Source organism: Variovorax sp. NFACC27, from assembly GCF_048301545.1.
In the GTDB taxonomy this organism is placed as follows: Bacteria; Pseudomonadota; Gammaproteobacteria; order Burkholderiales; family Burkholderiaceae_C; genus Variovorax; species Variovorax gossypii.
Genome location: NZ_CP157613.1, coordinates 4,831,793 through 4,942,375, shown reverse-complemented (window position 1 = coordinate 4,942,375; position 110,583 = coordinate 4,831,793). Strand labels below are relative to the sequence as shown.

General features: G+C 68.1%; 104 protein-coding genes, 3 tRNA genes and 1 riboswitch (2 of these 108 only partly in view). Of the genes, 74 read left to right on the top strand and 33 right to left on the bottom strand.

Going from position 1 to position 110,583, the window contains the following annotated elements; genetic code table 11:
- Both proW and proV read right to left on the bottom strand, forming a co-directional pair.
- Positions 1–843: the 5' portion of a glycine betaine/L-proline ABC transporter permease ProW gene (proW, locus tag ABL840_RS23160; protein ID WP_176947592.1), read on the bottom strand. It extends 339 nt beyond the left edge of the window; only the first 843 of its 1,182 coding nucleotides appear in the window; the start codon lies at positions 841–843; its stop codon lies beyond the left edge, outside the window.
- Positions 844–865: 22 nt separating this feature from the next.
- Positions 866–2,125 (bottom strand): glycine betaine/L-proline ABC transporter ATP-binding protein ProV, encoded by a 1,260-nt coding sequence (gene proV / locus ABL840_RS23155; protein WP_093306285.1) that lies wholly within the window; start codon positions 2,123–2,125, stop codon positions 866–868.
- A gap of 516 nt (positions 2,126–2,641) precedes the next feature.
- Here proV and fumC point away from each other — a divergent pair.
- Positions 2,642–4,039 (top strand): class II fumarate hydratase, encoded by a 1,398-nt coding sequence (fumC, locus tag ABL840_RS23150; RefSeq protein ID WP_093306287.1) that lies wholly within the window; start codon positions 2,642–2,644, stop codon positions 4,037–4,039.
- Positions 4,040–4,100: 61 nt separating this feature from the next.
- Here fumC and ABL840_RS23145 read toward each other — a convergent pair whose 3' ends face one another.
- Complete coding sequence (locus ABL840_RS23145; protein ID WP_093306289.1) at positions 4,101–4,718, bottom strand: NAD(P)-dependent oxidoreductase; 618 nt, start codon at positions 4,716–4,718, stop codon at positions 4,101–4,103.
- Between the two features lie 104 nt (positions 4,719–4,822).
- On the opposite strand from ABL840_RS23145, the gene ABL840_RS23140 reads away from it, so the two are divergent.
- Positions 4,823–5,755, top strand: coding sequence for a LysR family transcriptional regulator (locus ABL840_RS23140; protein ID WP_093202548.1), 933 nt, complete (start codon positions 4,823–4,825; stop codon positions 5,753–5,755).
- 4 nt (positions 5,756–5,759) lie between these two features.
- Here ABL840_RS23140 and ABL840_RS23135 read toward each other — a convergent pair whose 3' ends face one another.
- Positions 5,760–6,395: a YqhA family protein gene (locus ABL840_RS23135; RefSeq protein WP_093306290.1), complete on the bottom strand. Its 636-nt coding sequence runs from the start codon at positions 6,393–6,395 to the stop codon at positions 5,760–5,762.
- Between the two features lie 163 nt (positions 6,396–6,558).
- On the opposite strand from ABL840_RS23135, the gene acs reads away from it, so the two are divergent.
- Together acs and ABL840_RS23125 are read left to right on the top strand one after the other, a co-directional pair.
- Complete coding sequence (acs, locus tag ABL840_RS23130; protein WP_093306291.1) at positions 6,559–8,559, top strand: acetate--CoA ligase; 2,001 nt, start codon at positions 6,559–6,561, stop codon at positions 8,557–8,559.
- A 271-nt stretch (positions 8,560–8,830) separates the two neighbouring features.
- Positions 8,831–9,331 (top strand): Signal transduction histidine kinase, encoded by a 501-nt coding sequence (locus ABL840_RS23125; protein ID WP_093202541.1) that lies wholly within the window; start codon positions 8,831–8,833, stop codon positions 9,329–9,331.
- Positions 9,332–9,349: 18 nt separating this feature from the next.
- Here ABL840_RS23125 and ABL840_RS23120 read toward each other — a convergent pair whose 3' ends face one another.
- A complete protein-coding gene (locus tag ABL840_RS23120; RefSeq protein WP_093306293.1) occupies positions 9,350–9,664 on the bottom strand; it encodes a c-type cytochrome in 315 nt (104 codons plus the stop codon).
- A gap of 108 nt (positions 9,665–9,772) precedes the next feature.
- Here ABL840_RS23120 and ABL840_RS23115 point away from each other — a divergent pair, with 108 nt between their 5' ends.
- Positions 9,773–10,027, top strand: a complete 255-nt coding sequence (locus ABL840_RS23115) for a TIGR04438 family Trp-rich protein (protein ID WP_093202537.1) — start codon at positions 9,773–9,775, stop codon at positions 10,025–10,027.
- A gap of 55 nt (positions 10,028–10,082) precedes the next feature.
- The gene (locus ABL840_RS23110) at positions 10,083–10,916 is read left to right on the top strand and encodes a DUF3592 domain-containing protein (RefSeq protein WP_093306295.1); all 834 of its coding nucleotides are present in this window, start codon (positions 10,083–10,085) and stop codon (positions 10,914–10,916) included.
- Between the two features lie 6 nt (positions 10,917–10,922).
- Here the strand turns inward: ABL840_RS23110 and ilvD are convergent, their stop codons facing one another.
- Positions 10,923–12,617, bottom strand: coding sequence for a dihydroxy-acid dehydratase (gene ilvD / locus ABL840_RS23105; RefSeq protein ID WP_093306297.1), 1,695 nt, complete (start codon positions 12,615–12,617; stop codon positions 10,923–10,925).
- Between the two features lie 101 nt (positions 12,618–12,718).
- On the opposite strand from ilvD, the gene ABL840_RS23100 reads away from it, so the two are divergent.
- A complete protein-coding gene (locus ABL840_RS23100) occupies positions 12,719–13,684 on the top strand; it encodes a LysR family transcriptional regulator (protein WP_093202529.1) in 966 nt (321 codons plus the stop codon).
- Positions 13,681–14,232 (top strand): hypothetical protein, encoded by a 552-nt coding sequence (locus tag ABL840_RS23095; protein ID WP_093306299.1) that lies wholly within the window; start codon positions 13,681–13,683, stop codon positions 14,230–14,232. Before ABL840_RS23100 ends, ABL840_RS23095 begins: the two co-directional genes overlap by 4 nt.
- A gap of 21 nt (positions 14,233–14,253) precedes the next feature.
- Here the strand turns inward: ABL840_RS23095 and ABL840_RS23090 are convergent, their stop codons facing one another.
- On the bottom strand, positions 14,254–15,195 hold the full coding sequence (locus ABL840_RS23090; RefSeq protein ID WP_093306301.1) for a LysR family transcriptional regulator: 942 nt from the start codon (positions 15,193–15,195) through the stop codon (positions 14,254–14,256).
- A gap of 139 nt (positions 15,196–15,334) precedes the next feature.
- Here ABL840_RS23090 and ABL840_RS23085 point away from each other — a divergent pair, with 139 nt between their 5' ends.
- The 8 genes from ABL840_RS23085 to ABL840_RS23050 all read left to right on the top strand — a co-directional run bounded on the left by ABL840_RS23085 (position 15,335) and on the right by ABL840_RS23050 (position 23,073).
- Positions 15,335–16,108, top strand: coding sequence for an SDR family oxidoreductase (locus tag ABL840_RS23085; RefSeq protein ID WP_093306302.1), 774 nt, complete (start codon positions 15,335–15,337; stop codon positions 16,106–16,108).
- 44 nt (positions 16,109–16,152) lie between these two features.
- Entirely contained in the window at positions 16,153–16,422 is a 270-nt protein-coding gene (locus ABL840_RS23080; protein WP_093306304.1) for a hypothetical protein, read from the top strand.
- Positions 16,423–16,489: 67 nt separating this feature from the next.
- Positions 16,490–17,320, top strand: coding sequence for a prolipoprotein diacylglyceryl transferase (lgt, locus tag ABL840_RS23075; protein WP_093202516.1), 831 nt, complete (start codon positions 16,490–16,492; stop codon positions 17,318–17,320).
- A gap of 134 nt (positions 17,321–17,454) precedes the next feature.
- A complete protein-coding gene (locus ABL840_RS23070; RefSeq protein WP_093202514.1) occupies positions 17,455–18,123 on the top strand; it encodes a GntR family transcriptional regulator in 669 nt (222 codons plus the stop codon).
- A gap of 28 nt (positions 18,124–18,151) precedes the next feature.
- Positions 18,152–19,618 (top strand): malonyl-CoA decarboxylase, encoded by a 1,467-nt coding sequence (locus ABL840_RS23065; protein ID WP_093306306.1) that lies wholly within the window; start codon positions 18,152–18,154, stop codon positions 19,616–19,618.
- A 132-nt stretch (positions 19,619–19,750) separates the two neighbouring features.
- Positions 19,751–20,737, top strand: coding sequence for a Bug family tripartite tricarboxylate transporter substrate binding protein (locus ABL840_RS23060; RefSeq protein ID WP_093306308.1), 987 nt, complete (start codon positions 19,751–19,753; stop codon positions 20,735–20,737).
- On the top strand, positions 20,734–21,516 hold the full coding sequence (locus tag ABL840_RS23055) for an enoyl-CoA hydratase/isomerase family protein (protein WP_093202506.1): 783 nt from the start codon (positions 20,734–20,736) through the stop codon (positions 21,514–21,516). Before ABL840_RS23060 ends, ABL840_RS23055 begins: the two co-directional genes overlap by 4 nt.
- Before the next feature lie 18 nt (positions 21,517–21,534).
- Positions 21,535–23,073 (top strand): malonate--CoA ligase, encoded by a 1,539-nt coding sequence (locus ABL840_RS23050; protein ID WP_093202504.1) that lies wholly within the window; start codon positions 21,535–21,537, stop codon positions 23,071–23,073.
- A gap of 6 nt (positions 23,074–23,079) precedes the next feature.
- Here the strand turns inward: ABL840_RS23050 and ABL840_RS23045 are convergent, their stop codons facing one another.
- Positions 23,080–24,147, bottom strand: coding sequence for a phenylacetaldoxime dehydratase family protein (locus tag ABL840_RS23045; RefSeq protein WP_093306310.1), 1,068 nt, complete (start codon positions 24,145–24,147; stop codon positions 23,080–23,082).
- Positions 24,148–24,164: 17 nt separating this feature from the next.
- The gene (locus ABL840_RS23040) at positions 24,165–25,187 is read right to left on the bottom strand and encodes a carbon-nitrogen hydrolase family protein (RefSeq protein WP_093306311.1); all 1,023 of its coding nucleotides are present in this window, start codon (positions 25,185–25,187) and stop codon (positions 24,165–24,167) included.
- A 189-nt stretch (positions 25,188–25,376) separates the two neighbouring features.
- On the opposite strand from ABL840_RS23040, the gene ABL840_RS23035 reads away from it, so the two are divergent.
- Positions 25,377–26,342, top strand: a complete 966-nt coding sequence (locus ABL840_RS23035) for a helix-turn-helix domain-containing protein (RefSeq protein ID WP_093202494.1) — start codon at positions 25,377–25,379, stop codon at positions 26,340–26,342.
- 17 nt (positions 26,343–26,359) lie between these two features.
- On the opposite strand, the gene ABL840_RS23030 is transcribed toward ABL840_RS23035, so the two are convergent.
- From ABL840_RS23030 to ABL840_RS23010, 5 genes are all read right to left on the bottom strand, one after another.
- On the bottom strand, positions 26,360–26,785 hold the full coding sequence (locus ABL840_RS23030) for a universal stress protein (RefSeq protein ID WP_093306313.1): 426 nt from the start codon (positions 26,783–26,785) through the stop codon (positions 26,360–26,362).
- A gap of 91 nt (positions 26,786–26,876) precedes the next feature.
- The gene (locus tag ABL840_RS23025) at positions 26,877–27,704 is read right to left on the bottom strand and encodes a sulfite exporter TauE/SafE family protein (RefSeq protein WP_093202489.1); all 828 of its coding nucleotides are present in this window, start codon (positions 27,702–27,704) and stop codon (positions 26,877–26,879) included.
- A gap of 281 nt (positions 27,705–27,985) precedes the next feature.
- Positions 27,986–28,309 (bottom strand): cell division protein ZapA, encoded by a 324-nt coding sequence (locus tag ABL840_RS23020; protein WP_093306314.1) that lies wholly within the window; start codon positions 28,307–28,309, stop codon positions 27,986–27,988.
- Complete coding sequence (locus ABL840_RS23015; RefSeq protein WP_019652365.1) at positions 28,306–28,530, bottom strand: hypothetical protein; 225 nt, start codon at positions 28,528–28,530, stop codon at positions 28,306–28,308. Before ABL840_RS23015 ends, ABL840_RS23020 begins: the two co-directional genes overlap by 4 nt.
- Before the next feature lie 114 nt (positions 28,531–28,644).
- Positions 28,645–30,366, bottom strand: coding sequence for a ClcB-like voltage-gated chloride channel protein (locus tag ABL840_RS23010; RefSeq protein WP_093306316.1), 1,722 nt, complete (start codon positions 30,364–30,366; stop codon positions 28,645–28,647).
- Positions 30,367–30,420: 54 nt separating this feature from the next.
- Positions 30,421–30,678, top strand: a riboswitch (cobalamin riboswitch).
- A gap of 89 nt (positions 30,679–30,767) precedes the next feature.
- Between ABL840_RS23010 and ABL840_RS23005 the strand changes: the two genes are divergently transcribed.
- The 17 genes from ABL840_RS23005 to ABL840_RS22925 all read left to right on the top strand — a co-directional run bounded on the left by ABL840_RS23005 (position 30,768) and on the right by ABL840_RS22925 (position 47,726).
- Positions 30,768–32,687, top strand: a complete 1,920-nt coding sequence (locus ABL840_RS23005; protein WP_093306318.1) for a TonB-dependent receptor domain-containing protein — start codon at positions 30,768–30,770, stop codon at positions 32,685–32,687.
- The gene (locus ABL840_RS23000) at positions 32,672–34,099 is read left to right on the top strand and encodes a cobyrinate a,c-diamide synthase (protein WP_176947593.1); all 1,428 of its coding nucleotides are present in this window, start codon (positions 32,672–32,674) and stop codon (positions 34,097–34,099) included. Before ABL840_RS23005 ends, ABL840_RS23000 begins: the two co-directional genes overlap by 16 nt.
- A complete protein-coding gene (locus ABL840_RS22995) occupies positions 34,074–34,676 on the top strand; it encodes a bifunctional adenosylcobinamide kinase/adenosylcobinamide-phosphate guanylyltransferase (RefSeq protein WP_093306319.1) in 603 nt (200 codons plus the stop codon). Before ABL840_RS23000 ends, ABL840_RS22995 begins: the two co-directional genes overlap by 26 nt.
- A gap of 2 nt (positions 34,677–34,678) precedes the next feature.
- The gene (locus ABL840_RS22990; RefSeq protein WP_093306433.1) at positions 34,679–35,578 is read left to right on the top strand and encodes a helical backbone metal receptor; all 900 of its coding nucleotides are present in this window, start codon (positions 34,679–34,681) and stop codon (positions 35,576–35,578) included.
- A complete protein-coding gene (locus ABL840_RS22985; protein WP_093306321.1) occupies positions 35,575–36,603 on the top strand; it encodes a FecCD family ABC transporter permease in 1,029 nt (342 codons plus the stop codon). The genes ABL840_RS22990 and ABL840_RS22985 overlap by 4 nt, the downstream gene beginning before the upstream one ends.
- Entirely contained in the window at positions 36,600–37,385 is a 786-nt protein-coding gene (locus ABL840_RS22980) for an ABC transporter ATP-binding protein (protein ID WP_093202474.1), read from the top strand. Before ABL840_RS22985 ends, ABL840_RS22980 begins: the two co-directional genes overlap by 4 nt.
- A gap of 33 nt (positions 37,386–37,418) precedes the next feature.
- Positions 37,419–37,988 (top strand): cob(I)yrinic acid a,c-diamide adenosyltransferase, encoded by a 570-nt coding sequence (cobO, locus tag ABL840_RS22975; RefSeq protein ID WP_093306323.1) that lies wholly within the window; start codon positions 37,419–37,421, stop codon positions 37,986–37,988.
- 11 nt (positions 37,989–37,999) lie between these two features.
- A complete protein-coding gene (bluB, locus tag ABL840_RS22970; RefSeq protein ID WP_093202469.1) occupies positions 38,000–38,683 on the top strand; it encodes a 5,6-dimethylbenzimidazole synthase in 684 nt (227 codons plus the stop codon).
- Complete coding sequence (locus ABL840_RS22965) at positions 38,683–39,156, top strand: MotA/TolQ/ExbB proton channel family protein (protein ID WP_093306325.1); 474 nt, start codon at positions 38,683–38,685, stop codon at positions 39,154–39,156. Before bluB ends, ABL840_RS22965 begins: the two co-directional genes overlap by 1 nt.
- On the top strand, positions 39,153–39,518 hold the full coding sequence (locus tag ABL840_RS22960) for a DUF2149 domain-containing protein (protein ID WP_093306327.1): 366 nt from the start codon (positions 39,153–39,155) through the stop codon (positions 39,516–39,518). Before ABL840_RS22965 ends, ABL840_RS22960 begins: the two co-directional genes overlap by 4 nt.
- Complete coding sequence (gene cobN / locus ABL840_RS22955) at positions 39,515–43,522, top strand: cobaltochelatase subunit CobN (protein ID WP_093306329.1); 4,008 nt, start codon at positions 39,515–39,517, stop codon at positions 43,520–43,522. The genes ABL840_RS22960 and cobN overlap by 4 nt, the downstream gene beginning before the upstream one ends.
- A 21-nt stretch (positions 43,523–43,543) precedes the next feature.
- The gene (gene cbiB, locus ABL840_RS22950) at positions 43,544–44,524 is read left to right on the top strand and encodes an adenosylcobinamide-phosphate synthase CbiB (protein ID WP_176947594.1); all 981 of its coding nucleotides are present in this window, start codon (positions 43,544–43,546) and stop codon (positions 44,522–44,524) included.
- Positions 44,521–45,510, top strand: a complete 990-nt coding sequence (locus ABL840_RS22945) for an aminotransferase class I/II-fold pyridoxal phosphate-dependent enzyme (protein WP_093306333.1) — start codon at positions 44,521–44,523, stop codon at positions 45,508–45,510. The genes cbiB and ABL840_RS22945 overlap by 4 nt, the downstream gene beginning before the upstream one ends.
- Before the next feature lie 61 nt (positions 45,511–45,571).
- Positions 45,572–45,925, top strand: a complete 354-nt coding sequence (locus tag ABL840_RS22940; protein ID WP_093202453.1) for a CidA/LrgA family protein — start codon at positions 45,572–45,574, stop codon at positions 45,923–45,925.
- Entirely contained in the window at positions 45,926–46,654 is a 729-nt protein-coding gene (locus tag ABL840_RS22935) for an LrgB family protein (protein WP_093306335.1), read from the top strand.
- A gap of 5 nt (positions 46,655–46,659) precedes the next feature.
- Complete coding sequence (locus ABL840_RS22930; protein ID WP_240651997.1) at positions 46,660–47,241, top strand: GNAT family N-acetyltransferase; 582 nt, start codon at positions 46,660–46,662, stop codon at positions 47,239–47,241.
- A 20-nt stretch (positions 47,242–47,261) separates the two neighbouring features.
- Positions 47,262–47,726 carry an OsmC family protein gene (locus ABL840_RS22925; RefSeq protein WP_093306337.1) on the top strand — a complete coding sequence of 155 codons (465 nt, stop codon included), beginning with the start codon at positions 47,262–47,264 and terminating at the stop codon, positions 47,724–47,726.
- A 15-nt stretch (positions 47,727–47,741) separates the two neighbouring features.
- On the opposite strand, the gene ABL840_RS22920 is transcribed toward ABL840_RS22925, so the two are convergent.
- Positions 47,742–48,518, bottom strand: a complete 777-nt coding sequence (locus tag ABL840_RS22920) for a flagellar brake protein (protein ID WP_093306339.1) — start codon at positions 48,516–48,518, stop codon at positions 47,742–47,744.
- A 197-nt stretch (positions 48,519–48,715) separates the two neighbouring features.
- Entirely contained in the window at positions 48,716–49,630 is a 915-nt protein-coding gene (locus tag ABL840_RS22915; protein WP_093202440.1) for a LysR family transcriptional regulator, read from the bottom strand.
- A gap of 182 nt (positions 49,631–49,812) precedes the next feature.
- Here ABL840_RS22915 and ABL840_RS22910 point away from each other — a divergent pair, with 182 nt between their 5' ends.
- The 4 genes from ABL840_RS22910 to ABL840_RS22895 all read left to right on the top strand — a co-directional run bounded on the left by ABL840_RS22910 (position 49,813) and on the right by ABL840_RS22895 (position 56,921).
- A complete protein-coding gene (locus ABL840_RS22910) occupies positions 49,813–50,697 on the top strand; it encodes an alpha/beta hydrolase (RefSeq protein WP_093202438.1) in 885 nt (294 codons plus the stop codon).
- Positions 50,698–50,844: 147 nt separating this feature from the next.
- Positions 50,845–52,095 (top strand): efflux RND transporter periplasmic adaptor subunit, encoded by a 1,251-nt coding sequence (locus ABL840_RS22905; RefSeq protein WP_093202435.1) that lies wholly within the window; start codon positions 50,845–50,847, stop codon positions 52,093–52,095.
- 40 nt (positions 52,096–52,135) lie between these two features.
- Positions 52,136–55,414, top strand: coding sequence for an efflux RND transporter permease subunit (locus ABL840_RS22900; RefSeq protein WP_093306341.1), 3,279 nt, complete (start codon positions 52,136–52,138; stop codon positions 55,412–55,414).
- 25 nt (positions 55,415–55,439) lie between these two features.
- Positions 55,440–56,921, top strand: a complete 1,482-nt coding sequence (locus ABL840_RS22895; RefSeq protein ID WP_093306343.1) for an efflux transporter outer membrane subunit — start codon at positions 55,440–55,442, stop codon at positions 56,919–56,921.
- A gap of 69 nt (positions 56,922–56,990) precedes the next feature.
- Here the strand turns inward: ABL840_RS22895 and ABL840_RS22890 are convergent, their stop codons facing one another.
- Positions 56,991–57,221 carry a hypothetical protein gene (locus ABL840_RS22890; RefSeq protein ID WP_093306344.1) on the bottom strand — a complete coding sequence of 77 codons (231 nt, stop codon included), beginning with the start codon at positions 57,219–57,221 and terminating at the stop codon, positions 56,991–56,993.
- Between the two features lie 180 nt (positions 57,222–57,401).
- Here ABL840_RS22890 and ABL840_RS22885 point away from each other — a divergent pair, with 180 nt between their 5' ends.
- From ABL840_RS22885 to ABL840_RS22870, 4 genes are read left to right on the top strand one after another with little or no spacing between them, the layout of a single operon-like run.
- Positions 57,402–58,862 (top strand): cobyric acid synthase, encoded by a 1,461-nt coding sequence (locus ABL840_RS22885; protein WP_093306434.1) that lies wholly within the window; start codon positions 57,402–57,404, stop codon positions 58,860–58,862.
- Complete coding sequence (gene cobT, locus ABL840_RS22880; RefSeq protein ID WP_093306346.1) at positions 58,859–59,899, top strand: nicotinate-nucleotide--dimethylbenzimidazole phosphoribosyltransferase; 1,041 nt, start codon at positions 58,859–58,861, stop codon at positions 59,897–59,899. Before ABL840_RS22885 ends, cobT begins: the two co-directional genes overlap by 4 nt.
- 5 nt (positions 59,900–59,904) lie before the next feature.
- A complete protein-coding gene (locus ABL840_RS22875) occupies positions 59,905–60,702 on the top strand; it encodes an adenosylcobinamide-GDP ribazoletransferase (RefSeq protein WP_093306348.1) in 798 nt (265 codons plus the stop codon).
- Positions 60,699–61,250, top strand: coding sequence for a histidine phosphatase family protein (locus ABL840_RS22870; protein ID WP_093306350.1), 552 nt, complete (start codon positions 60,699–60,701; stop codon positions 61,248–61,250). Before ABL840_RS22875 ends, ABL840_RS22870 begins: the two co-directional genes overlap by 4 nt.
- Positions 61,251–61,276: 26 nt before the next feature.
- Here ABL840_RS22870 and ABL840_RS22865 read toward each other — a convergent pair whose 3' ends face one another.
- Positions 61,277–64,066, bottom strand: coding sequence for a LuxR C-terminal-related transcriptional regulator (locus ABL840_RS22865; protein ID WP_093306352.1), 2,790 nt, complete (start codon positions 64,064–64,066; stop codon positions 61,277–61,279).
- 145 nt (positions 64,067–64,211) lie between these two features.
- Here ABL840_RS22865 and ABL840_RS22860 point away from each other — a divergent pair, with 145 nt between their 5' ends.
- A complete protein-coding gene (locus ABL840_RS22860; protein ID WP_093306354.1) occupies positions 64,212–65,774 on the top strand; it encodes a methyl-accepting chemotaxis protein in 1,563 nt (520 codons plus the stop codon).
- Between the two features lie 56 nt (positions 65,775–65,830).
- Here ABL840_RS22860 and ABL840_RS22855 read toward each other — a convergent pair whose 3' ends face one another.
- Both ABL840_RS22855 and nth read right to left on the bottom strand, forming a co-directional pair.
- Positions 65,831–66,679, bottom strand: coding sequence for an Ivy family c-type lysozyme inhibitor (locus tag ABL840_RS22855; protein WP_093306356.1), 849 nt, complete (start codon positions 66,677–66,679; stop codon positions 65,831–65,833).
- 26 nt (positions 66,680–66,705) lie between these two features.
- Positions 66,706–67,353, bottom strand: coding sequence for an endonuclease III (nth, locus tag ABL840_RS22850; RefSeq protein WP_093202410.1), 648 nt, complete (start codon positions 67,351–67,353; stop codon positions 66,706–66,708).
- A 122-nt stretch (positions 67,354–67,475) separates the two neighbouring features.
- Between nth and ABL840_RS22845 the strand changes: the two genes are divergently transcribed.
- Positions 67,476–68,663: a PLP-dependent aminotransferase family protein gene (locus ABL840_RS22845; RefSeq protein ID WP_093202408.1), complete on the top strand. Its 1,188-nt coding sequence runs from the start codon at positions 67,476–67,478 to the stop codon at positions 68,661–68,663.
- 13 nt (positions 68,664–68,676) lie between these two features.
- Here the strand turns inward: ABL840_RS22845 and ABL840_RS22840 are convergent, their stop codons facing one another.
- On the bottom strand, positions 68,677–68,904 hold the full coding sequence (locus ABL840_RS22840; protein WP_093202405.1) for a hypothetical protein: 228 nt from the start codon (positions 68,902–68,904) through the stop codon (positions 68,677–68,679).
- A gap of 67 nt (positions 68,905–68,971) precedes the next feature.
- Positions 68,972–69,994: a histone deacetylase family protein gene (locus ABL840_RS22835; RefSeq protein ID WP_093306357.1), complete on the bottom strand. Its 1,023-nt coding sequence runs from the start codon at positions 69,992–69,994 to the stop codon at positions 68,972–68,974.
- A gap of 90 nt (positions 69,995–70,084) precedes the next feature.
- Here ABL840_RS22835 and ABL840_RS22830 point away from each other — a divergent pair, with 90 nt between their 5' ends.
- On the top strand, positions 70,085–70,408 hold the full coding sequence (locus ABL840_RS22830; RefSeq protein WP_093306359.1) for a DUF6172 family protein: 324 nt from the start codon (positions 70,085–70,087) through the stop codon (positions 70,406–70,408).
- A gap of 7 nt (positions 70,409–70,415) precedes the next feature.
- On the opposite strand, the gene ABL840_RS22825 is transcribed toward ABL840_RS22830, so the two are convergent.
- Genes ABL840_RS22825 through mfd form a run of 3 tightly spaced genes read right to left on the bottom strand, consistent with a single transcriptional unit; the run spans position 70,416 to position 75,666 of the window.
- Positions 70,416–71,480 carry an Ldh family oxidoreductase gene (locus ABL840_RS22825; RefSeq protein WP_093306361.1) on the bottom strand — a complete coding sequence of 355 codons (1,065 nt, stop codon included), beginning with the start codon at positions 71,478–71,480 and terminating at the stop codon, positions 70,416–70,418.
- Entirely contained in the window at positions 71,477–72,187 is a 711-nt protein-coding gene (gene serB, locus ABL840_RS22820) for a phosphoserine phosphatase SerB (protein ID WP_093306363.1), read from the bottom strand. The genes ABL840_RS22825 and serB overlap by 4 nt, the downstream gene beginning before the upstream one ends.
- On the bottom strand, positions 72,184–75,666 hold the full coding sequence (gene mfd / locus ABL840_RS22815; RefSeq protein WP_093306364.1) for a transcription-repair coupling factor: 3,483 nt from the start codon (positions 75,664–75,666) through the stop codon (positions 72,184–72,186). Before mfd ends, serB begins: the two co-directional genes overlap by 4 nt.
- Before the next feature lie 118 nt (positions 75,667–75,784).
- Here mfd and ispD point away from each other — a divergent pair, with 118 nt between their 5' ends.
- Positions 75,785–76,507 (top strand): 2-C-methyl-D-erythritol 4-phosphate cytidylyltransferase, encoded by a 723-nt coding sequence (gene ispD, locus ABL840_RS22810; RefSeq protein ID WP_093202391.1) that lies wholly within the window; start codon positions 75,785–75,787, stop codon positions 76,505–76,507.
- Entirely contained in the window at positions 76,504–76,992 is a 489-nt protein-coding gene (ispF, locus tag ABL840_RS22805; RefSeq protein WP_093202389.1) for a 2-C-methyl-D-erythritol 2,4-cyclodiphosphate synthase, read from the top strand. Before ispD ends, ispF begins: the two co-directional genes overlap by 4 nt.
- An 18-nt stretch (positions 76,993–77,010) precedes the next feature.
- On the opposite strand, the gene ABL840_RS22800 is transcribed toward ispF, so the two are convergent.
- The gene (locus ABL840_RS22800; protein WP_093202386.1) at positions 77,011–78,435 is read right to left on the bottom strand and encodes a sensor histidine kinase; all 1,425 of its coding nucleotides are present in this window, start codon (positions 78,433–78,435) and stop codon (positions 77,011–77,013) included.
- A gap of 74 nt (positions 78,436–78,509) precedes the next feature.
- A complete protein-coding gene (ompR, locus tag ABL840_RS22795) occupies positions 78,510–79,241 on the bottom strand; it encodes a two-component system response regulator OmpR (RefSeq protein ID WP_007837017.1) in 732 nt (243 codons plus the stop codon).
- A gap of 172 nt (positions 79,242–79,413) precedes the next feature.
- Here ompR and ABL840_RS22790 point away from each other — a divergent pair, with 172 nt between their 5' ends.
- A complete protein-coding gene (locus tag ABL840_RS22790; protein WP_093202384.1) occupies positions 79,414–79,773 on the top strand; it encodes a hypothetical protein in 360 nt (119 codons plus the stop codon).
- A 76-nt stretch (positions 79,774–79,849) separates the two neighbouring features.
- Positions 79,850–80,560 (top strand): SIMPL domain-containing protein, encoded by a 711-nt coding sequence (locus ABL840_RS22785; protein WP_093306366.1) that lies wholly within the window; start codon positions 79,850–79,852, stop codon positions 80,558–80,560.
- A 27-nt stretch (positions 80,561–80,587) separates the two neighbouring features.
- Here ABL840_RS22785 and ABL840_RS22780 read toward each other — a convergent pair whose 3' ends face one another.
- Complete coding sequence (locus ABL840_RS22780) at positions 80,588–81,358, bottom strand: 3-hydroxybutyrate dehydrogenase (protein ID WP_093306436.1); 771 nt, start codon at positions 81,356–81,358, stop codon at positions 80,588–80,590.
- A gap of 26 nt (positions 81,359–81,384) precedes the next feature.
- On the opposite strand from ABL840_RS22780, the gene ABL840_RS22775 reads away from it, so the two are divergent.
- The 6 genes from ABL840_RS22775 (at position 81,385) to rimO (ending at position 87,425) form a co-directional block, all read left to right on the top strand.
- The gene (locus ABL840_RS22775) at positions 81,385–82,389 is read left to right on the top strand and encodes an alpha/beta fold hydrolase (protein ID WP_093306368.1); all 1,005 of its coding nucleotides are present in this window, start codon (positions 81,385–81,387) and stop codon (positions 82,387–82,389) included.
- A 62-nt stretch (positions 82,390–82,451) separates the two neighbouring features.
- Entirely contained in the window at positions 82,452–84,641 is a 2,190-nt protein-coding gene (locus ABL840_RS22770) for a RelA/SpoT family protein (RefSeq protein WP_240652064.1), read from the top strand.
- A 48-nt stretch (positions 84,642–84,689) separates the two neighbouring features.
- Positions 84,690–84,766 (top strand) — tRNA-Val (locus ABL840_RS22765).
- Positions 84,767–84,921: 155 nt separating this feature from the next.
- On the top strand, positions 84,922–85,305 hold the full coding sequence (locus ABL840_RS22760; protein WP_418115982.1) for a hypothetical protein: 384 nt from the start codon (positions 84,922–84,924) through the stop codon (positions 85,303–85,305).
- Positions 85,306–85,379: 74 nt separating this feature from the next.
- The gene (gene phaR / locus ABL840_RS22755; RefSeq protein ID WP_093202373.1) at positions 85,380–85,940 is read left to right on the top strand and encodes a polyhydroxyalkanoate synthesis repressor PhaR; all 561 of its coding nucleotides are present in this window, start codon (positions 85,380–85,382) and stop codon (positions 85,938–85,940) included.
- 78 nt (positions 85,941–86,018) lie between these two features.
- Complete coding sequence (gene rimO / locus ABL840_RS22750; protein WP_093306370.1) at positions 86,019–87,425, top strand: 30S ribosomal protein S12 methylthiotransferase RimO; 1,407 nt, start codon at positions 86,019–86,021, stop codon at positions 87,423–87,425.
- 81 nt (positions 87,426–87,506) lie between these two features.
- Here the strand turns inward: rimO and ABL840_RS22745 are convergent.
- Together ABL840_RS22745 and ABL840_RS22740 are read right to left on the bottom strand one after the other, a co-directional pair.
- Positions 87,507–87,591: transfer RNA gene (locus tag ABL840_RS22745), tRNA-Leu, on the bottom strand.
- Positions 87,592–87,797: 206 nt separating this feature from the next.
- Positions 87,798–87,882, bottom strand: a tRNA-Leu gene (locus ABL840_RS22740).
- Positions 87,883–87,963: 81 nt separating this feature from the next.
- On the opposite strand from ABL840_RS22740, the gene rnr reads away from it, so the two are divergent.
- Positions 87,964–90,234, top strand: a complete 2,271-nt coding sequence (gene rnr, locus ABL840_RS22735) for a ribonuclease R (RefSeq protein ID WP_371287181.1) — start codon at positions 87,964–87,966, stop codon at positions 90,232–90,234.
- 57 nt (positions 90,235–90,291) lie between these two features.
- Complete coding sequence (locus tag ABL840_RS22730) at positions 90,292–91,056, top strand: SDR family oxidoreductase (protein ID WP_093202368.1); 765 nt, start codon at positions 90,292–90,294, stop codon at positions 91,054–91,056.
- Positions 91,057–91,062: 6 nt separating this feature from the next.
- Here ABL840_RS22730 and ABL840_RS22725 read toward each other — a convergent pair whose 3' ends face one another.
- Positions 91,063–92,523 (bottom strand): NAD(P)H-hydrate dehydratase, encoded by a 1,461-nt coding sequence (locus ABL840_RS22725; protein WP_093306372.1) that lies wholly within the window; start codon positions 92,521–92,523, stop codon positions 91,063–91,065.
- 41 nt (positions 92,524–92,564) lie between these two features.
- Between ABL840_RS22725 and ABL840_RS22720 the strand changes: the two genes are divergently transcribed.
- Positions 92,565–92,993 (top strand): hypothetical protein, encoded by a 429-nt coding sequence (locus tag ABL840_RS22720; protein WP_093306374.1) that lies wholly within the window; start codon positions 92,565–92,567, stop codon positions 92,991–92,993.
- Here ABL840_RS22720 and ABL840_RS22715 read toward each other — a convergent pair.
- Positions 92,983–94,236 (bottom strand): D-amino acid dehydrogenase, encoded by a 1,254-nt coding sequence (locus ABL840_RS22715; RefSeq protein WP_093306376.1) that lies wholly within the window; start codon positions 94,234–94,236, stop codon positions 92,983–92,985. The genes ABL840_RS22720 and ABL840_RS22715 overlap by 11 nt on opposite strands.
- Before the next feature lie 56 nt (positions 94,237–94,292).
- Positions 94,293–95,615, bottom strand: a complete 1,323-nt coding sequence (locus ABL840_RS22710) for an amidase (RefSeq protein WP_093306378.1) — start codon at positions 95,613–95,615, stop codon at positions 94,293–94,295.
- Positions 95,616–95,820: 205 nt separating this feature from the next.
- On the opposite strand from ABL840_RS22710, the gene rpsB reads away from it, so the two are divergent.
- The 16 genes from rpsB to ABL840_RS22630 form a co-directional block, all read left to right on the top strand.
- The gene (gene rpsB, locus ABL840_RS22705; protein WP_093202355.1) at positions 95,821–96,573 is read left to right on the top strand and encodes a 30S ribosomal protein S2; all 753 of its coding nucleotides are present in this window, start codon (positions 95,821–95,823) and stop codon (positions 96,571–96,573) included.
- A gap of 80 nt (positions 96,574–96,653) precedes the next feature.
- Positions 96,654–97,577 carry a translation elongation factor Ts gene (gene tsf, locus ABL840_RS22700; RefSeq protein ID WP_093202352.1) on the top strand — a complete coding sequence of 308 codons (924 nt, stop codon included), beginning with the start codon at positions 96,654–96,656 and terminating at the stop codon, positions 97,575–97,577.
- A 96-nt stretch (positions 97,578–97,673) separates the two neighbouring features.
- Positions 97,674–98,396 (top strand): UMP kinase, encoded by a 723-nt coding sequence (pyrH, locus tag ABL840_RS22695; RefSeq protein ID WP_093202350.1) that lies wholly within the window; start codon positions 97,674–97,676, stop codon positions 98,394–98,396.
- An 11-nt stretch (positions 98,397–98,407) separates the two neighbouring features.
- Positions 98,408–98,968 carry a ribosome recycling factor gene (gene frr / locus ABL840_RS22690; protein WP_093202347.1) on the top strand — a complete coding sequence of 187 codons (561 nt, stop codon included), beginning with the start codon at positions 98,408–98,410 and terminating at the stop codon, positions 98,966–98,968.
- 9 nt (positions 98,969–98,977) lie between these two features.
- Positions 98,978–99,700 carry a polyprenyl diphosphate synthase gene (gene uppS, locus ABL840_RS22685; protein ID WP_093306380.1) on the top strand — a complete coding sequence of 241 codons (723 nt, stop codon included), beginning with the start codon at positions 98,978–98,980 and terminating at the stop codon, positions 99,698–99,700.
- A gap of 21 nt (positions 99,701–99,721) precedes the next feature.
- Positions 99,722–100,567 carry a phosphatidate cytidylyltransferase gene (locus tag ABL840_RS22680; protein WP_093306382.1) on the top strand — a complete coding sequence of 282 codons (846 nt, stop codon included), beginning with the start codon at positions 99,722–99,724 and terminating at the stop codon, positions 100,565–100,567.
- Positions 100,564–101,754, top strand: a complete 1,191-nt coding sequence (gene ispC, locus ABL840_RS22675) for a 1-deoxy-D-xylulose-5-phosphate reductoisomerase (protein WP_093306384.1) — start codon at positions 100,564–100,566, stop codon at positions 101,752–101,754. Before ABL840_RS22680 ends, ispC begins: the two co-directional genes overlap by 4 nt.
- 27 nt (positions 101,755–101,781) lie before the next feature.
- Positions 101,782–103,155, top strand: a complete 1,374-nt coding sequence (rseP, locus tag ABL840_RS22670) for an RIP metalloprotease RseP (protein WP_093306386.1) — start codon at positions 101,782–101,784, stop codon at positions 103,153–103,155.
- Positions 103,156–103,193: 38 nt separating this feature from the next.
- Positions 103,194–105,626 carry an outer membrane protein assembly factor BamA gene (gene bamA / locus ABL840_RS22665; protein ID WP_093202334.1) on the top strand — a complete coding sequence of 811 codons (2,433 nt, stop codon included), beginning with the start codon at positions 103,194–103,196 and terminating at the stop codon, positions 105,624–105,626.
- The gene (locus tag ABL840_RS22660) at positions 105,627–106,178 is read left to right on the top strand and encodes an OmpH family outer membrane protein (RefSeq protein ID WP_093202332.1); all 552 of its coding nucleotides are present in this window, start codon (positions 105,627–105,629) and stop codon (positions 106,176–106,178) included. It abuts the gene before it with no gap.
- Between the two features lie 14 nt (positions 106,179–106,192).
- Complete coding sequence (gene lpxD, locus ABL840_RS22655; RefSeq protein ID WP_093306388.1) at positions 106,193–107,170, top strand: UDP-3-O-(3-hydroxymyristoyl)glucosamine N-acyltransferase; 978 nt, start codon at positions 106,193–106,195, stop codon at positions 107,168–107,170.
- A 23-nt stretch (positions 107,171–107,193) separates the two neighbouring features.
- A complete protein-coding gene (gene fabZ, locus ABL840_RS22650) occupies positions 107,194–107,643 on the top strand; it encodes a 3-hydroxyacyl-ACP dehydratase FabZ (protein WP_093202918.1) in 450 nt (149 codons plus the stop codon).
- Between the two features lie 31 nt (positions 107,644–107,674).
- A complete protein-coding gene (gene lpxA / locus ABL840_RS22645; protein WP_093306390.1) occupies positions 107,675–108,463 on the top strand; it encodes an acyl-ACP--UDP-N-acetylglucosamine O-acyltransferase in 789 nt (262 codons plus the stop codon).
- 10 nt (positions 108,464–108,473) lie between these two features.
- Positions 108,474–109,622, top strand: a complete 1,149-nt coding sequence (gene lpxB / locus ABL840_RS22640) for a lipid-A-disaccharide synthase (RefSeq protein ID WP_093306392.1) — start codon at positions 108,474–108,476, stop codon at positions 109,620–109,622.
- Positions 109,594–110,316, top strand: coding sequence for a ribonuclease HII (rnhB, locus tag ABL840_RS22635; protein ID WP_093306441.1), 723 nt, complete (start codon positions 109,594–109,596; stop codon positions 110,314–110,316). The genes lpxB and rnhB overlap by 29 nt, the downstream gene beginning before the upstream one ends.
- Positions 110,317–110,327: 11 nt before the next feature.
- Positions 110,328–110,583, top strand: partial view of a TrmH family RNA methyltransferase gene (locus ABL840_RS22630; RefSeq protein ID WP_093306394.1) — the beginning only. 530 nt of this gene lie beyond the right edge of the window; 256 of the gene's 786 nt are visible here — the first part of the coding sequence; it begins with the start codon at positions 110,328–110,330; its stop codon lies off the right edge, out of view.

Below are 110,583 nucleotides of genomic sequence, written 5' to 3'. Positions count from 1 at the left end.
CATGGCCAGCGGCAGCTGCACCTTCACCAGCATCTGCCACGGCGAGGCGCCGTAGGCGCGCGCGGCCTCGATCAGGTCGGGGCGCACCTGGCGCAGGCCGAGGTTGGTCAGGCGTACCAGCGGGGCCAGCGCGAAGACGATCGTGACGATCACGCCTGGCACGTTGCCGATGCCGAACAGCATCACCACCGGCACCAGGTAAACGAAGGCCGGCGTGGTCTGCATCGCGTCGAGCACCGGGCGCATGACCCGCTGCGCCCGGTCGCTGCTGGCCAGCAGCACGCCCAGCGGCAGGCCGATGACCATGCAGAAGACCAGCGAGGTCAGCACCAGCGACAGCGTCACCATCGCCTCGGGCCAGATGCCCAGCATGGCCACCAGCAGCAGCGCCACCGTGGTGCCGATGGCCAGCGCGCGGCCGGCGAACTGCCAGGCCAGCAGGCCGATGAGCGCGATCATCGCGAGCGTGGGCAGGCCGGTGAGCATGGCCTGCACCCAGTTCAGCGTGCTGTCGATGGGCAGGCGAACGGTCTGGAAGAAGGGACGGAAGTGCTCGACCACCCAGCCCAGGCCGCTGTTGATCCAGGATTCGATCGGAAGCGAGCCGTCCCAGAGGCGGTGCAGCTGGAAGCCGCCGGTCGCGGCGTCGGCTTGGCCGGCAAGTTGATGGGCCGTGTCGAGCTGCGCAGGAGCGTCGAGCCATGCGCTCGTCGCCGAGGCATCGGGCGCGGCCGACAGGGCTTCCCACGGATCGATCGGAGCGGAGGCAGGGGCGGGCGTCGCCAGCATCGTCGCGGCGTCGCTCAGCGGGGCGAGTTCGGAGGGCAGTGCGGTGTCGTTCATCGGTTGTGTCCTTCGAGTTCGTTCAGATGGCGGCCGTGGCTGCTGCGGCAGCAGGTTGCTGGGGCTGGTGCGCCGGGTCGATCGGCGGCGTGTCGCGGTCGAGGAACTTCAGCAGCGTCGTCTTGCTGATCGCGCCGCAGAAGCGGCCGTCGGTTGCCACCACCGGCATCGCGCACGGCGCCTGAGCCACCTGGCCGAAGAGGCCGGCCACGGGTGCATCGGCGTCGATGGTGCCGAGGTCGTTCAGGAAGGCGTGGCGCAGGCCCAGCGGGCCGGAATGACCGTCGAGCGCGGCACGCAGCGTGTCGGCCGACACGGTGCCCAGGTAGCGCCTGTTGGGGCTGGTCACGTAGGCGAAGTCGCGGTCCTGGTCTTCCAGCTGCTTGAGCGCCGCGCGCGCGCCGCGCTCGGGGTGCTCGCAGACCACGGTGAGCTGCTTGCGCGCGATGTCGCCGGCCTTGAACACGGCCGCCGCGTCCACGCCGCGCACGAAACTGCGCACGTAGTCGTTGGCGGGGCTGCGCAGGATCTCGTCGGGCGTGCCGACCTGGATCACCTGGCCGTCCTTCATGATCGCGATGCGGTCGCCGATGCGCATCGCCTCGTCGAGGTCGTGCGAGATGAAGACGATGGTGCGGCGCTGCTCCTGCTGCAGGCGCAGGAGCTCCGACTGCATCTCGGTGCGGATGATCGGGTCGAGCGCCGAGAAGGCCTCGTCCATCAGCAGGATCGACGGGTCGGAGGCCAGCGCGCGCGCCAGGCCCACGCGCTGCTGCATGCCGCCCGAGAGCTCGTCGGGGTAGCTGTCGCCCCAGCCGGCCAGGCCCACCTGGGCGAGCGCCTTGTCGGCCTGAGCGAGGCGTTCCTTCTTGCCGGTGCCCGAGAGTTCGAGGCCGAAGGCGGTGTTCTCGCGCACCGTCATGTGCGGCATCAGCGCGAACGACTGGAACACCATGCTGATGTCTTTTCGGCGCAGTGCGCGCAGCTTGATGTCGGAGTGTTCGTTGATGTCGGCGCCGTCGATCACGATGCGGCCCGCGGTCGGCTCGATGAGGCGGTTCAGCAGCCGCACCAGCGTCGACTTGCCCGAGCCCGAGAGACCCATGATGACGAAGATTTCTCCAGCCTGGATTTCGAAGGTGGCGTCGAACACGCCGATCGACTGGCCGGTGCGCGCCAGGATCTCCTTCTTGGAAAGTCCTTGCCGGACCAGCTCCAGGGCTTGCTCGGGCTCGTCGCCGAACACCTTGAAGACATGGTCGATGAGAATTCCTTTGGCCATACGTCGGGGCTCCTTGGGTGAAGGGTTGACAGATCGCCACCCTCCGAAAGCTCCGGAAGGGCGACGCGACCACGCCCAGCCCGTCAGATGGAGGGGCTGCCGACAGGCACTGAAGACGACAGGGCGACGAAGCCAGTGCCCGCCGGATGCTTCATTCGCAGCGCGACGGGCCTGGTCGAGGGGCGCCGACTGGATGAGCGTGACGTGGCAATGGGGCTGGAAAGATCCGGCCGGTTTGCCGGGCAGTGCCCGGCGGGAGCACCTTGCACCGCGACGGGATTCGGAGATCCGCGAGTAGTGAAGGCTTGACCAACGGCGTCATCATCATGACTTGTTGGTCGTCAGAAGCTATCGATTATAACTTTTCGACATGATGAGGTCAAGGCAGGGCAGGCGCCGCCTCTGTCGGCGATGGCGCAATGCCCTCGTCAGATGAGAGCTACTCTCATCGGGGCGATACTCCGAAGCGCGCCGGAAAGCGGCGCGACCTTTCATGATCCTGCGGAGCTTTTTCTCATGACGACTTCCCCCAAGACCCGTGCCGAGCGCGATACCTTCGGACCGATCGACGTGCCGGCCGACAAGCTGTGGGGCGCGCAGACGCAGCGCTCGCTGCAGAACTTCGACATCTCCGGCGAGCAGCAGCCGCGCGAAATCATCAAGGCGCTGGCCCAGGTCAAGCGCGCTTCCGCGGTGGTCAACAACGCGCTGGGCCTGCAGGACGAGAAGAAGACCGGCGCCATCGTGGCCGCGGCCGACGAAGTCATCGCCGGCAAGCATCCGGGCGAGTTTCCGCTGGTGGTCTGGCAGACCGGCTCGGGCACGCAGACCAACATGAACGTCAACGAGGTGCTGGCCAATCGCGCCAGCGAGATCCTCGGCGGCGAGCGCGGCGAGGGCCGCCTCGTTCACCCCAACGACGACGTGAACCGCAGCCAGTCGAGCAACGACGTGTTCCCGACCGCCATGCACGTGGCCGCCGTCGAGGCCATCACGCACAAGCTGCTGCCGGCCATCGGCAAGCTGCGCGCCACGCTGGAGCAGAAGTCGAAGGACTTCGCCGACATCGTGAAGATCGGCCGCACCCACCTGCAGGACGCCACGCCCCTTACGCTGGGCCAGGAGTTCTCGGGCTACGTCGCGCAACTGGCGCACGGCGAAGCGCATGTGCGCGCCGCGCTGCCGCACCTGTGCGAACTGGCGCTGGGCGGCACGGCCGTCGGCACCGGCCTCAACGCGCCCAAGGGCTATGCGGAACAGGTGGCGGCCGAGCTGGCGAAGCTCACGGGCCTGCCGTTCGTGACCGCGCCGAACAAGTTCGAGGCCATGGCCAGCGTCGACGCGCTGGTGCACGCCCACGGCGCGCTGAAGACGCTCGCCGCCAGCATGAACAAGATCGCCAACGACGTGCGCTGGCTCGCCAGCGGCCCGCGCAGCGGCATCGGCGAACTGAGCATTCCCGAGAACGAACCGGGCTCGTCGATCATGCCGGGCAAGGTCAACCCGACGCAGAGCGAAGCCGTGACGATGCTGGCCGCGCAGGTGTTCGGCAACGACGTCGCCATCAACATCGGCGGCGCCTCGGGCAACTTCGAGCTGAACGTGTTCCGCCCGATGGTGGCGCACAACTTCCTGCAGAGCGTGCGCCTGCTGGCCGACGGCATGGTGAGCTTCAACGACCACTGCGCAGTGGGCATCGAGCCCAACCGCGAGCGCATCACCGAGCTGGTGCAGCGTTCGCTGATGCTGGTGACGGCGCTGAACACGCACATCGGCTACGACAAGTCGGCCTACATCGCCAAGAAGGCGCACAAGGAAGGCACCAGCCTGCGCGAGGCAGCGATCGCCTCGGGCCACCTGACGGCCGAGCAGTTCGACCAGTGGGTGGTGCCGGAGAACATGACCGGGCGCTGATCCGGCCGGCTCAAACAAAAAAAAGGACCCGCGAGGGTCCTTTTTTGTTGTTGCCTGCGGCTCAGTAGCCGATGGTGTAACGCTGACGCGAGTGAGCCGGCTTTTCGAGTTCGTCGATGAACGCGATCGCGTAGTCCGCGAAGGTGATCCAACTGCGGCCTTCGGCGCTCACGAGCAGGTCGTCCTTGCCCAGGCGGAACTTGCCCGTGCGCTCGCCTTCGACGAATTCGGCGGAGGGGGACAGGAAGGTCCAGTCGAGGTCCTTCTCGTTGCGCAGCGTGTCGAGGAACACGCCGCCGGCCGAGGCTTCGGCGCGATAGGCATCGGGGAAGTTCGGTGTGTCGATCACCTTCAGGCCGGGTGCGGCGAACAGGCTGCCCGCGCCGCCGACCACCAGCAGGCGCTTCACGCCGGCGCGCTTCGTCGGCTCGATGATGGCCGCGGGAGGCACGGTGGCGAAATGCGCGGCGCTGAACACGGCGTCGTGGCCGGCCAGCGTCTTCTCGAGGGCGGCGCTGTCGAGCACGTCGAGGTCGACGGCCTTCACGTTGGCGCGGCCCGCCAGCTTGGCGCTGGCCTTGCGGGCGATGGCGGTGACGGTGTGGCCGCGGCGCAGGGCCTCCTCGAGAAGCTGGCTGCCGGCGCGTCCGGTGGCGCCGATGATGGCGATGTGGCTCATGGTGACTCCTGTGAAAGATCGGATGGGATGAGTCGAATCTTAGGTTTCTGCTTTCGAAAGAAATACCTCGATTTGCGCGCTTGTTTATTCCTAAAATCGTTCGAATGGATCGATTGAATGCAATGCGCGTGTTCGTGACGGTGGTCGATTCGGGCAGCCTTTCGGCCGCGGCCGACAAGCTCGACATGTCCCGCCCGGTGGTCACACGCTACGTGGCCGAACTGGAGCAATGGACCGGCGCGCGCCTGCTACACCGCACGACGCGCCGCCTGAGCCTCACTGCCGCCGGCGAGGAACTGCTGCCGCGCTGCCGCCAGGTGCTGGAACTCGCGGGCGACATGCAGGCGGCGGTGCGGCATCCGGCCGAGGCGCCGCGCGGGCAGCTACGCATCACGGCCAGCACATCGTTCGCGCAGGCCCAACTGGCCGATGCGATGGCCGAGTACGTGCGGCTCTATCCGGGCGTTGCGGTCGACCTGGTGCTGCTGGACCGCGCGGTGAACCTCGTCGACGAGCGCATCGACCTCGCGATCCGCGTGGCGGCGGAGATCGACCCGAACCTGATCGCGCGGCGGCTTACGGATTGCCGCTCGGTGGTGTGCGCTTCACCGGCCTACCTGAAGGAGCACGGCAGGCCGTCGAGCGTGGAAGAGCTGGCGCAGCGCAACTGCCTCACTCACTCGTATTTCGGCCGCAGCCTCTGGAACTTCACGCGCAAGGAGAGCGGGGAGCCGGTGTCCGTGGCCGTGGGTGGCAACGTTTCGACCAACGATGCTGCGAGCCTGATGTATCTGGCGAGGGCTGGGGCCGGCATCGCGATGCTGCCGACCTATCTCACATGCCAGCTGCTGCAGTCCGGTGAACTTGTGCGGCTCTTCGCGAATTTCGAGCCGCAGGTGGTGGGCATGTACGCGGTATACGCATCGCGCAAGCACATGCCGGCCACGCTGCGCACGATGCTCGACTTCCTGGCCGCACGCTTCACCGACCCGCCGGCCTGGGACATTGCATCGCAGGCCGGCCAGGATCGGGGTTAGGAACTCAGTGCGGGTCGCCCGGCGGGTGGGCTGGCGCCATCAGCCGGTCGGTGTAGGCGATGGCCATGGCCGAGAACAGGAACGCGATGTGGATCACGGTCTGCGCGATCAGCACGCGGTCGGTGTAGTTGTCCGCGTTGATGAAGGTCTTCAGCAGGTGGATGGAGCTGATGCCGATGATGGCGGTGGCCAGCTTCACCTTGAGCACCGAGGCGTTCACATGGCTCAGCCATTCGGGCTGGTCGCGGTGGCCTTCGAGGTCCATGCGGCTCACGAAGGTCTCGTAGCCGCCCACGATCACCATGATGAGCAGGTTGGAGATCATCACCACGTCGATGAGCGCGAGCACCACCAGCATGATGACCGTCTCGTTCAGCGTGCCGACCGGCGCGGTGGTCTTGTAGCCGATGCTGGTGATCAGCGCCTGCAGCGCTTCCTTGCTGCCGAAAGCAGCCTCGACCAGGTGCAGCAGCTCGACCAGGAAGTGCACCACGTACACGGCCTGCGCCACGATCAGGCCCAGGTACAGCGGCAGCTGCAGCCAGCGGCTCGCGAAGATCAGCTTGGGCAGGGGGCGAAGCGGTGAACCACGGCGCGGTACGGGCGGGTTCCGGGTATCGAAAGGATCGGGAGCGGACATCGGCAGGGCGGTTGTGGGGGACCGGGAATTCTAGGGGTGTCCCAGTGACGCACTCGTGATAACCCCGAGAGGGCTATCGAACAGGCTCTAACATCGCAACCGTCAGTGACCCGTAAGTGGGCCCGCCGACATTACGGCCGCACCCCTCCTGGAGACAAAGAGCATGAGCAGCAGCGCATCGAAGAACATTGAATCCGTCCTGGTCGAGAACCGCGTGTTCCCGCCCGATACCCGCGCCACCCAGGGCGCGCGCATTTCCGGCATGGCTGCCTACGAGGCCCTGTGCAAGGAGGCCGAACAGGACTTCGAAGGGTTCTGGACCCGCCTGGCCAAGGACAACCTGAACTGGACCAAGCCCTTCACGAAGACCCTCGACGAATCGAATGCGCCGTTCTACCAGTGGTTCGGCGACGGTGAACTCAATGCCAGCGCGAACTGCCTCGACAGGCACGTCGGCACTCCGGTCGAGAACAAGACCGCCATCGTCTTCGAGGCCGACGACGGCACCGTCACCAAGGTCACCTACAAGGAACTGCTCGCCCGCGTAAGCCAGTTCGCCAATGCGCTGAAGGCGCGCGGCATCAAGAAGGGCGACCGCGTCATCGTCTACATGCCGATGACCATCGAGGGCGTCGTCGCCATGCAGGCCTGCGCGCGCATCGGCGCCACCCACAGCGTGGTGTTCGGCGGCTTCTCGGCCAAGGCGCTGCAGGAGCGCATCATCGACGCGGGCGCGGTGGCCGTCATCACCGCCAACTACCAGCTGCGCGGCGGCAAGGAGCTGCCGCTGAAGGCCATCGTGGACGACGGCATCGCGCTCGGCGGCTGCGAGTCGATCAAGACCGTGCTGGTGTACGAGCGCACGCCCACCGCATGGAACCGCGTCGAGGGCCGCGACATCACCTTCACCGAGGCGCTGAACGGGCAGAGCACCGAGTGCGCGCCCGTGCCGGTCAACGCCGAGCATCCGCTCTTTATCCTCTACACCTCGGGCTCCACCGGCAAGCCCAAGGGCGTGCAGCATTCCACCGGAGGCTACCTGCTGTGGGCGAAGCTCACGATGGACTGGACTTTCGACATCCGTCCCGAAGACGTGTTCTGGTGCACCGCCGACATCGGCTGGATCACCGGCCACACCTACGTCGCCTACGGACCGCTCGCGGCCGGCGCAACGCAGGTGGTGTTCGAGGGCATCCCCACCTTCCCGCACGCGGGCCGCTTCTGGCAGATGATCGAGAAGCACAAGGTGTCGGTGTTCTACACGGCGCCCACCGCAATCCGTTCGCTCATCAAGGCGGCCGACGGCGACGAGAAGGTGCACCCGAAGAACTGGGACCTCACCAGCCTGCGCATCCTGGGCTCGGTCGGCGAGCCGATCAATCCCGAGGCATGGATGTGGTACCACCGCAATGTGGGCGGCGAGCGCTGCCCCATCGTCGACACCTTCTGGCAGACCGAGACCGGCGGCCACGTCATCACGCCGCTGCCGGGCGCCACGCCGCTGGTGCCGGGCTCGTGCACGCTGCCGCTGCCGGGCATCATGACCGCCATCGTCGACGAGACAGGCAAGGACCTGCCCAACGGCGCCGGCGGCATGCTGGTCATCAAGCGGCCGTGGCCCTCGATGATCCGCACGATCTGGAACGACCCCGAGCGCTTCAAGAAGAGCTACTTCCCCGAGGAGATGGGCGGCACGATCTACCTCGCCGGCGACGGCGCGGTGCGCAGCGCCGACCGCGGCTACTTCCGCATCACCGGCCGCATCGACGACGTGCTGAACGTGTCGGGCCACCGCCTGGGCACCATGGAAATCGAATCGGCGCTGGTCGCCAAGACCGACCTCGTGGCCGAAGCCGCGGTGGTGGGCCGCCCCGACGACGTGACCGGCGAAGCCGTGTGCGCCTTCGTCGTGCTCAAGCGCGCACGCCCAACGGGCGAAGAAGCCAAGCAGATCGCCAACGAGTTGCGCAACTGGGTCGCCAAGGAAATCGGCCCGATCGCCAAGCCCAAGGACATCCGCTTCGGCGACAACCTGCCCAAGACCCGCAGCGGCAAGATCATGCGTCGCCTGCTGCGCAGCATCGCCAAGGGCGAGGCGATCACGCAGGACACTTCGACGCTCGAGAACCCTGCGATCCTGGAGCAGTTGTCGCAGACGAACTGATCCGGGATCCGGCCGAAGGCCGGTGCGTGCGAAGCACGCGCGTAGGTGAAGACGGCACTCATATCGCGCAGCGATGTGATGTGCCGGCAGAACCCTGCGATCCTGGGGCAGCTATCTCAGACCAACCGAGCACTAGTGCTGTAGGACGTGGCCGTTAATGCGGCCATTTGCACCGAACGGGGCTCTTCGCTGAGGTAAAACCATCGGATCACCGCGCGCCTCGAAGCGCGCGGGTTTCCCATGTGTTCGATCTTTCCGAAGGAGGCCTCCAATGGGCGTGAGATCCGCTTTTCTTTTCGTCGTCGTGCTGCTGATCGTGGCGCTCGCCGCGCTCAACTGGGGCGCGCTGTCCACGCCCACCGACGTGTGGCTGGGCTTCATGACCGTCTCGGCCCCGCTGGGACTGATCATGCTGGGGCTGACCGCGGTGCTGGCGGCCTTCTTCCTCGTCTACGTGCTGTACCTGCACAGCTCGGTGCTGATCGACACCAAGCGCCACACCAAGGAGATGCAGGCCCAGCGCGACCTGGCCGACAAGGCCGAGGCTTCGCGCTTCACCGAGCTGCGCAACTTCCTGGAGGCGCAGGAGAACAAGCACATGGCGCAGAACGCCGACCGCCAGTCGGCGATCCTGGCGCGGCTGGAGCAGCTCGAGACGGCGATCCGCCTGCGTTCGGACCAGACCGACAACACCATGGCCGCGCACATCGGCCAGCTCGAGGATCGCATCGAGCGCCGGCCCGTGCCGGCGGACATCAACCCGCAGGTGTGATGCGAAAGTCCCTGGGGCTTACTTCGTCGAAAGCACCCAGGCGGCGAGCTTCCTGGCGTCGGCTTCGCTGACCTGGTTGTTCGCCGGCATCGGCACCGGTCCCCACACGCCGGAGCCGCCCTTCATGATCTTGCTGGCGAGGGCGTCGACGGCGCCCTTGTCGTCCTTGTACTTGGCGGCAACGTCCTTGAACGACGGGCCGAGCACCTTGCGCTCGACAGCGTGGCAGCTCATGCAGTTCTTCGAAGTCGCCAGTGCCAGGTCGGCGAGGGCGGGCGCAGCGGCTCCCGCAAGGCCGAGGCCCAGGGCTGCCGACAACAAGACTCTTTTCATGGGGGATGTAATTGGTAAGGGCTGAGTTACATTCGACTCAACGCGATTTTAGGCAGCACCGTGCACGGCGCACGAATGCGGTGCCAATACAACCCTGAGGGATTCGCGATGTGGTTTCTCGGCTTGGGCCTGCTTGCGCTGGCCCTCAAATACTTCGAAATCGGCATGGTCGCCAGCTGGAGCTGGTGGATCGTGCTGTCGCCATTCGCAATGGCAGTCGCCTGGTGGGCCTGGGCCGATTCGTCGGGCTACACCAAGCGCAAGGTCGTCGAGCGCGAAGACAGGCGCAAGCAGGCGCGCATCGACCGGCAGAAGACCAACATGGGCATGAAGACCAGCAACGGGCAGCGCCCGCGCCGCTGAGACGCTTCTTCCATCGGCCGGAGTCCTCGCACCGCATGCATCACGCTGAAGTGCCATGGACGAGGAAGCCACCACCCGCGCGCTGATCGTCTTCGGACTTTCGCTGCTGGTCGGCCCGGCCATCGGCGGGCTCGTGGGATGGCTGAAGAACTTTTTCTGGGGCGTGGGCGTGGGGGCGCTGCTCATCGGCTGCGCCGGCCTCTATGGCGCAGCCACCCTCGGCTGGCATAGGTACCAGTCGATCGCCGGCACCACCAGCGTGCAGGGCAGCCTGGTCGAATTCGTCGAAGAGGAAAGCCGAGACAGCAAGGGGCGCACGACGGTGTCGCGAGCGCCCGTCGTCGAGTACGTCGCGCCCGATGGCCAGAAGCGCCGCGTCAAGGGGCTGGGCGGCGGCCTTTCCGACAAGGAATGGGGCGACCCGGTCGAGGTGCGCTACAGCGTGACCGACCCTTCGCAGGCGCTGGTGGCCGATTTCCAGAACATGTGGGGCGGGGTCTGGGGGCTTGGCATCTTCGGCGCGTTTCCGACCATGTTCGGCCTGTTCTTCATCGGCATGGCGGTGAAGGAGGCGCGCGAGAAGTCCGGCCGTGGAGGCAAGCCGCCGCCGGTGCGCGAGCCCACGCCGGCGCAGAAGCGTTGGCGCACGCGCGGTACGGTGCTCGCCAACCTCGTCTTCCTGGCCGGCTTCGCACTCGTGTTTCTTTACCCGGACCCGAGCCCGATGAAGCAGTTCGGCGCCGGCTTCATGACCATAGGCGCCGGCGCCATGCTGCACTTTCTCGTGCAAAGCCTGCCGCCGGCGATGGATTTCCAGTCGCGCAGCATCCTCGCGATCGTAGGCCTCGGGTTCCTGGCCTTCGGCTACGGCGCGTGGATGATGGCTTGAGCGATCTCAGAACTTGTCGAGCACGGCGCCCGAGCTGGCGCTCGATGCGTTGAACGCGAACTTGGCCTGCACGCCGCGCGTGTAGCGCGGAGCCGGTGCCTTCCAGCCTTCGCGGCGCTTGGCGATCTCGGCTTCGGGCACGTTGAGTTCGAGCTTGAGCTGGTGCGCGTCGATGGTGATCGAGTCGCCCTCGTTCACGAAGGCGATGGTGCCGCCGGCAGCCGCTTCGGGCGCCACGTGGCCCACCACCATGCCCCAGGTGCCGCCGGAGAAGCGGCCGTCGGTGATGAGGCCGACGCTCTCGCCGAGGCCCGCGCCGATCAGTGCGCCGGTCGGCGCCAGCATCTCGGGCATGCCCGGTCCGCCCTTGGGGCCGAGGTAGCGCAGCACCATCACGTCGCCGGCCTTGATCTTGCCGTCCAGGATGGCCTTGAGCGCCGACTGCTCGTCGTCGAACACGCGCGCCGGGCCGGTGATGACCGGGTTCTTCAGGCCGGTGATCTTGGCGACCGCGCCTTCGGGCGACAGGTTGCCCTTCAGGATCGCCAGGTGGCCTTCGGCGTACATGGGGTTGTCGATGGTGCGGATCACGTCCTGGTCGGCGCGCGGCACGTCGGGCACGTCTTTCAGCACCTCGGCGATGGTCTGGCCGCTGATGGTGATGCAGTCGCCGTGCAGCAGGCCCGCGTTCAGCAGCACCTTCATCACCTGCGGGATGCCGCCGGCCTGGTGCAGGTCGACCGCGAGGTACTTGCCCGAGGGCTTCAGGTCGCAAATGACCGGCACCTTCTTGCGCATGCGCTCGAAGTCGTCGATGGTCCATTCCACGCCCGCGGCGTGCGCGATGGCCAGGAAGTGCAGCACCGCGTTGGTCGAGCCGCCGGTGGCCATGATGACGGCCACGGCGTTCTCGATGGCCTTCTTGGTCACGATGTCGCGCGGCTTCAGGTCCTTCTTGATCGCCTCGATCAGCACCTTGGCCGATTCCTTGGCCGAGTTGGCCTTCTCGTCGTGCGGGTTGGCCATGGTCGACGAGTAGGGCAGCGAGATGCCCAGCGCCTCGAATGCGCTCGACATGGTGTTCGCCGTGTACATGCCGCCGCACGAGCCGGTGCCGGGAATGGCGCGCTTCTCGATCTCCAGCAGATCCTCGTCGCTCATGTTGCCGGCCGCGTTCTGGCCCACGGCCTCGAACACGCTCACGATGTTCAGGTCCTGGCCCTTGTACTTGCCGGGAAGGATGGTGCCGCCGTAGACGTAGATGGCCGGCACGTTGGCGCGCAGCATGCCCATGAGGCCGCCGGGCATGTTCTTGTCGCAGCCGCCGACCACGAGCACGCCGTCCATCCACTGGCCGCCGACGCAGGTCTCGATGCAGTCCGAGATGACTTCGCGGCTGACCAGCGAGTACTTCATGCCCTCGGTGCCCATGGCCATGCCGTCGGAGATTGTGGGGGTGCCGAACACCTGCGCGTTGCCGCCGGCTTCCTCGATGCCGGCGATGGCCGCGTCGGCCAGTTTCTGCAGGCCCGAGTTGCAGGGCGTGATGGTGCTGTGGCCGTTGGCGACGCCGACCATCGGCTTCTTGAAGTCGCCTTCCTCGTAGCCCATGGCGTAGAACATCGAGCGGTTGGGGGCGCGGCTCTTGCCTTCGACGATGTTGGCGCTGCGGCGGTTGATCTGGATTGGCTTGGTGTCCATGGTGTCTCTTCTGTCGTGGGGAGATCGGGGGAGTCCAAGTATCGGACTTCTGATTGATTGCTTCCAATCCATTTTCAATTGCAGATTGATATGCTCGGCATATGAATGAAGCACTCATCGACCTGCGCGCCTGGCGCCAGTTCGTCGCTGTGGCCGAAGAGCTGCACTTCGGCCGGGCAGCGCAGCGCCTGCACATGACGCAGCCCCCGGTCACGCAGGCCATCGCCCAGCTCGAGAAGACGCTGGGCGTGGTGCTGTTCGACCGCACCCGGCGGCGCGTGGCGCTCACGCCGGCCGGCGAGGCGCTGCTGCCCGACGTGCGGGAGCTGCTGGCCCGCGCGCAGGCGCTGCCGGCGCGGGCACGCGCGGCGGCGGCGGGGCAGGTGGGGCGGGTGCGCATCGGCTTCGTCTCGACGGTGGGTTTCGAGCAGCTGCCGGCCTGGGTGCGCGAATTCCGTGTGCTGTGCCCGGAAGTGGCGCTGGAGTTGGTCGAGGCCACCGGCGACGTGCAACTCGAAGCCTTCGCGCGCGGCGAGATCGATGCCGGGCTGATGCTGCATTCGCCCGGCGCCGCGCCGCCCGGACTCGCGCGTTTGGCCGTGTCGGAAGAGCCTCTGGTGCTGGCGTTGCCCGAACGGCATGCGCTTGCGCGCACCGACAGGCTGCTTCTGGCGGACGTGTTGGCCGAGCCGCTGGTGATCTTTCCGCGCCGCATCGTGCCTTCGCTGCACGACGCCATCTTCGACCTGTACCACGCGGCCGGGCGCACGCCGCAACTGGGGCAGGAGGCGATCCAGATGCAGACCATCGTGAACCTCGTCTCGGGCGGCATCGGCGTGGCCTGGGTGCCCGAGAGCGTCACGCAGTTCCGCCGCGCGGGGGTGGTGTACCGGCGTGCCTCGGAATTCGCACCGGCCGCGCGACGACGCAATACGCCCGTGCTGCCTGCCTGCGAGACCAGCCTGGTGTGGCCCGAGGGAGCGGTCAGTCCGGCGCTTGCCCGCTTCATCGCCTTCGTGCGCGAGCGGGGCGCCAATCCGAAGAACAGGGAGGAGGGAACCGAATGAAGACGAAGACGCGATTTGCCTTGCTGGCGCTGCTGTTGTGCAGCGCGGCTGCCACGGCGCAGATGACGCCCACGTCGCCCGCGTCGCCCGCCGTGCCGCAGTTCAAGGACTATCCGGCCGACGCGCCGTATACCGGCAAGAACCACCCGCTCGTACTCGACAGCGATTTCTCCCGCAGCTACCGCACCCGGCTGCGCGAGGCGATCGCCAGCAGCAAGCCCAGTTTCGCCGGGCGCTACATCGTCACGCGCTGGGGCTGCGGCACGGGCGGCTGCAACGTGGGGGCGGTGATCGACGCGAGCACCGGCCATGCCATCAGCATGCCGAACGCACTGATGAGCGTCTATCCGCTGAAGTCGCAGTACGAGAAGGAAGACGGCCAGGAACTCATCTACAAGCTGTCGAGCCGGCTGCTGGTGCAGGCGGGCGACATCGACAGCTCGAACAGCAGCGGCAAGGACGTGGTGGAGTTCTACGAGCTGCGCGACGGGGAGTTCAGGTTCATCCGCAGCGTGCCCTACGGACGCGCGGACCGTACGAAGCCCTGAGCGAGGCTCGCAGCCGCCGCTTCAGCGCGTCTTGCGCGGCCGGCCGGATGCCGATGCCGCAGGCCGGTCGAGCGAATCGGCCAGCACCGTTTCGAGCCAGCCCGCGAAGGCCTGCATACGCCGCGACAGGTTGCGCCGGTGCGGATACACCAGCTGCACGGGCAGCGGCTTGGCGCGGGCATCGGGCAGCACCTCGACCAGCTCGCCGGCCGCGAGGTGCTCGCGCACGTCGTAGGCCGGGATCTGGATCAGGCCCAGTCCTGCCAGCGCGCAGGCGATGTAGGTCTCGGCGTTGTTCGCCGCCACCTGGCTGCGCATGCGCAGCGTCGCGATCTCGCCGTCGCGCAGCCACTCCCAGGGCGCGGCGCGGCCGCTGGTCGGCGAGGCGTAGTTGACGGCGATGTGCTGCGGCAGGTCGGCGGGCGTGCGCGGCGTGCCGTGGCGGACCAGGTAGGCCGGGCTCGCGCAGTTGATCAGCGTGAAGTGCCCGAGAGGGCGCGCCACGAGGCTGCTGCTGGCCATCGGGCCGACACGCAGTGCGCAGTCGACGCCCTCGAGCACGAGGTCCACCGCGCGGTCGCTGGAGCCCAGCTCGAGCTCGATGGCCGGATGGCGCCCGAAGAACTCCGGAAGCGCCGGCGCGATGAGCCGCCGCGCGATGCGGCTGGGCACGTCGACCTTCAGGCGTCCGCTCACCTGGCCGTGCGCGGGGAGGAACTGCTGCTCCACGTCTTCCATGTCGGCCACCAGCGCGCGGGCGCGCTCCAGCATCACTTCGCCGTCGGGCGTGAGGCCGACGCGGCGCGTGGTCCGGTGAAGCAGGCGCGAGCCGAGGCGGGTTTCGAGCTGCTGCACGGCCGTCGAGACGCTTGCGCGCGGCAGGCCGAGGCGGTCGGCGGCGCGCGTGAAGCTGCCGGTTTCGGCCACGCACACGAAAACCTGGAGTAGGTCGATGCGGTCCATCGTCGTTCTTCGATATCGGCTTGATTGTTCGTGATTTATTGAACAGTCTAGCCTTGGATGGGTGATTTATCAGTGACGGAGCCATCAATAGACTGAAGGCTCTCGTCACGCATCACGCTTTACTTCAAGGAGCTCACCCATGTCCGCACGTACTCTCAAGAACAAGGTCGTCGTCATCGCCGGCGGCGGCAAGAACCTCGGCGCCCTCATCGGCCACCAGATGGTCGACGGCGGCGCCCGCGGCATCGCCATCCACTACAACAGCGACGCCTCACGCACCGACGCCGAGAAGACCGCCGCCGAACTCAAGGCCAAGGGCGCCGACACGTTGCTGGTGCAGGGCGACCTCTCGGTGGTCGAGAACTGCGTCGGCCTGTTCGACAAGGCGGTGAAGCATTTCGGCCAGGTCGACATCGCGATCAACACGGCCGGCGTGGTCATCAAGAAGCCGATCCTCGACGTCACCGAGGCCGACTACGACAAGAGCTTCGACGCCAACGCCAAGGCTGCCTTCTTCTTCATCCAGCAGGCGGGCCGCACGCTGGCAGACGGCGGCAGCATCGTCACGCTGGTGAGCTCGCTGCTGGCGGCCTACACGCCGTTCTACGCGATCTACCCGGGCTCGAAAGCGGCGGTGGAGCACTACACGCGCGCCGCATCGAAGGAATTCGGCGAGCGCGGCATCTCTGTCAACGCCATCGGCCCCGGCCCCATGGACACGCCGTTCTTCTACGGCCAGGAGAGCAAGGAAGCCGTCGAGTACCACAGCAGCGCCGCCGCGCTCAGCAAGTTCTCGAAGAAGGGCCTGACCGACATCGAGGACATCTCGCCCATCGTGCGCTTCCTCGTCACCGAGGGCTGGTGGATCACCGGCCAGACGATCTTCGCCAACGGCGGCTACACGACGCGCTGACCCGCGTGCAGATCCGGCAAGATGCCGCTTGGAGGACGAACGACATGCACACGATCATGGTGATGGGCGGCGGCTTCGTGCTGCTGGCGGTGTTCCTGCTGGCAGGGCGCCTCTTGGGCGACGACTCTTCGGCGGCGCTGGCCGTGGCGGCCAAGTGGTTCATTCCGGCGTGGTTCGTCGGCGCGGGCATCAACATGGCCGTGGGCGTGATCAAGGCGGGGTATTCGGTGGCCGAGGAGCTGCCGATCTTCCTGCTGATCTTCGCAGTGCCGGCCGTGGTGGCGGGGCTCGTCTGGTGGAAGTTCGGGCGCTGATTCACGCCTGAGCGGGCCCGAAAAGCCCCGCCTCGGGCCCGACATTCGGCCGGGGCACAATCCGCGGATGCTCATGTATCCGCATATCGATCCCATCGCCCTGCAAATCGGGCCGGTGGCCATCCACTGGTACGGCCTGACCTACCTGGCCGCGTTTGCGCTGTTCTATTTCCTCGGCACGCGCCGCCTGCGGCACGAGCCTTTCCGCAGCCTGGTGGACGCGGGCGTGTGGCAGCGCCGGGACATCGAGGACATTCTTTTCCTCGGCGTGATGGGCGTCATCGTCGGCGGACGGCTGGGCTACTGCCTGTTCTACAAGCCCGAGTTCTATCTCACGCATCCGCTCGAAATCCTCTACGTGTGGCAGGGCGGCATGAGCTTCCATGGCGGACTGCTCGGCGTGATCGGCGCGATGGTGTGGTTCTCGCACTCGCGCAAGCGTCCTTTCTGGCAGGTGATGGACTTCGTCGCGCCCTGCGTGCCGACGGGCCTCGCGGCCGGCCGCGTGGGCAACTTCATCAACGGCGAGCTGTGGGGGCGCTTCAGCAGCCCCGACCTGCCCTGGGGCATGGTGTTTCCGCAGAGCAACTCGATGCTGCCGCGCCATCCCTCGCAGGTCTACCAGTTCCTGCTCGAGGGGCTGCTTCTCTTCGTCGTGATGTGGCTCTATGCGCGCAAGGAGCGCAGGCAGGGGCAGGTGGCCGCGGTGTTCCTGATCGGCTACGGCGTGCTGCGTTTCGTGGCGGAGTACTTCCGCGAACCCGACGACTTCCTGGGCCTGCGCGCGCTCGACCTGAGCCAGGGGCAGTGGCTCAGCATCCCGATGGTCGTTGCCGGCATCGCGCTGTGGTTCTGGTTCGGCCGCACCGGCGGCAAGACGGCCACCGCCCGCGCCTGAGCCTTCGGAGGGCCCGTTGAGCCCTGAGTTTTCAGGGTAACTACCAGCCGCGCATCCGTTGCGCGGCACTTGCATCGAACCGGATGCAGGCTCAGAATTACGCGTAATTACAGGAAATTATGCGGTCCTGATTCATGCGCCTGGTCCCCAACTCCCTGCACGACGAAGTCGCCGCCACGCTGCGCGAGCAGATCTTCGACGGCTCGCTGGCTCCCGGCAGCTTCGTCGATGAAATCGCCCTGTGCGAGCGGCTTTCCATCTCGCGCACGCCGTTGCGCGAAGCGCTCAAGGTGCTCACCGCCGAAGGCCTGCTGCGGCACGAGCCGCGCCGGGGCTGCTTCGTCAACGAGGTGACCGAGCGCGACCTCGACGAGATCTTCCCCGTCATCGCTCTGCTCGAAGGCCGCTGTGCCTACGAGGCCGCCCGCAACGCCAGCGACGCCGAACTGCAGGAGCTCGACGCGCTGCACGAGCGGCTGGTGCGCCACGCCAAGGCCAAGCGCATCAACGACTACTACGCCACCAATCACATCATCCACGAGGCGATCATCAAGCTGGCCGACAACAAGTGGCTGGCACAGGTGATCGGCGACCTGCGCAAGATCCTCAAGCTCGCCCGCCTGCAGCAGCTGCATGCGCCGGGGCGGCTCGAGCAGAGCCTGTCGGAGCACCTGGCCGTGTTCGCGGCGCTGAAGGCGCGCGACAGCGAAGGCGCCGACGCCGCCATGCGCACGCACCTGACCCGGCAGCGCGAGGCGCTGCGCGAGGTCGCGCGCCAGCAGAAATCCAGGGTGATGTCGTGACAACCCCCTCAAGCATTGGAGTGCCCCGATGAGTGCGACCGAATGGTTCCAGGCGCGGCTGCGTTCTGGCGAGAAGTCGAAGGTGCCGGTGGCACCGGAAGGCGCAGCGAAGAGCGCGTCGAAGAATGCGCCCAAGCCCAGTGCGCGCACGACTGCCGAGCGCCTGCAGGCCACGCTGCGCAAGGCCGACGAAGCCCTCTCGCCGCGCGCGCTGCGCCGGGTGCTGGCCGACCTGCAGGCCGTGATCGACCCGCGCGTGAGCGAGGTCGAGGGCGGCCGCCGCGCGCATGCCATCGCCGATGCCTACCGCGCAGCCACGGCCGACGAGCGCCGCGACTACTGGTCGCTGATGAGCGAGCATTTCGCGGCCGATGCGCAAAAGCTCAAGGCCGCCCGCGACCAGCACCAGGCAGCCGTCGGCACGCCCGACGAAGGACAGGCCGAGCTGCGCCTGCGCCGCGCGCTGGTGTCGCCGCGCATGCGCCTGCTGCAGCGCTTCGCGGTCGAGCCCGAGGGCATGCGCTTTCTGGTGGACCTGCGCGCCGACCTGCTGCCATGCCTGAAGGCCGACAAGCGCCTGCTCGCGCTCGACGCCGAGCTGGAGCAGCTCTTCTCCACCTGGTTCGACGTCGCCTTCCTCGAGCTGCGCCGCATCGACTGGGATTCGCCGGCCTCGCTGATCGAGAAGCTCATCCGCTACGAGGCGGTGCACGACATCAAGAGCTGGTCCGACGTGAAGAACCGGCTCGACGACAGCGACCGCCGCTGCTACGGCTTCTTCCATCCGCGCCTGCCCAACGAGCCGCTGATCTTCGTCGAGGTGGCGCTGGTCGACCGCATCAGCGCCGGCATCACGCCGCTGCTCGACGAGGCCGCCGTACCGGTGCCCGCCGCCCGGGCGACCACCGCCATCTTCTATTCGATCAGCAACACGCAGAACGGCCTGCGCGGCGTGAGCTTCGGCGACTCGCTCATCAAGCGCGTGGTCGAGACGCTGCAGGACGAGCTGCCGCGCCTGAAGACTTTCGCCACGCTCTCGCCGATTCCGGGTTTCCGCACCTGGCTCGCGAAGAACGCCGCCGACCTGCTGCCGCGCCTCGACGAGAAGCGCGAGGCCGAGATCGGCCGTCTCGTCGGCTCGCTGCCGCCGACCGCCGAGCGCCTGCTCGCCGCGGTGGACGCCGCCGCCACCTTCGATGCGAAGTCGCCGCTGCGGCAATGGCTGATGCAGGCGGCCGCCGAGTACCTCGGCCGCGCGCTGGTCGACGGCACGCCGGCCGATCCGGTGGCGCGTTTCCACCTGGGCAACGGCGCGCGCGTCGAGCGCCTGAACTGGGCAGGCGATCCGTCGCCCAAGGGGCACAAGCAGTCCTACGGACTCATGGTCAACTACCTCTATGACCTCAAGCGCCTGGACAAGCATCGCACCTGGCTTGCCGAGGGCAAGGTGGCAGTATCGGGAGACGTCGAGAGCCTGTATTTCAAGAAAGGCTGAAGACCGTCGAAGAGGAGGTCGAGGAAGTCGAGAGAGTCTGGAAAGTCGAAACAGAGCAAAGAGCCGGTGCACCGATGGCCGGCAGCCGCACGGGGCGGCAAGATCCACAACGACACACAGGAGATGAGACAAATGAACCCAAGCTTTCAGCGCCGCGACGTACTGCGCGTGGCCGCCGCCGGGGCGGCCGTTCTGTGCGGCGCCGCGCGGGCCCAGCAGGGCTGGCCGACGAAGCCCGTGACCATGATCGTGCCATTCCCGGCCGGTGGCGGCACGGACGCCTTCGCGCGGCCGCTCTCGGGGCAGTTCTCGCGCGTCGCGGGCCAGACGCTGGTCATCGACAACCGCGGCGGGGCAGGGGGCACGCTGGGCGCCAGCATCGCCGCCAAGGCGCCGGCCGACGGCTACACGCTCTTCATGGGCGCGGTGCACCACGCGATCGCGCCATCCATCTATCCGAAGCTCGACTACGACATCGAGAAGGACTTCGCGCCCCTGATGCTGCTGGCCAACGTGCCGCAGGTGGTGGTCATCAACCCGAAGCGGGTGCAGGCCAACACGATCCAGGAATTCATCGCGCTGGTGAAGCGCAACCCCGGCAAGTTCAACTACGGCTCGGCCGGCTCGGGCACCTCGCACCATCTGGCGGGCGAGCTCTTCAAGATCCAGACCGGCACCTTCATCACCCACATTCCGTACCGTGGCGCGGGCCCGGCGCTGTCCGACCTGATCTCGGGCAACGTCGACCTGATGTTCGACGGCCTGGGCTCCTCGGCGCAGCACATCAAGAGCGGCCGCATCAAGGCGCTGATGGTGGCCGGCGCCAAGCGCAACCCCGCCTTCCCCGACGTACCCTGCGCCGCCGAAGTGGGCCTGCCCGAGTACACCGTGACCACCTGGTACGGCCTGTGGGCGCCCAAGGGCACGCCGGCCGATACGCAGACGCGCGCCATCGACGACATGAAGAAGGCGCTGGCCACCGATGACCTGAAGGGCATCTGGGCCCAGAACGGTTCCGAGATCCCGAACCTCACCACCACCGCCTACGGCAGCTTCGTGAATGCCGAGATCAAGCGCTGGGCCGCAGTGGTGAAGGCGTCGGGCGCCAAGCTCGAATGACGACTGAAAGCTCCATCTCCCTGCGCCGCGACGGCGCCGTCGCGGTCGTCACGCTGTCGAACGCGGGGCGCCTCAATGCCATGACGCGCGCCATGTGGCGCGAGCTGCGCGCGGTGTTCGACGGCCTGCGCAGCGAAGGCGACAGCGCCTTGCGCTGCGTGGTCGTGCGCGGAGAGGGCGGCGCCTTCTGCGCGGGCGGCGACATTTCCGAGTACCCGTCGTTCCGCTTCAGCGAGCCCAGCCTGCGCGAGTTCCACGAGAACGAGGTCTGGGCCGCGCTGCAGGCCATGCTCGACTGCCCGCTGCCGCTGGTCGCGCAGATCGAAGGCGCCTGCATGGGCGCGGGCATCGAGATCGCCAGCTGCTGCGACATCCGCCTGGCAGGCGCGTCCGCGAAGTTCGGCGCGCCCATCGCCAAGCTCGGCTTTCCGATGGCGCCGCGCGAAGCCGCGCTGGTGCACGGCGCCATCGGCGACGTGCTCGCGCGCGACATGCTGCTGGCCGCCGGCGTGCACGGTGCGCAGCGCCTGTACGACGCAGGCTTCCTGCTGCAGGTGCTGCCCGACAACGAGGTGGCACTCGCAGCGCAGTCGCACGCCCAGCGCATCGCCGTGCTCTCGCCGCAGGCCGCGCGCCTGCACAAGGCGACCTTCGCGGCGCTGCGTGCCGGCGCGCCCTCGGCTCATGTGCTGCTGGCCACTGCTTACGATTACGCCGATTCCGCGGAGCACCGCGAGGGCATCGCCGCGTTCCTTGCGAAGCGCCGCCCGAATTTCTGAAGAGAAGAACCTGTCCGAATGACGAAGACCGCCAACGCCAACCTGTTCGCCGCCCTGCGCGCGGCATTTCCCGCCGACCTCGACGCGATTGCCGTCGAAACCGACAACGGCCTGTTCTATTCCTGGCGCGACATCGAGCGCGCCAGCGCCATGATCGCCAACCTGCTCGACGCACTGAAGCTGGAGAAGGGCGCGCGCATTGCGGTGCAGGTCGAGAAGTCGGTCGAGGCGATGCTGCTGTACCTTGCCACGCTGCGCGCGGGCTATGTGTTCCTGCCGCTGAACACCGCCTACCAGAGCGCCGAGATCGAATACTTCATCGGCAACGCCGAGCCGGCCGTGGTGGTGTGCACCAGCCGCAACGCGTCGTGGGTTGCGCCCATTGCGAGCGCGGCGGGCACCAGGCACGTCTTCACGCTGGACGACGACCGCACCGGCACGCTGCTCGAGGTGGCGGCCCAGTGCAGCGACCGGCACGTGCCGGCAAAGCGCAAGGCCGGCGACATGGCCGCCATCCTCTACACCAGCGGCACCACCGGCCGCAGCAAGGGCGCGATGCTCACGCACGGCAACCTGCTGTCGAACGCCGAGGTGCTCAAGGACTACTGGGGCTGGACCGAAGGCGACGTGCTGATCCACGCGCTGCCCATCTTCCACGTGCACGGCCTGTTCGTTGCGCTGCACGGCGCGCTGCTCAACGGCAGCAAGATCCTGTGGTTCGCGAAGTTCGACCCGAAGCGCGTCGTGCAGAAGCTGCCCGAGGCCACCGTGTTCATGGGCGTGCCCACGCTGTACGTGCGCCTCCTGGCCGAGCCGGGCCTCACGCGCGAGGCGGTGCGCAACATGCGCCTGTTCGTCGCGGGCTCGGCGCCGCTGCTCATCGAGACCTTCGACGAATGGCGCGAGCGCACCGGCCACACGATTCTGGAGCGCTACGGCATGAGCGAGACGGTCATGCTCACCTCCAACCCCTACAAGCCCGAGCAGGGCGAGCGCCGCGGCGGCACCGTGGGCTTCGCGCTGCCGGGCGTGCAGCTGCGCGTGCGCGACGACAGCGGCCGCGACTGCACCACCGACGAGATCGGCAACATCGAGGTCAGCGGCCCCAACGTGTTCGCGGGCTACTGGCGCATGCCCGAGAAGACGAAGGAAGAGTTCACCGCCGACGGCTTCTTCAAGACCGGCGACGTCGGCAAGATCGACGGCCGCGGCTACATCACCATCGTCGGGCGCAGCAAGGACCTGATCATCAGCGGCGGCTACAACGTGTACCCCGCCGAGATCGAGGGCTACATCAACGAGATGGCCGGCGTGGCCGAGAGCGCGGTGGTCGGCGTGCCGCACCCCGACTTCGGCGAGGTGGGCGTGGCCATCGTCATCCCCAAGGCGGGCGCAGCGCTCGATGGCGACGCCATCGTGGCGGAACTCAAGTCGAAGCTCGCCAACTTCAAGATCCCCAAGCGCTGCTTCGTGGTGCCCGAGCTGCCGCGCAACGCCATGGGCAAGGTGCAGAAAGCGCTGCTGCGCACCGAGCACAAGGGCCTTTTCGCGGCCTGAGCCGGTTCAAGCCGAGGAGGGCGCGAGTCCGTTCATCAGCCCGCTGCCCGCGTGGCAGTTGACGTATTCGTAGCTCTGCTCGTCGGCCTTGAGCACCGACACCTCGTGGTACACGCGCAGCTGCAGCTGGAAGTTCAGCGCCTGCACGTAGCGCATGAAGCTGCCGAAGATTGCGACGTGCGTCGGGTGCGACTCGGCCCAGCGCTCCATGTCGGCCAGCGAACGCCAGTAGCTCAGGCCGAAGGATTTCTGCAGCGGCGAGCCTTGCGCGTCGAGGTGGTGCATGTAGCGGTTGCTGTAGCAGCCGATGGGCAGGCCCTGGTCGCGCAGGAAATCCATGCCTTCGCGCAGCACGGGCTCCATGTCTTCCAGGTAGAGCTTGCGTTCCTGGCCAGTGGTGTCGGTCCATTCCTGGCCGGAGCGGATCATCGCGATGTTCTCGTGCCCAGCGATGCGCACGCGCTGACCGGGAGCCGGCATGCCTGCGATCACTGCGCGCGCGCCCGAGGGCGCCATCGCGTCGGTCTGCGACAGCGGAATGCGGTCGCGCATCGAACCCCAGTAGCCGTGCTCCGGCAGTTCGCCGCTGACGCTGCCCATCACCACGCCGACTCCCTCGAAGCGGTCGGGCGTGTTGAACATGGTCTCGAAGTGCTCGACGCGCGGTGAGGCGATCTCCCGGAAGTAGCCCAAGCCTTCCGTGAGCCGCTCGTCGGAGCGCCACCATGCGTCGACCGCGGGTGTCGCGCACCAGCGGGCGTACGCGGCAGGATCGCTCCAGTAGGCGATGGCGATCATGTTGTCGAAGCCTTGCGCGTCGACGTAGTGCGTCAGGTCGTGATGGCCGGGGCCGTCGGGCAGGGCGAAGTCGCGCGCGATCTTCATCAGCGCGGCGCAAGCGCGGCCCTGCATCCCGGGGCCGTGCGACTGCACGCCGAAGAAGCCCATCACGACCTGCTTCACCGAAACCGGGGCGCGGGCCGACCACACGGGGTAGGGCGGCACGTAGTCGTCTTCCACGCGGCGGTGCCGCGTGCGGGGGCACTTCAGGTGCTCGGCAATGGCGGATTCCATGGCGTGCCTCCGGAGGTTCAGGCCGCGACCGGCTCGGTCGCGCTGCTCTCGGGTTCCGGCGAAGGCAAGGGCGATGGCGACTGCTGCACCACGACGGGCTCGCGGCGCGTCTTGTTGAGCAGCAGCTGCGTGACGTCGGGCCGCGAGTAGTGGCCGCTGGGGTCGGCAGCTGCCTTGGCGAGCGAGATCATGCCGAGGTCGATGTCGGCGACGACCAGGCCTTCCTCGTCTTCCGCAAGCGGCGTTCCCAGCGGCGAACCGTCGGGCGCGTAGATGCGCGCGTAGCCGCCGCCGGTGCGCAGCATCTGCTGCTTGCCGGCATCGGTGCACATCAGCTCGCTCATGGCCTTCGACACGGTGGCGCAGGGCGCGATCACGAAGCACTGGCCCTCGGCCGCATACACCTGGCTCGCCGCGTTGTTGACCTCGGGGCCCAGCGCGTAGGCTGCGCCCCGGTAGAGCGAGAAGCTCGGCCAGGCTCCGCAGTGGATCTGCTCGTTCTGCGAATACATCGCGTACTTGCTCAGCGGCTGCAGGTGCTCCCAGCACGAGAGCGAGCCGATGTTGCCCAGCGGCGTCTCGACCACGGCAAGGTCGGAGCCGTCGCCTTCGCCGAACACCGTGCGCTCCACGTGCGTGGGCTTGAGCTTGCGCCGCGTCTGCACCGTGCGGCCCTGGTCGTCGATGAGCGCCTGCGCGATGTAGAGGCTGCCGGCAGCCTTTTCGCTGTAGCCGAGCGACACCCAGATCCCGAGCCTGCGCGCCGCCTGCGCGACGCGCTCGAACTCGGCCGAGCCGACGACCAGCGAGTTGTCGTGGTAGCGCTGGACGAACTGCATGCCCCAGGCCGGCGAATCGAGCCAGATCCACCACGGGTAGCCGGGCACCCAGGTCTCGGGAAAGGCGATGAGCTTCACGCCCTGTTTCGCGGCCTGCGCCATCAGGTCGATGGTCTTGTCGATGGTGCCGTCGAGGTCGAGGAACACGGGGGCGGCCTGCACTGCGGCGACGCGCAGCTTGGGATGGACGGTGGTCGGCATGAAGGTTCTCCAGATGCAATGAAAGTAACGAGGCGAAGCGTCCGCCGCGTGCCTGCACCGGGTTTGCGCTGTGGCATGCGGGTTGCTTGAAGCATAGATTCGCGCCGCCGGAACGCCTTGACCCGGATTGGCAGCGTTCTTGTTCCAGCGTTGCATCCGTTCGTTGCCCAGGCCTTCCGAGGAACCCCGATGACCCAGCTGCTCAGCACCGACGCCGTCCCGCGCGACCAGCGGCTCGCCTACTGGACCGACATGATCTGCAACGTCTACGTGCAGCTGGGCTGCGACCCCGTGCGGGAGGGCGACACACGCGACTTCGAGGGCAGCATCCGCCAGCACACGCTGCCGGGGCTCGACGTGTCGGTCGTCACCTCGAGCCCGCAGAAGGTGATGCGCACGCCGGGCCACATCTCGCATTCCGGCGACGACTACTTCCTCGTGAGCATCCAGGCGCGCGGCCGTGGCGTGGTGCGGCAGGACGGCCGAGACGCGGTGCTGTCGGCCGGCGACTTCGCCCTGTACGACAGCACCCGGCCTTACCAGCTGCTCTTCGACGAGTCATTCGAGCAGATCGTGCTCAAGCTGCCCGGCGAGCGCCTGCGCAGCGAACTGCGCGACACCGAGGCGCTGACGGCCACCACGGTGTCGGGGCGCGAGGGCGCGGGGCACCTGCTGCTGGGCATGATCCATACGCTGCGCGAGGACATCGACACGCTGCAGCCTGCCTCCGCGCTCGCGGTGGCCAACGGCGTGCAGAACATCCTGGTGGCGGGCCTGCAGACACTGCCTGCCGCGCGCGCTCCGGCGCTGAGCAATCTCACCGCCTATCACCTCGCGCGCGTGAAGCGGCGCATCGACGAGCAGTTGTCGGATCCGTCGCTGTCTGTCAGTACGCTGGCGACGGAGCTGGGCGTGTCGGTCAGCCACATCCACCGCGTGTTCAGGAGCGAGCCGCTCACGCCGTCGCAGTACATCTGGGAGCGCAGGCTGGAGGCATGCAGCCGCGACCTGCTGGAGCCGCGCCTCGCGGGCCGTCCGGTGGCGGACATCGCCTATGGCCGGGGATTCAACGACGCGGCGCATTTCAGCCGCGCGTTCAGGGAACGCTTCGGCTGCTCGCCGCGCGAATGGCGGCAGCAGCGCACGCAGCAGTAGCGAGCGAAGAAGAAAAACTACTGGACCAGCAGCACCGTGGTGTTCGTCTCGGCGATTACCTTGGTGGCGACGGAGCCCATCAGCGCGCGGCCCAGGATGCCGTGACCATGCGTGCCGAGCACGATCAGACCGGCTTGCGCGGCGGCGGCCGACTTGAGGATTTCCTCGGCGATATGGCCGTGGCGCGCGTCGACCGTGTAGTTGGCGATGCCCTGCGCCGCGAGCTGTGCCTTCACGGGCTCGATCACCTTGGCGCTTTCCTCGGCGTAGTAGTCGGAGACGAGCTCCTTGCTGAGGTGGCGCGTGACATGGCCCGAGATGCCGGTGCACACGTGCACGATCACGAGATCGTGACCATCCACGAACATGGCGCGGTTGGCGACGAGATAGGCCAGAGCCTTCTGTGTGTAGGCGCTGCCGTCGACTGCGATGAGGATTTTCATGGCCCCGTTATACGGCGCGTGCCGCGGGGGCGGCAACGAGTCGCACCTCCTGTCGAAGGGCTTTGCGCCCTTTCTTCTTCAGCTGCAAGGATCAGCCGTGCAGGCCCTTCCAGAGCATGTAGGCCGCCAGCAGGTAGAGGATGCTCGCGAACACGCGCTTGAGCTTCTTCACCGGCAGGCTGTGCGCCGCCTTCGCGCCCAGAGGTGCGGTTAGCACGCTGCACAGTGCGATCACCGCCAGCGCGGGCAGCCAGATGTAGCCGAAGGAGCCTGCGGGCAGCCCCTGCACCGACTGGCCGCTGACCGCATAGCCCAGCACGTTCGCCACCGCGATGGGAAAGCCCAGCGCCGCGCTGGTGGCCACCGCGTTGTGGATGGAGATGTTGCACCACGTCATGAACGGCACGCTGATGAAGCCGCCACCCGCGCCCACGAGGCCCGAGATGAAGCCGATGGCGCCGCCCGCCGCGAACTGGCCGCCCGTGCCCGGCATCTGCCGCGTGGGGGCAGGCTTCTTGTCGAGGAACATCTGCGTGGCCGAGAAGCCCACGAACAGCGCGAAGAAGATCGCCAGCGCCGTGCCCTTGAGCAGCGAGAACACGCCCAGGCTGCCCACCAAGCTGCCGATGACGATGCCCGGCGCGAGCCGCTTCACGATGTCCCAGCGCACCGCGCCGCGCTTGTGGTGCGCGCGCACGCTCGACACCGAGGTGAAGATGATGGTCGCCATCGAGGTCGCGATGGCCATCTTCACCGAGAGATCGGCCGGCGCGCCGCGGTGGCCCATGATGATCGTGATGAAGGGCACCATCAGCATGCCGCCGCCGATGCCCAGCAGGCCTGCGAGGAAACCGGTGCCGAGCCCGAGGGCGGCGAGTTCGGCGATGAGGATGGGGTCGAGCAGGCTGGAGACGTTCACGGAAATTCTGTATCGCAAAAAGCAACGGCCCCGAGCAGTGTGTGCAGGGGGCCGTGGCGGAATTAGGTGTCTGCAAGTGGGCGCCGGACTCGCATCCTGAACCGGGGTTCAGGTGGGCGAGGGCAGCAGGACTTCGGGTTCATCTGACGCGAGATGATCACACCCGTCGAGCGATTTACCAAGCCCGGCTCCGTAGAGCATTGGAACAAGGACATATAAAGCCCAACGCGCACCGCAGACGAATCGGATTTTACCGCTGCCGCCCCGCCGGCGGAACCCGCTCAGAGCAAATGTCCATCGCCCGCCAGGGCCTGATCGAGCCTTTGAATGAGCTGGGCGGCCTTCGGATCGGTTTCGGTGGTATCAGGCGCGGCTGCCGGAGCGGGCGGCGCGCTGGCGGCGGCCTGCTGGGCCGCGAGGTCGAATGCCAGGTTCAGCGAGGCCAGCACCGCGATGCGGTCGCGGGCCTTGACTTTTCCCGCGTCGCGGATCTTGCACATGGCGGCATCCACGCGTTCGACGGCTTCGCGCAGCTGCGCCTCGCCGCCATCGGGACAGCCGAGCAGATAGCTCTGTCCCATGATCTGTACTTCAATCTGCTTCATGCGGGGGAATCTTCGGAAGGTGGTTCAGCCGGCAACCGTTCGAGCAGGGCATCGAGGCGCGTGCGGGCCGCGACGAGCCGCGACTTCAGTGCGTCGCGTTCGCGCGTGAGCGCATCGACCTGTTCCTGCAGCAGCGCGTTGGTGCGCTGCACCTCTTCGTGACGCACGAGCAGTCGTTCGACGCGCTCGGCGATCTGATCGATGGGGCTGGAGGCGGGCATGGTTGGCGATTGTAGTTTCCCGGGGAGGCGGTCCCGCCGAGGCCGGACGCGCTGCCCGGCGTGGCAGGGATTCTGCGGCTTTGCCGCCTGCCGATCAAACCCCTGGGGGCCTTTTCAGGCCTCGCTCAGCCGCACGTAGGTGGCCAGCAGCGCGCTCTTGGCGACCACGCCCAGCAGCACGGGGTTTTCCGCGCTCTCGATCACCGGCAGCCGCTCGCCCAGGTGGTCGAGAAAGCGCTGCAGCGCCTCGCCCAGCCCGGTGCCGGCGGTGATCGGCTGGATCGCTTGCGAGAGCAGGGCGCCCGCCGTCGTCTCCTGGGGCGCCGTACCGAGCGACGAGAGCGGCACCACGCCGAGATAGCGGTTGTCCGCGTCCACCACGTACAGGTACTTCACGGGGTACTGCAGGAAGAGCCTGCTCATGGCCTCGCGGTCCGCCTGCGGTCCGACCACCGTTTCGGCCGGCTGCACCAGGTCGCGCATGTGCAGCCCGCGCAGGCGCATCTGGTCGTCGCGCTGCGCGTTGCGATGCAGCGTGATCTCGTACATCGAGCCCGCGTTCGCCGAGCGCGCGACGAAGTACGCGATGACGCTCGCAGCCATCAGTGGCAGCATGACCTGGTAGCTCAGCGTCATCTCGAAGATCATCAGGATGGCCATCAGCGGCGCCTGCGTCGCGCCCGCCAGGAAGGCTCCCATGCCGACGATGGCGTAGGCGAAGGGCGCCGAACTCGCCGCCGGCCACAGCGCCTGCACGCCCTGGCCGAACAGCGCGCCGATCATGCAGCCGAAGAAGAGCGCCGGCGTGAACACGCCGCCCACCGCGCCCGAGCCCGCCGTGGCCATGGTGGCGACCGCCTTGGCGAGCAACACCATCGCGATCAGCGTCCATGCCCATGGCGTGTGCAGCACCGAATTCACCACGCTGTAGCCATTGCCCCAGACCTCCGGCATCGGCACCGACACCGCGCCCATCACGAGCCCGCCCAGCGCCAGCCGCCACGGCAGCGCGAGCGGCAGCCGCGAGAAGAGCGCCCGGCTGCCCTGCAGCGCGCGCAGGAAGCCGACCGCCGCGAAGCCCAGCAGCACGCCGAGCACGCAGAACAGCACGACCTCGGTGCCGTGGATTTCCGGGAACGGCGGCATCCTGTAGGGCGGCTGGTAGCCCGGCAGCGCCCGCATCGCGACGTTGGCGACTACCGAGGCGATGATGATCGGTCCCACGCTCTCCATCGCGATGGAGCCCAGCACGATCTCCGCGACGAAGAAGGCGCCGGCAATGGGCGCGTTGTAGGCTGCCGTGAGGCCGGCCGCTGCGCCGCAGGCCACCAGCAGCCGCAGCCGCTCGGCCGGAAAGCGAAACACCTGCCCGAACAGCGAAGATGCCAGCGCCGCCAGCTGCACCATCGAGCCCTCGCGCCCGATCGAGCCGCCGGTGCCGATGCTCACCAGCGACGACGCGCTGCGCGCCAGCGTCTGCGCCACCGGAATGCGCCCATCGCCCAGCACGATGGCTTCCATGTAGTCCGAGGTGGCGCTGCGCTCGGCCACGCGCTTCGCGAGCACCAGCAGCAGTCCCGCCACCAGCCCGCCGAGCGTGGGGCAGGCGATGCGCGCCCACCACGGCAGGTGCTTGGCCATCGCCACGAGCCCTTCGCCGGGCCCGAGCACCAGATGCTCGAAGGCCAGCAGTGCCGCGCGAAAGAGTTCGGTCGCCAGCGTGCCGAGCAGTCCGGCCACGATGGACCACAGCAGCATCGACTGCCAGCCCGAGACACCGAAGAGACGCTGCAGCGCCGAGCGAAGATTCAGGAAGACCGAGGCGGGCCGCATCATGGCCGTCGATGTTAGCGGTACCACGACTTTCGACTTAAGTAGCGCTGGGCAGGGCATAGAATTCCGCCCGTTGGTGCTCGCGCCGTGGTTCGCACGGCGCAGTTCAACGGGAAGCAGGAGTGGAAGCCCCGGGTTCGTACCGGAACAAGGCCGAAGCCGCCTGCGCTGCCCCCGCAACGGTCAAGCAGACGGCGCCGCAAGGTGCCAGCCCCTTTCCATCGAAGCCACTGGACGCCCTGAAACAGGTGTCTGGGAAGGCGGTGAGGAGCCGTTCTGCCAGCCCGGATACCGGCCAACAAGGCGGCTGCCGCACGCGTCGACGATGAACGCATGCGCGGCCATTGCGCCCAGGCGCCGGCGGGGAGGCCGGCCAGGGGTATTGACGTTCGTTCGCTTGATTCATGATTTCCCACGTTTGCTTTTCCCGCGGCCGCGTTCCTGCGCGCCGTTTCCGCCAGGCCTGCCTGCCGCTCGCACTGGTTTCCGCCTTCGGCGGCACGGCGGTCCATGCGCAGGAGGCGCCAGCCCTCGCCGAGACGGTGGTCACGGCCAACCGCACGCCGCAGCCGCTGTCGGACCTCGTGGGTGACGTCTCCATCGTCGACCGCAAGGCGATCGAGCGCAGCGGCGCGACCGGCGTGGCCGACGTGCTCTCGCGCCTGCCCGGCATCGAGATCTCGCGCTCCGGCGGCGTGGGCAACACCACCAGCCTGTTCATCCGTGGCGCCGAGACGCGCTTCACCGCCGTGTACCTCGACGGCGTGCGCATCGACTCGCAATCCACCGGCGGCGCCGGCTGGGAAGGCATTCCGCTCTCGCAGATCGACCGCATCGAAGTGCTGCGCGGCCCGGCCGCCGCGGTCTACGGCTCCGACGCCGTGGGCGGCGTGATCCAGCTTTTCACCAGGCGCGGCGAGGAGGGCGTGTCGCCTTACGCGGGCATCGGCATCGGCAGCTACGGCCTGCGCAAGATCGAAGGCGGCGTGAGCGGCAAGTCGGGCCTCTTCGACTACTCGTTCGGCGTGGCGCATGAAGAGAGCAAGGGCTACAACGTGCAGCCCGTGGACAAGCGCAACGTGACCAAGGACGGCTTCACCAGCCCCGATCGCGACGGCTACAACAGCACCTCGGGCAACGTGAAGCTGGGCTTCCAGATCACGCCCGACCAGCGCATCGAGGCCACGATGCTCGCCAGCGACACCAAGGCGGGCTACGACGCCACCGTGGCCTACAAGACCAAGCCGCCGATCCTGTTCCGCGACGACGTGTCGAGCAACACGCTGCGCACCGCCGGCCTGACTTGGTCGGCCAAGTGGAACGACATCTACAGCACCCGCGTGCAGGTGACCGACTCGCAGTCGGTCTACAAGACGCAGCCCTCGTTCTACCGGACCGAGACCAAGCTGCGCGGCTACCTGTTCCAGAACGAATTCCGCTTCGGCCCGCACCTTGTCACCGCCACGCTGGAGCGCCGCGAGGACGCACTCGAGAACGCGCCCACCACCACCTCGAAGCTGCTGTCGCGCGACCGCTCGCAGAACGCCATTTCGCTCGGCTACGGCTTCGTGCAGGGCCCGCACTCGCTGCAACTGCACGTGCGCCACGACAGGGACAGCGAGTTCGGCGGCAAGACCACCGGCAGCGCGGCCTACGGCTATGCCATCACGCCGTCGCTGCGCTTCACGGCGTCGGCCGGCACCGCCTTCCGCGTGCCCACGCTGTACCAGCGCTTCAGCGAATACGGCCTGGCCACGCTCAAGCCCGAATCGAGCCGCAACCTAGAGCTGGGCCTGCAGTACACCGAGGGCGCCACCCAGCTGGGCGTGGTCGCGTACGCCAACCGCGTGCAGAACCTGATCGTGTTCGACGGCTCGGCCAAGGGCTGCGCCTCGTCCTTCGGCTGCTACGCGAGCACGGCCCGCGCGCGTTACCAGGGCGTCACCCTGTCGGGCAGCCACCGCATCGGCGACGTCACGCTGCGCAGCTCGCTCGACTTCCAGGACCCGCGCGACCTTGCCACCCACAACCTGCTGGCCCGCCGCGCGCAGCGCCACGCCACCATCGGCGCCGACTGGCGCGTCGCTGGCTGGACGCTGGGAGCCGAGGTGCAGACCTCCAGCCGCCGCTACGACGATACCGCCAACAGCGTCAAGCTCGGCGGCTACACGGTGCTGAACCTGTCGGCCACCACGCAGATCACGCGCGACCTCAACCTGGTCGCGCGCGTCGACAATGCGGGCAACAAGGACTACCAGTTCGCGCGGCTGTACGCCACCGCAGGCCGCACCGCGTACGTCGGTCTCAAGTGGACGCCTCAATAAGCTCATCTTCCCGTCCGGACGGCACCGCCAGCGGTGCCGCGGCGGTTTCATGCGCCGCCGTGCTCGTGGCCGCCCCGGCCTCGGGGCAGGGCAAGACCACCGTCGCGGCCGCGCTGGCGCGGCTGCATGCGCGCCAGGGCCGGCGCGTGCGCGCCTTCAAGTGCGGCCCCGATTTCCTCGACCCGCACTGGCTTGCGCTGGCCACTGGCGCGCCCGTGCACTCGCTCGATCTCTGGATGACCGGCGAGGCCGACTGCCGCGCGCGCCTGCACGAGGCGGCGGCCGGATGCGACCTGCTGATCGTCGAGGGCGTGATGGGCCTCTTCGACGGCACTCCCAGTGCCGCCGACCTGGCGCAGCGCTTCGGCCTGCCGGTGCTGGCGGTGATCGATGCGCAGGCCATGGCGGGCACCTTCGGCGCGCTGGCCTACGGGCTGCAGAACTTCCGCCCCGGCCTGCCGTGGGCGGGCGTGCTGGCGAACCGCGTGGCCAGTGAGCGGCACGCGGGCATGCTGAAGGACGCATTGCGCGATCCCTCGCAATGGCTCGGCGCCTTGCCGCGCGAAGCGGGGTTCACGCTGCCCGAACGGCACCTGGGGCTGGTGGCCGCCACCGAACTCGGCGACGCGACGGCGAGGCTCGACGCGGCGGCCGACGTGCTGGCCGCCACGCCGCTCGGACAGATGCCGGTCGCCCGCATGCCGCAGGTGCGCTTCGAGGCTCCCGCATCCGACGAGGCGCAGGCCGTACCGCCGCTGCTCGCCGGCCGCACCATCGCCATTGCGCGCGACGCCGCCTTCTCCTTCATCTACCCGGCGAACCTCGACGTGCTCACGGCACTGGGCGCGCGGCTGAGCTTCTTCTCGCCGCTCGCGGGCGATGCACTGCCTGCCTGCGATGCGGCCTGGCTGCCCGGCGGCTATCCCGAGCTGCACGCCGGGGCCCTGGCCGCCTGCGCGCCCATGCGCGAATCGCTCGCCGCGCACGTCGCCTCGGGCAAGCCGGTCTGGGCCGAGTGCGGCGGCATGATGGCGCTGTTCGACGAACTCGCGCTGCAGGACGGCGGGCAGGTCCACCGCCTCTGGGGCCTGCTGCCCGGCCGCGTGACCATGCAGAAGCGGCTGGCCGGCCTCGGGCCGCAGCAGCTCGCGCTCGGCAGCCATGTCCTGCGCGGCCACACATTCCACTATTCAAGCTGCGAGACGCCGCTCGTGCCCGCCGCGCACACCGCCCGGCCCGGGGCGACGCAGCCCGTGGGTGGGCGCGCCGGCGAAGCGCTGTACGTGCACGGGCCGGTGCGCGCGAGCTATTTCCACGCGTGGTTCGCCTCCAGTCCGCAAGCCACCGCGCGCCTTTTCGGCGCCATGCCCATCGAGTTGGAGAGCCATGCCGCATCAACCGACCAAGCCTAGGACCCCGGCGCACGAGTTCATCCTCGGCGGCCAGAAGAGCGGCAAGTCGCGCCGCGCCGAGCAGTGCGCCATGGACTGGCTCGCGGCCGATGCGCGTACGCACCGCGCCGTGCTGATCGCCACCGCGCAGGCCTACGACGACGAGATGCTAGAGCGCATCGTGCGCCACCAGGCCGATCGCGCCGAGCGCGTGCCCGGCATGCGCACCATCGAGGAGCCGGTAGAGCTCGCGCGCGCCATCGTCACGCAGAGCACGCCCGAGACGCTGGTGGTCGTCGACTGCCTCACGATGTGGCTCACCAACCTGCTGATGCCCGTGCCCTCGGAAGACGCGCGGCCCGTCACGCGCACGCCGGCGACGCACATCGCCATGCTGCTGGTCGCCTTGCGCGATGCGCCCGGGCCGGTGGTGCTGGTGGGCAACGAGATCGGGCTGGGCGTGATCCCGCTGGGCAGCGAGACGCGCGCCTTCGTCGACGCGCTCGGCCGGCTCAACCAGGACGTGGCCGCCGCCTGCGGCCGCGTCACGCTGATGGCGGCCGGCCTGCCGCTGAGCCTGAAGGCGCCCGCGGCATGAACATGAACATGGGGAAGATCCGTGCTGCGTTGGCGGCCCTCGGCCTGGCGCTCTTCGCGCTGGCCGCGCATGCGCTCGACGTGGTCGACGAGCGGGGCGTTTCCGTCGAGCTGCCGCAGCCGCCGCAGCGCATCGTCACGCTGCTGCCGTCGCTCACGGAATCGGTCTGCGCGCTCGGCGCCTGCGACCGGCTGGTGGGCGTGGATCGCTATTCCAATTCGCCCGCGCAGGTGAAGGTGCTGCCGCAGCTCGGCGGCGGCATCGACCCGAACGTGGAGGCCATCGTCGCGCTCAAGCCCGACGCGGTGCTGCTGGCCAAGTCATCGCGCGTCACGCAGCGGCTGGAGGCGCTGGGCCTGAAGGTGCTGGTGCTCGAGCCCAAGAGCCATGCCGACGTGCGCCGCGTGCTCGACAAGCTCGACCAGGTGCTCGGCACGCACGAGGCGCCCAAGGTCTGGCGCGTGATCGACGCCAGCGTGTCGGCCGCCGCACAGTCGGTGCCCGCGGGCGCGAAGGGCCAGCGCGTGTACTTCGAGGTCAACAGCGCGCCGTACGCGGCCGGCGAATCGTCCTTCATCGGCGAGACGCTCGCGCGGCTGGGCATGAAGAACATCGTGCCCGCATCGCTGGGCCCGTTCCCCAAGCTCAACCCCGAGTACGTGGTGCGCGCGAATCCCGACCTCATCATGGTGAGCGTGCGCAGCGCGCAGGGGCTGGAGCAGCGACCGGGCTGGGGCGGCATCCGCGCGGTGCGCGAAGGACGCATCTGCCGCTTCAGCGAAGAGCAGTCCGACGTGCTCGTGCGGCCCGGCCCGCGCATGGACGAGGCGGCACGGCTGATGGCCCGATGCCTTGCCGACAAGTTCGGCGAAAAGTTCGGTGACAAGGGCGGCGGGCGATGAGCGTGGCGACCGTCAGGCACACGGCCCATCTGCGTCGCGTGCTGCTGCTGGGCGCCGGGCTGCTGGTGCTGGGCGCCGCGCTCATGCTGCTGGGGCTCGGCATCGGCAGCACCGGCTTCGAGAGCTTGTTCGCTGCGCGGCACGACCCGGTGGCGCTGCAGATCGTGTGGGACATCCGCCTGCCGCGCACCCTCGGCGCCTGGCTGGCGGGCGCGCTGCTCGGGCTGGCGGGCGCGGTGGCGCAGGGGCTCTTCCGCAATCCGCTGGCCGATCCGTACCTGCTGGGCAGCGCCTCGGGCGCCTCGCTGGGCGTGGCGCTGGCACTGCTGATGTTCGGCGGCTCGGCCGCCAGCGCGCAGTGGGTGATGCGGCTCGGGCTCACCGGCGCGGCCTTCCTGGGGGCGGTGCTCGCGGTGATGCTCACGCTGATGCTGGCGCGCGGCGTGCAGCAGACGCTGCGGCTGCTGCTGGCCGGCGTGATCGTCGGCGTGGTGCTCGGCGCCGCGAAAGACCTCATCACTATCGCCTCGGCGGACATCCTCCAGGCCATCCAGGGCTTCGTCCTCGGCAGCACCGGCCTCGTCGGCTGGAGCGCCTGCGCGGTGATGGCGATGGTCGGAGCCGTCTGCCTGCTGGCGGGCTGGGCGCTGGCGCCGGTGCTCGACGGCCTCGCGCTCGGCGAAGCCACCGCGCGCAGCCTGGGCCTGCCGCTGGGCGCGATGCGCGCGGCGCTGGTCGTCGTGCTGGCGCTGGCCACCGGCGCGGCCGTGGCGCAGACCGGGCTCATCGCCTTCGTCGGCCTGGCGGCGCCGCACCTGGTGCGTTCGGTCGTGAAGACCACGCACGCGAGGCTGATCTTGCTGTCGGCGCTGATGGGCGGGCTGCTGCTGATGGCGGCCGACCTGCTCGCGCGCTGGCTGATCGCGCCGCAGGAACTGCCGGTGGGCGTGCTCACGGCCGTTCTGGGCGGCAGCTACCTGCTGTGGCTGATGCGCCGGCGCAGCGCGCGCGGAGGCGTGGCATGAGCCGCGACGACACGCCCGCCGCGCTCGAGGCGCGCCGCCTGAGCGCCACGCTCGGTGTCACCGAGGTGCTGCACGACATCGACCTGGCGCTGCCGTCGGCCCGCTGGACCAGCATCGTCGGACCGAACGGCGCGGGCAAGTCGACGCTGCTCAAGGCGCTGGCGGGGTTGCTCGCGCATCGCGGCGAAGTGCGGCTCTTCGGCGAAGCGCAGGACAAGGTGCCGGCGCGCGTGCGTGCCCGGCGCCTTTCCTGGCTCGGCCAGAGCGGCACGGGCGAGGGCAGCGCCGACGACCTGATGGTCTACGACGTCGCCATGCTCGGCCGCCTGCCGCACCAGCGCTGGCTTGCCGCGCCCGGCGAAGCCGACCGCGAGGCGGTTGAGCGGGCCCTGCGCAGCACCCAGGCCTGGGACTGGCGAGACCGCCCGCTGGGCCAGCTCTCGGGCGGCGAACGCCAGCGCGTGCTGCTGGCGCGCGCGCTCGCGGTGGAGGCCGAGGTGCTGTTGATGGACGAACCGCTCGCCAACCTCGACCCGCCGCACCAGGCCGACTGGATGCAGATCGTCCGCGCGCTCGTCGCCGAAGGCCGCACCGTGGTCAGCGTGCTGCACGAGCTGCCGATGGCGCTGGCCGCCGACGAACTGGTGGTGATGGACCGGGGCCGCGTCGTCCGCCATGGCGGCTGCGACGACCCGGCCACCCATGCCGCGCTGGAGCAGGTGTTCGACCACCGCATCCGCGTGCATCGCGTGGCGGACCAATGGATCGCGCTGCCGAAGTAGCCACACAGAAAACAAGCACCGGAGCAACACACCATGCAGATCGAAACCCCACCCAGCGAGAAGCCCTACGAAAAGCCCGAAGGCGAGCGCCGCGGCATCGTCATCGTCAACACCGGCGACGGCAAGGGCAAGAGCACGGCCGCCTTCGGCCTCGCGCTGCGCGCGCATGGCCGCGGCAAGACCGTGAAGATCTACCAGTTCATGAAGGTGCCGAGCGCGCGCTTCGGCGAGCACCGCATGTTCGAGCAGATCGGCATCCCGATCGAAGGCCTGGGCGACGGCTTCAGCTGGAAGAGCCAGGACCTGGAGCGCTCCGGCCAGCTCGCGCGCGACGGCTGGGAGAAGGCGAAGGCGGCGATCCTCTCGGGCGAGTTCTTCCTCGTGGTGCTCGACGAGATCACCTATCCGCTGATCTACGGCTGGCTGCCGCTCGAAGGCGTGCTCGAAACGCTGCGCGCGCGGCCGAAGCACGTGCACGTGGCGCTCACCGGCCGGCGCTGCCCGCCGGAGATCATCGAGCTGGCCGACACCGTGACCGAGATGATGCTGGTCAAGCACGCCTTCAAGGCCGGCATTCCCGCGCAGCGCGGCATCGAGGACTGAAGAAGAAAGACATGGCACACGCGTTCGAGGCTGGCGAGGCGAGGGCGGTGTATCGCGCCATCCACGAGCGGCGCGACATGCGCCACTTCGCTGGCGGCAGCGTCGCGCCCGAGGTGCTGCGCCGGCTGCTCGACGCGGCGCACCATGCGCCCAGCGTGGGCTTCATGCAGCCGTGGCGATTCATCCGCATTCGCGGCGAGGCGCTTCGGCACCAGTTGCACCGCATCGTCGAGCAGGAACGCGTGCTGACCGCCCGCGCCCTCGGCGAACGCGAGGACGAGTTCATGCGCCTGAAAGTGCAGGGCCTGCTCGACGCCGCCGAGCTGCTGGCGGTGACGCTGGCCGACGGCCGCGAGAAGCACGTGTTCGGCCGCCGCACGCTGCCGCAGATGGACCTGGCTTCGGCCTCCTGCGCCATCCAGAACATCTGGCTCGCGGCGCGCGCCGAGGGGCTGGGCATGGGCTGGGTGTCGCTGTTCGACCCGGCCGAGGTGGCCGCGCTGCTGGGCCTGCCCGAAGGCGCGGAACCCATCGCCTTGCTGTGCCTGGGCCCCGTGGCCGACTTCTACGAAGAGCCGATGCTGCAGCGCGAACGCTGGGCGAAGCGCGAGCCGCTCGCGTCGCTGGTGTTCGACGAAGGCTGGGGCCGGCCTTCGGACCTCTTCGACCATCCGTCCACCGTGGAGCCCACCTGATGCTGGCCTTCGACTCCGTTCTTTTCGAGCTAGCGCGCCTGTTTCTCTGGCCAGTGACGCTGGGCGTGCTGCTGTCCTTCGTCTATGCCGTGTACTGCCTGGGCGCGTTCGGCGTCGAGTACATCCAGCGGCGCCGCGACCCGTCGCGCGCGCTGGTGCTGCAGCCGCATGCGCAGGCCAGCCAGGAGCAGATGGAGCTGGTCGTGCTCAAGCAGCTCGAGGGCGTGCGCCTGTGCAGCCGCGTGGCGCCGATGCTCGGGCTGATCGCCACCATGATCCCGATGGGGCCCGCGCTGGTGGCCGTGGCCTCGGGCGAATCGCAGGGCGTGGCGCAGAGCCTGGCACCGGCCTTCGCGAGCGTGATCGTGGCACTGGCCTCGGCCTCGATCACCTTCGTGGTCTACACCGTGCGCCGCCGCTGGCTGATGCGCGAGCTGGTGACGGTGCTCGACGCGCGGGACCGCCTCTCATGAGCAGTCGGCGCCAGTTCTCGATATTGAGCAGCCTGGACAGCGACGACGACGACCCGGTGCTTTCCACCATCAACCTGATCGACGTGTTCATGGTGGTGATCGGCATGCTGATGATCGCGGTCATCAACAACCCGATGAATCCTTTCGCGCAGGACAAGGTGACGATCATCCGCAACGAGGGCCAGCCGAACATGGAGATCGTGACCCGCGAGGGCCGCAAGATCACGCGCTTCAAGGCCAGCGGCGCGACCGGGCAGGGTGACGGCGAGAAGGCCGGCACCGCCTGGCGGCTGAAGGACGGGACGATGGTCTACGTGCCGGCGGACGCGGTGCCGGCCGGTCCGGGCCCGGGCGGGAAGTGACGCGGGTCTTCCTTTTCTGGCTGCTGGCGGCGCTGGGGTTCGTCGCGCCGGCGCAGGCCCATCCCGCGGGCGGGCGGGTCGTGGTGCTGAGCACTTCGCTCGTATCGCCGGCAAGGGTGATGCGGCTGCAGGCGGCCGCGCGCGAAGCGGGCCTGCCCTTGCAGGTGGTGTCGGCATCGAGGGATTCGCCCGAGGCATTGGCGGGCGCGGTGGAGGGCGCGAGCCTGCTGGTCGTCGATGCGCCGCACATCAGCGTCGCGCAGGCGGCGGCCGCGCGCTTCGGCGACGTGATCTCGCGCGGTACCGTGCCGTATGTGCTGGTCGGCGAGTTCGCGCTGGTCGCCAAGGGGCAGGCTTCCACCGCCGCGCCGCTCGCGGCGGAGCGTGGCGTCGATGCCGCGTGGGCGCAGCGGCTGCGCGAATACTGGCGCTTTCCGGGCGCGGCCAACCTGGGCGCCGCGATGAAGGCGATGGCGCAGCCCGGCAAGGCCGACGGGTTGCCCGATCCCGTGCCGATGCCGCTGGCCGGCCTCTATCACCCGGCATGGCCGCGCATCGAGACCGGCGTCCCGGCCATCGAAGGACTGGCGGGCAGCGGCACCGTCGCCATCGCGATCAACAGCGCCACCGTGGCCGGCGAAGACACCGGCTGGCTCGACGCGCTGATCGCCTCGCTCGAACGGCGCGGCCTGCGCGCCTATGCCTTCTACGGCCCGCGCCAGCAGAAGGACCTGTTCTTTCGCATGACGCACGACGGCGAACGCCGAGTGGCCGATGTCATCGTCAATGCCTCGCTGGTCTTCAGCCCGAACGAGCGCAAGGCCGAGCTGGAGCGCATCGGCGTGCCGGTGCTGCAGACGCTGCCGTCGCTGGCGATGGACGCCGATCAATGGGCGCGCAGCAGGGACGGCCTCGCGCAGACCGACATCGCCTCCTACTACAGCCCGAGCGAGCTGGCCGGCATGACCGACCCGATGCTCGTGAGCGCCCGCGACGGGGCAAGCGGCACGCTGCAGCCGCTGCCCGCGCAGATCGACGCCGTGGCCGCCAAGGCCGCTGCGCTGCTGCGGCTCCAGCGCACGCCGCCGGCCGACCGGCGCGTGGCGATGCTGGTCTACAACTACCCGCCGGGCGAGGCCAACTTCGGCGCCTCCTTCCTCAACGTGCCGCGCAGCGTGAGCAACATGCTGGCGGCGATGAAGTCGGCCGGCTACGGCACCGAGCTGCCGGGCACCGACGCGCTGATCGCGCAGGTGCAGGCGACGATGAAGGCCTACTACCCGAACCCCACGGGCCAGGGCGACGAACTGCAGCCGCTGCTCGACAGGGGCCTGGCCGACACGCTGCCGCTGCCGGCCTACCTCGCGTGGTTCCGCGCGCTGCCGCAGGAGACGCAGCGCCGCATCGAAAGCTACTGGGGCCCGCCCGAGAAGTCGACCATGCTGCGCCCCGTGGCGGGCGAGCCGGCCTTCGTGATTCCGCGCGTGCGCTTCGGCAACGTGGTCGTGCTGCGCCAGCCGCCGCGCTTCGAGCCCGGCACGCAAGTGGCCGGCAAGGCCGAGCAGGTCTATCACCGCTCGGCCGTTCCGCTGAGCCACGGCTACCTCGCCACCTATCTCTGGCTGCGTACGCGCTTCGGTGCCGGCGCCGTGGTGCACGTCGGCACGCACGGCACGGTCGAATGGTCGGCGGGCAAGGAGCGCGGGCTGTCGGTGCAGGACGATCCGCTGCTTGCGCTGGGCGACCTGCCCAACGTGTACCCGTTCATCATGGACAACCTCGGCGAGGCCACCACCGCCAAGCGGCGCGGCCGCGCGACCATGGTGAGCCATTCGACGCCGCTGTTCGCGCCTGCCGGCTTCCGCCCCGGCGTGCAGGAGATGCACGAGCGCATGCACGAGTGGGAGACGCTTTCGCCCGGCTCCGTGAAGACCGCGCTGGAAAGGCGGCTCGCGGCCGAGTTCGCGGAGCACCGCTACGACCGCGACCTGGGCTGGACGCCCGCGCGCATCCGCGCCGATTTCGCCGGCTTCATCGCGGTGCTGCATCCCTACCTCGACGAGCTCGCGCAGACCGCGCAGCCGCTGGGCCTTGCCACCTTCGGGCAAGCTCCGGATGCGCAGCGGCGGCGCATGACCATCCTGCAGATCCTCGGCAAGCCGCTGGTCGAAGCACTCGGCGAGGACATCGACGAGGCCTTCCTGATCGATGCAAGGAGCGTCGCCGGCTCGCGCCCCGCGCGCTGGGTGGAACAGGCGCTGACCGACGCGCAGGCCGCGAGCGCCATGGGCGCGACGCCCGCCGACCGGCAGAAGCTGCTGGAGCTGGCCCAGCGCGCCCGCAAGCTCGATGACGTGCTTGCGCATAACGAGGAAATCGAGGGCCTGCTGACCGCGCTCGACGGCCGCTACCTGAAGTCCAGCTACGGCGGCGACCCGGTGCGCAACCCCGACAGCCTGCCGACCGGTCGCAACCTCTACGGCTTCGACCCGAGCCGGGTGCCCACCCGCGCAGCCTGGGAGACGGGCGTGGCCGCCATGGATGCCTGGATCGCAGAACATGCGAAGACCCATGCCGGCAAGGCACCACAAAAGATCGCTTTCACCCTCTGGGCCGGTGAGGCTTCGCGCCACCAGGGCGTGCTGGAGAGCCAGGCCTTCTATGCCATGGGTGTGAAGCCGCGCTGGGACGAGGGCGGGCGCATGGCGGGCATCGAGATCATTCCCGCATTGCAGCTGAAGCGGCCGCGCATCGACGTGCTCGTCAGCGTCACCGGCTCCTACCGCGACCAGTTCCCGGCCGTGATGCGCTGGCTCGACGAGGCGGTGCAGCAGGTGGTGGCCCTGCGCGAACCCGGCAATGCCGTGGCCGGAAACAGCGAGACGATGGCGCGCAGGCTGCGCGCGGAAGGCGCGACGGCGAGCGAGGCGCAGCGCTGGTCGACGGCCCGTGTGTTCTCGAACGAGCAGGGCAGCTACGGCGCCGGGCTGGAAGAAGCCGCGCTTGCGAGCGAGGTGTGGAAGAACCAGCAGCGCGGAGGCGGCGACGCGCAGATGGCGCAGCTCTACATGGACCGCATGGGCCATGCCTACGGCAAGGGCCTCGATGGCGCCGTGCGGCCCGGTGCCTATGCGGGCAACCTCGTGCAGGTCGACGCGGCGCTGATGGCGCGCAGCTCCAACCTGTACGGGGTGTTGACCAACGACGACCCGTTCCAGTATCTCGGCGGCATTGCGCAGGCGGTGCGACATCTCACCGGCAAGGACCCGGCGCTGTACGTGCAGAACCTGCGCGACGGCAGCGCGGTGCGCACCGACACCGCCGCAGGCGCCATCGCGCGCGAGATGCAGACGCGCTACCTGCATCCGCAGTGGATCGAGGCGCAGAAGGCCGAGGGCTACAGCGGCACGCTGCAGGTGCTGAAGACCGCGCAGTTCCTCTGGGGCTGGCAGGTCACGGCGCCGGCCGCCGTGCGGCAGGACCAGTGGCAGTCGCTGCACGACGTGTACGTGCGCGACCGGTACAGGCTGGGCACGCGCGAATGGCTGGAAGGCGACAACCGCGCGGCCTTCGCGCAGACGCTGGAGCGCATGCTCGACGCGGTGCGGCTGGACTACTGGAGCCCGGATGCCGCCACGCGGCGCGAGTTGGCGCGGGCGTACGCGGAGGCGGTTCGGGCGACGGGACTGCGCGAGCGCAATGCGGGCGTGCAGCGCTTTGCGCAGGCGGAGCTTTCTTCACCTGCCTCGCCCGTGCCCAGGCCGCGTCCGCCAATCGCGCCGGTGGTCGTGGCGACGCCGGCGCCCGAGCCTGTTCCGAACGAGAGCCCGGCGCAGGACGGCCCCCAGCCCGTGAGCGGCCTGAAGCTCGAGCCGACACCCGCCGAGGCGCCGTCGCCCCAAGCCGAAAGCGTCGTCTTCCGGCTCTGGGTGGCGCTGGGTGCTGCACTGCTCGTCGCGTTCGGCGCGCTGATGCAATGGCGCCGGGGCAGGGCCGTCGCCTGATTCGCGAGAATGGCGGCTCCCATGCCCTTGCCGAGTTCCGAATACGCCATCGCCTTTGCCGCCGCGCTGTGGATCGCGCTGGCCGTCGACCGCTGGCTGGGCGAGCCGCCCGCGCCGCTGCATCCGGTCGTGTGGATGGGGCGCTATCTCGGGATTGGAGCGCGCATTGCTCCGCGCGCGCATCAGGCGAAGGCGGTCGACCTGCCGATGTTCTTCACCGGCGCGCTGCTGTGGTGCGTGGGGGCGGCGTGCGTCTGGGGCGTTGCCATGGCTCTGCAGACGCTGGCGATGCTCTACCTGCCCGCGTGGGCGATGGCGCTGCTGATCGGCCTGCTGCTCAAGCCTCTCTTCGCCTGGCGCATGCTGCGCGACGAGGTGCTGGCGGTCGAAGCCGCGCTGGGCGTTTCGCTCGATGCAGGCCGCCAGCAGCTGGCGCGCCTGGTGAGCCGCGACGTGAGCCGGCTCAGCGAGCGCGAAGTGCGCGAAAGCGCCATCGAGTCGCTCGCGGAAAACCTCAACGACTCGCTCGTGGCGCCCGTCTTCTGGTTCGTGCTGCTGGGCCTGCCGGGCGCGGCGCTCTACCGTTTCGCCAACACCGCGGATGCGATGTGGGGCTATCGCGGCGAGCGCGGCGGCCGCGACTGGACCTGGTTCGGCAAATGGGCCGCGCGTGCGGACGACGTGCTCTCGTGGATTCCGGCACGCATCACCGTGGCGCTGCTTGCGCTCGCGGCACGGCGCTGGCCTTCGGGGCTGTCTGAAGAAGCCCGCCGCACGCCGTCGCCCAACAGCGGCTGGCCGATGGCGACGGTGGCGCTGCTGCTCGGCGTGCGACTGGCGAAGCCGGGCGTGTATGCGCTGAACGCGGAAGGCCGTGCGCCTTCGGCCGACGATATGCAGCGCACCGCGCAACTGGGCGGTCGGGCCGCATTGGCGCTGGGCGTGTTCGCCTCGCTGGGTATCGTGGCCATCGTGGCGGTTACCGGCTGGAGGCTCGCATGAGCCCGGCGGTTCACGGCGGGCCCGATGCCGCCGGCACGGCGCCGCATGACTTCTCGACCAACGGCAATGCGGTGGGCTCGTGCCCGGCCGTCGTGTCGGCACTGCGCGCTGCCGACGCGGCGCATTACCCGGACCCGCACTACACGGCGCTGCGAGGCCGTCTCGCGGTCTTTCATGGAGTGGCTGCCGATCGCATCGTGATCGCGGCCAGCGCGAGCGAGTTCATTCACCGCATCAGCGCAGCCGTGGCGCAGGACGGCGGCAGCCGGGTCTGGCTGCCGGCGCACAGCTACGGCGACTACGAGCGCGCCGCGCAGGCCTGGGGCCTGCGGGTGCTGCGTGCGCCGCAGCCGCATGCCGATGCCGCGCTGCGCTGGTGCTGCGAGCCGTCGAGCCCGCTGGGGCAGCCGCAGGCCGACCTGCCGCTGCAGGCCGCGGGCACCGGCGGCGCCTGCGTGCTCGACCTCGCCTACGAACCGCTGCGCCTCGAGGGCCGGCCGTCGCTCGAGGCCGTGCAGCGCAACCGCGTCTGGCAGTTGTGGACGCCGAACAAGGCAATGGGCCTGACCGGCATCCGCGCCGCCTACGCGATCGCACCCGAGGAGGCAGATGCTTCGTTCATGGCGCGCATCGAAAGGCTGGCCCCCTCATGGCCGCTGGGCACGCACGGCGTGGCGTTGCTCGAGACCTGGACCGGCGACGACGCACAGCGCTGGCTCGCGCAAAGCCTCCAGACGCTGAGGGACTGGAAGACCCGGCAACGCGTGATGTGCGAATCGCTCGGCTGGCAATGCCTCCCAGGCGATGCCAACTTCTTCTGCGCGCGCACCGACCGGCCGTATCCCGGCGTGGCCGCCGCGCTGCGCGCCTCGGGGATCAAGCTGCGCGACTGCGCTTCGTTCGGCCTGCCGGGCCATGTGCGCATGGGCGTGCTGCCGCCCGCCAGCCAGCAGGCGCTGAAAGAGGCCTGGACAAGCGCGGCCTGAACACATACACCCACATCCCCGACCGACCCGACCGCCCAGATCTCTCAGATCGACAGGAAAAATGCTCTACGCCATCACCACGCTCTTTCTCTGCCAGCTCGCCGGCGAACTGCTCGTGCAGTGGCTGGGCCTGCCCATTCCCGGCCCGCTGATCGGCATGGTGTTCCTGTTCATCGGCCTGATCGTGCGCGGCAGCGTTCCGCAGGTGCTGACCGACACCTCGGGCCATCTGCTGCGCAACCTGATGCTGCTGTTCATCCCGGCCGTGACCGGCGTGATGCTGCATTTCGAGCGGGTAGGGCGCGAGTGGCTGCCGTTTCTCGCGGCCGGCATCGTGGGCGCTGCCTTCACCATGACGGTCACCGCGCTCACCTTCCGCTGGATGATCCGCATCACCGGCAAGGACGCCCAATAAATGACCGCGCCCGCGAAGCTCTTCGAGATCTGGGTGTTCCTGGCCCAGTCGCCGCTGCTGTGGCTGTCGCTCACGCTGCTGGCGTACCTGGGCGCGCTGTGGCTGCACACGCGCAGCGGGCGCAATCCGGTGGTCAATCCGGTGCTGGTGTCGGTGATCGTCATCGTCACGGTGCTGCTGCTCACGCGCACGCCCTACGACACGTATTTCGAGGGCGCGAAGTTCGTCCACTTCCTGATCGGCCCCGCCACCGTGGCGCTGGCCGTGCCGCTGTACGGGCAGATCGACCGGCTGCGGCGGCTGTGGCTGCCCATCGGCGTGGCGCTGCTCGTGGGCTCGGTCGCCGCCATCGTGTCGGCCGTCGGCATCGCCTGGGTGCTGGGCGGGTCGCACGACCTGATGATGTCGCTCGCGCCCAAGTCGGCCACCATGCCCATCGCGATGGGCGTGGCCGAGAAGATCGGCGGGCTGCCTTCGCTGGCGGCGGTGGCCGCGGCCGTTGCCGGCATCTCGGGCGCGATCATGGCCACCGGCCTGCTGAACCTGCTGCGCATCCGGGAGCCCGCGGTGCGCGGCTTCGCGGTCGGCATGGCCGCGCACGGCATCGGCACGGCACGCGCCATCCAGGTGAGCGAGACGGCAGGTGCGTTCTCGGCGCTGGCCATGGGGCTGAACGGCATCGCGACGGCGCTGCTGGTGCCGCTCATCGTCAAGCTGATGGGGGCCTAGGCAGGATGGCGAAACCCGCGCCGGCATCGCGCCCGATGGAGCTGGTCTGGCCCGCGAAGGCCTACCTGCCCAGCTACGTCTCGGCGCTGAACCGGGGCTGGGCGCGCGACGAGACGCGGCCCGAGTCGGGCGCGGAGGAGCGCGCCGCCATCAAGGCCGACCCCGACCGCTTCCTGGCCAGCCTCGTGGACCGCAAGGCCAGGGGAGGGCGCATCCTCATGCCCGACGGCTCCAAGGTGCGGCGACTGCCGGGCTACAAGTGCTGGATGTGGGACGGCGAGTTCTGCGGCAGCATCGACCTGCGCTGGCAGCCGGGCACCGACGCCCTGCCACTCTACTGCCTGGGTCACATCGGCTACAACGTCGTGCCCTGGAAGCAGCGCAAGGGCTACGCGACGCGCGCGCTGGGCTCGATGCTGAAGCTGGCTGCGGGCGAGGGCCTGGGCCGCGTCGAGATCACGACCAGCCCGGGCAACCTCGCGTCGCAGAAGGTGATCGAGGCCAACGGCGGCGTGCTGATCGAGACCTTCATCACGCTGCCGAGCCAGGGCAGCCTGACCAAGTTGCGATATCGCATCGATCTTTGAACATCGGAAAAAGGAATCCCATGGCCCAGTACACAGCGGAAATCCTCTGGCTGCGTGGCGAGCAGGACTTTCTCGCGAACACCTACAGCAGGCGGCATTCGCTGCGTTTCGACGGAGGCACGGAAGTGGCGGGCTCGTCGTCGCCGCATGTCGTGCCGCTGCCGATGTCGGATGCCTCGGCGGTCGACCCCGAGGAAATGTTCGTCGCCTCGCTCTCCAACTGTCACATGCTGTGGTTCCTCACGATGGCGGTGAAGCGCAAGTTCGTCGTCGACCGGTATTTCGACGCGGCCACCGGCACGATGGAAAAGAACGCCGAGGGCAAGATGGCGATGACCGTCGTCACGCTGCGCCCGGAGGTGACTTTCTCGGGCCAGAACCAGCCCACGCGCGAGCAGATCGAGCAGATGCATCACCGGGCGCACGAGGAGTGCTTCATCGCCAATTCGGTGAAGACCGAGGTGCGCTGCGAGCCGGTGTTCTGACCGGCTGTACTGGCGTCAGCCGACCAGCGAGCGGCTCTTCATTTCGAGCCGCGTGACCAGGCGCTGCAGGGCGGTTTCGGCGCCGGGCGGCAGCGCCAGGAAGCGGAAGCCCAGCTGATAACGCAGCGTGCCGTTGGGCTGCACGGCGGGGCGCAACGAGACGAGTTCCATGTCGAGCGTGAGCCGGCCGAGCGTGCCGAGCGACAGTTCGCAGTCCCTGAGGTAGGTGCCCAGCTGCAGGCCGGCGGCGCGTGCGTCCCGGGTGCGAAGGCCGACGCCGCCGAGCGACAGGTCCTGCACTTCGAAGGAGAAGGCATCGCCCTTGGGCAGGCTGCCAGAGCAGGTGTACGACTCGACGATCGGCGCATCGACGCGGAAGTACTCGCGGCGCTGCATGTAGACGAGCACCTCGGGAAAGTCGGCCTCGAAGGCGGGCAGGCCTTCGTACCGGGTCTCGCGCGGCGAGGCGATGGAGAACTCGACGCGCACGCCGTCCTGCTGGGCCTCGAAGTGGCAGCGCGCCGCCGCAAGCAAGGCCCGGTTCTGCTCGGGCGACGCCCCCCAGTCGAAGGTGAACGCGCGGGCTCGCATGTCCACGTCGAGGAGCTGCGTCACCAGATGGCCGCCCGCGTACTGGACGGTGAGGTTGTCGCGGCGACTGGCGAGGTTGCGCAGGTGAACGCCGATCTCCACCGGCGTGCGGCGGCCGAATTCTTCGCTTGTGCGTTCGCCTGATGGCGCGTGCGGCTGATCGGGCGCTTCGGCCTGGCCGTTCGACTGGTCTGTATCCATGAGCTTGCCGGTTCGTATGTTCTAGCGGGCGCGCCAGGGCTCCTCCCGGGCCTCTGAACGGCCTTCATCGAGGCCGCGGTACGCGCGTTCAACCGGAAAACGCAGCGGCTTTCAGGTATCGCGCCGAACTGATTAACGGCATCGGGCGGCCAGAATTTAGGGCGCCGGCGTGAATTGTTTGTTGCAGTGCAGCGCGATCAGCGCCGCTGGAGCCTCGGGTTCTTCGCGAAGAGCTCGGCGGCCCAGTCCACGAAGGCGCGCACTTTGGCGCTCAGGTGCCGGTTGGGCGGATAAACCACGTGGATCGGCAGCGGGTCGCGCTGCCAGTCGGGCAGCAGCTGGATCAGCTCGCCGCTCTCGATCAGCGGCTCGGCCATGAAGGTGATGCACTGCGAGATGCCGAAACCGCCCAGCACCGCCGTGATGTGGGCGTTGCTCTCGTTCACCGCCACGCGGTAGGGGCCGTTCAGCTCGATATGCTCGTCGCCCTTCCTGAACTCGTGCGGGTACACGCGCCGGGTGGTGCCCGAGAAGTAGCTCACCACGTGGTGGCGTTTCTCGATGTCGTTCGGGTGCTGCGGCATGCCGTAGCGCTTGACATAGGCCGGCGACGCCACGGTGACGAAGTCGAGCGTGCCGATGCGCCGCGCGACCAGCGACTGGTCGTTGAGCTCGCCCGCGCGGATCACGCAGTCGACGTTGTCGCTGATGAGGTCGATGGTGCGGTCGCTCACGCCAAGGTCGACCTGGATGTCGGGGTAGCGGTCGCAGAAGCTGGCCAGCGCGGGCAGGATGATCAGCCTCGCCACCGAGGTGCCGACGTCGATGCGCAGCCGCCCCGTGGGGTTGGCCTGCGCATTCGTCATGCTGGCTTCCATGTCGTCGAAGTCGTTGAGCAGGCGCGCGGCCCGCTCGAAGTAGGCGGCGCCGTCGGGCGTGACCGTGACGCGGCGCGTGGTGCGGTTGAGCAGCTTCACGCGCAGGCGCGACTCGAGCGCCTGGATCTGCTTGGTGACTGTGCCCTTGGGCAGGGCAAGCGAGTCCGCCGCCCGGGTGAAAGTGCCGGCTTCCACGACGCGGACGAAGATCCGCATGGCCTGGATCTGATCCATTGAATGCCTGTTCTTGGTACCCGGCCCACACCGGGGGACGCGGATTCTCACACAAGCCGTCCAACCTTTGCGGAGCGCCCTGATTGTTGTCGGTTTGGAAACAGAGTGGGGGCATGTTTCCTGTTTAACGCTGCATCGGGCGACTTATATTTCAACCATCGCCCAAATCCCCGAGGTCGCCCATGTCACCCGTTCCATCGTCCCGTTCCGCCGAAGCCGCCGCCCGTGCTGCGGCGCAAGGCGTGGAAGCCGATCTGTCGATCGAGCTGCCAGGCCGCGAACCGGTCGGTGCCCGTGTGTACGGCCAGCGCGCCAAGGGTGACGTGGCTCCGCTGGTGCTGCATTTCCACGGCGGCACCTTCGTCTGCGGCGGCCTGGACAACGGCCGCAACGTGGCGCGGCTGCTGGCCGGGGCGGGCGCGGTGGTGGTGTCGCTGGCTTACCCGCTGGCACCGCAGTCGCCGTTCCCGGAACCCATCGAGGTGGGCTATGCCGCCCTCGAATGGCTCTACAAGCAGCGCACCAAGCTCGGCGGCAAGGGCGCGCAGGTGTACCTGGCCGGCGAGGAAGCCGGCGGCAATCTGGCGGCCGCGGTGGCGCTGATCGCCCGCGACCGGGCTCATCCGCCGCTCGCAGGCCAGATCCTGCTGTCGCCCATGCTCGACCCCTGTGCTGGCACTGCCTCGCTGCGCAATGCCACCAACGACGCGGCCGAGTGCCGTTGGGCCAGCGGCTGGGAGAAGTACCTGAGCTGCCCCTCGAACGCCATGCACCCCTATGCGGTGCCGAGCGGTTCGCTGCGGCTGTCGTCGCTGGCCCCCGCCCTGGTGCTGGTGGGCGCGGACGACGCCATGCGCGACGAGGCGCTGACCTTCGCGGGCCGCCTGCGCGCGGCCGGCATCGAGGTCACGAGCAGCGTGCTGCCCAGCGCCTCCAACTGGCCGAAGGCGCTGTACGACACCGAGAACACGGGCTGCGTGGCCTGCGAAGCCTCGGTGCAGCAGCACTTCCGCGAGTTCTTCAGCGCGACCACGCCGCCGCCCGCGACGGCGAACCACCCCAGCTAGTTTCCCGCCGGTCACCGGCTGCCTGATCGACACGCTGCCAGCGCGGCCGCGTGCCGGGGCCTCTTTTTCCCTGAAATCCGCCTCCTGGTGCCAAAAGCGCCGGGGTGGCCTGTTGCATCCCAAAGTCATCGAGAAGGACTCATCATCATGTCGAACAACGAGAAAAAGCTGTCTTCCGCCGCCCGCAAGGGCCTCTGGCCCGCTGTGACCGGCCTCACCGCATTGCTGGCAGTGGCTGCCGCGGTGGTGGGCATGTACAGCTTCAAGGCCGAGGCCAACAACGCACCGGCAGCGCCGCAGGCCACGCCGGTGTCGGTCGCCACGGTGGCCTCGAGCGAGATCAACGCCTGGGACGAGTTCTCGGGCCGCCTCGAAGCCGTCCAGCGCGTCGATGTGCGCTCCCGCGTCGCGGGCGCCGTGCAGTCGGTGCATTTCCGCGAAGGCGCGCTGGTGAAGCAGGGCGACCTGCTGGTCACCATCGACCCCGCGCCGTACGCGGCCGAAGTCGAGCGCGCCGAGGCGCAGGTGGCATCCGCGCAGGCCCGCCAGTCCTTCAGCCGCAGCGAGCAGGAGCGCGCCAAGCGCCTGTGGGACGACAAGGCCATCGCCCAGCGCGAGTACGACGAGCGCGTGAACGCCGGCCGTGAAGCCGAAGCCAACCTGCGCGCGGCGCAAGCCTCGCTGCAGTCGGCGCGCCTGAACCTGGGCTACACGCAGGTTCGCGCCCCGGTGTCCGGCCGCATCGGCCGCATCGAGGTGACGGTGGGCAACCTGGTGGCGGCCGGTCCCGGCGCTCCGGTGCTGACCACGCTGGTGTCGGTGAGCCCGATCTACGCGAGCTTCGACGCCGACGAGCAGGTCATCACCCGCGCGCTGAAGGAGCTGCCCAGCGGCTCCAGCGCCCGCGGCCAGATCGAGAGCATTCCCGTGCAGATGGGCACCGCCGGCATCGACGGCACGCCCTTCACCGGCAAGCTGCAGCTGATCGACAACCAGGTCGACGCCCGCAGCGGCACGGTGCGCGTGCGTGCCTCGTTCGACAACAAGGACGGCGCCCTCATCCCCGGCCAGTTCGCCCGCATCCGCATGGGCCAGGCCCGCAACGACACCGCGCTGCTGGTGAGCGAACGCGCCATCGGCACCGACCAGAACAAGAAATTCGTGATGGTCGTGGGCGAGGACAGCAAGGCCGCCTACCGCGAAGTGACGCTGGGCGCCTCGATCAACGGCCTGCGTGTCGTGAGCAAGGGTCTGAAGGCGGGCGACCGCGTGATCGTCAACGGCCTGCAGCACGTCCGCCCGGGTGCGCTGGTCGCGCCGCAGCAAGTGACGATGGACGCCAAGGCGGACCCCAAGCAACAACAACCGGAACGCGTCGCGGAAGCGGCCAAGTCCTGATTTCGGAGGAGGGCGTAACCGCGCCCGCCGGAGAACCAACATGAATCTCTCAAAATTCTTCATCGACCGGCCGATCTTTGCCGGCGTGCTGTCGCTATTGATGCTGATAGCCGGCCTGATCGCGCTGCGCGGGCTGCCGATCTCGGAGTACCCGGAAGTCGCGCCGCCCTCGGTGGTGGTGCGGGCCCAGTACCCCGGCGCCAACCCGAAGGTGATCGCCGAGACCGTCGCCACTCCGCTCGAGGAGCAGATCAACGGCGTCGAAGGCATGCTCTACATGGGCAGCCAGGCGACCACTGACGGCGTGCTGACGCTCACCGTCACCTTCCGCCTGGGCACCGATCCCGACAAGGCGCAGCAGCTCGTGCAGAACCGCGTCTCGCAAGCCGAGCCGCGCCTGCCCGAGGAAGTGCGCCGGCTCGGCATCACGACCGTCAAGAGCGCCCCCGACCTGACGATGGTGGTCCACCTCGTTTCGCCGAACAACCGCTACGACATCAACTACCTGCGCAACTACGCGGTGCTGAACGTGAAGGACCCGCTGGCGCGCATCGAAGGCGTGGGCCAGGTCCAGATCTTCGGCGGCGGCGACTACTCCATGCGCGTGTGGCTCGACCCGCAGAAGGTCGCGCAGCGCGGCCTCTCGGCCTCCGACGTGGTGGCCGCCATCCGTGGCCAGAACGTGCAGGCCGCGGCCGGCGTGGTCGGCGCTTCGCCGGGCCTGTCGGGCGTGGACATGCAGCTCTCCATCAATGCGCAAGGCCGCCTGCAGAGCGAGGAAGAGTTCGGCGACATCATCGTCAAGAGCGGCACAGACGGCGCCGTCACGCGTCTTCGCGACATCGGCCGCCTCGAGATGGGCGCCGCCGACTATTCGCTGCGTTCGCTGCTGAACAACGACCCGGCCGTCGGCATGGGCGTGTTCCAGGCGCCGGGCTCCAACGCACTCGACATCTCGGCCAACGTGCGCAAGACGATGGTTGAGCTCAACAAGAACATGCCCGAGGGCCTGGAATACCGCATCGCCTACGACCCGACGCAGTTTGTGCGCGCATCCATCGAATCGGTGATCCACACGCTGCTCGAAGCCATCATGCTGGTGGTGCTGGTCGTGATCCTGTTCCTGCAGACCTGGCGCGCTTCCATCATCCCGCTGCTGGCCGTGCCGGTGTCGGTGATCGGTACCTTCGCGGTGCTGCACATCCTCGGTTTCTCGATCAACGCGCTGAGCCTGTTCGGGCTGGTGCTGGCGATCGGTATCGTGGTGGACGACGCCATCGTGGTGGTGGAGAACGTCGAGCGCAACATCGAGGCGGGGCTCACGCCGCGTGAAGCGACGTACCGCGCAATGCGCGAGGTGTCGGGCCCGATCATCGCCATCGCGCTGGTGCTGGTGGCCGTGTTCGTGCCGCTGGCCTTCATCAGCGGCCTCACGGGCCAGTTCTACCGCCAGTTCGCTGTGACCATCGCGATCTCGACGGTGATCTCGGCCATCAACTCGCTGACGCTGTCGCCCGCGCTCGCCGCCTTGCTGCTTCGCGGCCACGATGCTCCCAAGGACGCGCTGACGCGCGGCATGGACCGCGTCTTCGGCTGGCTGTTTCGCGGCTTCAACCGCTTCTTCCATCGCGGCTCCGAGGCCTACAGCGGCGGCGTCAAGCGCGTGATCTCGCGCAAGACCCTGATGCTGGCCATCTACCTCGCGCTGATCGGCGTGACCTTCGGCCTCTTCAAGGCGGTGCCCAGCGGCTTCGTGCCGGCGCAGGACAAGCAGTACCTGATCGGCTTCGCCCAACTGCCCGACGGCGCCACGCTCGACCGTACCGACGAAGTGATCCAGCGCATGGGCGAGATCATGAAGAAGAACCCGAACGTGGAAGACGCCATCGCCTTCCCGGGCCTGTCGATCAACGGCTTCACCAACAGCTCGAACTCGGGCATCGTGTTCGCCACGCTCAAGCCCTTCGACCAGCGCAAGCGCCCCGACCAGAGCGGCGGCGCGGTGGCCGGACAGCTCAACGGTGCCTTCGCCGGCATCCAGGACGCCTTCATCGTGATGTTCCCGCCGCCGCCGGTGGCGGGCCTGGGCACCACGGGCGGCTTCAAGCTGCAGCTGGAAGACCGCGGCTCGGTGGGCTACGACCAGATGGACGCTGCAGTGAAGGCCTTCATGGCCAAGGCACAGCAGGCGCCCGAACTGGCCGGCATGTTCACGAGCTGGCAGGTCAACGTGCCGCAGCTGTACGCCGACATCGACCGCACCAAGGCCCGCCAGCTCGGCGTGCCGGTGACGGACATCTTCGACACCATGCAGATCTACCTCGGCAGCCTGTATGCGAACGACTTCAACAAGTTCGGCCGCACGTACTCCGTGCGCGTCCAGGCCGATGCGCCTTACCGCGCCCGTGCCGAGGACGTGGGCCTGCTGAAGGTGCGCTCGACCTCGGGCGAAATGGTGCCGCTGGCCGCGCTGATGAAGGTGAATTCGACCTTCGGTCCGGAACGCGCCATGCGTTACAACGGCTACCTCGCCGCCGACATCAACGGCGGTCCGGCACCGGGCTACTCGTCGGGACAGGCGCAGGACGCGATCGTGAAGATCGCCGCCGAGACGCTGCCCAAGGGCGTGAGCTTCGAGTGGACCGAGCTGACCTACCAGGAGATCCTGGCCGGCAACTCCGCCTTCCTGGTGTTCCCGCTGGCCATTCTTCTGGTGTTCCTGGTGCTGGCCGCGCAGTACGAGAGCCTGACGCTGCCGATCGCGATCATCCTGATCGTGCCCATGGGCATCCTGGCCGCGATGACCGGCGTGTGGATCTCCGGAGGCGACAACAACGTCTTCACGCAGATCGGGCTGATAGTGCTTGTGGGGCTGAGTGCGAAGAACGCGATTCTTATCGTGGAGTTCGCACGGGAGCTCGAATTCGCCGGCCGTTCGCCCATTCAGGCGGCCATCGAAGCCAGCCGCCTGCGCCTGCGCCCGATTCTGATGACCTCGCTGGCCTTCGTGATGGGCGTGCTGCCCCTCGTGCTGTCCACCGGCGCAGGCTCTGAAATGCGCAAGGCCATGGGCGTGGCGGTGTTTGCCGGGATGATCGGCGTGACGGCCTTCGGCCTGTTCCTGACGCCGGTGTTCTACGTGCTGCTGCGCCGCCTCGCGGGCAACCGGCCGCTCAAGCTGCATGGCGAAGTGCCGCACGGCGATGACTTCGTGTCGGCCGAGCATCCCGTGGCGCCTGCATCGCACGGCGGCTCGGGCGGTGGCGGCCTGCATCCGGTGCCTGCGTCGCCGCGTCCCTCGCACGGTTCGCATGACTGATCGGGAAGAAGAAAGAAAGCTGATCATGAAATTCTCAGTACAACCCTTGGTGAAGCCCCTCCGTACCGCCTTGCTGCCGCTGATGGCCGCCCTGGTGCTCGCCGGCTGTGCCACCGTGCCCTCGGGCCTGCCCGAGATCACGACCACGGCCCAGTTCAAGGAGCAGGGGCCCACGCCGCCCGCCGGCTTCACGCGTGCCGTGCCCGCCGAGGCGCAATCGCGCGGCGCCTGGTGGCTGGCGTTCAACGATCCGGTGCTGAACGCGCTGGTCGAGAAGGCCGACGTCAACAACGGCAACATCCAGGCCGCGGCGGCGCGGCTGGCCGAGGCCCGCGCGCTGGCGCGCAGCGCCAACGCCGACCGCCTGCCGCAGATCGGCCTCGGCGCCGGTGCCAACCGCGGCGCCGGCCTGGACAAGGCCACGGCCAGCACCCGCCCGGCCACGATGACCAACATCGGCGCCACCTTCTCGTACGAGGTCGACCTGTTCGGCCGCCTCTCGGGCGCAAGCAACGCGGCGAACCTCGACGCGGCCGGCCGCGAGGCGCTGCTGCAGAGCACCCGGCTCGCGGTGCAGGCCGAGACGGCGCAGACCTACCTGCAGCTGCGCGCACTCGACGCCGAGCGCGTGCTGGTGCGCGAGCAGGTCGAGGCCTACCGCGACACGCTGCGCCTGTCGCAGCGCCGCGAACAGGCCGGCGACATCGCAGAGCTCGACGTGGCGCGCGTGCAGACCGAGGTGTCGTCCACCGAATCGGATGCGCTCGCGCTCGACCGCCAGCGTGCCCAGGTCGAGCATGCGCTCGCGGTGCTGGTGGGCGATTCGGCCTCCAGCTTCGGCCTGCGCACCGACGACTGGACGACGGCGCTGCCGTCGATTCCGGCGGGCGTGCCGGGCACGGTGCTCACGCGCCGCCCCGACGTGTCGGCCGCGCAGAGCGCCGTGCTGGCGGCGCAGGCCCGCGTGGGCGTGGCCCAGGCCGCGTGGTTCCCGAACATCTCGCTGACCGGAGCCGCCGGCTATGCCTCGCCCGAGATCGGCGACCTCTTCAAGTGGTCGGCCCGCTCGTGGGGCGTGGGTGCGCTGCTGTCGCTGCCGATCTTCGACGGCGGCCGTCGCGAGGCCGGCGTGCAGGGCGCCAACGCCCAGCTCGACGGCGCGCTCGCGAGCTATCGCACGCAGGTGCTGGTGGCCTTCCAGGAGGTGGAAGACCAGCTGGCGGCCATCCGCACGCTGCAGGAGCAGTCGGTGGTGCAGGCGCAGGCCGTCACCTCGGCGGCGCGCGCGACCAGCCTGTCGGACACGCGTTACCGCAACGGCTACATCAGCCAGCTCGACCTGCTCGACGCACGCCGCAGCGAACTGCGCAACCGTCGCCAGGCGCTGCAGGTGAAGTCGGCGCAATACCAGGCGGCAGTGGGCCTGATCCGCGCCATCGGCGGCGGCTGGGACGTGCCGGCGCCGGTGGCGGCCGGTGCCGCTCGGACCACGGTGGCAGCTCGCTGAAGCAGGTCCCGGACCACGGAAAAGATTGACAGCCTGAACGCCGCAAGGCGGTCTTGCGCCGTCGTGGGCTCAGCCGGCATTGCCGGCGAGGTTCGCGGCGGCGCTTATTTTTTGCAGCTCCAGCACGCCCATGGCCATGGCGTTGGAATAGCTGGCCTGCGGGTTGGCCGCGGTCCGGTAGACCCGGTAGTCGAGGGTCTCGGTGCTTGCGTCGCCGTGGTGGGCCTCGAGCAGGGTCCAGAAGAACTGGCCGGGCTCGTGCTCCTCGACGGTCAGTGCCAAATCGTTCAAGGCTGGCATGGGTTCCCTGGGTGCGATGCGATGTAAGTGTGCTGCCGAGTGCAGTCCCGGGTGTACGCAGGAAAACCTCAATCGGATTCACCGGGCGCATTTGCAGCGCCGCAGCGTGAAAGATGTCGCAATCCGCCGGGTCCGGCCGGCGCTTTCCGGGCGCCCGTGGCGCTCAACGACAATCCGCCGATGAGTTCAAAGGCGAATAGCGGGCCGGCGCGCTGCGTCATGGTCCTGGGCACCACCAGCGGCGCGGGCAAGAGCTGGCTGGCCACCGCGCTGTGCCGCTGGTATGCGCGCCGGGGCCTGAAGGTGGCGCCCTTCAAGGCGCAGAACATGAGCAACAACGCCCGTGTGGTCGATGGCGGCGAGATCGGCAGCGCCCAGTATTTCCAGGCCCTGGCCGCGAATGCGCTGCCCGACGTGCGCATGAACCCGCTGCTGCTCAAGCCCGAGCGCGACACCCACAGCCAGGTGGTGCTGATGGGGCAGGTGAGCGAAGCTCTCTCGGCCTTGCCCTGGCGCGGCCGCAGCGAGCGCGTGTGGCCCGAGATCTCGGGCGCGCTCGACGAACTGCGTGCCGAGAACGACGTTGTCGTGATCGAAGGCGCCGGCTCGCCGGCCGAGATCAACCTGATGGCCAGCGACATCGTCAACATGCGCATCGCCCGGCATGCGCAGGCGCGCTGCCTGCTGGCGACCGACATCGACCGCGGCGGCGCCTTCGCCCACCTTTACGGCACCTGGGCGCTGCTGCCCGAGGCCGACCGGGCGCTGCTGCGAGGCTTCGTGCTCAACAAGTTCCGTGGCGACGCCTCGCTGCTCGCGCCCGCGCCTCAGCAACTGCAGGAGCTGACCGGCGTGCCCACCGTCGCCACGCTGCCCATGTGGTGGCAGCACGGCCTGCCCGAGGAAGACGGCGTGTTCGACGACCGCAGCCGCGCGAGCGGCGCGGTCACGCGGACGGTGGCGGTGGTCGCATACCCGCGCATCAGCAACCTCGACGAATTCCAGGCGCTGAAGAACGTGCCGGGTGTGCGGCTGGTTTGGGCGCGCACGCCGGCCGACGTGGCCGGGGCCGACTGGATCGTGCTGCCCGGCTCCAAGCACACCAGCGGCGACCTGGCCTGGCTGCGCGCGCAGGGGCTGGACCAGGCCGTGGCCGCGCATGCCGGGCGCGGCGGCGCGGTGCTGGGCATCTGCGGCGGCCTGCAGATGCTGGGCGAGGCGCTGGTCGATCCGCACGGCATCGACGGCAATGCGCCGGGTTTGGGCCTGCTGCCGCTGGTGACGGTGTTCGAGCGCGAGAAGACGGTGCGGCATCGCGCCGCGCGCTTCGGCGACCTGACCGGCGCCTGGGCCGCGCTGTCCGGCGTGCCGGTCGCCGGCTACGAGATCCATCACGGCCAGACCGCCGCGCATCCGCAGATGGCGCAGGCAGGCCGGCCGGTCATGCCCGACGGGCTGGCCTGGCAGAACGCGCAGGGCAACGTGCTCGGCATCTATCTTCACGGCCTGTTCGAGGACCCTGGCACGCTGCATGCGCTCTTCGGCGCCTCGGCGCCCACGCTCGAGGCCACCTTCGACGGCCTGGCCGATTTCATCGATTCACACTTCGACGCCGGCGTACTCGCCGGACTGATTGCATGACCGAACTCGTTCCCACGATCCCCGACATTTCCGACGCCGCGCTCGCCGCCCGCCTGCAGGGCGCGCTCGACAACAAGACCAAGCCGCTCGGCGCGCTGGGCCGGCTGGAGGCGCTGGCCCTGCGCATCGGCAGCGTCCTGGGCACCGAAAGCCCGGTGCTCGAGGCTCCGCAGATGCTGGTCTGCGCCGGCGACCACGGCCTGGCGGCGCGCGGCGTCTCGGCCTATCCGAGCGAGGTGACCTGGCAGATGGTCGAGAACTTCCTCGCCGGCGGCGCGGCCGTGAGCGTGCTCGCGCGCCAGCACGGACTGGCGCTCACCGTGGTCGACTGCGGCGTGCGGCAGGACTTCCAGCCCCGCCCGGGGCTGGTGTCGCGCCGGATCGCCGCCGGCACGGCCGACGCTTCCGAAGGGCCGGCCATGACCGCCGCGCAGTGCGCCCAGGCGATAGCCAACGGGCGCGAGGTCGTGAAGGCGCTGCCGGGCAACGCGCTGCTGCTCGGCGAGATGGGCATCGGCAACAGCTCTTCCGCCGCGCTGCTGCTGTCGCGGCTGGGCGGGCTGGACATCGACGCCTGCATCGGCATCGGCACCGGCCTCGACGGGGCAGGGCTGGCGCGCAAGCGCGAGGTGCTGCGGCAGGTGCTGGCGCTGCACGCCGGCGCCACCGCGCCGCTCGATGCGCTGGCAGCCTTCGGCGGATTCGAATTGGCCACGCTGACGGGCGCAGTGCTGCAGGCGGCGGCCGAGCGGCGGGTGATCGTGGTCGACGGCTACATCGCCAGCGCGGCGGTGCTGGTGGCGCAGGCGCTGCAGCCCCATGTGGTGCAGCGTTGCGTGGCGGCGCACCGCTCGGCCGAGCCGGGGCATGCGCTGATGCTGGAGCGGCTGGGGCTCGATCCGCTGCTTCAGCTCGACCTGCGGCTGGGCGAGGGCTCGGGCGGCGCGCTGGCCTGGCCGCTGCTCGAATCCGCCTGCCGCATCCTGCGCGAGATGGCCAGCTTCGAATCGGCCGGCGTGTCGCGCAAGGACAGCTGAAGCGAATGAAGAACGGCGTTCGCCACTTCCTGCTCGCCCTGCAGTTCTTCACGCGGGTGCCGGTGACGGGGCCGCTGGCCGAGTGGGTGGGCTTCAGCCCGCAGATGCTGCGCGCGAGCGCGGCGCACCTGCCCGGCATCGGGTGGCTGGCGGGCTGCGTGGCGGCGCTGGTGTTCGCGGGCGTGGCCATGGGGCTGCCCGGCGTCGGCGGCGCGCTGGCGGCGGCCGTGCTGAGCACCGTCGCCACCGTGATGCTGACCGGCGCCTTCCATGAAGACGGGCTGGCCGACGTGGCCGACGGCCTGGGCGGCTCGGCCAGCCGGGAGCGGGCGCTGGAGATCATGAAGGACTCGCGCATCGGCGCCTTCGGCACCGTCGCGCTCGTGCTGGCGCTCGGCCTGAAGTGCGCGCTGCTGGCGGTGCTGGCCGGGCGCGGCCTGGAAACCGTGGCCGTCGCCATCGTGGGCGCGCATGTGCTGTCGCGGCTGATGCCGCTGTTCCTGATCCGCTGGCTGCCTTATGTGGGCGACAGCGGCGCGAGCAAGGCCAAGCCGCTTGCGGATGCGATCAGCCGGGGGGCGCTGGCGATTGCCGTGGTGTGGACCGTTCCGGCGGTGGCGCTGCTGCTGCATGTGCACGGCGCCGTGAACGTCGGGGCTGCCGTGCTCGCGGCCGCTCTCGCCGCGGGCTGGATGGCGCGTCTCTTCCTGCGCAGACTGCAGGGCTTCACCGGCGACGGCTTGGGCGCGACCCAGCAGGTCTGCGAGCTCGCGATCTACCTCGCGCTGGCCTGGCACGCATGAGCACGCTCTGGCTTCAGCGCCATGCCCCGGTGGTGGCTGAGCCGGGTCTCTGCTACGGGGTGACGGACCTCGAAGCCCATGCGGACGCCACGCTGGCCGCCGCCGAGCGGATCGCGCCGCTGCTGCCGGTGGGCATCGTTCTGTGCAGTTCGCCGCTGAAGCGCTGCACCGCACTGGCCGAGGCCATCGTCGCGCAGCGCCCGGACCTGACGGTGCAGTGCGACGCGCGGCTGGCCGAGATGGATTTCGGCGCCTGGGAGGGCAGGCCCTGGGCGGGCATCCCCCGCGAGGACTTCGATGCCTGGACCGCCGATTTCGCGGACCTGCGGGCCGGTGTGCACGGCGAGAGCGTGCGTGCCTTCATGTCGCGCATCGCGCAGGCCCACGACGAATGGCTGGCGCAGGGGCGCGACGCGCTCTGGGTCACGCATGCCGGCGTGCTGCGCGCGGTGACGCTGCTGCAGCGCGGCATCCGCTGCCCGGCGAGTGCCGGCGACTGGCCCGCCGGCGAGATGCCGTTCGGCGGATGGCTGGTTTTCGACAAATAACCGGCACCTGACAGGCCCGGCGGCGGCTATCTTCCGCGCCTGCCGTCCCCGCCGCCGTCGTCGCGTTCCAGCTCGTGCCGGATGCGCTCGGCCACGGCGCCGCGCCCGTGGGCGTCCAGCTTCATGTAGATGTTCTTGAGGTGCCACTTGACCGTGTCGAGCGACAGGCCGAGCGTGAGCGCGATCTTCTTGTTCGGCAGCGACTGCAGCAGCAGTTCGGCGATCTCGGCTTCGCGCAGCGTGAGCAGGCGGGTCAGGCGCCCGTCGTCCCGGAAGCGGGGCACCGGCGGAGCTTCGGCGCGCGTGGCGCTCTGCGATTGCGCCAATGCCTCGATGCGCTCGATGAAGAAGCCCAGCACCGGGTCGAGCCGGGGAGTCGCGCCGGCCGTGCGGATCAGTTGGAGGGCGTTGGGGTGCGCGCCCAGCAGGGTCTGCAGCAATCCCAGCCGGTGGCCCAGGCGCAGGGACTTGCACACGCGCGTGTTCGACGCCTCTGTGCGCCCCAGCCTGCGCTCGACCTCGGCCGCCTGCAGCTGGAGCGTGACGGAAAGGCTGAGCTGCCCGCGTTCCTCGTAGCACTGCGACAGGGCCTCGAGCCGTGCCAGCGCGGGCAGCAGCTCGCCGTCGTGCACCGCCATGCGGATGCGCGCCCGCTCCACGATGTCGGCAATGCGCCGGAGGGTGCCGGGCTCGACGCCCGGATGCCGGTCGTGCAGCGCTTCCAGCTCCTGCAGCGAGACCCGCGCCGCGTCGACCCCTTCGGCCCCGTCGTTGGCGAGCTGGATTTCGAGTTGCTCCAGCAGCACGCAGGCCAGCGTGCGGTCCATGCCGAAGCGGCGCAGGAAGCAGCCGGTCTGCGCCAGGTGCTCCAGCGCCTCGCGCCAGCGGCCGGCCGCCTGCTGCGCGCGGTTCGCCACGAGGATCATGCGCAGGGTGGTGTCGGGAATCAGGCCGTCATGCGTGCCGAGCTGTTCCTGGATGAAGCGCGCCGCCACCAGCGGGCCGTGCTGTTCGTACAGCACCTCGACCAGCAGCTGGGCGGTGAGCCGCGCCGCCTCGGCGCAGCGCGCGCCGCGCTCCTGGGCCTCGTCGAGCACCTGGCGGTAGATGCGCTCCGCACGGTGCATGTGGCCCTCGACGGCATACGACAGGCCGACCAGGCACTGGCCCACCAGCGACCCGAACAGGGTGCCGGCGACGGGCTCGCCGTCGATGCGGGGCGCCGGCTCGTCGCGCTGGATGCGCCGCGCCTGCTCGAACTCGCCGCGATGCAGGTGCAGCCAGGTCAGCACGTTGCGCCGGCCGGCCAGCGCGAACTCGTCGGCTGCGGGCGGCGGGGCCAGCAGTTCGGGCAGCAGTCGCGAGAGCGCGTCGTTGTCGTCGTTGCGGATGGCGAGCAGGCAGTCCAGCAGCGTCAGCCGGTAGCGCATGGCCGGCTCGAGGGCGCCGGGTCTTGCGCGCAGCCTTTCGATGCTGCGGGCGCAGTCGTCGAGCCGGTAGTCGGCCAGCTCGACCCAGGCAATCCAGAGACCGAGGTTGGCGTTGTTGCCGACCGTCTCGGCGTCGATCTGGCGCAGCAGCGCGATCGTCTCGCTCATCCTGCCCTGGACGAAGAGCGCCTGCGCGCCGTGCTCGGCCAGGCGGGCGGCGGTCTCGCGGTTGCCGGCTGCCAGCGCGTGCCGCACGGCCTGGTGGTGCATGCCGCGGGTCATGAACGAGTGGCAGGCCGTGGCATGGAGCTTCACGCGCGCGGCTTCGGGCCAGGCCGAGAAGCGCACGAGCAGCACGCTGCGCAGCAGCGGATGCATGTGCCACCAGCGTTCGTGCATGGGCACGGAAGCGTCCTCCGCCACGGGCGCTTCCGGTGCGGCGGACAGCAGGCCCTCGCGCGCCAGCGGTTCCAGCAACTCGGCGCACTGGGCCGGCGTGTACCCGTCGCCCACCAGGTCGGCGCACAGCGGCGCGCTGAAGCGGGTGCAGGCCGCGCAGCAGGTGAGCAGGCGCAGCTGCGTCGCCGAGAGGCGCGGGAAGACGTGCGCGTGGAAGTACGCGGCGAACGGCTCGGGGTCGGGCACGCCGTGGACCAGGGGCGACTGCACGCCGCGCCGCCGGCGCACGTCGGCGCTCGCCAGCCGCAGCAGGGCGGGCCATCCCTCGGTCAGCCGGTGGATCGCGGCGGCGGCGCGCTCGTCGAGCTGGGGCAGGTGCATGCCGAGGTAGTCGATCGACTCCGGCAGGCTGAAGCGCAGGTCGTCGTTGCGAAGCTCGAGCACCGTCTTCGAGGCCGGGGTGTGGCCCAGCGTCATCGGCAGCTCGTCCTGGCTGGCGAAGACGCACAGCAGGTTGGAGGGCGCGTACTCGACGAGCAGGCGCAGGGCGTGCAGCACGTGGCCGCTCTGCGCGCACTGCACGTCGTCCACGATCAGCACGACCCTGCGCCCGTGCGCCGCGATGCCGCGAACGAGCGCGATGACCAGCCGCTCCATCGCCAGGGCGTCGGGGCGGGCGTGCGCCACGGCCTCCTTCGGGATGGCGGGGTCGATGCCGGCCAGGGCCGTCATCAGGGAGGTCATGAAGTGCAGGTCGCCCTCGGGAAGATCCGCGAGCCTGAGCCATGCGATGCCGGCGTCGGCCGAGACGAGTTCGCGCTGCCAGGTGAGCAGCAGCGAGCTCTTGCCGAAGCCGGCCGGTGCCTGCAGCACCACGCAGCGGCGGCCTCCGGAGGCGTCGAGCCGGTCGAGCAGGCCCTGGCGAACCAGGAGGCGGCGGCTCCGGGTGCGCAGTGCTGGTGTGCCGAGGATTGAGGCGGGTTGCATCCGTGCGGATTCTGGGTCATCTCGCGCGCGGATCGAATCCCATATTCAAGGGTTTGCCCATCCCCACCCTTCGAGGGTGGGGTGGCGCGCCGCGGCCCGGCCGATGACGACGGGGAGCCCCCGCAACCAATTTGGAGAACGCCACATGTTCGGTCTTTCGAATCTCAAGATCGGAGCCCGCCTCGGACTGGGTTTCGCGCTGTTGCTGCTGTTGCAGCTTCTCATCACGGGCATCGGGCTGCACGAGATGGCGAATCTCTCGGATCGGGTCACCTTCGCGACCGAGATCGGCGCGCGCAAGCTCGACGAGCTCAACAACGTGCAGGCCGCCATCGGCAAGCGGGCCATCGCGGCGCGCAACCTGGCGCTGGTGACGGAGCCGGCCTTGCAGAAAGGCGACATCGAACTGGTGGGAAGCTCCCAGCGCGAGATCGACAAGGGCCTGCAGGGCCTGGCGACGTTGATGGCCGACCAGGCCGCCGCGAGCCCCGAGGAACGCCGGATGCTCGAGAAGCTCCGCGCGCTCGAGGCCCAGTACCTGCCCATTGCGGGGAACGTCGTCGCCCTCGCCACGTCGCGCCAGACCGACGCGGCCGTCAAGGTGCTGACGCAGGAGTGCATGCCGCTGCTCAACCAGGTGCTGGCGCATGTCTCGGCCTTTCAGGCGCAGCTGAGGAAGAGCGCGGACGAAGGCACGGCGTCGACCCAGTCCGCGTACTGGCGCGCCAAGTGGATGATCCTGGGGATCAGCTGCGCCTCGCTGGCCGGCGGGCTGCTGCTGGCGTTCCTCATGACGCGCTCGATCACGCGGCCGCTGGGGCAGGCCGTGAACGTGGCGCAGCAGGTGGCCTCCGGCGACCTGACGGCGCGCATCGAGGTGGCCGACGCGTCGGAGTCGGGCATGCTGATGCGTGCGCTGCGCTCGATGAACGACGAGCTCGCCAAGGTGGTGGGGCAGGTGCGCGACGGCACTGATTCCATCGCCTCGGCATCGGGGCAGATCGCCTCGGGCAACCGCGACCTGTCGTCGCGCACAGAGGCGCAGGCCAGCTCGCTCGAGCAGACGGCGGCGGCCATGCAGGAGCTCACCAGCACCGTCAGGCAGAACGCCGACAACGCGCGGCTGGCCAACCAGCTTGCCGACTCGGCCTCGCAGGTGGCTTCGCGCGGCGGCGCGGTGGTCGATCAGGTGGTGGAGAAGATGGCGTCCATCAACGCCTCGTCGAGAAAGGTGGTGGAGATCATCGGCGTGATCGACGGCATCTCGTTCCAGACCAACATCCTCGCGCTCAACGCGGCGGTGGAGGCGGCCCGCGCCGGCGAGCAGGGGCGCGGGTTCGCGGTGGTCGCCTCGGAGGTGCGCAGCCTGGCCCAGCGCTCAGCCGCGGCGGCCAAGGAAATCAAGACGCTGATCGGCGACTCGGTGGACGAGGTGGAGGCGGGCAGCACGCTGGTCAACGAGGCCGGCAAGACCATGGAAGAGGTCGTTGGCAGCGTGCGACGGGTGACGGACATCATGGCGGAGATCACCGCGGCCAGCCAGGAGCAGGCGAGCGGCATCGGCCAGGTCAACGACGCCATCAAGCAGATGGACCGCGCCACCCAGCAGAACGCGGCGCTGGTGGAGCAGGCCTCGGCCGCGGCGCAGTCGATGAACGATCAGGCCGCGGGGCTGGTGCACGCGGTGCGCATGTTCAAGCTGGCCTGAACCGGCCTCGTATCGGCCCTGAGCCGGCCCTGAGCCGGCGGCGTGCCCGGCTCAGCTCAGTTCGACTTGCGCCACTGCTCGCGCCAGAGTTTGTCGAGCTGGGGCGCGAGCGCCGAGGGAGGCGCGCCCACCAGGCGGTTGCCGCCGTTGCGCTGCACCAGGCCGTAGATGCGGCCCGAGCCCTGGTCGTAGAGCGCGATCGCGTTGTTGTCGTAGCAGTCGTGCGGCTTGCAGAAGGCGTGCAGCAGGTAGCGCGTGCCGTCGATCGTCACCCATTGCGGCTCCGGCGCCGGGCCTTCGCGGCGCACCAGCCAGCGCTCGTTCTCGCGCGTGCCCAGCGCGGCGCGCCAGGCCTTCTGCATGGCGGGGCCCTGCGCCAGCGCGGCGGGGCTTCCGGTGGGCGGGGGCGGCACCTTGGCGGCCGGTTCTGCGGGAGGAGGCAGGGCCCGCTCGGCGCCGTTGCAGCGCCAGTAGCGCAGCTTCATCATCTCGGGGCCGAGCTGGCCGGCAACCGGCTTGTCGGCATCGATCGTGATGTGCTGGCCGCGCGATCCGCGGTAGACGAGGAAGGTCAGCGCGCCGGCCTTCCCCGACTCGCCGACGAGCGCCACGTCGAAGCCCGCGGGCGGCGGGCTGTTGCCGAAGAGGCTGTAGATCGTCCGCGGCTCGCGGGCGACCACGCGGCGCTTGCCGCTCTCGGCGATCAGCGTGTCCTGGCGCACCTGCAGCGTGGGCGCCGAGTTGTCGGCGCAGTTGGCGGACCAGCGGCCCGTGTACTGCCCGACATTGTTGGGAAACTGCGTGCCGCCCTGCTGCGACCAGGTCGAGGCAGGGAGCAGCGCAGCCAGCAGGGCCGCGCCCAGCAGCTTGCGGGTGTTCGTCGATGTGGTCTTGCTTCTGGTCATCCGTTGTCGTGTTCTGTCTTTGTCTCTCAGGCCGTCTTCGGGGCGGGCGTCTTGGGCTTGTAGGAGCAGAAGGTCGCCACCGCGCATTCCCAGCAGCGCGGCTTGCGAGCCACGCAGATGTAGCGGCCGTGCAGGATCAGCCAGTGATGCGCATGAAGACGGTACTCCAGAGGGACGCGTTTCTCGAGCTTCAGTTCCACTTCCAGCGGGGTCTTGCCCGGCGCTAGGCCGGTACGGTTGCCCACGCGGAAGATGTGCGTGTCGACCGCGATGGTCGCTTCGCCGAAGGCCACGTTGAGCACCACGTTCGCCGTCTTGCGGCCTACGCCCGGCAGCGCCTCCAGTTCGGCGCGGGTGCGCGGCACTTCGCCGCCGTGCTGCTCCACCAGCATGCGGCAGGCCTCGACGAGGTGCTTGGCCTTGCTGCGGTACAGGCCGATGGTCTTGATGTATTCCTCCAGCCCCTCGACCCCCAGGTCGAGGATGGCCTGCGGGGTGTTCGCCACCGGAAAGAGCTTGCGGGTGGCCTTGTTCACGCCAACATCGGTGGCCTGCGCCGACAGCAGCACGGCGGCCAGCAGCTCGAAGGGAGTGCTGTACTCCAGCTCGGTCTCGGGCGTGGGGTTGGCCGCCTGCAGGGTGGCGAAGAAGAGGGGGATGTTGTCTTTTTTCATGGGGCGTCGTAACGGCAGCGGGCAAAGGCGGCAGGCGCAATATATCGTCGAAAGCGGATAGCCTTACGCAGCTTTATTGACTGCGCTTTGGCGACAATGCCACCCAGAAAGTGAGACTGACCATGCAATTCGCCTCCCGCCTCGACAACGTCGAGACCTCCGCCATCCGCGAACTCTTCAAGCTGCTGGGCAAGCCCGGCATCATCAGCTTCGCGGGCGGCTTTCCCGACAGCGCCATGTTCGACGTCGAGGGCCTCAAGGAGGCGAGCCAGAAGGCACTCACGGAGGAAGCCGGCGGCGCCCTGCAGTACGGAGCGACCGAAGGCTACGAGCCGCTGCGCACCCAGCTCAGCGCCTTCATGAAGACAAAAGGCGTCGACGTCGAGTCCAACGGCCTGATCGTCACCACCGGCAGCCAGCAGGCGCTGGACCTGCTGGGCAAGACCATGATCTCGCCCGGCGACAAGGTGATCGTCGAGGGCCCGACCTTCCTGGCCACCATCCAGTGCTTCCGCCTCTACGGCGCCCAGCTCATCAGCGCTCCCATCGACGCCAACGGCGTGAAGACCGACGAGCTCGAGAAGCTCATCGCCGAGCACAAGCCCAAGCTCGTGTACCTGATTCCCACCTTCGGCAACCCCAGCGGCGCCACGCTGAGCCTGGAGCGCCGCAAGAAGGTGCTCGAGCTGGCCGTGAAGTACCAGACGCTGATCGTCGAGGACGACCCGTACGGCGACCTCTACTTCGGCGAAGCGCCGCCGCCTTCGATCATGGCGCTGAGCAAGGACGTGCCCGGCAGCCGCGAACTGCTGGCGCACTGCGGCAGCCTGAGCAAGGTTCTGAGCCCCGGCCTGCGCATCGGCTGGATGATCGCCCCGCCCGAGCTGCTGGCCAAGGCCACCATGTGCAAGCAGTTCAGCGATGCGCACACCAGCACCTTCGCGCAGGCCACGGCCGCCCAGTACCTCAAGAGCGGCCGCATGCCCGGCACGCTGGCGCATGTTCGCGAGGTCTACGGCCAGCGCGCGCAGGCCATGGGCGCGGCGCTCAAGCGCGAACTGGGTGATGCCGTGAGCTTCACGCAGCCCAACGGCGGTCTGTTCTTCTGGGCCCGTCTCACGGGCGCCAACGGCAAGCTGGCCGATGCGAACGAGTTGGCCAAGCGCGCCATCGAGAAGCTCGTGGCCTTCGTGCCCGGCGCGCCTTTCTTCGCGGAAAAGCCCGACGTCGCCACGCTGCGCCTGAGCTTCGCGACGGCCGACGTGGCGAAGATCGAAGAGGGCGTGAAGCGCCTCGGTCAGGCGCTGTAAAAGACGCTGTCGATCAGGGGGACCGGTGCAGCCTGGGCGCTGCAAGCAGGTCCAGGTTGTCTGAAATGGCCGCATCCACGTTCGGATAGCGGCCTTTCATTTTCGAGAGCGTCATGATGGTCTGCAGCGCCTTCAGGTCCTTGACCGAGGGCGCGACCTTGATCTGCGCGATGGCGGCGGTGGGATTCCCGCCGTTGATCAATGCCATCACCTTGCTTGCCCAGTCGTTTGCGCGCGCCATGTCTTTCACCTGCTTTCGTTCGAGGCACCGACTGTACACAGCGCGGCACCCATAGCCGCGAGGGCGGTCACGCGGCGGCCGCGAATCCCCCGAAGAAGGCGCGCGCGTTGGCCTCCAGGCTCTCGAGGTGATAGCCGCCTTCCTGGACGATCAAGGTCGGCAGGCCAAGCGCGCCGATAGCCTTGCCCAGCCGGCCGAAGCCTTCGGTCGTCACTGCAACCTGCGATTGCGGATCGTCCTTGTAGATGTCGAAACCCAGCGCCAGCACGAGCGCGTCGGGCGCGAAGCGCTGCAGCGCCTGCGTCGCGTCGTCGAGCCGGTCGAAGAAGACCGATTCCGGCGAGCCGTGCGGCATCGGGAAGTTGAGGTTGAAGCCCTCGCCATCGTCGGCACCGCGCTCGTCGTCGTAGCCGGCCACTGCCGGATAGAAGTTGGTCGGGTCGCCGTGGATCGACACGTACAGCACGTCGCTGCGGCCGTAGAAGATTTCCTGCACGCCCTGGCCATGGTGCATGTCGGTGTCGAGCACCGCCACGCGGGCGAAGCGACCGCGCAGCGCCTGGGCCGCTATGGCGGCGTTGTTGAGGTAGCAGAAGCCGCCGGCGGCCTCGACGCGCGCATGGTGGCCGGGAGGACGGCACAGCGCGTAGGCCGCGCGTGCTCCGCCGTTGATGGCCGCCGCGCCGGCCACCGCGCTCTGGGCCGACCAGTACGCCGAGCGCCACGTTTCGGCTCCGACCGGGCAGCTGCCGTCGGCCAGGTAGCGCGCCGCCTTGGCGAGGATGCCGCGCAGGCGATTGGGCTCGCGCACGAAGATGTTGGACATCACCTCGTCGCCCCAGTCGGACGGCATCCGCTTCCATTCGGCATGGGCTTCCTCGAGGAAGCGCAGGTAGTCGCCGCCGTGCACCGCGGCAAGGGGCGCCATGCCGGCATCGGCCGGCGTCCGCAGGTCGAAGCCGAGCGATCGTGTGGCTTCCACGAGCCGCAGCGCGCGCTCCGGGACTTCCTGCGGGGTGCGCATCTGTCCGCGCGACAGGTAGCTGCGCGGATGGTGCAAGAGTTGTTCCGGATGAAAAAAGGTCTGCATGGATGACTCGGCATGGCTGCCGCGGAATGGGCCCGTCGGCCATGGTAGCCAGCAAGTTCGGTGCCCATCCCACATTGGTTACGATCACCCATGAGAAAAACCTTCCAGCTTCAGGTCGAGGGCAAGCACCCCGACCGTCTACTCGAAGCCATCAAGCACGAGATCCGCAAGTACATCAAGCGCGAACGGCGGCGCGCATTGCCCGAAGGCGCGGACTTCTGGGACTTCGACTGCAGGTTCGGCGCATCGCAGGAATCGGCCGGAGTCATTCACCTTTCCGCCATCACCGGTCTCATCGACGGCGTGGCGAAAGAGGCCGGCAAGCAGTTCTACATCGAGATCCTGGCCAGGCCCGGCAAGCGCAAGCCGCGCCCCGCCGGCGAGGCAGCAGCGTCGCCTGACGCCGAAGACTGACTCCCGCTCAGACCAGCGCCTGCGCCAGCCGCAGGCCGTGGCGCTGCTCCGCATCCTGCAGCGAGCGCGCGATCGACGGGTGCAGCCGCACCCCGTCGTTCGACTGAACTTCCCGACGCTTCAATCCGCCTTCGCCCGGCAGCCGCACAGGCTTCGCCGGGTCGATGGGCACGTTGCCGCGGCACTTTGCCGCCACATGGTCCATCTGGCGCAGGAAGGCTTCCTTGCCGCCGAAGGCGTTCAGGTCGTGCAGCGTGATGTGCACCGTCGCGCCCCAGCCTTCGGGCGGGTCGGCCCGGCCGTGGCCCGCGAGGCCGGCCGTGAGCGTTTCCACCAGCAGTGCCATGCCGTAGCCCTTGTGGCCGTGGCTCAGCCCACCCACCGGCAGCAGCGTGCCGGGCGGCTGGTCGAACAGCACCTGCGGGTCGTTCGTGGGCTTGCCGGCGGCGTCGATCAGCCATTCCTCCGCGAAGGTCTCGCCGGCCGCGCGCTTGCGGTTGCTCATGCCGTTGGTGGTGATGGAGGCCGAGATGTCGACCATCACGCCGCCCTGCGACAGCGGAAAGCCCATGGCCAGCGGGTTCGGCGTGAACACCGCCTGCGTGCCGCCGAAGGGCGCGACGCTGGCGGCGTTGGGGTCGGAGCAGGCCAACAGCATGAGCATGTCTTCCTGCAGCGCGCGCAGCATGTAGACGGCGAGGCAGGCGATGTGGTGGCTGCGGCGGATGACCAGGGAGGCCGTGCCCAGTTCGCGGGCGCGCGGCACGAGCAAGTCCATGCCCTGGTCCATGAGCCAGGGGCCGGGCAGGCGCTTGCCGTCCCACAGCACGGCGGCGGGGCGGTCGGACAGCACCTCGGGGGCGCCGTCGCGCGTCATGCCGCCGGATTCCAGTTCCTTGACATACCCCGCCAGCAGCGCGAGGCCGTGCGTGTCGTGGCCCAGCAGGTCGCCTTCGACCAGCGTGCGGGCCACGCTGTCGGCCTTCGACGGGGCGAGCCCGGCCTTCTGCAGCAGGGCGCTGGCGTAGTCCTTGAGCGCGTCGGCGCGATAGAGCGGGGCGGTGTCGGTCATTTCAGTATTTCCAGCACGCGGTCGAGGCCGCCTTCGTTGATGGCCACCATGGCCTGTTCGCGCACCTTCGGCTTGGCGTGATAGGCCACCGAGAGGCCGGCCTCGCCCATCATCGGCAGGTCGTTGGCGCCGTCGCCCACGGCGATGGTCTCCTGCGGCGAGATGCCCATCAGCGAGGCCACCTCCAGCAGCGTGCGGCGCTTCTCGGCGCCGTCGCAGATGTCGCCCCAGCTCTGCGTGACGACCTCACCGGTGAGCTTGCCGTCGGCCTCGCCGAGCAGGTTGGAGCGCGCGAAGTCGATGCCCAGGCGGTCCTTCACGCGGTTGGCGAAGAAGGTGAAGCCGCCCGACACCAGCAGCACCTTGAGGCCGGCCGCCTTGCATGCGGCCACCAGTTCGCTCGCGCCGGGGTTGAGCTTCAGGCGCTGGTCGTACACCTGCTGCAGCGCCTCGACCGGCACGCCTTTCAGCAACGCCACGCGGCGGCGCAGGCTTTCCTTGAAGTCCTTGATCTCGCCGCGCATGGTGGCTTCGGTGATCGCAGCCACCTCCGCCTTCTTGCCGACGGCATCGGCGATCTCGTCGATGCACTCGATGTTGATCAGCGTCGAGTCCATGTCGAAGGCGATCAGCCTGAAGTCGGCGAGCTTCAGCGGCGGCTTCACGCGCTGGATGACGAGGCCGGGGGAGATTTCAGTAGCGCTCATGCGGGGGCGGTTTCCTTGACGGTGGGCTGGCCCAGGCTGCGCAGCACGTCGCGCACCATCTGGGCCCGGTCCTTGGGTTCTTTCAGTTCGCGCTCGATGCGCAGCTTCTCGTTGCCGGCGAGCTTGATGTGCCTGTTCTTCTGGATCAGCTGGATGATGGCCATGCCGTCGACCGGCGGATCCTTCTTGAACGTGATGTTGATGATGCCCGGCGCCGCGTCGACCTTCACCACGCCGTAGGGCCGCGCGAGTACGCGCAGGCGGTGGGTGTCGATCAGCGTCTGCGCCTGCGGCGGCAGCTTGCCGAAGCGGTCGACGATTTCCTCCAGCAGCGTGTCGATCTGGTCGGGCGTCTTCGCCGTGGCCAGCTTCTTGTAGAACGACAGCCGCAGGTGCACGTCGCCGCAATAGTCGTCAGGCAGCAGGGCAGGGGCGTGCAGGTTGATCTCGGTGGTGACCGACAGCGGCGACAGCAGGTCGGGCTCCTGCCCGGCCTTGAGCGCGCGCACCGCTTCGCTGAGCATCTCGTTGTAGAGCTGGAAGCCGATCTCCATCATGTTGCCGCTCTGGTTCTCGCCCAGCACCTCGCCGGTGCCGCGGATCTCCAGGTCGTGCATGGCGAGGTAGAAGCCGGAACCGAGTTCTTCCATCTGCTGGATGGCGTCCAGCCGCTGGGCTGCCTGCTTGGTCAGGCCCTCGGTGTCGGGCACCATGAGGTAGGCATACGCCTGGTGGTGCGAACGGCCGACGCGGCCGCGCAGCTGGTGCAGCTGCGCCAGGCCGAACTTGTCGGCGCGGCTCATCACGATGGTGTTGGCGGTCGGCACGTCGATGCCGGTCTCGATGATGGTCGAGCACAGCAGCAGGTTGTAGCGCTGCGCCACGAAGTCGCGCATCACGCGCTCCAGCTCGCGCTCGGGCATCTGGCCGTGGGCCACGGCGATGCGGGCTTCGGGCAGTATTTCTTCCAGCTTCTGGCGGCGGTTCTCGATGGTCTCGACCTCGTTGTGCAGGAAGTAGACCTGCCCGCCGCGCTTGAGCTCGCGCAGCACGGCTTCGCGGATCACGCCGGTGCCTTCGTTGCGCACAAAGGTCTTGATCGCAAGGCGCCGCTGCGGCGCGGTGGCGATCACGCTGAGGTCGCGCAGGCCTTCGAGCGCCATGCCCAGTGTGCGCGGGATCGGCGTGGCGGTGAGCGTGAGCACGTCGACCTCGGCGCGCATGGCCTTCATCGCCTCCTTGTGGCGCACGCCGAAGCGGTGCTCCTCGTCGATGATGAGCAGGCCCAGGTTCTTGAACTTGACCGACTGCGAGAGCAGCTTGTGCGTGCCGACGACGATGTCGACCTGCCCGTCGGCCAGTCCCTTGGCGGCGGCCGTCACTTCCTTGGCCGAACGGAAGCGGCTCATCTCGGCCACCTTCACCGGCCACTTGGCGAAGCGGTCGACCAGCGTCTGGTAGTGCTGCTCGGCCAGCAGCGTGGTGGGCGCAAGAAACGCCACCTGCTTGCCGCCGGTGACGGCGATGAAGGCCGCGCGCAGCGCCACCTCGGTCTTGCCGAAGCCCACGTCGCCGCATACGAGGCGGTCCATGGGCTGGGGCGAGATCATGTCCTGGACCACGGCGTGGATCGCGGCCTTCTGGTCGGCGGTTTCCTGGAAGCCGAAGTCGTTGGCGAACACCTCGTAGTCGGCCGGCGAATAGCGGAAGGCATGGCCCTCGCGGGCCGCCCGGCGGGCGTAGATGTTGAGCAGCTCGGCGGCCGAGTCGCGCACCTGTTCGGCTGCCTTGCGCTTGGCCTTTTCCCACTGGCCGGAGCCGAGCTTGTGCAGCGGGGCCTCGTCGGCGCTGACGCCGGTGTAGCGGCTGACCTGGTGCAGCTGGCTCACGGGCACGTAGAGCGTGGCCTTGTCGGCGTACTCCAGGTGCAGCATTTCCTGCAGCAGCGGCTTGCCGTCGGGGCCGTTGCCCTGGCCCAGGTCCATGTGAATCAGGCCGCGGTAGCGGCCGATGCCGTGCGCCGAGTGGACCACCGGGTCGCCCACGTTGAGCTCCGAGAGGTCCTTGATGAGCGCCTCGACGTCGCTGACCTGCTCCTGCTTCTTGTTGCGCCGGCGCGTGGTGGGCGCGGCGGCGAACAGCTCGGTCTCGGTGACGAAGTCGATGGCCTGCTCGCGCCACGCGAAGCCCGAGGCCAGCGCGGCGGTGGCGATGCCGATCTTCTCGTCGCCGGAAGTCTCGAACTCGGCCAGCGAGTCGAAGGCGGGCGGGTTCACACCGCTGGCGCGCAGGAAGTCGAGCAGGCTCTCGCGGCGGCCGTCGCTCTCGGCGATCAGCAGCACGCGGTGCGGCGTCCTGGCGATGTGCGCCTTCAGGCCGACCAGCGGATCTTCGGCGCCGCGCACCACGGCGAAGGGCGGCAGCCTGTCGAACTCGGCGTAGGGCGCCTCGGTGGCCACGTCGCCCCGTATGGCGAGCTGCGCATGCGGCTTGGCGCGCTGGTAGAACTGCTCGGCATTCAGGAACAGCGCCTCGGGCGGCAGGGCCGGGCGCTCCGGGTCGCCGCGCACCAGCCGGTAGCGCTCGTTCGTGTCCTGCCAGAAATGCTGGAACGCCGGCTCGAGGTCGCCGTGCAGCACCACGGTGGCGTCGGCGCCCAGGTAGTCGAACACCGTGGCCGTCTCGTCGAAGAACAGCGGCAGGTAGTACTCGATGCCGGCGGTGGCCACGCCGTTGCCCATGTCCTTGTAGATGCGGCTCTTGGTCGGGTCGCCCTCGAGCAGCTCGCGCCAGCGGCTGCGGAAGCGCCCGCGCGCCTCGTCGTCCATGGGGAATTCGCGGCCGGGCAGCAGCCGCACCTCGGGCACGGGGTAGAGGCTGCGCTGGGTGTCGGGGTCGAAGGTGCGGATGGTGTCGATCTCGTCGTCGAACAGATCGACGCGGAAGGGCACCGGCGAGCCCATGGGGAACAGGTCGATCAGCCCGCCGCGCACCGCGTATTCGCCGGGGCTCACCACCTGCGTCACGTGGGTGTAGCCGGCGAGAGTGAGCTGGGCCTTGAGCTTCGATTCCTCCAGCTTCTGCTTGGCCTTGAACTGGAAGGTGTAGCCGGCCAGGAAGGACGGCGGTGCCAGCCGGTAGAGCGCGGTGGTGGCGGGCACCAGCACCACGTCGGCTTCCTTCTGGCTGATGCGCCAGAGGGTGGCCAGGCGCTCGCTGATCAGGTCCTGGTGGGGCGAGAAGCTGTCGTAGGGCAGCGTCTCCCAGTCGGGGAACAGGGCGCAGCGCAGCTCGGGGGCGAAGAAGGCGATCTCGTCGATCAGGCGCTGCGCGTCGTTGGCGTCGGCCGTGAACATCGCGGTGGCGCGCCCGGCGGCTTTCTCGCGCATGGCCAGCTGCGCCAGCAGCAGTGCATCGGCCGACAACGGGGGACGCGGCAGCGTGAATCGCTTGCCCGCCGTGAGGTGGGGGAGGTCCATGGAACGCTTGATGGAAATGCACAACACCCCGCGCCGGCTGGCGAGGGGTGTGCGTAGTGGGCAATTCTAGAATGGCGGCCCTTTATCCGCTTGTCGGCCGCAGCCGACCGCAGGGCCCATGTCCTCTTCCCGACTTTTCGTGCTGATCCCGTGCGCCGGCTCCGGCCATCGCGCGGGGCATGCGCAGTCCACGCAGCCCAAGCAGTACCGGCGCCTGGCCGGACTGCCGATGGTGGCCCACACGCTGGAGGCCTTCCGCGCAATGGCGGGGCGCTTCGCCGGGCTGGCGCTGGTGGTGTCGCCGGACGATCGGGACGTGGATGCGGTGCTGCCGCGCTTTCCCTCGGAGAACGAATACCTGCTGCGCGTTGGCGGCGTGACCCGTGCGGCCACGGTGCGCAACGGCCTGGTGGCGTTGCGGCAGAAGGGCGCCGGCGCGCACGACTGGGTGCTGGTGCACGATGCGGCGCGCTGCCTCGTCACCTCCAGCCAGATCGAGGCGCTGATCGCCGCCTGCGAGCACGACGCCGTCGGCGGCCTGCTGGCGCAGCGGCTGGCCGACACCCTGAAGTCGTCCACCGCCGAGAGCCGCGTGGCCCAGACCCTGTCGCGCGCCGACAAGTGGCTGGCCCAGACGCCGCAGATGTTCCGCATCGGCATGCTGCTCGACGCGCTGGAGCGCACCGGAGACGCCGTGACCGACGAGGCCAGCGCGATCGAGGCCGTCGGCCTGTCGCCGTTGCTGGTGCCGGGCAGCGCGCAGAACTTCAAGGTGACCTTTCCCGAAGACTTCGCGCTGGCCGAAGCGGTGCTGCTGGGCCGCAGGAAGGGGCTGGCATGACAGGCGCATTCAACATCCGCATCGGCGAGGGCTGGGACGTCCACCAGCTGGTGGCGGGGCGCAAGCTGATCCTGGGCGGCGTCGAGGTGCCGCACACCACCGGCCTGCTGGGGCATTCGGATGCCGACGTGCTTCTGCACGCGATCACCGACGCGCTGCTGGGCGGCGCGGGGCTGGGCGACATCGGCCGGCACTTTCCGGACACCGATCCGCAGTTCCGAGGCGCCGATTCGGCGGTGCTGCTGGCCGAGGCGGCGCGCAGGGTGCGCGCGGCCGGCTGGGAGATCGGCAACGTCGACAGCACCGTGATCGCGCAGGCGCCCAAGCTCGCGCCGCACATTCCGCTGATGTGCCAGCGCATCGCCGACACGCTGGGCGTGACGCTGGAGCAGGTGAACGTGAAGGCCAAGACGGCCGAGAAGCTGGGCCCGGTGGGCGAGGGCCGCGCGATGGAGGCCCGCGCGGCCGTTCTGCTCCACAGATAAGAAAGACGCTGCCGGCGCTCAGGCCGGCTTCTTGGCGCCGCTGCCCTGCGGTTCGCCGGGCTTGATGCCGGGCGGCATCGCGCGCGGCATGCGGATGTGCGCCGCCAGGCCGCGGCCCGGCGTGCTCGTCAGCGCGAAGGTGCCGCCCATGCGTTCGATGTTCTTCGCCACGATCGACAGGCCCAGCCCCGCGCCGGCGGCCGAGGTGCGGGCCGCGTCGCCGCGGAAGAAGGGCTTGGTCAGCTGCGCGAGCAGGGCGGGCTCGACGCCGGCGCCATGGTCGCGCACCTTGATGAGCACGGCGTCGTTGTTGGCCTGCGCCTGGATCGTCACGTCTGCAACGCCGGTGGAGGGCGTCTTGCCGTAGCGCCGCGCGTTCTCGACCAGGTTGGAGATGACGCGCGTGAGCTCGACCTCGTCGCCCATCACGCGCAGGTCGGGCGGCACCTCGACCTTGATGTTCATCTCCTCGTAGTCCTGCACGGCATAGGTGCAGGCATCGACCACGTCGCGCAGCAGCACCGGCTTGGGGTCGACGTGGTCGGGCCGGGCGTAGTCGAGGAACTTGTCGATGATCGCGTCGAGCTGGGCGATGTCGGCGGCCATGTGGTCGCGCGCGTCCTCGTCGGCCACGCTCATCTCGGTTTCCAGCCGCAGCCGGGCCAGAGGCGTTCGCAGGTCGTGCGAGATGCCGGCCAGCATGATGGCGCGATCCTGCTCGATCTTGGCGAGCTGGTCGGCCATGCGGTTGAAGCCGATGTTGACCGCGCGGATCTCGTTGGTGCGGGCGCGCTCGTCGAGCCGGTGCGCCTCGTACTCGCCCTCGCGCACCTGCATGGTCGCGCGCGACAGCTGCTTGAGCGGCAGGTTGATGAGCCGCGTGATCAGCGCCGCGCCGGCCAGCGACAGCGCCATGGCGGTGCTGAGCCACACCAGCCAGGTGCGTCCGCCCACGCGGCTGAAGCGCGTGGGGTCGAGCAGCAGCCAGTAGGTGTCGCTCTCGATGGTGAAGCCGATCCACAGGCCGGCCTCGTCGTTCACGCGGCTTGCAACCGTGGTGCCTTCGCCGAGCTGGTCGATCAGCTCCTCGGTCACGCGCAGGTCGAGCGCGCCGCTGGTGTAGGGCTGGAAGCGGTCGTTGGGCTCGCGCGGCAGGATGCGCACGCCTTCCTGGTCGGCCAGCGTCTTGATCAGCGACACCCGGGTGATGGCGTCGGAATACACCAGCGCCGCGCGCGTGAGGTTCACGAGCGAGGCGATCTGATGTGCCGTCTGGATTGCGCGCGGCTCGTATTCGAGCGAGCGGAAAGTCTGCAGCCAGGCGACCGTACAGCCGATCAGCAGCAGTGCGAGCAGAAAGAAGGTGCGCCAGAAAAGGCTGAAGCCCAGCTTGAGGCCGGGGCGGCGGTCACGTTGCGCGCTCGCTTCGAGCGGGCTCGGCATTGTGACCTGCGCGCCGTCCTCCTGGGCAGCGCCTGGTCCGGTGGTTTGGCCGACGGCCACCTGTCAACGTGGTATCAGGCCGTGCCGTCCGGCACGAACACGTAGCCCACGCCCCAGACGGTCTGGATGTAGCGGGGCGCAGCGGCATCGGATTCGACGAGCTTGCGCAGGCGCGAGATCTGCACGTCCAGGCTGCGGTCGAAGGGCTCGAACTCGCGGCCGCGCGCCAGCTGGGCGAGCTTTTCGCGCGACAGCGGCTGGCGCGGATGGCGCACCAGCGCCTTCAGCATGGCGAACTCGCCGGTGGTCAGCGAGAGTTCTTCGCCGTCCTTCTTCAGGGTGCGGGAGCCGAGGTCGAAGGCGAATGGGCCGAAGGTGACGGTCTCGTTCTCGGTGGAGGGGGCGCCCGGCGCCTCGAGCGGCGGGCGGCGGCGCAGTACTGCGTGGACGCGGGCCAGCAGTTCGCGCGGGTTGAAGGGCTTGCCGAGGTAGTCGTCGGCGCCGACCTCGAGGCCGACGATGCGGTCAACGTCCTCGCCCTTGGCGGTGAGCATGATGATCGGCGTGCGGTCGTTGGCGGCACGCAGGCGGCGGCAGACGGAAAGGCCGTCCTCGCCGGGCATCATCAGGTCGAGCACGATCAGGTCGACCGTGTCGCGCAACAGGATGCGGTTGAGCGCCTTGCCGTCCTCGGCCACGATCACTTCGAAGCCTTCCTGCGTTAGGTAGCGGCGCAGCAGGTCGCGGATGCGGGCGTCGTCGTCGACGATCACGATCTTGTCGGTGCGAGCGGGAACTTGAGTCATTTCTACAACGTTGAATTTGTAACAGGGCCGATTCTGAAGGCGTTGAGGGTTCGTTGAGCCGGATTTACTTATGGTTTGACACTAAGTTACAAAACTTGCGGACGTTCGCGGTCTGGTCATCCGACGTTAGCGAGGTGATGGCAAAGTCGCGCTTCCTGCCGACTTCCAATCAATGAGACGTCCTACATTCGCGCTGCCGTTCTTCCTCGTATTCGCCTGCGGTCCGTCGCTGGCGGTGTCTGGCGATCTGTTCAGGGTGGGCGAGGTCCGGCGCAATGAAGTCAGGGACGCCGTTGCCGCCCACAGGGCCGCGCAACGCGAGGAAGTCCGTCGCGGGGAGGCCATTGCCGGACGACGCCTCACTCCCGCCGAGCTGTTCGAGCTGCGTCAGCAGGTTCGCGGCCAATGGACCCCGCCCGCCGCGGGTGCTTTGCTCAATTCGGCAGAATCGCAGCCGGCCGAGCGGATCGTGCCGGTGCCACCGGCCGCGGCCCGCCAGCTGCCTGTCGCGCCGCGCAGCGAACGCCGCTGAGACAGCGCGCGATGCGCCGGCCTGCTTTCTCGGGGCAGGCCTGTCTGTCTTTCATATCAATCGGGAGAACCTTGCCATGAAGAAGAAAATCAAACTGCTCGCGGCCTGTGCCGCCCTGGCCACGGCCGGCACTGCCCTGGCCCAGAACGCCGTCACGCCGGCTCCCCAGAACGTGCTGCAGCTCACCGCATCGGGTGCGGTCGAAGTCCAGCAGGACATGCTGAGCATGACGCTCGTGACCACCCGCGACGCGACCGACGCGGCCACCGTGCAGACGCAGCTGAAGGCCGCGCTCGACGCCGCGCTGGCCGAAGCGAAGAAGAATGCCCAGGCGGGCCAGCTCGACGTGCGCACCGGCAACTTCAGCCTGTCGCCGCGCTACACCAAGGACGGCAAGATCAACGGCTGGCAGGGCTCGACCGAGCTGGTGCTCGAAGGCCGCGACTTCCCGCGCATCACCCAGACGGCAGGGCGCATCACCACGCTCAGCGTGGGCAACGTCGGCTTCGGCCTGAGCCGCGAACAGCGCGCGAAGACCGAGACCGAGGCGCAGACCATCGCCATCCAGAACTTCAAGCAGAAGGCCGACGAGCTCGCCAAGGGCTTCGGCTTCAGCGGCTACACGCTGCGCGAGGTGTCGGTGAACGCGAGCGACAACGGCCCGATCCGCCCGCGCTTGATGGCGGTGCAGGCCAAGTCGTTCTCGTCGGCCGATTCGGCCGTGCCGGTCGAGGCCGGCAAGACCAGCGTGACGGTGAGCGTGTCGGGCTCGGTGCAGCTCAAATAAGGGAAACGCGTACCGCGGGGCTACCCATTACTGGGCAGTCCAGCCGCCGTCCATGGCCCAGGCAACGCCCCGGACCTGGTCGGCAGCCGGCGAGCACAGGAAGACGGCCAGGCCGCCCAGTTGCTCGACGGTGGTGAACTGCAGCGAAGGCTGCTTTTCGCCCAGCAGGTCGTTCTGCGCCTGCGCGGCTGTGATGCCTTCGCGCGCCGCGCGGTCGTCGATCTGCTTCTGCACCAGTGCGGTCAGCACCCAGCCCGGGCAGATGGCATTGACGGTGACGCCGGTGGTCGCGGTTTCGAGCGCCACGGCCTTGGTCAGACCCACGACACCGTGCTTGGCCGCCACGTAGGCCGACTTCTGCGCCGAAGCTACGAGGCCGTGCGCCGATGCGATGTTGATGACCCGGCCCCAGTTCGCTTCGCGCATCGCGGGGATCGCCAGGCGCGTGGTGTGGAAGGCGCTGCTGAGGTTGATCGCGATGATGGCGTCCCAACGTTCGGTGGGGAAATCTTCCACCTTGGCCACGTGCTGGATGCCGGCGTTGTTCACGAGGATGTCGACGCGGCCGAACTTCGACGCGGCGAACTTCATCATGTCCTCGATCTGTTCCGGCTTGCTCATGTCGGCGCCGTGGTATTCGGCGCGAACGCCGAGTGCTTCGACCTCGGCCCTGGGGGCCGAGGCATCGCCGAAGCCGTTGAGCACGATGTTTGCACCCTGTTGGGCGAGGGACTTGGCGACAGCGAGGCCGATGCCACTGGTGGACCCCGTGACAAGCGCGGTTTTGCCTTTGAGCATGAAGATCAATCTCCGGATGAATTAGGATGCGACGAGACAATTATCAGCACCAGAACAAGATTGTTTCCATGACCGAGCCGACGCTTCATTACGTGGCGTGCGATGACGCCCAGGGCGGCCACCGCATGGCCTATTGGCAATGGGGCGACGCGCGCAGCGCACACGTCGTTGTCTGCGTGCACGGTCTCACCCGGCAGGGCCGCGATTTCGACCTGCTGGCGCAGGCCATCGTGGCGCGCGCCGGCGGCGACGTGCGCGTGGTCTGCCCCGACGTGGCGGGCCGAGGGCGCAGCGACTGGTTGCGCGATCCTTCCCTATATCAGGTGCCGGTGTACGCGGCCGACATGGTTGCGCTGATTGCGCAGCTGCATCGCGAGCAGCCCGTCGACACGCTCGACTACCTCGGCACCAGCATGGGCGGGCTGATCGGCTTCGTGCTTGCCGGACACAAGGAGCTGCCGCTGACCCGTTCCATCCGTCGCTTCGTGGCGAACGACGTCGGTCCGACGATCGAGCCGGTCGCGTTGCAGCGCATCGGCGCCTATGTCGGCAAGAACGGCAGCTTCGAGAGCGAGCAGGCGGCGGCCGATGCCATGTGGGCGCTGTCGACCACCTTCGGTCCCCACACGCCGGCCCAGTGGCTGGAGTTGTCGCGGCACATGGTGGTGCCCGCCTCGCAGCGCACGGCCGACGGCTCGGCGAAGGTCGAGGCGAGCGGTGGCGAAGACGGGCGCTGGCTGCTTCACTACGACCCGGCCATCGGCGTTGCGCTTCGCGCCATCACGCCCGAGGCCGCGGCGCAGGGCGGTGCGATCATGTGGAGCCTGTACGACGCCATCACGGCGCGCACGCTGCTCACGCGCGGCGCCGAGTCGGATCTGCTGTCGCGCGAAACGGCCCTGGCCATGACGCAGCGCGGCCCGCATGCAACCCTGGTCGAGTTCGAGGGCGTGGGCCATGCGCCGACCTTCGTCGACCCCGCACAGATCGCCGCCGTCACCAACTTCCTTTTCGACCCATCGAGCGATTGAGCGAGCGAAGCGTGAAGCGCGATTCTTCGAGTCTCCAGACGGCATCCGCGTCCGACGCGGTCATGGTCGACTATCCGCTGTCCGCGGCGACTGCCGAGCGCACGCCGGTGATGGAGAACATGCTGGCGCGTGCGCGGGCCTTCGCCGAGCCCCTGATCGCCGACGAGAAGCTCGACACCGGCGAGAACACGCTCGCGCATGCCGACGCGGTGGCCGGCATCGTCGCGAAGATGGGCGGCTCCGAGGCCATGCAGGCCGCGAGCTACCTGGTCTATTCGTGCCAGCACCTGAACCGCCCGCAGGAAGTGATCGCCAAGGTGTTCGGCGACAACTTCGCGGCGCTGGCGGTAGAGACGACCAAGCTGGTTCGCGTGCAGGAGCAGGCGCGCTCGGCGTCGCAGGGGCATCACGGAGAAGGTGCCGGCGCGCAGACCGAGAACGTGCGCAAGATGCTGCTCGCGTTCTCGCGCGACCTGCGCGTGGTGATGTTGCGGCTGGCTTCGCGCCTGCAGACGCTGAGGCATGCGGCAGCGAGCAAGCGGCCGGCGCCCGAGGGCGTGGCGCGCGAGTCGCTGCAGGTGTTCGCGCCGCTGGCCAACCGGCTGGGCATCTGGCAGGTGAAGTGGGAGATCGAGGATCTCTCGTTCCGCTTCCTCGAGCCCGAGACCTACAAGCTGATCGCGCGCCTGCTCGACGAGAAGCGCATCGAGCGCGAAGGGCATGTCGAGCAGCTGCGCTCGCAGCTCGAGCGTGAGCTGCAGGCCGAAGGCGTCAAGGCCGTGGTGCAGGGGCGTCCCAAGAACATCTACAGCATCGTGAAGAAGATGCGCGGCAAGTCGCTCGACTTCGCGCAGGTCTTCGACATCCTCGCGCTGCGCGTGGTGGTGCCCGACGTCAAGGACTGCTACGCGGCGCTGGCTTGGGTGCATTCGCACTTCCAGCCCATCGACGAGGAGTTCGACGACTACATCGCGCGGCCCAAGCCCAATGGCTACCAGTCGCTGCACACGGTGGTGCGCGAGCTGGTGGACGGCAAGGCGGGCAAGCCCATCGAGATCCAGATCCGCACTGAAGAAATGCATGACCACGCCGAGCATGGCGTGGCCGCTCACTGGGCCTACAAGGAAGCGGGCCACAAGGGCTACGCGGGCGTGTGGGCCAGCGGCGAGTACGACGCGAAGATCGCCGTGCTGCGGCAACTGCTGGCGTGGGAGCGTGATCTCTCTGGTGGCCTGCAGGGGCAGGGCCTGTTCGACGACCGCATCTATGTACTGACGCCCGATGCCGCCATTGTCGAACTGCCGCAGGGCGCGACGCCTGTGGACTTCGCCTACACGGTGCACACCACGCTGGGCCATCGCTGCCGCGGGGCGCGTGTCGATGGCGCGATGGTGCCGCTGAACACGCCGCTGTCGAACGGACAGACGGTGGAGATCATCGCGGCCAAGGAGGGCGGGCCTTCGCGCGACTGGCTCAATGCGGAGCTTGGTTATCTGGCCAGCCATCGTGCGCGCGCGAAGGTGCGCGCATGGTTCAACGCGCAGATCACGCACGAGACCGTGGCGCGCGGACGCGAGGCGGTCGAGAAGCTGCTGCAGCGCGAAGGCAAGACGGCGGTGCGGCTCGAGGACCTGGCTTCGCAGCTGGGCTTCAAGTCGGCGGACCATCTGTTCGAAGTGGTGGGCAAGGACGAGTTCTCCCTGCGCAACATCGAAGCCTTGCTGCGGCCGCCGGAGCCTGCACCCGGGCCTGACGACGGCGTGCTCATCAAGAAGGCGCGCGGCAGCGAGAAGTCGGGCAAGGGCGGCGTGCTCGTGGTGGGCGTGTCTTCGTTGATGACGCAGCTCGCCAAGTGCTGCAAGCCGGCACCGCCCGATGCCATTCGTGGCTTCGTCACGCGGGGCCATGGCGTGAGCGTGCATCGCAGCGACTGCAGCAACTTCCGCATGATGGCTGCCAAGGATGGCGAGCGCGTCATCGATGTGGAGTGGGGCGCCGCGAAGAAGGGCGCCGATGCGCCTGTGTATGCGGTGGACGTGGCTGTCGAGGCAGCGGATCGTCAGGGCCTGCTGCGCGACATCTCCGATGTGTTCGCGCGCGAGAAGATGAATGTGATCGGCGTGCAGACGCAGTCGATCAAGGGCACTGCGTGGATGACGTTCACTGTCGAAATCGCCGATGCCGCGCGTCTCACGCAGGTCCTCGGACTGGTCACTGCAGTTATTGGTGTGCGATCTGCACGTCGTCGCTGAAAAACGCGATTTCTCCTGCTACAATAACTGCTTCTCGGACACATCCTTAGGCGCGTAGCTCAGCTGGTTAGAGCACCACCTTGACATGGTGGGGGTCGTTGGTTCGAGTCCAATCGCGCCTACCAATTTCTGTTTCAACCCCGGCCAACCACCGGTTCAGTCGAACAGAGCATGCACCGGGTTCCCCGGTGCACATATCGTCCCTTGTGGTGATGCAGGCAAAGACCCTCGGCATGTTCTTGTGCTACCTTGGTCACTCTGCAACTACATTCCATTTTTCTTGATAAGCGATCCGATAAATACGCGATCAACATTCGTTGATCGGGCTCATGCCGACAAGCGGCTGACCGCATTGCTCAAGCAGGCGCCCATCGAGTTTGCGCGTGCTGTCTACGGCATCAATGACTACGAAAGCGGTCGCACCGACACCATGGCAGCGCGTGAAGTGGCGCGCGCCCAACGCCAGGGCATGCCCCTGACCGAGGAGCGTGCCGAACAGCGCGCCCGTGCCTACCTGCCGACGGTCGGACAAGAGCATTGCCCGCGATGCTGGGTCGTCTACGGGCAGAAAACCCCGCTGCGGTTTCGCGAGGCAGACGAAGAGCGACCCGAGGTTGCTGGTTGCCATGCATGCGGCGCGGAGTACGCAACATCGGCAGATTGAGAAAAGTGCCGCAGCCGGTCAGGGTAAACCTTGTCGCGACGCAGCAAAACCGCTCCCTAGAATCATCCGATGACATGGGCGTCCATGTGAAGGAGTCCGCAGTGCAGAGCAAGAAGTCCGGGGCGAAACCGGTGCAGCGTGTGATCAAGAAGTACCCGAACAGAAGGCTCTACGACACCGAGACATCCACGTACATCACGCTGACCGAGGTGAAACAGCTGGTCATCCAGAATGCCCAGTTCGTGGTGCGTGATGCCAAGACCGGCGACGACCTCACGCGCAGCATCCTGCTGCAGATCATTCTTGAGGAAGAGGCGGGCGGCGCGCCGATGTTCACCGAGCAGGTGCTAGCCAACATCATCCGTTTCTACGGGCAGGCGATGCAGGGCTATATGGGCCCGTATCTCGAGAAGAACATCCAAGCCATGACCGAGGTGCAGGCGCAGCTTGCCGAAAAGGCCGAAGGCCTGACGCCCGAGATGTGGGCTCGCTTCATGACCATGCAGTCGCCGATGCTGCAGGGGCTGATGGGCAGCTATGTCGAGCAATCGAAGAATGTCTTTCTGCAGATGCAGGAGCAGATGCAGAAGAATACCGAACAGGTTCTGGGGGCCTTTGGCATCAAGCGCTCCTGATCGACGTGCAAGCGACCGGAAGCGCAGACTGACCGGTCGATGCCCCGCCGTCACCGATAGCTGGGACAATAGAGGCATATGAGCGAAGTTGCCTCCCCCGAACGTACGGCCACGCCGACCGCCCCCAAGGTCGGATTCGTGAGCCTGGGCTGCCCCAAGGCCCTTACCGATTCCGAATTGATCCTGACCCAGTTGAGTGCGGAGGGTTATCAGATCGCCAAGACTTTCGAAGGCGCCGACCTGGTGATCGTCAACACCTGCGGCTTCATTGACGATGCCGTGAAGGAAAGCCTCGACACCATCGGCGAAGCGCTCGCCGAGAATGGCCGCGTGATCGTCACCGGCTGCCTGGGTGCCAAGACCGGCGACCAGGGCGGCAATCTGGTGCGCCAGATGCATCCGAGCGTGCTTGCCGTCACCGGTCCGCACGCCACGCAGGAGGTGATGGATGCCGTGCATGCCAACCTGCCGAAGCCGCACGACCCATTCATCGACCTGGTGCCGAACTCCTTCGGTGTCGCGGGGCTCAAGCTGACGCCGCGGCACTACGCGTACCTGAAGATCAGCGAGGGCTGCAACCATCGCTGCACCTTCTGCATCATTCCCTCGATGCGCGGCGACCTCGTGTCGCGGCCCGTGGGCGATGTGCTGAGCGAGGCCAAGGCCTTGTTCGAAGGCGGCGTGAAGGAGCTGCTGGTGATCAGCCAGGACACCTCGGCCTATGGCGTCGACGTGAAGTACCGCACCGGGTTCTGGGATGGCAAGCCGGTCAAGACCCGCATGCTCGAACTGGTGCGCACGCTGGGTGAAATCGCCGAGCCGTACGGTGCCTGGGTTCGCCTGCACTATGTGTACCCGTACCCGAGCGTCGACGAGATCATTCCGCTGATGGCGAGCGGACAGGTGCTGCCGTACCTCGACGTGCCCTTGCAGCACAGTCATCCCGATGTGCTGAAGCGCATGAAGCGCCCGGCTAGCGGCGAGAAGAACCTGGAGCGGCTGGCGCGTTGGCGCGAGGTGTGCCCGGAGCTCGTGATCCGCAGCACCTTCATCGCGGGCTTCCCCGGCGAGACGGAGCAGGAGTTCGAGCATCTGCTCGACTTCATCCGCGAGGCTGAGATCGATCGTGCCGGTTGCTTTGCGTACAGCCCGGTCGAAGGCGCCACGGCGAATGGCATTCCGGGCATGCTGCCCGAGGCCGAGCGCGAGGCGCGCCGTGCGCGTTTCATGGAGGTGGCCGAAGCCGTGTCGATCGCCAAGCTGCAAAGGCGCATCGGCTCAACGATGCAGGTGCTGGTCGACTCGGCGCCTGGCATGGGCCGCAAGGGCGGGGTGGGGCGCACGTATGCCGATGCACCGGAAATCGACGGAACGGTCCGGTTGCTGCCGCCCGAGAAGATCAGCAAGACGCTGAAGGTGGGTGAGTTCACCCGCGCGCGCATCGTGGGTGCCGAGGGCCACGACCTGATCGCGCTGCCCGTTTGATGCAGATCCGGATGAGCAAGAAAAAAGCCACCGGAGACCGGTGGCTTCTTTCGGATGACCTGGCGGGGGTCAATTCGGATCTGGTGCCCAGAAGAGGACTCGAACCTCCACGATGTTACTCGCTAGTACCTGAAACTAGTGCGTCTACCAATTCCGCCATCTGGGCAGTTTCTGCTTTTCAGCAAAGACTGCGAGTATACACAATTTGTCGCCATGGCCTGAAAAAACGGGCCGCGCAGAAAAATTTGGCACTGGTCCGGCTCTTGCCTGTCCGGTTGCGCCGGCCGTTCGATGCGGATTCGATCGGCAATGAAAAAGCCACCGGAGACCGGTGGCTTGAATCGATTGACCCGGTAAAGGTCTGTTTAAACTTGGTGCCCAGAAGAGGACTCGAACCTCCACGATGTTACTCGCTAGTACCTGAAACTAGTGCGTCTACCAATTCCGCCATCTGGGCCCACGTAGTTGCAGAAGCAACTGCGTTTTGAATTTCAGGAAAGAAGGAGATCATATCAAAAATAACGTTACTTCCAGCGGCCTGCTGGATGAAATCGAAGGAACTGTTCAAGGACATCGCGACGGGCACGGCTTCGTGCAGCGCGACGACGGCGAGGCGGACATCTACCTGCCTCCGAACGAGATGCGCGCGGTGCTGCACAAGGACCGCGTCAAGGCGCGCATCGTGCGCCAGGACCGCCGCGGCCGCCCGGAGGGGCGCGTGGTGGAAATCGTCGAGCGTCCCGAGCAGCCCATCATCGGCCGCCTGTTGCACGAAGGTGGCATCTGGCTCGTGGCGCCGGAAGACAAGCGCTACGGCCAGGACGTCCTGATTCCCAAGGGGGCGACCGGCCCTGCGAAGGTGGGGCAGGTCGTAGTCGTGCAGCTCACCGAGCCGCCGGCGCTGTTCGGTCAGCCCGTGGGCCGTGTGAAAGAGGTGCTGGGCGAGATCGACGACCCCGGCATGGAGATCGAGATCGCCGTGCGCAAGTACGGCGTGCCGCACGAGTTTTCCGCGGAATGCCTGGCGGCTGCCAAGGCGTTGCCCGAGAAGGTCCGTCCCGCCGACAAGAAGGGCCGCGTCGACCTCACCGACATTCCACTCGTCACCATCGACGGCGAGGATGCCCGCGACTTCGACGACGCCGTCTATTGCGAGCCCGCGAAGGTAGGCCGCGGCAAGGGCTGGCGCCTGCTGGTGGCCATTGCCGACGTCAGTGCCTATGTGCAGACCGGCTCGCCCATCGACATCGATGCCTACGACCGCGCCACCAGCGTCTACTTTCCGCGCCGCGTCATTCCGATGCTGCCCGAGAAGCTGTCGAACGGACTGTGCTCGCTCAACCCCGAGGTCGAGCGCCTGTGCATGGTGTGCGACATGCTGGTCGCGGCCGACGGCGAGATCTACGCCTACCAGTTCTATCCGGCCGTGATGTTCAGTCACGCGCGCTTCACGTACACCGAGGTGGCTGCCATCCTCGGCAACACGCGCGGCCCAGAGGCTGCGAAGCGCAAGGAGCGCGTCAAGGACCTGCTGAACCTCGCCGACGTCTACAAGGCGCTGCTCAAGCAGCGCGGCAAGCGCGGAGCTGTCGATTTCGAAACCACCGAGACCCAGATCATCTGCGACGAAGCCGGCCGCATCGAGAAGATCGTGCCTCGCACTCGCAACGAGGCGCATCGCCTGATCGAAGAGGCGATGCTCGCGGCCAACGTCTGCAGCGCCGACTTCATCGCTGAAGGCAAGCACCCGGGCCTGTACCGCGTGCACGAAGGTCCGACGCCCGAGAAGAAGGAAATCCTGCGCGGCTACCTGAAGGCCATGGGCGTGGGCCTGAGCATCACCGACGACCCGCGTCCGGGCGAGTTCCAGGCAATCGCAGAGGCCACCAAGGAGCGCCCCGACGCGCAGCAGATCCACACCATGCTGCTGCGCTCGATGCAGCAGGCGATCTATACGCCGATCAACAGCGGCCACTTCGGCCTGGCCTACGAGGCCTACACGCACTTCACGAGCCCGATCCGGCGCTATCCCGACCTGCTGGTGCACCGCGTGATCAAGGCGATCCTCGGCAAGACGCGCTACCAGCTGCCGATGCTGCCCACCCCCGGCGAGGCGCATGCGAAGCTGGCCAAGCGCTTGGCGTCGCGCGTGAAGGCGCCCACTGCAAAGCCGCAGAAGGCCACCGTCGCGCCCAGCAAGGAAGTGATGGCATGGGAGGCCGCCGGCCTGCATTGCAGCGCCAACGAGCGCCGTGCCGACGAGGCCAGCCGCGACGTCGAGGCCTGGCTCAAGTGCAAGTACATGCGCGAGCATCTCGGCGAGGAGTACGGCGGCGTGGTCACCGCGGCCACCACCTTCGGCATCTTCGTCACGCTCGATGCGATGTACGTCGAGGGCCTGGTGCACATCACCGAGCTCGGCGGCGAATACTTCAAGTTCGACGAGATGCGCCAGGAGCTGCGCGGCGAGCGCACCGGCATCCGCTACGCCATCGGCACGCGGGTGCGCGTGCAGGTGAGCCGCGTCGACCTGGACGGCCGCAAGATCGACTTCCGTCTCGTGCGCGAAGGCGAAGAGCTCGCGGCCCGCGCCATGAAGGACAAGGGTGCGGCATCATCGGGCGTGCCGGTGAAGGCCTCGGCCAAGCGCAGCACGCGCCACAAGGCGGAAGCCGGCAAGGCCGAGCCGCGCGGCGAGCGACCCACCTCGGCCACGGCCGGGGCGCAGTCGGCGATGCAGGCCTTCAAGTCGGCGGTGAAGAAGGCCGCCAGCAAGATGAAGGGCAAGGGGCGCAAGCCGCGCCGCTGACCAGGCCTCGCACCATCGAACGAACCATCGACAACCGAAAAGAAAGAGACAGACAGCATGAGCGCTGAAGACAACAAGGGCCGTATCGCCATCGTCACGGGTGCTGGTTCCGGCATCGGCCGCGCCGCCGCGCTGGCGCTGCTGGGCGACGGTTGGAGCGTTGCGCTGGCGGGCCGCCGCCTCGAGCCGCTGGAGCAGGTGGCGGAAGAATCGGGCGCCGGCGCGCGCGCCTTCGCCGTGCCGACCGACGTGTCGAACGCAGACTCGGTGCAGGCCCTGTTCGCCGCCACCGTCGAGCGCTTCGGCCGTGTCGACCTGCTGTTCAACAACGCCGGCGTGGGCAACCCGCCGGGCCCGTTCGAAGACTGGACGCCCGAGCAGTGGCAGGGCGTGGTCGACATCAATCTCACCGGCATGTTCTTCTGCATCCAGCAGGCGTTCCGCACGATGAAGGCCCAGACGCCGATGGGCGGCCGCATCATCAACAACGGCTCGATCTCGGCCACGGCGCCGCGTCCGAACTCGGCTGCCTACACGGCAACCAAGCATGCGGTCGAAGGGCTTACCAAGACCGCTTCGCTCGACGGCCGCAAGTACGACATCGCCGTCGGGCAGGTGGACGTGGGCAACGCCATGACCGAGCTGGCCGCACGCATGGCCAAGGGCGTGCCGCAGGCCAATGGCGAGCTCGCCATCGAACCGCTGATCGATGTCAAGATCGTCGGCCAGTCGGTGCTCTACATGGCGAACCTGCCGCTCGAAGCCAACGTGCTGTTCCACACCATCATGGCGACGAAGATGCCCTTCGTCGGGCGCGGCTGACGCCTCTCAGTCGGGTGCGCGGCGGGCCAGTGCGCCGGCCGTGAGCGGGGCTGTGTCGGCCGGCCACGTGTCGGCGATGCGGCCATGCAGCCAGACGGCTTCGCGCGCCGCGTCGAAAGCCGGCTTTCGCATGGCCAGGGCGGCACCGATCATTCCGGCCAGCACGTCTCCGGTGCCTGCGGTCGCCAGGCGGGCATTGCCGCTCAGGTTGATGACCGGCAGGGTATCGGCGCCGCCGGCAATGACGGTGCCCGAGCCCTTGAGCACCACCACCACATTGAAGCGCGCGGCGAGTTCGCGTGCCGCGGTCAGCCTGTCGCCCTGAACGTCGCCGACCGTGCAGTTCAGCAGGCGCGCGGCTTCCAGCGGATGCGGCGTGATCACTGTGGGTGCTCCGTCTCTGCAGCGTGATGACAGCTGCGTTTGCAGCACACCATCGGCTGCGATCGCATTGAGTGCATCGGCGTCGAGCACCAGGGCGGCCGCCGTGGAGAGAATGTTCGGCAGCAGATCGCGAACTGCTTCTCCGCCGCCGCAACCGCAGACCGCCGTCATGCCGGAAAGATCGAGCGTCCGTGCGTCGCGCAACATCAGTTCGGGCTGCGCGGTGTCGACGGGGGCCGCGTTCGGGTCGAGCAAGCCGACGAAGACGCGTCCCGCGCCGCCATGCAGCGCCGCCGAGCCGGCCAGCAATGTGGCTCCGGCCATGCCGGACGCTCCGCCGATCACCGCGACGTCGCCGTAGCTGCCCTTGTGCGATGCGTGGCTACGCGGTTGCGAGTCGGGCGCTCCCGCGATCCGGGCCGTCGGCCGATCCTTGAATGCACCGCAGCCGAGGTCATCGAACCAGACCGTGCCTGCCGCGTCACGGCCTTGGGCGGTGAACAAGCCTGGCTTCAAGGTGAGAAAGGTGATGCAGGTGAGAGCCGATTCCCGCGGGTGGCTGGCGCCCTGGGGCAGAGTGCCCGTGTCCGCATTCAGGCCCGAGGGAACGTCCACGCAAAGTACCGGCTGGCCGCTGGAGTGCATCCGCGCCAGCCACTGCGCCATGGTGCCTTCGGGAGGCCGCGTCGATCCGATGCCGAGCAGCGCATCGATCGCCAGCTCATAGGCCGAAGGCGGCGTCGCGGCAAAGGTAACGCCCGCATCGCGGGCACGCTGCAGCGATGCCTTGGCGTCTAGCGGCAACCGGCCTTCCTCTCCCAGAAAGGTGACTACCGGAAAGAAGCCTCGATGCCGCAGCTGCGCGGCAGCTTCGAAGCCGTCGCCGCCGTTGTTTCCCGGCCCGCAGGCAACCCAGACGGTGCGTGCATGCGGCGCGATCGCCATCGCCAGCCGGGCGACCGCAAGACCCGCGCGCTGCATCAGCGTATGGGCGGGCAGGGCAGCCGCGGCAGCCTGTTCGATGCGACGCGTGGCGGCGATGTCGAACAGATCGGCAGCGGTGGCTGGGGTGATGCGTTGCATCGGCGCATTGTGCCGTCGGGCTGCATTCCTATCATCCGGGGATGAACTTCAAGAGCGTCGGTTGGCTGCTTGCACTGCTTTTCGCTGCGCTCGCCTCCTTTGTGGCTGCGACATTGGCGTGGATTGCGGGCCTGGGCTGGGTTCTGGGCCTGATGTGCGCCGTGTGGGGCACCTTCCTGCTGGCGGAATTCAAGCGATGGGGGCGACTGCGCGACATGGCGTGGGCGGCCAATGTCGGCTTCGGCTGCAGCGTGATCCGGTGGTTCGACGTGCCGGGCGAAGCCGCTTCCGGCCTGGCGCGCTGGGCACTGCTGGGTGCGGCTGCGCTCTGCCTGATCTTCTTCGCGGTGCTCGTTCCCGGCTTGCTGGGATGGGTCGCCGCCAAGCTCCGGCCACCACCCGAGCCCGAGCTGCCTGTCGAACAGCCGGCCAGCCCGGAGGCGCTGCGCCGCTGGGGTCCTAGAGACTGAGCCGCTCGACGCCGAGCCCTTCGAGGTCGATTCCCGGCTCCCGTCCGCCGATCAGGTCGCCCAATACCCGCGCGCTGCCGCACGACAAGGCCCAGCCGCTCGATCCGTGGCCCAGGTTGAGCCACACGCCGGGTATGCCGCTGGCGCCCAGCACGGGCGGGCCGTCGGGCAGCATCGGCCGCGCGCCTTTCCATTGCTGGATGCCGGATTGCAGCGTGGCGGCTCCCGGGAACCAGTCGTGCAGCACCTTGTAGAGCGTTTGCACGGCCGCGGGATTCATCGTGTCCAGCGAGCCGCCGATCTCGGCGCTGCCGGCCACGCGCACGCGCTGGCCGAGGCGGGAGATGGCGACCTTGTAGCGCTCGTCCATCACCGCGCTGCGCGGTGCGTTGAGCGGCTCGCGGATCGGCGCGCTCACCGAATGGCCGTAGACCGGCGCCATCGGAATGCGCAGACCCAGCGGGCGCAGCAGCGCCGCCGAGGCCAGGCCGGCGCAGACCACGACCGCGTCATAGCGAACCGGGTCGGAGCCGCTCGCCAGCGACAGCGAGGTGGGGGCGGTGCGGCTCAGCGGTGCGATGTCGCAGTTGAAGTGGAACTGCGCGCCGAAGGACTCGGCCTCCCACTTGAGCAGCAGCGCGAATTGGCGGCAGTTGGCCACCTCGTCCTCGGGCAGGTGGATGGCGCCCACCAGCGGGGTGTCGGGGTTGAGGGCCGGCTCGATCAAACGGGCTTCGTCGGCGTCGATTTCCTTGAAGACGCTGCCGGCCGCGCGCAGCACGTCCAGCCCGGGCTGCACCAGCTTCTTGTCGCGCTTGGAGCGCAGCAGCACCATGTAGCCGTCGCTGCGTTCGTAGCTGAGTTCGCGGGCTTCGGTCACCTCGTGCAGCCGGTTGCGGCTGTAGAAGGCCAGGCGCTGCATGCGGGCGCGGTTGGCCAGGTAGGTCTCGAGCTTGCAGGCCTTCTGCCAGCGAGAGAGCCAGCCGAGGTCGCGCGAACCCAGCGGCCAGCGCAGCTTGATGGCGCCGTGAGAAGACAACAGGGAGCGCAGCACCTTGCCGCGCATGCCGGGGCCGGCCCATGGCGTGACGTATCCGGGGGCGACCACGCCGGCGTTGGCGAAGCTGGCTTCCTCGGCGGCAGCGCCGCGGCGCTCGAAGACGGTCACTTCATGGCCGTCGGAAACCAGTTCCCAGGCGGTGGTGACGCCGATGATGCCGGCGCCCACGATCGCGATTTTCATTGAGTGTTCAGGATGAGAGAGATGGCTGGCGCCCGCAGGAGCGGACGCGACGGCCTTTATTCTTGCAGCGCGCGCTCGGTCTGGAGCGCCATCGCGAGGATGGCGTCGTCGTGCAGCGCGGCGTGCCACAGCATCAGGCCCACCGGCAGTTCGCCGGCGGCGTGGCAGGGTAGGGAGATGGCGCAGCCGTCGAGCATGTTGACGATCGACGGATTGCGCAGCAGCAGGGCATTGACGCGGAAGAACTCCTCGTCGCGCTCGGCGACCGGCGCCACGCTGGCGATGGGCGGCGCGGTGATGGGCACGGTCGGCGACAGCACCGCGTCGAACGGCGCGAGCGCGGCTTCGACGCGGGCGATCCAGTCGCGGCGGGCGTTGATCAGGTCGATGTATTCATGCGCCTTCATCGTGGCGCCGCGCAGGATGCGCTGGGCCACGCGAGGGTCGTAGCCCGCGCCGCTGCGCTCCAGCAGCAGACGGTGCCAGGCGTACGACTCGGCGGACGAGAAACCGCCGGTGGCGTTGATGGCCGCCAGCTCCGCGAGCTCTGGCAGCTCGATTTCCACGATGCGGGCGCCAGCCGCGCGAAGTGTTTTCAGCGAGCGCTCGAAGGCGGCGGCCACCGGGGCTTCGATGCTGTCGAAGAACACGTTCTTCACCACAGCCAGCCTGTAGGCGGCCAGGGGCGCATTGCCGGCCGTCACGCGGCGCGCGGCGAGGATTTCGTGCGCGGTGATGGCGTCGCGCACCGAGCGTGTCATGGCGCAGACAGTGTCCAGGGTGGTCGAGAGCGGCAGCGCACCGGCGGCAGGCGTCAGCCGGGCCGTGTTCTTGAAGCCGACGATGCCGTTCAGGGCTGCGGGGATGCGGATCGAGCCGCCGGTATCGGAGCCCAGGCCGATGAAGGCGGCCCCGCTGGCCACCGAGATCGCGGCGCCGGACGAAGAGCCGCCCGGAATGCGCGGCACGGCCGAGTCGCTCACGTTGGCCGGCGTGCCATGGTGCGGATTGACGCCGACGCCCGAGAAGGCGAACTCCGTCATGTTGGTTCGGCCGGTCAGCACGCCGCCTGCCGCGCGCAGCCGGGCCACGGCTGGTGAGTCGGTGATGGCGGCGGGGGCGTGGCCCAGGACGGCGGAGCCGGCGGGCGTCGACTGGCCTTCGACGTCGAACAGGTCTTTCGCGGTGAAGGCGAGGCCTGCCAGCCGGCTACCTGGATCCGACGCAGCGGCGGCCTGACGGGCCTCGTCGAACATGGTGCGGGTGAATGCGTGGGCGCAGGCCGGGGACTGGGCGATTCCGATGGCACGCTCCATTTCGGTGCGTGCATCGGTGCCACCTGCCAGAAGGTCGAGACGGGTGGCTTGGAGATCGTTCATTGGGAGGCTGCAGGTGCCGTCGGGGGCGGCTGGTTCAGGGAAGGGCGGCGGCCGTGCTATACTCTTTGGGTTTCGCTGGTCGAGCAATGGCTCCCGTTGCATCCAGCCAGACACATCCGCAAACCGGCCCAATCAAGGTGTTGTGACTCGATCCAAAGAGCGCAAAACGGGCTGGATTTTAGACCCAACCTTTGGAGTAATTTCAATGTCTACCACCATGCGCGAAATGCTGGAAGCAGGTGTCCATTTCGGTCACCAAACCCGCTTCTGGAACCCCAAGATGGCTCCGTACATCTTCGGCCATCGCAACAAGATCCACATCATCAACCTGGAAAAGTCGCTCCCGATGTTCCAGGATGCGATGAAGTACGCCAAGCAGCTCACCGCCAACCGTGGCACGATCCTGATGGTCGGCACGAAGCGTCAGGCTCGCGAAATCGTGGCGGCTGAAGCCCGTCGCGCCGGCGTGCCCTTCGTCGACACCCGTTGGCTCGGCGGCATGCTGACCAACTTCAAGACGGTCAAGACCTCGATCAAGCGCCTGAAGGACATGAAGGCCCAGCAGGAAGCCGGTCTCGACAGTCTGAGCAAGAAAGAGCAGCTCACGTTCACGCGTGAAATCGAGAAGCTCGAGAAGGACATCGGCGGTATCCAGGACATGGCTGCGCTGCCCGACGCCATCTTCGTGATCGACGTGGGCTTCCACAAGATCGCCGTGGCCGAAGCCAAGAAGCTCGGCATTCCGCTGATCGGCGTGGTGGACTCCAACCACTCGCCCGAAGGTATCGACTACGTGATCCCCGGTAACGACGACTCGTCGAAGGCCGTCACGCTGTATGCCCGCGGCATCGCCGACGCGATCATCGAAGGCCGTAACAGCGCCACCGGCGACGTGGTCAAGGCCATCGCCGAAGGCAATGACGAATTCGTCGAAGTCGAAGAGGGCGCTTCGGCCTGATTGGCACGCCCGCGAGCCTGAAGAAGGGGCTTTGGTGCCCCTTTTTTTTAACCTGATTTTTGAATTCACGGAGATACAAAATGGCTGCAATCACCGCAAGCATGGTCGGCGAGCTGCGCGCGAAGACCGACGCACCGATGATGGAATGCAAGAAGGCCCTGACCGAGGCCGACGGCAACATGGAAAAGGCCGAAGAGCTGCTGCGCATCAAGCTCGGCAACAAAGCTGGCAAGGCGTCGAGCCGCATCACCGCCGAAGGCGTCGTGGCCGCGTACGTTGCCGGTGACACCGGTGCCATGATCGAAGTCAACTGCGAAACCGACTTCGTCTCGAAGAACGACAGCTTCCTGGCCCTGGTCAATGCCGCCGCCAAGCTGATCGCGGAGAAGAACCCGGCCGACATCGCCGCGCTGGGCGCCCTGGCCTATGAGCAGGACGGCTTCGGCCCCACGCTCGAAGACGTGCGCAAGGGCCTGATCGGCAAGATCGGCGAGAACATGAGCTTCCGCCGCTTCAAGCGCTTCGCCGGCAACGGCAAGCTGGCCTCGTACCTGCACGGCACGCGCATCGGCGTGATGGTCGAGTTCGAAGGTGACGACACCGCCGCCAAGGACGTCGCGATGCACATCGCCGCCATGAAGCCCGTGTCGGTCGCCGCGTCGGACGTGCCTGCCGAGCTGATCGAGAAAGAGCGTGCCGTGGCTGCCGGCAAGGCGGAAGAAGACCGCAAGACGGCCGAAGCCGAAGGCAAGAAGCCGCAGCCGGCCGACATCGTTGCCAAGCGCATCGAAGGCGGCGTGCAGAAGTTCCTCAAGGAAGTCTCGCTGCACAACCAGCCGTTCGTGAAGAACGACAAGCAGACCGTCGAGCAGATGCTCAAGGCCGTCAACACCACGATCAAGGGCTTCACCCTGTACGTGGTGGGTGAAGGCATTGAGAAGAAAGTTGACGACTTCGCCGCAGAAGTCGCCGCACAAGTCGCCGCAGCCAAGGCTGCTGCTTAAGCCTTTACGGCTCCAACGACGGTGCGTTCGCGCGCACCGTCGTTTTTTCATCGCCACGTTTTACACTCGTCTCGCCCAAACCAAAGGAAATTGCCCATGTCTGATGCCCGCCCAGCCCACAAGCGAATCTTGTTGAAGCTGTCGGGAGAGGCATTGATGGGCGACGATGCCTTCGGCATCAACCGCGCGACCATCGTGCGCATGGTGCAGGAGGTTGCCGAGGTCGTGAACATGGGCGTCGAGGTGGCGGTCGTGATCGGCGGCGGCAACATCTTCCGCGGCGTCGCGGGCGGTTCGGTCGGCATGGACCGCGCCACCGCCGACTACATGGGCATGCTGGCCACGGTCATGAATTCGCTGGCCCTGGCCGATGCGATGGACAAGCAGGGCCTTGTGGCCCGCGTGATGTCCGCCATTGCCATCGAGCAGGTGGTCGAGCCCTATGTGCGTCCCAAGGCCCTGCAGTACCTCGAAGAGGGCAAGGTCGTGGTGTTCGCGGCCGGCACGGGTAATCCGTTCTTCACCACCGATACGGCCGCCGCGCTGCGCGGTGCCGAGATCGGTGCCGAGCTGGTGCTCAAGGCGACCAAGGTCGATGGCGTCTATACCGCCGACCCCAAGACCAATCCCGACGCGACGCGCTACGCCACGCTGACCTTCGACGAGGCGATCGCGAAGAATCTCGGCATCATGGACGCCACGGCCTTCGCGCTGTGCCGCGACCAGAAGCTGCCGATCAAGGTGTTCTCGATCTTCAAGAATGGCGCGCTCAAGCGCGTCGTCATGGGCGAGGACGAAGGCACGCTGGTGCATGCCTAGGAGTATTTGAGATGACCATTGCAGACATCCGCAATGCGACCGACGCGAAGATGAACCAGTCGCTCGCCGCATTCCAGAACAACCTCACCAAGATCCGTACGGGCCGCGCCAATTCCGCGCTGCTCGACTCCGTCCACGTCGAGTACTACGGCTCGCAAGTGCCGTTGAGCCAGGTGGCCAACGTGTCGGTGCTCGATTCGCGCACCATCAGCGTCCAGCCCTGGGAAAAGGGCATGGGCGCCAAGATCGAGAAGGCCATCCGCGAAAGCGACCTGGGCCTGAACCCCGCCTCGATGGGCGACCTGATCCGCGTGCCGCTGCCCGCCATGAGCGAAGAGCGCCGCAAGGAAATGACCAAGCTCGTCCGCAACGAAGGCGAAAGCGCCAAGATCGCCACGCGCAACCTGCGCCGCGACGCGAACGAGTCGGTCAAGAAGCTGGTCAAGGAAAAGCTGGCGTCTGAAGACGACCAGAAGCGCGCTGAAGCCGAGATCCAGAAGGTCACCGACCGCCACATCGCGGAAATCGACCGCCTGGTAGCGGCCAAGGAAGCAGAGATCATGGCCGTTTGAGGCCCTGCCATGGCCTCTTCAGCGCCGCACATTCCCCACCACGTTGCCATCGTCATGGACGGCAACGGCCGCTGGGCGACGCGGCGCTTCCTGCCCCGCATCGCGGGGCACAAGCAGGGCGTCGAATCGCTGCGCCGCTGCGTCAAGGCCTGCGTCGAGCGCGGCGTGGCCGTGCTCACCGTGTTCGCCTTCTCTTCCGAGAACTGGAATCGTCCTGTCGAGGAGGTTTCCGGGCTCATGGAGCTGATGGTCGGTGCGCTTGCCCGTGAGGTGCCCAAGCTCAGCGCCGACGGCGTTCGGCTTCATTTCGTCGGCGAACGCGCGGGCCTGTCGCCCAAGATGGTGAACGGCCTGCTCGACGCCGAAGCCGCCACCGCGCACAACACCCGGCTGGTGCTCAACGTCTGCTTCAACTACGGCGGCCGATGGGACATCGCGCAGGCCGCCGCAAAGCTCGCCGCGCGGGGCGAGGCGATCACCGAGCTCAGCCTCGATCGCGCCATGGCGCTGGCCCACGTGCCCGATCCCGACCTGTTCATCCGCACTGGCGGCGAGCAGCGTCTGTCCAATTTCCTGCTCTGGCAGAGTGCCTACGCCGAGCTCTTCTTCAGCGACAAGCTGTGGCCCGAATTCGACGAAGCTGCACTGGACGAGGCGATTGCCGCGTTCCAGGGCCGCGAGCGGCGCTTCGGCCAGACCTCGGCGCAAGTCTCATCCACTGCCGCGGCCTGAAGGCGCGGGAACCTTTTCCGCATGCTCAAGCAACGCATCATCACGGCGATCGTGCTCCTCGCGATCCTGCTGCCGGCGCTGTTCTACCCAAGCTACATACCCTTCGGCTGCGTCATGCTGGTGTTGATCGGCGCCGCCGCCTGGGAGTGGGGGCGACTGAACGGCTACGGACAGGGGCTGTCGCTGTTCCTCGGCGCCGAGACCGTGATGCTGTGCGCGCTTTCCTGGTGGCTCGGGCTACTGGAGACGCCGCTATTCCTGATGTGGACCCTGGCCAGCGCGGCCTGGGTGCTGGGCGGCGCTGCGCTGCTGCGCGTGGCCGTGCCGGGCTGGCCCCGCATTCCGCGCGGACTGCGGCTGGTCGGTGGCCTGCTGGCGCTGTGGGTGGCGTGGCTTGCCGCTGTGCAGGCGCGGATGATCGGCATCAACTTCCTGCTGTCGATCCTCGTGCTGGTGTGGGTTGCCGACGTGTTCGCCTATTTCGCCGGCCGTGCCTTCGGCCTCAAGTTCACCCGCAACAAGCTCGCACCCTCGATCAGTCCCGGCAAGAGTTGGGAAGGCGTGTGGGGCGGCATGATCGGCGTGGTGGTACTGGCATTCGCCTGGGTCTGGGCCGACAAGGCCGCGGGCGCCACGGTGGCCAGCCTGTATACCCGTCTCAACGAGCGGGGCTGGTGGCTGCTGCTGCTCGCCGCGTTGTTCCTCTCGGCCATGAGCGTCGTGGGCGACCTCGTCGAATCTCTCATCAAGCGCAGCGCCGGCGCCAAGGACAGCAGCCGGCTGCTGCCCGGCCACGGCGGCGTCCTCGACCGCGTGGATGCCCTCTTGCCGGCGCTTCCCATTGCCATGATGCTGGCTTTCCTGTGAACTCTTCCAGAAAACAACGCGTGACGGTGCTCGGCTCGACCGGTTCGGTCGGTGTGAGCACGCTCGACGTCATTTCGCGCCACCCCGAGCGTTTCGAGGTGTTCGCGCTTTCCGCGGCCACCAAGGTCGACGAACTGCTGGCGCAGTGCGCGCAGTTCTCGCCGAAGTTCGCCGTGATGGCCAGTGCGCCGCATGCGGCTGTGCTGGCCGAGAAGCTGAAGCAAAACGGCCTGAAGACGGTCGTCCTGATGGGCGATGATGCTCTCGAAACGATAGCGTCCCACGAGGAAACCGATTCCGTGATGGCCGCGATCGTCGGCGCAGCGGGCCTCGGGCCCTGCCTGGCCGCGGCGCGTGCCGGCAAGCGCCTTCTGCTGGCCAACAAGGAAGCGCTCGTGGTCGGCGGCGAGCTCTTCATGCGCACTGTGCGCGAGGGCGGTGCGACGCTGCTGCCCATCGACAGCGAGCATTCCGCCATCTTCCAGTCGCTGCCCGAAGACCCTTCCACCTGGGCGCGGCGCATCGACAAGATCATCCTGACGGCATCCGGCGGCCCTTTCCGCACGCGCGCGCCGGAAACCCTGATCGCTGTCACGCCCGAGCAGGCTTGCGCCCATCCGAACTGGGTGATGGGGCGCAAGATCTCGGTCGACTCGGCCACGATGATGAACAAGGCGCTCGAAGTCATCGAGGCGCGCCACCTGTTCGGCGTGTCGCCGGAGCAGATCGAGGTCGTCATCCATCCGCAGAGCGTGGTGCATTCGATGGTGCAGTTCACCGACGCCTCGGTCATCGCCCAACTCGGCACGCCCGACATGAAGGTGCCGATCGCGGTGGGCCTGGCCTGGCCCGAGCGCATCGAAAGCGGTGCAGCACGGCTCGACTTCCGCCAGATGGGCTCGCTGACCTTCGAGTCTCCGGATGCGGCGCTCTTCCCGGGACTGGACCTCGCTTGGCACGCGCTTCGCGCTGCTCCAGGAACGACGGCGGTGCTCAATGCCGCCAACGAAGTCGCAGTTGAAGCATTCCTTAACCGCCGGCTGCGTTTTGATTGCATACATGCGGTGAACATGGAAACTTTGGAAAGAGTCGCTCCCTCCAAGCCGGCATCGTTGGCCGACCTGCTAGCGATCGACGCCAGCGCTCGTGCGGCGGCCAATGCCGCGGCGCTTCGCTTCGCTGCCTGACGCCTCCCCCGGAAACCAAGGACTCCGATGCTGCTTACTGTCATAGCCTTTGTGGTTGCGCTCGGTGTCCTGATCGCGGTGCACGAATACGGCCACTATCGCGTGGCAGTGGCCTGCGGCGTCAAGGTGGAGCGTTTCTCCGTCGGCTTCGGCAAGGCGCTGGTCCGCTGGCAGCCGAGGCGGCAGCACCCGGGACAGCAGACCGAGTTCGTCATCGGTGCATTCCCCTTCGGCGGCTACGTGAAGATGCTCGATGAGCGCGAGGGCCCCGTGGCGCCCGAGGAGCGTCATCGCGCCTTCAATACCCAGCCGCTGCGCTCGCGCGCGGCCATCGTGGCCGCCGGCCCCATTGCCAACCTGCTGCTGGCAGTGGCGCTCTACACGGCCGTCAACTGGATCGGGGTGCAGGAGCCGGTCGCCACGCTGGCGCGGCCGGTGGCAGCCTCCCTGGCTGAGGCTGCGGGCTTGCGGGGCGGCGAACACATCACGCGGGCGGGTTTCGACGGCGATCTGTCGCCAGTCCAGTCTTTCGAGGACCTGCGCTGGCGCATGACGCGCGGCGCGCTCGACGGCCATGACCTGACCCTCGAAGTCGCAGGCGAGGCCGGCCGGCCGGCGCGCCAGCTGGTGCTTCCGCTGAGCCGGATGCAGGCGAAGGACGCCGATCCGCAGATGTTTCGCAAGATCGGCGTGCTGGCTCCCCTGACCCGGCCCGAGATCGGCGAGGTCATGAAGGGCAGTGCGGCCGAGGCAGCGGGGCTGCACAACGGCGACGTCGTGCGCGCCATCGGCGGCACGGAGATCATCGACGGGCAGCAGTTGCGCGAGGCCATCCGTGCATCCGTGGACGGCGACCAGCCCCGCGTGCAGGCCTGGCAGATCGACCGCGGCGGTCGCTCGCTCGTCATCGACGTGAAGCCCGAGGTGCGGGAAGAGGGCGGCACCAAGGTGGGACGCGTCGGCGCGTATGTCGGCGCGCCGCCCGAAATGGTGACCGTGCGCCAGGGCCTGGTCGATGGCGTATGGCGCGGCGTGGTGCGCACCTGGGAGGTGTCTGCGCTGACCGTGCGCATGATGGGCAAGATGGTGATCGGCGAGGCTTCGCTCAAGAACCTGAGCGGTCCGCTCACGATCGCCGACTACGCGGGCAAGTCCGCAAGCCTCGGTTTCACCCAGTATCTGGTCTTCCTGGCGCTCATCAGCGTGAGCCTCGGGGTCCTCAATCTCATGCCGCTGCCGGTCCTCGATGGGGGACACCTGATGTATTATCTTTGGGAGGGCCTGACCGGCAAGAGCGTCTCTGACGCCTGGATGGAACGGCTTCAGCGCGGGGGCGTAGCCCTTCTGCTGGTCATGATGTCGGTCGCACTCTTCAACGACGTCACGCGGCTCTTTGGTTAACTTTCTGCCGGCCCTTTCCGTGCCGGCTCAATTCACAGATGAACAAAAAACTCAGTCGCTTTCGCCTGCGTAGCGTTGCTGCGGTGGTTGCCAGTGCGCTTGCGGCTACGGCCGCCTGGGCCGTCGAGCCTTTCACGGTGCGCGACATCCGCGTCGAGGGCCTGCAACGCGTCGAAGCCGGCACGATCTTCGCGTCGCTGCCGCTGCGAGTGGGCGATACCTACAGCGACGAGCGTGGTTCCGCCGCGATCCGCGCGCTGTTCGATCTGGGTTTGTTCAAGGACGTGCGCATCGACGTGAACGGCAACGTGCTGGTCGTCATCGTCGAGGAGCGTCCGACCATTGCCGACGTCGACTTCGTCGGCACCAAGGAATTCGACAAGGCCGCGCTGCAGAAGGCGCTGCGCGAGGTCGGTCTGACCGAAGGGCGTCCCTACGACAAGGCGCTGGCCGACCGTGCAGAGCAGGAGCTCAAGCGCCAGTACGTGAGCCGCAGCCTCTACAACGCGCAGGTCGTGACCACCGTCACGCCCATGGAGCGCAACCGCGTCAACCTGACCTTCACCGTGACCGAAGGCGAGTCGGCCCGCATCCGCGAAGTGCATGTGGTCGGCAACAAGGCCTTCAGCGAATCGACGCTTCTGAGCCTGTTCGACCAGGACAGCGGCGGCTTCATGAGCTGGTACACGAAGTCGAACCAGTATTCGCGCGCCAAGCTCAACGCCGACCTCGAGACCCTGCGCTCGTACTACATCACGCGCGGCTACCTCGAGTTCCGCATCGACTCGACCCAGGTCGCCATCTCTCCGGACCGCAAGGACCTGACGGTGACCGTGAACATCACCGAAGGCGAGAAGTTCGTGGTGTCCAGCGTCAAGCTCGACGGCAACTACCTCGGCCGCGACGACGAGTTCAAGTCGCTCATCACCATCAAGCCGGGCGAGCCGTACAACGGCGAGCAGGTCACCGAGACTACCAAAGCCTTCAACGACTACTTCGGGACCTTCGGCTACGCCTTCGCACGCGTGCAGGCGCGTCCCGAGATCGACCGCGCCAACAACCGCGTGGCTCTCACGCTGCAGGCCGAGCCCTCGCGCCGCGTGTACGTGCGCCGCGTCTCCGTGGGCGGCAACAACAAGACCCGCGACGAAGTGATCCGCCGCGAATTCCGCCAGTACGAAGCCTCCTGGTACGACGGCGACAAGATCAAGCTTTCCCGCGACCGCGTGGACCGCCTGGGCTTCTTCAACGAAGTGAACGTCGATACGCAGGAAGTGCCGGGCTCGCCCGACCAGGTGGACCTGACCGTCAACGTGACCGAAAAGCCCACCGGCAGCCTGCAGCTCGGCGCCGGCTACTCGAGCGCGGAGAAGGTCGCACTGACCTTCGGCATCTCGCAGGAAAACGTGTTCGGCTCGGGCAACTTCCTGGGCGTGCAGGTCAACACCAGCAAGTACAACCGTACGCTGTCGCTGACGACCACCGATCCTTACTTCACGCCGGACGGTATCTCGCGCACGTTCAGCGTCTACCACACCACGACGCGCCCCTACCAAACGTCCACCGACGGCGACTACAAGCTCGTGAACCAGGGCGCTTCGGTTCGTTTCGGTGTGCCGTTCAGCGAAGTCGATACCGTTTTCTTCGGCGTCGGCATCGAGCGCTATGCGTTCGACCCGAACAGTTCGACCGCATTCTCCGGCCTGTACACGCCGCCGTCGTATCTCAACTACTTCCAGTGCAAGAAGGACCCCACGGGCCTGCTGGTGGTCAGCTGCGACCAGAAGAGCGTTTGGGGTGTTCCGCTGAGCATCGGCTGGGGCCGAGATAGCCGCGACAGCGCGCTGGTGCCGACCTCCGGCCGCGTGCAGCGCGCCAACCTCGAGTTGGGTGCTGCCGGCGACATGAAGTACGTCAAGACGAGCTATCAGTACCAGCAGTTCTTCCCGATCAACAAGCAGTACACCTTCTCGATCAACGGCGAAGTCGGCTATGCCAAGGCGCTCGGCGGCAAGGTCTACCCGATCTTCAAGAATTTCTATGCGGGCGGCCTGGGTTCGGTGCGCGGCTTCGAGCAGAACTCGCTGGGTCCGCGTGACGCACCGCTGTTCCTCCAGAGCGAAGGTGCGGCCCTCGGCGGCACGAAGAAGGCGATCTTCAATGCGGAACTGAGCACCCCGTTCCCTGGTGCCGGCAATGACCGCACGCTGCGCCTGTACGGCTTCTTCGACGTCGGTAACGTCTTCGGTTCGCGTGCCGCCGGTGTTACCGACGAGCAATGGAAGGCCGAGAAGAAGCTGCGCGCGTCGGTTGGCCTGGGCGTCAGCTGGATCTCGCCGCTGGGCCCGCTGCGCCTGGCCTACGCCTTCCCGATCAAGTCCCAGAAGGAAGTGGGGCAACCGTTCACGGCAGGCTATATCCCGAAGGATAGAATTCAGCGCCTCCAATTCCAGATCGGAACGTCTTTCTAAATGAAGCATTTGATTCGCGCCGCGGCAGGCGCGTTGTTGATCCCCGCTTTTGCGCTCGCTGTGGCGCCCGCGCAAGCGCAGGCTCAGGAAACCTTTCGCATCGGTTTTGTGAACCCGGACCGCGTGCTGCGCGAAGCCCAGCCGGCCAAGAACGCCCAGGCAAAGCTCGAGGCGGAGTTCCTGAAGCGAGAAAAGGACCTGACTGCGCAGGGTGATGCCCTGAAGGCCGCTTCGGAGAAGTTCGAGCGCGAGGCGCCCACGCTGTCCGAAAGCCAGCGGACTACCCGCCAGCGTTCGCTGGTCGACCAGGATCGCGACTTCCAGCGCAAGCGCCGTGAATTCCAGGAAGACCTGAACGCTCGCAAGAACGAAGAGCTCCAGCAGGTCTACGAGCGTGCCAACCGTGTGGTGAAGCAGGTCGCCGAGGCCGAGAAGTACGACGCCATCCTGCAGGAAGCGATCTACATCAATCCGAAGCACGACATCACCGACAAGGTGATCAAGGCGCTGAACGCGTCCGTGGCTTCTCCTGCCCCCGCGGCCGGCAAGTAACGCCGCGAACCGGCGTGTCGCTGCAGCTCGGAGCCATTGTCGACGCCCTCGGGGGCGAGCTTCATGGCGATTCGGCGCTGTCCATCGAGCGGCTCGCGCCGCTGCAGAATGCGCAGCCCGATGCGCTCAGCTTCCTGAGCCATCCCAAATACCAGCAGGAGCTGGCGGCCTCGAAGGCTGCCTGCGTGATCGTATCGCCCGCCATGCGGGATGCGGCAGCGGCGCGCGGGGCTTTCATCGTCACGCCCGATCCGTATCTCTACTTTGCCCGCCTCACGCAGCTCTGGAAGGCGCACCATGCCCGTCCGGAGCCTGACCGAATCCATCCCAGCGCAGTGATCCACTCCGAGGCGCAGGTCGACGCCACGGCACGCATCGGCGCGCTGTGCGTGGTGGAGCGGGGCGCGCGCATCGGTGCGGGCACCGTACTGAAGTCGCGCGTGACGGTCAGCGAGGACTGCATCGTCGGCGATCGCTGCCTGCTCCACCCGGGCGTGGTCATCGGCGCCGACGGCTTCGGCCTGGCGCCGCACAAGGGGCGCTGGGTCAAGATCGAGCAGTTGGGAGCGGTGCGCATCGGCAACGACGTCGAGATCGGCGCCAACACCTGCATCGACCGGGGCGCGCTCGACGACACCGTGATCGAAGATGGGGTCAAGCTCGACAACCTGATCCAGATCGGCCACAACGTGCGGGTCGGCAAGAACACCGCCATGGCGGGCTGCGTCGGCGTGGCCGGCAGCGCGACCATCGGCGCCAACTGCACGTTCGGCGGCGGCGCCATCGTGCTGGGGCATCTGACGGTGGCCGACGGCGTGCATGTGTCGGCTGCGACCGTGGTCACCCGTTCCATTCATAAGGCCGGCCAATACACCGGTATGTTTCCCATCGATGACAATGCGAGCTGGGAAAAGAACGCTGCAACGCTCAAGCAGTTGCACAGCCTGCGCGAACGACTGAAGGCGCTGGAGAAGGCTCCCTCGAAAAAATGACGACGATGCAGGAACAGAAAATCATGACGACGACGCTCGATATCCATCAAATCCTCAAGCTGCTGCCTCACCGCTACCCGTTCCTGCTGGTGGACCGCGTGCTGGACATGGAAAAGGGCAAGCGCATCACGGCGCTCAAGAACGTGACGATGAACGAGCCGTTCTTCAACGGCCACTTCCCGCACCGTCCGGTGATGCCGGGCGTGCTGATGCTCGAGGCCATGGCCCAGGCCGCGGCGCTGCTGTCGTTCCATTCGCTCGACATCGTGCCGGACGACAACACCGTCTACTACTTCGCGGCCATCGACGGCGCGCGTTTCAAGCGCCCAGTGGAGCCCGGTGACCAGCTGACGCTCGAAGTCGAGATCGAGCGCATGAAGGCGGGCATTTCCAAGTTCAAGGGCCGCGCCCTGGTGGGCAGCGAACTCGCCTGCGAGGCTTCGCTGATGTGCGCCATGCGCCAGATCAGCTGACACGCCCGCAGCAAGCCGTTTCTTCAAAGGCATGACCCAGGTTCATTCGACGGCCGTCGTCGACCCCCAGGCACAGCTCGATGCCTCGGTGTCCGTCGGGCCCTACACCGTGATCGGCCCGCACGTGCGGATCGGCGCGGGTACCACCATCGGCGCGCATTGCGTGATCGAGGGGCGCACGACCATCGGGCGCGACAACAGGATCTTCCAGTTCTCGTCGCTCGGCGCCATTCCCCAGGACAAGAAGTACGCCGGCGAGCCGACCGAGCTCGTCATCGGCGACCGCAACGTGATCCGCGAGTTCTGCACCTTCAACCTCGGCGTGCCGGGGGCTGGCGGCATCACGCGTGTCGGCAGCGACAACTGGATCATGGCGTACACGCACATCGCACACGACTGCCGCGTTGACGACCACACCACGCTGTCTAACAACACCACGCTGGCCGGGCATGTGCACCTGGCCGACTGGGTCACGGTCGGCGGGCTCACGGGCATCCACCAGTTCGTCTCGGTCGGCGCCCACGCCATGCTCGGTTTTGCCAGCGCCGTCACGCAGGACGTGCCGCCCTTCATGCTGGTCGACGGCAATCCGCTGGCCGTGCGCGGTTTCAACATCGTCGGCCTGCGCCGGCGCGATTTTTCCGCCCAGCGGCTCGCTGCGGTGAAGCAGATGCACCGGCTGCTGTATCGCCAGGGCAAGACGCTCGACGAGGCGCGTGCGGGCATCGCCGCGCTGGCGACCGAAATGCCCGAAGCGGCCGGCGATGTCGCGCTGATGGAGGCCTTCCTCGCCAACTCGACGCGCGGCATCGCGCGCTGAAGTGACGGCGATGCAGACGGACGGACAGCGACGCTTCGCGCTGGTCGCGGGCGAAGCGTCCGGCGACCTGCTCGCCGGCCTGCTGCTCGACGGTCTACTGGCCCGTTGGCCCGATCTCCAGACCGCCGGCATCGGCGGCCCCCGCATGCTGGCCCACGGCTTCCAGAGCTGGTGGCCCCAGGAAAAGCTCGCAGTGCGCGGCTACATCGAGGTGCTGCGGCACTACGCGGAAATCGCCGGTATCCGCCGCCAGCTCAAGGCCCGGCTGCTGCAGGAGCGGCCCCAGCTCTTCATTGGCGTGGATGCGCCGGATTTCAACCTCGACCTGGAAGCCGGCCTGCGCAGCCAGGGCCTCAGGACGGTGCATTTCGTCTGTCCGTCGATCTGGGCCTGGCGGCCGGAGCGCATCGAGAAGATCCGGGCGGCGGCCGACCACGTCCTGTGCATCTTCCCGTTCGAGCCCGAATTGCTGGCGGAGCAGGGCGTGGCAGCGAGCTACGTCGGCCATCCCGTTGCCAACGTGATCCCGATGACGCCCGACCAGGCCGGTGCGCGTGCCAAGCTGGGCCTTTCGCCCGAGGCGCCGGTCGTCGCCTTGCTGCCGGGCAGCCGCCGTTCCGAGATCCGCTACCTTGCCGCTCGCTTCTTCGCCGCCGCTGCGCTGATGCAGAAGGCGCGGCCCGAACTCCAGTTCGTGGCCCCCGTCATCCCGGGCCTGCGCGTCGAGGTCGAAGCCTTGCTCCAGGCCAGCGGCATGGCCGGGCGCGTGAAGTTGCTCGACGGTCAGTCGCACGCCGTGCTGGCCGCCTGCGACGTCACACTGATCGCCAGCGGCACCGCCACGCTCGAGGCGGCGCTGTTCAAGCGGCCGATGGTCATCGCCTACAACATGAACGCGCTCTCGTGGCGTCTCATGCGGCGCAAGCAGCTGCAGCCCTGGGTGGGCCTGCCCAACATCCTGTGCCGGGAGTTCGTCGTTCCCGAGCTCCTGCAGGAGGCCGCCACGCCCGAGGCGCTGGCCGAGGCGACGCTGGCCTGGCTCGGCGCGCCGGAGAAGACGCGGGCGTTGCAACAAAGATTTTCAGAGCTGCATGTGCAATTGCAGCGCGATACGCCCACACTTTGCGCCGATGCGATCCAGAAAGTTCTTGAAGGCTGAGCAGGCCCCGCTGGCGTGGGATGCACCGGGCCTGATCGCGGGTGTCGACGAGGCGGGCCGCGGGCCCCTGGCGGGGCCGGTGGTGGCCGCGGCCGTGATCCTCGACGACATGCGGCCCATTCGCGGCCTCGCGGACTCCAAGACGCTGACAGCCCTGCAGCGCGAGCGCCTGCATGACCAGATCCTCGCCAAGGCGCTGTGCTGCTCCATCGCGCAGGCCTCCGTCGAGGAAATCGACACTCACAACATCCTGCAGGCGACCATGCTCGCGATGCGCAGGGCGGTGGAAGGGCTGCGGCTCAAGCCGGTGAAGGTGCTGGTCGACGGCAACCGCCTGCCCACGCTGGACGTGCTGGCTGAAGCCATCGTCAAGGGCGATGCGAGGGTCAAGGCGATTTCAGCTGCCTCGATCCTGGCGAAGGTGCACCGCGACCGGCTCTGCGAGCAGCTTCATACCGAATTTCCGCATTACGGCTTTGCCGGCCACAAGGGCTACGGCACGCGCGAGCACCTCGAGGCGCTGCAACGGCACGGTGCCTGCGTGCATCACCGTAGGTCGTTCAGCCCGGTGGCCGCGGCGCTGGCCCGCACGGGCGGCGTGCTGAACGTGGTGGTGCCCGCCGAATCCGAGCAGCCGGTAATGATGGCCGGCTCCATGGAGGTCGCGCGCCCCGACCTTCGCGCCGCGCCCTGAAGCCCGCAACGATGACTTCCGACACCGGCGCCAGCCACATCAGCTCGCGCGACAACCCGTTGCTCAAGGACCTGCGAAAGCTCGCGCAGGACCCGGGCGCCTACCGCAAGCTCGGCCGGCTCTGGCTCGAGGGCGACCACCTGTGCCGGGCGGCGCTCGCGCGGGGCGTCAAGCCCGCAATTGCAGTGTTCTCGGAGTCTTTCTGGCCCAAGGCGCCCGCCGAGTGGTCGGTTGGTGCTATCAAAACGGTAGTCGTCGCCGACGATC

Bases quoted from the DNA above. Each gene is read 5' to 3' on its own strand.
- proV (WP_093306285.1), bottom strand. From the start codon at position 2,125: ATGGCCAAAGGAATTCTCATCGACCATGTCTTCAAGGTGTTCGGCGAC.
- fumC (WP_093306287.1), top strand. From the start codon at position 2,642: ATGACGACTTCCCCCAAGACCCGTGCCGAGCGCGATACCTTCGGACCG.
- ABL840_RS23145 (WP_093306289.1), bottom strand. From the start codon at position 4,718: ATGAGCCACATCGCCATCATCGGCGCCACCGGACGCGCCGGCAGCCAG.
- ABL840_RS23140 (WP_093202548.1), top strand. From the start codon at position 4,823: ATGGATCGATTGAATGCAATGCGCGTGTTCGTGACGGTGGTCGATTCG.
- ABL840_RS23135 (WP_093306290.1), bottom strand. From the start codon at position 6,395: ATGTCCGCTCCCGATCCTTTCGATACCCGGAACCCGCCCGTACCGCGC.
- acs (WP_093306291.1), top strand. From the start codon at position 6,559: ATGAGCAGCAGCGCATCGAAGAACATTGAATCCGTCCTGGTCGAGAAC.
- ABL840_RS23125 (WP_093202541.1), top strand. From the start codon at position 8,831: ATGGGCGTGAGATCCGCTTTTCTTTTCGTCGTCGTGCTGCTGATCGTG.
- ABL840_RS23120 (WP_093306293.1), bottom strand. From the start codon at position 9,664: ATGAAAAGAGTCTTGTTGTCGGCAGCCCTGGGCCTCGGCCTTGCGGGA.
- ABL840_RS23115 (WP_093202537.1), top strand. From the start codon at position 9,773: ATGTGGTTTCTCGGCTTGGGCCTGCTTGCGCTGGCCCTCAAATACTTC.
- ABL840_RS23110 (WP_093306295.1), top strand. From the start codon at position 10,083: ATGGACGAGGAAGCCACCACCCGCGCGCTGATCGTCTTCGGACTTTCG.
- ilvD (WP_093306297.1), bottom strand. From the start codon at position 12,617: ATGGACACCAAGCCAATCCAGATCAACCGCCGCAGCGCCAACATCGTC.
- ABL840_RS23100 (WP_093202529.1), top strand. From the start codon at position 12,719: ATGAATGAAGCACTCATCGACCTGCGCGCCTGGCGCCAGTTCGTCGCT.
- ABL840_RS23095 (WP_093306299.1), top strand. From the start codon at position 13,681: ATGAAGACGAAGACGCGATTTGCCTTGCTGGCGCTGCTGTTGTGCAGC.
- ABL840_RS23090 (WP_093306301.1), bottom strand. From the start codon at position 15,195: ATGGACCGCATCGACCTACTCCAGGTTTTCGTGTGCGTGGCCGAAACC.
- ABL840_RS23085 (WP_093306302.1), top strand. From the start codon at position 15,335: ATGTCCGCACGTACTCTCAAGAACAAGGTCGTCGTCATCGCCGGCGGC.
- ABL840_RS23080 (WP_093306304.1), top strand. From the start codon at position 16,153: ATGCACACGATCATGGTGATGGGCGGCGGCTTCGTGCTGCTGGCGGTG.
- lgt (WP_093202516.1), top strand. From the start codon at position 16,490: ATGCTCATGTATCCGCATATCGATCCCATCGCCCTGCAAATCGGGCCG.
- ABL840_RS23070 (WP_093202514.1), top strand. From the start codon at position 17,455: ATGCGCCTGGTCCCCAACTCCCTGCACGACGAAGTCGCCGCCACGCTG.
- ABL840_RS23065 (WP_093306306.1), top strand. From the start codon at position 18,152: ATGAGTGCGACCGAATGGTTCCAGGCGCGGCTGCGTTCTGGCGAGAAG.
- ABL840_RS23060 (WP_093306308.1), top strand. From the start codon at position 19,751: ATGAACCCAAGCTTTCAGCGCCGCGACGTACTGCGCGTGGCCGCCGCC.
- ABL840_RS23055 (WP_093202506.1), top strand. From the start codon at position 20,734: ATGACGACTGAAAGCTCCATCTCCCTGCGCCGCGACGGCGCCGTCGCG.
- ABL840_RS23050 (WP_093202504.1), top strand. From the start codon at position 21,535: ATGACGAAGACCGCCAACGCCAACCTGTTCGCCGCCCTGCGCGCGGCA.
- ABL840_RS23045 (WP_093306310.1), bottom strand. From the start codon at position 24,147: ATGGAATCCGCCATTGCCGAGCACCTGAAGTGCCCCCGCACGCGGCAC.
- ABL840_RS23040 (WP_093306311.1), bottom strand. From the start codon at position 25,187: ATGCCGACCACCGTCCATCCCAAGCTGCGCGTCGCCGCAGTGCAGGCC.
- ABL840_RS23035 (WP_093202494.1), top strand. From the start codon at position 25,377: ATGACCCAGCTGCTCAGCACCGACGCCGTCCCGCGCGACCAGCGGCTC.
- ABL840_RS23030 (WP_093306313.1), bottom strand. From the start codon at position 26,785: ATGAAAATCCTCATCGCAGTCGACGGCAGCGCCTACACACAGAAGGCT.
- ABL840_RS23020 (WP_093306314.1), bottom strand. From the start codon at position 28,309: ATGAAGCAGATTGAAGTACAGATCATGGGACAGAGCTATCTGCTCGGC.
- ABL840_RS23015 (WP_019652365.1), bottom strand. From the start codon at position 28,530: ATGCCCGCCTCCAGCCCCATCGATCAGATCGCCGAGCGCGTCGAACGA.
- ABL840_RS23010 (WP_093306316.1), bottom strand. From the start codon at position 30,366: ATGATGCGGCCCGCCTCGGTCTTCCTGAATCTTCGCTCGGCGCTGCAG.
- ABL840_RS23005 (WP_093306318.1), top strand. From the start codon at position 30,768: ATGATTTCCCACGTTTGCTTTTCCCGCGGCCGCGTTCCTGCGCGCCGT.
- ABL840_RS22995 (WP_093306319.1), top strand. From the start codon at position 34,074: ATGCCGCATCAACCGACCAAGCCTAGGACCCCGGCGCACGAGTTCATC.
- ABL840_RS22990 (WP_093306433.1), top strand. From the start codon at position 34,679: ATGAACATGGGGAAGATCCGTGCTGCGTTGGCGGCCCTCGGCCTGGCG.
- ABL840_RS22985 (WP_093306321.1), top strand. From the start codon at position 35,575: ATGAGCGTGGCGACCGTCAGGCACACGGCCCATCTGCGTCGCGTGCTG.
- ABL840_RS22980 (WP_093202474.1), top strand. From the start codon at position 36,600: ATGAGCCGCGACGACACGCCCGCCGCGCTCGAGGCGCGCCGCCTGAGC.
- cobO (WP_093306323.1), top strand. From the start codon at position 37,419: ATGCAGATCGAAACCCCACCCAGCGAGAAGCCCTACGAAAAGCCCGAA.
- bluB (WP_093202469.1), top strand. From the start codon at position 38,000: ATGGCACACGCGTTCGAGGCTGGCGAGGCGAGGGCGGTGTATCGCGCC.
- ABL840_RS22965 (WP_093306325.1), top strand. From the start codon at position 38,683: ATGCTGGCCTTCGACTCCGTTCTTTTCGAGCTAGCGCGCCTGTTTCTC.
- ABL840_RS22960 (WP_093306327.1), top strand. From the start codon at position 39,153: ATGAGCAGTCGGCGCCAGTTCTCGATATTGAGCAGCCTGGACAGCGAC.
- cbiB (WP_176947594.1), top strand. From the start codon at position 43,544: ATGCCCTTGCCGAGTTCCGAATACGCCATCGCCTTTGCCGCCGCGCTG.
- ABL840_RS22945 (WP_093306333.1), top strand. From the start codon at position 44,521: ATGAGCCCGGCGGTTCACGGCGGGCCCGATGCCGCCGGCACGGCGCCG.
- ABL840_RS22940 (WP_093202453.1), top strand. From the start codon at position 45,572: ATGCTCTACGCCATCACCACGCTCTTTCTCTGCCAGCTCGCCGGCGAA.
- ABL840_RS22935 (WP_093306335.1), top strand. From the start codon at position 45,926: ATGACCGCGCCCGCGAAGCTCTTCGAGATCTGGGTGTTCCTGGCCCAG.
- ABL840_RS22930 (WP_240651997.1), top strand. From the start codon at position 46,660: ATGGCGAAACCCGCGCCGGCATCGCGCCCGATGGAGCTGGTCTGGCCC.
- ABL840_RS22925 (WP_093306337.1), top strand. From the start codon at position 47,262: ATGGCCCAGTACACAGCGGAAATCCTCTGGCTGCGTGGCGAGCAGGAC.
- ABL840_RS22920 (WP_093306339.1), bottom strand. From the start codon at position 48,518: ATGGATACAGACCAGTCGAACGGCCAGGCCGAAGCGCCCGATCAGCCG.
- ABL840_RS22915 (WP_093202440.1), bottom strand. From the start codon at position 49,630: ATGGATCAGATCCAGGCCATGCGGATCTTCGTCCGCGTCGTGGAAGCC.
- ABL840_RS22910 (WP_093202438.1), top strand. From the start codon at position 49,813: ATGTCACCCGTTCCATCGTCCCGTTCCGCCGAAGCCGCCGCCCGTGCT.
- ABL840_RS22905 (WP_093202435.1), top strand. From the start codon at position 50,845: ATGTCGAACAACGAGAAAAAGCTGTCTTCCGCCGCCCGCAAGGGCCTC.
- ABL840_RS22900 (WP_093306341.1), top strand. From the start codon at position 52,136: ATGAATCTCTCAAAATTCTTCATCGACCGGCCGATCTTTGCCGGCGTG.
- ABL840_RS22895 (WP_093306343.1), top strand. From the start codon at position 55,440: ATGAAATTCTCAGTACAACCCTTGGTGAAGCCCCTCCGTACCGCCTTG.
- ABL840_RS22890 (WP_093306344.1), bottom strand. From the start codon at position 57,221: ATGCCAGCCTTGAACGATTTGGCACTGACCGTCGAGGAGCACGAGCCC.
- ABL840_RS22885 (WP_093306434.1), top strand. From the start codon at position 57,402: ATGAGTTCAAAGGCGAATAGCGGGCCGGCGCGCTGCGTCATGGTCCTG.
- cobT (WP_093306346.1), top strand. From the start codon at position 58,859: ATGACCGAACTCGTTCCCACGATCCCCGACATTTCCGACGCCGCGCTC.
- ABL840_RS22875 (WP_093306348.1), top strand. From the start codon at position 59,905: ATGAAGAACGGCGTTCGCCACTTCCTGCTCGCCCTGCAGTTCTTCACG.
- ABL840_RS22870 (WP_093306350.1), top strand. From the start codon at position 60,699: ATGAGCACGCTCTGGCTTCAGCGCCATGCCCCGGTGGTGGCTGAGCCG.
- ABL840_RS22865 (WP_093306352.1), bottom strand. From the start codon at position 64,066: ATGCAACCCGCCTCAATCCTCGGCACACCAGCACTGCGCACCCGGAGC.
- ABL840_RS22860 (WP_093306354.1), top strand. From the start codon at position 64,212: ATGTTCGGTCTTTCGAATCTCAAGATCGGAGCCCGCCTCGGACTGGGT.
- ABL840_RS22855 (WP_093306356.1), bottom strand. From the start codon at position 66,679: ATGACCAGAAGCAAGACCACATCGACGAACACCCGCAAGCTGCTGGGC.
- nth (WP_093202410.1), bottom strand. From the start codon at position 67,353: ATGAAAAAAGACAACATCCCCCTCTTCTTCGCCACCCTGCAGGCGGCC.
- ABL840_RS22845 (WP_093202408.1), top strand. From the start codon at position 67,476: ATGCAATTCGCCTCCCGCCTCGACAACGTCGAGACCTCCGCCATCCGC.
- ABL840_RS22840 (WP_093202405.1), bottom strand. From the start codon at position 68,904: ATGGCGCGCGCAAACGACTGGGCAAGCAAGGTGATGGCATTGATCAAC.
- ABL840_RS22835 (WP_093306357.1), bottom strand. From the start codon at position 69,994: ATGCAGACCTTTTTTCATCCGGAACAACTCTTGCACCATCCGCGCAGC.
- ABL840_RS22830 (WP_093306359.1), top strand. From the start codon at position 70,085: ATGAGAAAAACCTTCCAGCTTCAGGTCGAGGGCAAGCACCCCGACCGT.
- ABL840_RS22825 (WP_093306361.1), bottom strand. From the start codon at position 71,480: ATGACCGACACCGCCCCGCTCTATCGCGCCGACGCGCTCAAGGACTAC.
- serB (WP_093306363.1), bottom strand. From the start codon at position 72,187: ATGAGCGCTACTGAAATCTCCCCCGGCCTCGTCATCCAGCGCGTGAAG.
- mfd (WP_093306364.1), bottom strand. From the start codon at position 75,666: ATGGACCTCCCCCACCTCACGGCGGGCAAGCGATTCACGCTGCCGCGT.
- ispD (WP_093202391.1), top strand. From the start codon at position 75,785: ATGTCCTCTTCCCGACTTTTCGTGCTGATCCCGTGCGCCGGCTCCGGC.
- ispF (WP_093202389.1), top strand. From the start codon at position 76,504: ATGACAGGCGCATTCAACATCCGCATCGGCGAGGGCTGGGACGTCCAC.
- ABL840_RS22800 (WP_093202386.1), bottom strand. From the start codon at position 78,435: ATGCCGAGCCCGCTCGAAGCGAGCGCGCAACGTGACCGCCGCCCCGGC.
- ompR (WP_007837017.1), bottom strand. From the start codon at position 79,241: ATGACTCAAGTTCCCGCTCGCACCGACAAGATCGTGATCGTCGACGAC.
- ABL840_RS22790 (WP_093202384.1), top strand. From the start codon at position 79,414: ATGAGACGTCCTACATTCGCGCTGCCGTTCTTCCTCGTATTCGCCTGC.
- ABL840_RS22785 (WP_093306366.1), top strand. From the start codon at position 79,850: ATGAAGAAGAAAATCAAACTGCTCGCGGCCTGTGCCGCCCTGGCCACG.
- ABL840_RS22780 (WP_093306436.1), bottom strand. From the start codon at position 81,358: ATGCTCAAAGGCAAAACCGCGCTTGTCACGGGGTCCACCAGTGGCATC.
- ABL840_RS22775 (WP_093306368.1), top strand. From the start codon at position 81,385: ATGCGACGAGACAATTATCAGCACCAGAACAAGATTGTTTCCATGACC.
- ABL840_RS22770 (WP_240652064.1), top strand. From the start codon at position 82,452: ATGGTCGACTATCCGCTGTCCGCGGCGACTGCCGAGCGCACGCCGGTG.
- phaR (WP_093202373.1), top strand. From the start codon at position 85,380: ATGGGCGTCCATGTGAAGGAGTCCGCAGTGCAGAGCAAGAAGTCCGGG.
- rimO (WP_093306370.1), top strand. From the start codon at position 86,019: ATGAGCGAAGTTGCCTCCCCCGAACGTACGGCCACGCCGACCGCCCCC.
- ABL840_RS22730 (WP_093202368.1), top strand. From the start codon at position 90,292: ATGAGCGCTGAAGACAACAAGGGCCGTATCGCCATCGTCACGGGTGCT.
- ABL840_RS22725 (WP_093306372.1), bottom strand. From the start codon at position 92,523: ATGCAACGCATCACCCCAGCCACCGCTGCCGATCTGTTCGACATCGCC.
- ABL840_RS22720 (WP_093306374.1), top strand. From the start codon at position 92,565: ATGAACTTCAAGAGCGTCGGTTGGCTGCTTGCACTGCTTTTCGCTGCG.
- ABL840_RS22715 (WP_093306376.1), bottom strand. From the start codon at position 94,236: ATGAAAATCGCGATCGTGGGCGCCGGCATCATCGGCGTCACCACCGCC.
- ABL840_RS22710 (WP_093306378.1), bottom strand. From the start codon at position 95,615: ATGAACGATCTCCAAGCCACCCGTCTCGACCTTCTGGCAGGTGGCACC.
- rpsB (WP_093202355.1), top strand. From the start codon at position 95,821: ATGTCTACCACCATGCGCGAAATGCTGGAAGCAGGTGTCCATTTCGGT.
- tsf (WP_093202352.1), top strand. From the start codon at position 96,654: ATGGCTGCAATCACCGCAAGCATGGTCGGCGAGCTGCGCGCGAAGACC.
- pyrH (WP_093202350.1), top strand. From the start codon at position 97,674: ATGTCTGATGCCCGCCCAGCCCACAAGCGAATCTTGTTGAAGCTGTCG.
- frr (WP_093202347.1), top strand. From the start codon at position 98,408: ATGACCATTGCAGACATCCGCAATGCGACCGACGCGAAGATGAACCAG.
- uppS (WP_093306380.1), top strand. From the start codon at position 98,978: ATGGCCTCTTCAGCGCCGCACATTCCCCACCACGTTGCCATCGTCATG.
- ABL840_RS22680 (WP_093306382.1), top strand. From the start codon at position 99,722: ATGCTCAAGCAACGCATCATCACGGCGATCGTGCTCCTCGCGATCCTG.
- rseP (WP_093306386.1), top strand. From the start codon at position 101,782: ATGCTGCTTACTGTCATAGCCTTTGTGGTTGCGCTCGGTGTCCTGATC.
- bamA (WP_093202334.1), top strand. From the start codon at position 103,194: ATGAACAAAAAACTCAGTCGCTTTCGCCTGCGTAGCGTTGCTGCGGTG.
- ABL840_RS22660 (WP_093202332.1), top strand. From the start codon at position 105,627: ATGAAGCATTTGATTCGCGCCGCGGCAGGCGCGTTGTTGATCCCCGCT.
- fabZ (WP_093202918.1), top strand. From the start codon at position 107,194: ATGACGACGACGCTCGATATCCATCAAATCCTCAAGCTGCTGCCTCAC.
- lpxA (WP_093306390.1), top strand. From the start codon at position 107,675: ATGACCCAGGTTCATTCGACGGCCGTCGTCGACCCCCAGGCACAGCTC.
- lpxB (WP_093306392.1), top strand. From the start codon at position 108,474: ATGCAGACGGACGGACAGCGACGCTTCGCGCTGGTCGCGGGCGAAGCG.
- rnhB (WP_093306441.1), top strand. From the start codon at position 109,594: ATGCGATCCAGAAAGTTCTTGAAGGCTGAGCAGGCCCCGCTGGCGTGG.